The organism is Methylobacterium sp. D54C (assembly GCF_053345595.1).
This window is the reverse complement of the sequence record NZ_JBKFAK010000020.1, coordinates 1-92,366: the sequence shown is the minus strand read 5'-3', so window position 1 is coordinate 92,366 and position 92,366 is coordinate 1. Positions and strand designations below refer to the sequence as shown.

Genomic DNA, 92,366 nt, shown 5'->3' with positions numbered 1-92,366 from the left:
TCGCGGGCTGGCATCAGCCCCGTGGGCCGCCGTTCCGCTCCACGTCGCACCGGGCAGGTTCGCCATGACCCGGCATGACCTGACGCCGCCAACCACCCGAGGAACCGCGCCGCGGGGCATGCCTCACCCTGTGCCGAACCTCAGGATGAACCGTGCCCCCGCGATCGTCGAACCCCGGTTCGCTTCGCCAAGCGCTGAGGTCCCGCCAATCCGGGGACTTCCAGGCACGCCACCGGCGAGGTTTGCCCGCCGTCGCTCCGCCACTGGGGGCGACGCCCAGCCCTAATCCCCATAGGCCCGCCCGCCATCCCGCGGGTTCGTCCATCCAAGACTTTCGTACGCCTCGCGGCGACCGAAACTCTTCAGGATCTGCCGTTCCGCTTTGGGGCACAAATCCGGGAAAGCGGACGCTCGGCAAATGGCTGAAAATGGCCGAAAGCAGAATGTCTGCTGCGGAGGTGGTCAACCGTCAGAGCGGACATCCTTCTACCGACCCAACACAGCCCAAGAGCTTCTTAAAAAAACGGGGGTTGGCGGGTTGAGCATTGTCGGCAACACCCCTTCTTCCGGATAGCCTCCGGGTCAAGATTGCGATTGACCTGTTCATGCGTGAAAGCGGGACAAGGTAGAGAGCGACGACGGCTGCTGTGCTCCCATCGCCGAGCATCCAGCCCGAAAGCGTCGCGCCCTCGCCGACAAGGGCAGCAAAGGGCGTAGCTTAATTGCGACGTCACGGCGTGCGATCCCGGAACCCGCAGACGACGACACAGACCGACGCAAGCGATTGGCGGCCCCGCGAGCTGTATGGTATTCGGAACGGATGTCCGAAGCTCTCGAGATTGCCCACGGTGATTTCGGCCGTGTGGCCCTGCTCGACATGGACCGCGGCCTCGTCCGGCACGCGCATCATCACTGCCACGTCCTGTTGAAGGTCGAGGGCGACGACACGCAGTTCCTGGTCGGCGAGCGCGTGGTCCGCCTCACCGACGAACAGGCCGTCCTCATCAACGCCTGGGAAACGCACGCCTACCTGCACGATCCCAACCGCGACAAGGCGATGATCCTCGCGCTCTACATCGAGCCGGCCTGGCTCGGCGCGTTCCGGAACAACTGGGCGGCGAGCGGCGCTCCGGGCTTTTTCGAACAGCCGGTCGGCCTGATCACGGCGCGGATCCGGCAGCTCTCGCGCGATCTCGCGGCCGAGATGGTCTATGCCCCGGCATCTCGCCACATCCGCGAGACTCTGTTGCCGGACCTGATGATCGCCCTGATCGAGCGCTTCACCGCGTGGCGTGAGGCCGGGGATTCCTTGAGGGCGGCAAGCCGCAACCGCGACTGGCGCGTGCAGCGGGCCATCGCCCGGATCCGGGCAGAGCCTGGAACCGGCGACGGCATCGACGCGCTCGCCCGCGAAGCCGGGCTCTCGCGGGCGCATTTCTATCGGTTGTTCGAGCAGACTACCGGCGCCTCGCCGAACGTCTTCAAGAACGCCATCCGCCTCGAGTGCGCGGTCCGGGCCATCGTCGATACCGACCAGGGACTGACGGATCTCTCGCTCGGGCTCGGCTTCTCCACGCCCCCGCATTTCTCGCGCTTCTTCCGCGACCATGTCGGCGTCCCGCCGAGCGTCTTTCGCACCATCGTGCGCCGCGCCGCCCTACCGCTCGCCTGAGCGCCGCCAAGCACCGGCAATGTTTTTGAGACGTTTGGGTAAGTCGTGAGACGCGGCGGGATCCTCCTCCGCCCGCGACGCGATGCATCCTCCCCGGACCAGGCCTGCAAGAGCCTTGGACGAGGAAGCGAACGTTGGGCATCGAGCACATCCCGTTCGTCGGACGGTCGGTCGAGCGCGTCGAGGACGCGGGCCTGCTGTCGGGACGCGGGCGCTACATCGACGATCTGGGCACGAAGCCGGGCACGCTGCACGTGGCCTTCCTGCGCTCGCCCCATGCTCACGCCGACATCCTTGCAATCGACGCCGCCGCCGCACTGGCATTGCCGGGCGTGGCGGCCGTCCTTACCGGACGCGACCTCCTCGACATCACCACAGGCCTCGTCCCGGCCGTCCGCGCGGCGGTGGATGCCCGCGCCATCGCGGTGGACCGGGTGCGCTATGTCGGCGAGCCGGTCGCCATCGTCCTGGCCACGGATCGCTACGTCGCCGAGGACGGCTGCGACCTGATCGAGGTCGATTACCGGCAGCGCCCTGCCGTCATCGATCCGCTCGCCGCGCTGGCGGGCGATGCGCCCGTTCTGCACGAGGGCGTCGGCGCCGACCAGGTCAGCGACCGCGCCTTCCGCTACGGCGATCCCGAAGCGGCCTTCGCCGAGGCCAGGCACACCCTGGCGGTGACGGTCCGCTACCCGCGCAACACCGGCTCTCCGATGGAGACCTACGGCGTCGTCGCCGAGTACGACCCCACCGACGACAGCTACGACGTGCTCGCCAACTTCCAGGGGCCGTTCAGCATCCACGCCGTGGTCGCCCGGGCGCTCAAGGTGCCGGGCAACCGCCTGCGCCTGCGCACGCCCCCCGATTCCGGCGGCAGCTTCGGCGTGAAGCAGGGCGTCGCGCCCTACGCCGTCCTGGTTGCGGCCGCGTCACGCAAGGTCGGGCGCCCGGTCAAGTGGATCGAGGACCGGCTGGAGCACCTCGCGGCCTCGGTTTCGGCGACCAACCGCGTGACCACGCTGACGGCCGCCTTCGACGACGACGGCCGGGTCTCAGCCCTCGATTGGGATCAGGTCGAGGATTGCGGCGCCTACCTGCGCGCCCCCGAGCCCGCCACGCTCTACCGGATGCACGGCAACATGACCGGCGCCTACGCGATCCGGCATGTGCGGATCCGCAACCGGGTGGTGCTGACCAACAAGACGCCGACCGGGCTGGTGCGCGGCTTCGGCGGCCCGCAAGTCTACTATCCCCTGGAGCGGCTGATGCAGCGCATCGCCGTGACGCTCGGCCTCGATCCCCTCGACGTGATCCGCCGCAACCTGATCCCGGCCGACGCCTTCCCCTACCGCACGGCCAGCGGCGCCCTCTACGATTCCGGTAACTACCAGCTCGCCCTCGATGTGGCCGCCCGGGACGGCGGGCTCGACGAGCTCGTCCGGCGGCGCGCGCAGGCCCGGGCCGACGGCCGGCTCTACGGAATCGGCTACACCGCCGCCGTCGAGCCTAGCGTCTCCAACATGGGCTATATCACCACGGTCCTGACCGCCGCCGAGCGGGCCAAGGCCGGCCCGAAGAACGGGGCGCAGTCCACCGCGACCATCACCCTCGATCCCGTCGGCTCCGTGACCGTGCAGGTCGCCTCCGTGCCGCAGGGCCAGGGCCACCGCACCGTGCTGGCCCAGGTGGTGGCGGACGTGTTCGGCATCGCCCTCGACCAAGTCCGGGTCACGGCCGACCTCGACACGGCCAAGGACGCGTGGTCGATCGCCTCGGGCAACTATTCGAGCCGCTTCGCTGCCGCGGTGGCGGGCGTGGCGCATCAGGCGGCGACGCGCCTGCGGGACAAGCTCGCGGCGGCGGCGGCGGCCCAGCTCAACGCACGTTCGGACGATCTCGTCTTCGCCGGCGGCCGCGTCAGCGTCCGCGCGAACCCGGATGCCTTCCTGCCCTTCGCGCGCGTCGCCGCGACCGCCCACTGGTCGCCGGGCCTGCTGCCGGACCTGGACGGGACGCCGATCCGCGAGACGGCCTTCTGGACGCCGCCGCAGCTCACGGCGCCCGACGAGGCGGATGCGGTCAACTCCTCGCTCTGCCACGGCTTCATCTTCGATGCCTGCGGCGTCGAAATCGATCCGATCACCGGGAAGATCCGGATCGACCGCTACGTGACCATGCACGATTGTGGGCGCATCCTGCATCCCGGCATGGTCGAGGGGCAGGTGCGCGGCGGCTTCGCGCAGGCGCTCGGCGCGGCCGTCTACGAGGAGCTGGCCTACGGCGAGGACGGCGCCTTCCTCTCCGGCACGCTGGCCGACTATCTGCTGCCCACCGCGACGGAGATGCCGGACCTCACGGTCCTGCACGTGGAGAGCCCTTCGCCCTTCACGCCGCTCGGCGCCAAGGGCGTCGGTGAGGGCAATTGCATGTCGACGCCGGTCTGCCTCGCCAACGCGGTGGCGGACGCCCTCGCCCTCGACGCGATCGACCTGCCGCTGACACCGGCCAAGCTCGCGGGCCTCGCCGCCCGCCGCGACGAGCCGGCGCCGCCTCCCTGCCTCGCCGCCCAGGCCCAGCCGGCGGCCAAGCCGGGTGACCGCACCCTGCGCGGCGAGGGCTCGGCCGCCGTCGTCGCCCCGCCCGAGACGGTGTGGTTGATGCTGCTCGATCCGGATGTTCTCGCCTCGGTCATCCCGGGCGCGCACGGCGTGCGCCGCCTCTCGGAGACCCATTTCACCGCCGACGTGACCCTCGGCGTCGGCCCGGTGAAGGGCCGCTACAAGGCCGACATCCGCCTCTCCGACCTCGACGCGCCGCGCGCGGCGACGCTCGGTGGCACGGTGACGGGGGCCCTCGGCAACGGGGGCGGCACCGGCCGCATCACCCTGGAACCGGACGGGTCCGGCGGCACCCGCATCGTCTACCGCTACGAGGCGGCGGTGGGCGGCAAGGTCGCGGCGGTGGGCGGGCGCCTCCTCGACGGCGCGGCCCGCGTGATCATCGGCGGCTTCTTCTCCGCCCTCGCGCGGCGGGCGGGCGGAACTGCGAACGGCCCCGGCCTGCTGCGCCGCCTCCTCGCCCGGTTGGGGATCTCGGCATGAAGCCCGCACCCTTCGCCTATCTCCGCGCGGAAAGCCTCGACGAGGCCCTCGACGCCCTCGGCCGGCACGGTGGCGAGGCCCGGATCGTGGCGGGCGGCCAGTCGCTCCTGCCGATGCTGAACATGCGGCTGACCAAGCCCGCGATCCTCGTCGATGTGATGCGGATCGAGGCCCTGCGCGAGCCGGTGCGGGAGCGCGGCGCCCTCGTGATCCCGGCGGGTGTGCGCCAAGCGATCCTGCTCGACCGGCCGGGGCTCGCCGACGATCTGCCGCTGCTTGCCGCGGCTCTCCCCTGGGTCGGGCACATCCAGACGCGGGCGCGGGGCACCCTGTGCGGCTCGGTCGCCCATGCCGATCCGAGCGCCGAGATCCCGCTCTGCCTCGTGGCGCTGGAGGGGGAGATCCGGCTCCGCACACGCAAGCGCCGTCGCAGCATGCGCGCCGAGGACTTCTTCACCGGCATGATGGTGACGGAGCGCGGCGACGACGAGATGATCGAGGCGATCGCCTACCCGACCCGCGCGGCGGGGAGCGGCTATGCCTTCGCCGAGGTCGGGCGGCGCCATGGCGACTTCGCCATCGTCGCCTGCGCCGCCGTGGTGGATGCCCGGCGGATGCGGCTCGCGGTCGGCGGCGTCGCCGACCGGCCCACCGCGCGCGACTTCCCCCACCTCGACGGCTCCGCCCTCGACGACGCCCTCAACGCCTTCGCCTGGGAGCTCGGCGCGGGAGAGGACCTCCACGCCACCGCCCGCTACCGCCGCGACCTCGTGCGCCAACTCGGCCGCCGGGTCCTGGAGCAAGCCCGACAGGAGAGCCTCCGATGCAGCTAGACGCGCAACAGCGCCATCGCGTGCGCTTCACCCTAAACGGCGCGCCCGCCGAATGCGAGGCCGAGTCGCGCACGCTGCTGACCGACGCGCTGCGCCACGGGCTCGGGCTCACTGGCACACATGTCGGCTGCGAGCACGGCGTCTGCGGGTCCTGCACGGTGTCGATCGACGGCGTGCCGGCCCGGGCCTGCCTGACCCTCGCGGTCGGCGTCGAGGGCTGCGACTTGCGCACCGTCGAGGGGCTCGCGCCCGAGCCCGGCCGGCTCGGCGTGCTACAGGCCGCCTTCCGGCGCCACCACGCCCTGCAATGCGGCTTCTGTACCGCCGGGATCCTGATGTCGCTGGACGCCTATCTGCGCCTCAAGCCCGACGCGGGCCGAGCGGAACTCACCGAGGTGATCGGCGGCCATCTCTGCCGCTGCACCGGCTACGCCCCCATCGTGGCGGCGGCGCTCGAAGCGGCGGCGATTCTGCGCGGCGACGCGCCCATCGAGACACACCAGGGGGAGACGGCCCATGCTTGACCTCGGCACCAGCTTCCTCGCGAGCGTCTCGCGCGACCCGCAGGCGCTCGCCATCGTGGATGGCGAGACGCGCCTGACCTACGCCGAGTGGTACGCTCTGATCTCCGCGACGGTGGCGGGGCTCGACCGGCTCGGGCTGGAGCCCGGCGACCACCTCGTCACGGTGCTGCAGAACCGGCTGGAGGCGGCGACGCTGCACTGGGCCTGCCAGTTCGCGGGGATCGTGCTGACGCCCATCAACTGGCGCGCCAAGCCCGACGAGATCGACTTCGCGATCGAGAATTCCGATGCCGAGGCGCTCGCCTACGAGGAGGTCTCGGCCGCCGCCGTCCGGGCGAGTGCTGCCGCGCGGGCGCTGCCGCGCATCGCCGTCGGCCACACCACCGGATCCGGGACGATCGCCTTCGCCGCGCTCACGCAAGGGGAGGCGGTCCCCGCCAAGCCTCGCGTCGGCGCGGAGGCGACTTCGCTGATGCTCTACACCTCGGGCACCACGGCCAAGCCGAAGGGCGTACCTCGCCGCCATCGGGCCGAGCGCGCCGCCGCCCTCGCCCATGTGGCGCAGAACCTCTATGCGCGTGGGGAACGCACCCTCGGCGTCATGCCGCTCTACCACACGATGGGGGTGCGCTCGCTCATCGCGATGTCGCTGATCGGCGGCGCCTTCATCTGCCTGCCACGCTTCGATGTGGCGGGCGCGCTGCGCCTGATCGCCGCCGAGCGTGTGACGAACCTCTACCTCGTGCCGACCCTCTACCACGACCTCGTGCACCATCCGGACTTCGCGGGGACGGACACCGCCTCGGTGCGCAAGCTCGGATTCGCCGGAGCGCCGATGACCGACGGCCTGCTCGCCAGGCTGACGGAGGCGTTCCACCCGGACCTCTTCGTCAACCATTACGGCTCGTCGGAGGTTTACACCTTCACGATCAACCAGGACGCCGCCCGTAAGCCGGGTTCGGCCGGGCGCGCTGGGCTCAACACGATGGTCCGCGTGGTGCCGCTCGGCGCCTCGGACCCCGAGGCCAACGCCGCCCCCGGCGAGGAGGGCGAGATCGCGGTGATCGCGCGCGGCGACGAGGCCTTCGAGGGCTATTGGCGCCGCCCCGAGGCCGACGCCAAGGCTTTTCGCGGCGGCTGGTACTTCACCGGCGACACGGGCTTTGCCGACCCGGACGGCGACATCTTCGTCACCGGACGGGTGGACGATATGATCATCACCGGCGGCGAGAACGTCTCGCCGGTGGAGATCGAGAGCTGCCTCTCCCTCCATCCGAGCGTCTCGGAGGTCGCCGTGGTCGGCCTCCCCGACGAGCGCTGGGGCAAGCGCGTCACCGCCTTCGTCAAGCGCCGCGACGCGACCGACGGCCCCGCCCTCGACGCGCATTGCCGCGCGGCCGGCCTGCCGAGCCACAAGCTCCCGCGCGCCTACGTCTTCGTTAACGATATCCCCAAATCGCCGGTCGGCAAGCTTCTGCGCCGCCGGCTCGTGGCCGGCGAGTACCAGCCCGAACCCGCCGGCGAGCCCACGGCCGCCGCGTGACCCGGCCCGAACCCTCCCGCCCCCTTTGGAGAAGAGAGACAAGATGACCGACGATCCCAGCTTGACGAACCTCGACGGCTTCCGCGTCGAGATCGATCCCGCCCGCGAGCGCGCCGACGTGATCCTGAATCGGCCGCCGATGAACGTGATCTCGATGCCCCAGCGCGACGAGATTCGTAAGGTCTTCGAAGCGCTCGATGAGGATCCGCGGGTGCGCGTGATCGTGCTGCGCGCCGAGGGCGAGCACTTCTCCTCGGGCGGCTACATCAAGGGCTTCCTCGACGCCTCGCCCGAGCATGTCTCGAAGCTCGCCTGGAACATCGCCGCGCCCGCGCGCTGCGCCAAGCCGGTGATCGCGGCCAATCGCGGCTACACCTTCGGCGTCGGGTTCGAGATCTCGCTCGCCTGCGATTTCCGCATCGTCTCCGAGACCTGCCGCTACGCGCTCCCCGAGCAGAAGCTCGGCCAGATTCCGGGCTCCGGCGGCTCGGCCCGTCTGCAGAAGATCGTCGGTATCACCCGCACCAAGGACATCGTGATGCGCTCGAAGCGCATCCCGGGCCGGCAGGCGCTCGACTGGGGCATCGCCACCGAATGCGTGGCCGATGCCGACCTGGAGAAGGCGGTCGACGCGCTGGTCGAGGAGCTGCGCGCCTTCTCCCCGATGGCTCAGCGCACCGCCAAGAAGCTCCTCAACGACACCGAGGATTCGACGCTCGCCATCGCCATCGAGCTCGAGGGCCATTGCTACAGTCGCCTGCGGCAGTCGGATGATTTCCGCGAGGGCGTCGAGGCCTTCCACGAGAAGCGCCAGCCGAAGTTCATCGGCAGCTGAAGTCGTGGCCGACTGCGTTCGCTCACGGCCTCCGCCGTCATTGCGAGCGTCAGCGAAGCAATCCAGAGCAGCGGGACGTCTCAGAACGTGGCGTATCCCTGGATTGCTTCGCTTCGCTCGCAAAGACGGAGGGGTGTGTTTCAACGCGGTCGGCCACCGCTGATTACTTTCTACGAGACCTGAATCGCCGCTGCCAACGTGTCATTGCTTCACTTCGCTCGCAATGACAGCAGATCGATGTGAGCCGAGCCGCACCAATACTGCTCTTAAGCCCCGCTTCGCCGATCGCGCGAACGACCGCCACGCCGGCTGCAAGACCGGCGGGCGGCACTGAGGCCAGGGCCGTCCCGAGCCCGAGGGAGAGACATCATGGACGCCAGCCCGACGATGGCCGCCGCGCCGGCCTTGTTGAAACCCACCACCCGTCAGACCGCAACCGCCGCCCTGGCTTCGCTGTTCGGCTGGGGGCTCGATCTGTTCGACCTGTTCATCCTGCTCTACGTGGCGCCCGTCATCGGCGCGCTGTTCTTTCCGGCCGACAAGCCGATGCTGTCGCTCGCGGGCGCCTACGCCTCCTTCGCGGTGACGCTGCTGATCCGGCCGCTGGGCTCCGCCCTGTTCGGCACCTATGCCGACCGCTTCGGGCGGCGGCGCGCCCTGATGGTGGCGGTGATGGGCGTCGGCCTCTCGACGGCGGCCTTCGGCCTCCTGCCCACCGTGGGCCAGATCGGCTGGCTCGCCACCGCGATCTTCTTGGGCTTCCGGCTGATCCAGGGCATCTTCGTTGGCGGCGTCGTGGCCGCCTCGCACACGATCGGCACAGAATCCGTGCCCGAGCGCTGGCGCGGCCTGATGTCGGGCTCGGTCGGCGGCGGCGGCGCGGCGATTGGCGGCTTGCTCGCGTCCTTCGTCTTCTCCATCGTCTCGCTGCTCGCGCCGGGGGAGGCTTTCGCCGCCTGGGGCTGGCGGGTGATGTTCTTTTCCGGTCTTATCACCTCGGTGGTCGGGCTTATCCTGTTCCGCAACCTCGAGGAATCGCCGATCTTCCGCCAGCTTCAGGCGGAGAAGGCGGCCCGGCGCGGCGAGGCCCCGGTGGTGAGCTCTCCGGTGCGCGCCCTGTTCTCGGCCGGGCACGACCGCAGCTTCGTCCTCGCGGTAATGCTCTCCTTCGGCGGCGGCGCGGCCTACTACCTGACCTCCGGCTATCTCCCGACCGTGCTGAAGCTGGTGAACGGCCTGCCGAACGCCACCGCCTCCCTGATGCTGATCGGCGCGAGCGTCGCCGCCGCCGTCGGCGCCTGCAGCATGGGCGAGTTGAGCCAGCATATCGGGCGGCGGCGCTGCTTCCTGGTGATGGGCGCCGTGCGGCTCGTCGCCTTCCCCGTCCTGTTCCTCACGCTGGGGCAGGCCACGGATGCGGTGACGATCGCGATCTGCGCCATGCTCTTGGCCTTTGTCGCGAATGCGAGCTACGGCCCGCTACTGATCTTCCTCAACGAGACCTTCCCCACGGCGTTGCGCGCCACCGGCACGGGCTTGAGCTGGAACATCGGCTTCGCGCTGGGCGGCATGCTTCCAACACTGGTCTCGCTCACTGCCGACGGCCCCGGCCAGATCACGATGGTGCTCGCGATCGTTTCGACCCTGGTCACGCTGGTCTATCTCATCGGTGCTGTCCTGATGCCGGAGACGCGGGGCAATCTCAATCGCGGCTGAGGGCGCGCCATGTCCGACAACCCTTTCTGGGACTTCTCCCTCGCTCTCTACCGCAGGCCGGGCCTCGCGCCCGCCTGCGTCGCCCTGCAGGACGAGGGAGGGGCCGACGTCAACCTCGTGCTCTACCTGCTCTGGTGCGCGGCGACCGGCCGGTCCCTCGACGCCGGGGCGGTCCGGGCGGCGGATGCGGGCATCGCGCCCTGGCGCGAGGCGGTGGTCGAGCCGCTCCGCGCCGTCCGTCGCGCCCTGAAGGCCGAGCCGCTCGAACGCCTTGGATCCGAGGCGTACCGCGGGCGGATCAAGGCGGTGGAGCTGGAGGCCGAGCGCCTCGTGCAGGACTCGCTGTTCGTGGGCGCGCCGGCACCGGGCCCCGCTCTCGACCGGGAGCAGGCCGCGCGGGACCATCTCGGCCATTATGCCGGGCTGCTCGGGCGGCCCTTCCCGCCGGAGCCGCTACGCGTGCTTCTGGACGGGTTCGCCGGGGCTTGAAGGCTCAGGCCGAGACGATTGTGCCGGGATTCATCAGGCCCTGTGGATCGAAGCTCCGCTTGAGTGTCGCCATCAACGCCTGCTCGACCGGCGACTTGTAGCGCCGGGCCTCCTCCGTGCGGAGCTGACCGAGGCCGTGCTCGGCGCTGATCGATCCGCCGAGGTCCGCCACGATGTCATGCACGATGCGGTTCGCACCGGGGCGCAAGGCCGCCACCTCGGCGGCGCTCGCGCCTTCCGGCCCGAGCGGGTTGTAGTGGATGTTGCCATCCCCGAGATGGCCGAAGGCGAAGGGCCTGATGCCGGGCAGGGCGGCGGCCAGCGCCGCGTCGGCGCGGGCCAGGAAGGCCGGCACGGCCGCGACCGGCACCGAGACATCGTGCTTGATCCCGAACCCGGCCACCTTCTGCGCCTCGGCTTGCCCCTCGCGGAGAGCCCAGAGGCGCTGCCGCTGCGTCTCCGAGGCGGCGAGCGTCGCGTCCGAGACGATCTCCTTCTCGATGGCCACCGCCAGCGCTTCCTCCATCGGCACTGCCAGAGTGCCGGGCGCGCCCTGGCCGGTCGCTTCGATGAGGACGTACCAGGGATAACGCTCAGCGAAGGGCGAGGCGGTGCCTGGCAAGGCGACCATCACCCAGTCGAGGCATTCGCGCCGCATCAGCTCGAACCCGGTCAGGCTCTCGCCGAGATGACGGCGCGCGAGATCGAGCAGGCGGAGCGCCGCCTCCGGATCCGGCACGGCCGCGAAGGCGGTCGCCGCGTCGCGCGGGCGCGGCAGCAGGCGCAGCACCGCCGCGGTGATGATCCCGAGCGTCCCCTCCGCACCGATGAAGAGCTGCTTGAGGTCGTAGCCGGTCGCGTCCTTGCGCAGGCCGCGTAGGCCGTCCCAGATCTGCCCGTCCGGCAGCACGACCTCTAGGCCGAGGGCCATGGCACGAGCATTTCCGTAGCGCAGGCACTGCGTGCCCCCCGCATTGGTCGAGAGGTTGCCGCCGATCTGGCAAGAGCCCTCCGAGGCAAGGCTCAGGGGGAAGAGGCGGTCGGCCTCCGCCGCCCGCGCCTGCACCTCGGCCAACGTCATCCCGGCCTCGACCGTGATCGTGTCGTTGACCGGATCGAGCGCGCGCAAGGCCCGCATCCGCTCCAGGGAGACGATCACACAGCCCGGCCTCGTCGGCTGAGCACCGCCCGCGAGGCCGGTATTGCCGCCCTGCGGGACCATCGCGACCCCGGCCTCCGCGCAGGCCGAGACGGTCGCGGCCACCTCTGCCGTCGAGCCGGGCCGGACGACGACACTCGGCGGCGCCTTGAAGGCCCCACCCCAGGACTCGCCGTAGCGCGGACCCGCCGCCTCCACGAGGCCCTGGGCACCGAGGATCGCGTCGAGCCTGTCGCGGAGCTGCGCCGGTAGCCCCGCTCCCATTCCGGCGTCGGACATCACCGTCACCCGGCCTGCGAGGATGTCGCGTGGAGGGGCAGCGCGCGTCCCGCCGCATTCTCCTCGCCGGCCACCACTTCGGGCAGATGGCCCGGTCGGTCCTCCCCGGTGAAGCCGCGCAGCAGGTGCGTGACGGTCATCACCACGATCGGGATCGACACCGCGACGTAAGTGTTGTCGATGCCGAAGGGGTTGCCGAGCAGGAACCAACCGATCGTCAGCACGAGAGAGGCCAGGATGCTGATGAGGGCGCCGAGGCGCGTGCCGAACCAGGGCGCGTAGAACAGCAGCAGCACCAGCACGGCGAGGGTCGCGCGAAGGGCTTTGGCGAGGAAGGTCACCTTGACCACGTCGGGCGCCAGGATCGCGAAGGGCAGCGGAATCAGCCCGACCACCACCGTCGCGATGCGCACGAACATGAGAGAGCGCTGGCTGTCGCCGCGATCCTTGAACAAGGGCTGGTAGAAATCCTTGAACAGGAGCGTGGCAGTCCCGATGCTCACGGCGGAGATCGTCCCGAAAAGGGAGCCGGCGAGCCCCGCGACCACGAAGGCGGCGGTGAGGGTGTCCATCCGCGCGATGACGCTTGGGAAAGCCTGGAGCGGCGGGATGTTCGGCGAGAGTACCGCGGCGCACAGGCCGATGCCGGCGGCCAGCAGGCTGAATCCGATCAGCAGGACCGCGGAGTAAAGGCTCGCCCGCTGCGCCTTGGGGCCGTCGCTGACCGTGCTGATTGCCTGGATCACGTACTGGGTCGAGAAAATCGCGCCGGTCGCCGCGATGAACCAAGCCATAATCTGCGACCAGCCGACCGTGCTCGCCTTGAACATCTGCGCGGGCAGCCGCGCCTGCAGCTCGCCCATCCCGCCCACTTGGTTCAGGGCGAACACGAAGGCGATGACGATGCCGAGATACTTGACCAGGGCGTGCAGCACGTTGGTGTAGATCACCGAGCGCATGCCGCCGACCGTCACGTAGAGGACTGCCACGATCCCCGTGATGACGATCGCCAGGGTGCGGTCGATACCGAGGATACTGGACAGGACGGCGCCGCCGCTCGTGTAGACCGAGATCGCCACGATCTGGATCGCGAAGATCATGATCGCGGAGGTCGCGACCTTGACCTTCGGCCCGTAGATCCGCGACAGCGCGCCGGAGATCGTGTTCTCGCCCAAGGCCTTGAAGCGTCGCGCGAGCAGCATCGAATAGAGGACGAATCCGATCCCGAGGACGGCGAGGCTCCAGGCCCCGGAGATGCCGTGGCTGTAGGCCAGCTGCGCCGTGCCCATGCTCGCCGTGGTGCCGATGAACTCGGACATCAGCAAGAAGCCGATCAGGATGGCGGGGAAGGTCGTGCCGCCCGAGGTGAAGCTCTTCGCACTGTTCGCATAGCGTTTCGCCGCGAAGCTGATCACGCCGAGAACGGCCATGTAGAGTCCAGTCAGGGACAGTACGGTCCAACTTGCCTGCATGATCGCCTCCTCAGTGGCCGAAGGTCGGCAGGGGGCCTTCCGGCAAGGCTCCGCAGCCTGCCGGGTGGCGGTCGTCTACGCTCGTCATCGGTGTTCCTCCGGATCGGGCGGCTCGGCGACCTCGTTGGACCGGTAAGGTCGTGGGTGCCGTTGACCGCGCCATGCTTTCAGGTGGTGATGCCCTCAGTGCGCGCCTCCGCGACGGAGGTGGACCCGCTCTGGGCGAGGGCGAGGCGCAGTTCCTCCTCGAAGAGGCGGGCGACGTGGTCGCCGCCCTCCTCGCCGAGGGCGCCGTAGCCGAACAGGAAGGCGCGGCCCGCGAACGCCGCCTGCGCGCCCCGGCGCAGCGCCCGCAACAGGTCGAGGCCGTTCATCATGCCGCCATCGACGATCAGGCTGGTCCGGCCGCCGACGCGCGCTGCGATCTCGCCGAGCGCGTCGATCGAGGCCGGCGCCGCGTCGAACTGGCGACCGCCGTGGTTGGACACCACGATGCCGTCGACACCGAGCGACACCGCCTTCTCGGCATCGTCCGGATGCAGCAGGCCCTTGACCAGGAAGGCGCGCGGCCACGCTTCGCGCAGGCGGGCCACCGTCTCCCAGGTCATCGGGCCGGTCATCTTCCGGAAGACGTAGCTCGCGAGATCCGCCGTGCTCGCCGTCTGGCCGGCATAGGCGAGGAAGTTCTCGAACCGGGGTTGCCCGTGGCGCAGCATGGCCAGGCCCCATTGCGGCGCGCGGGCGACGTCGAAGGCGGTACGCAGGGTCGGCCGGAAGGGCACGACGAGGCCGTTGCGCACGTCGCGGGTGCGCTTCGAGCGCACCGGCACGTCCAGGGTGACGACGAGGGCGTGGGCGCCAGCCCGCTCGGCGCGGGCAACGAGGTCGAAGGAGACGGCGTGGTCGTTCTCCGGCACGCCGTAGAGCTGGTACCAGAACACGTCCGGCGCCAACGCGCCGACACGCTCGATCGTGGTGTTGGCCACCGTCGACAGCACGTAGGGGATGCGGGCGCGCTGCGCGGCGCGGGCCAGCGCCTCATCGACGCCTGGCCAGAGCAGCCCGGCGAGCCCCATCGGCGCCACGCCGAAGGGCGCGCGGTAATCCCGCCCGAACAGCTGTACCGCGGTATTGATCCGGGACATGTCGAGCCCGAGACGCGGCGTGATCGCGATGGCGTCGAGGGCGGCGCGGTTGCGGGCGAGGCAGAGGTCGTCGCCGACCCCGCCGGCCACAAAATCGTAGGCGAAGCGCGGCGTGCGGCGGCGCGCCCGTGCCATCAGGTCCGCCACCGTAGGGTAGCGACGGCGCAGGAGGGCCGCCCGCCCGTCGAGGCCGCCGCTGCCCCAGCCGGCGGCGCGGACGGGCGCCGTGCCCCGCTCCGCGACGGCCTCGGCGACGCTCGGATGTGTCGCCGTCACGTCAATACTCGCAGGCGACGTTGACAAGGGCCTGCCGGCCGGCGCGAACCGCCGCGACCGCCTCGGCGAGGGCACCGGGCAGGGCCTCGGCGCTCTCGACGCGCAGGCCGAGGCCGCCGCTTGCCTCCACCACCCGCTCGAAATCCGGCGCGGGCGAGAGATCGGCGAGCATGCGCCCGCGCTCCTTCGCGGCGTAGCCCTCACGGTACATGGCCAGCGTCGAGTTGCGCACGGCGCCGTAGAGGGCGTTGTTAAAGACTACCGTCAGGACCGGCAGCCCGTGCGCGGCCGCAGCCCAGTGGCTCGCGGTGGGGTTGGCGAAGATGTAGGCGCCGTCGCCTAGGGTCGCCACGACGAGCTTGTCGGGCGCCGCGAGCTTGGCGCCGAGCGCGGCGCCGAGCCCCCAGCCCAGGCCGCCGGCCGGGCTCAGGCCGAAATAGGTCCCCGCCCGCGTGCGCGGGCAATGGTCGAGGCGCAGGGGGTACTCGTTGACGATGATCGCCTCCGGCCCGACCGCCTCGGCCACGCAGGCGCTGATCCATTCGGGGGTGATCGGGTCGGTGGCCGAGGGCGCCGCAGGGACGGCCCGGCGCTGCGCGACCGCCGCCCGGCCCCCGTCGCGGCGTCCTTCGAGGGCGCGCTCCAGCCCATCGAGCAGCGTCGCGGTCTCGCCGGGCAGGCAGAGATCTGCCCGGAAGCTGCGCATCGGGTAGCGGGTGAAGGCCGGATCGATCCCGAGATGGGCGATGCGCGCGTTCTCCGGCGGCTTCTGGATCGAGGGGATCCAGGGCACGTCGCAATCGAGGGCGATCACGAGGTCGGCATCTGCGATCCATGGGCCGGGCTCGAACCCCGCGAAGCTCGGGTGATCGGTGGCGATGTTGAGGAAGCGCTGGTGGAACGAGACCACCGGCACCGCGTGGCGCTCGGCGAAGCGAGCGAGCGCGCGGAAGCCGGCCTCGCCGCGCCCGGCGCTCGCGGTGATGATCACAGGCCGCCGGGCTTCGGCGAGCCAGCCGGCGAGCTGCGCAACGGCTGCCGGATCGGGATGCGGCGGCGGGACCGCTGCGAGGACGGAGGCCGGAGCCGCGCCCGGCAGGGCGGCGGCGCCCGCCAGCGTGTCGCGGGGCAGGGTCACGTAGACGGGGCCGCGCGGCGCCGACATCGCCACCTGATGGGCCCGGGCCACGATCTCACCGGCCTGCTCGGGCAGGTGGAGTTCGTAATCCCACTTCACGGCCTCGCGCAGCATACCGGCCTGGTCGAACATCTCCTGCGCCCAATGGATGTAGCGGGTACGAGCCCCGTGGCGGCCGGCCTCCGCATAGGGCGAGCGGCCGGCGAAGAGCAGGACGGGCGTCTCGTCCCGGCTGGCGTCGAGCACGGCGTTGACCGCGTTGGCGGTGCCGACATTGACGTGCACCATCACCGCCTGCGCCCGGCCCGAGACCATGTAGACGCCGTGGGCCATGGCGACGGCGAGATTCTCATGTGGAATCACCATCGGACGCGGCACGCTCTCGCCGGTGGTCTCCGCGCGGGCGAAGGCCTCCGCGATCGGCGGAAAGTCCGTGCCTCCGTTGGCGAAGAAGTAGTCGATGCCGCAGGCCGTCAGCTGCCGGAGTAGGACGTCCGCCGCGCTTCGGACCTCGCCTGCGCGCTCTCGCGGCTGTCGCTCGGCCTTCATCCCAACCTCCCTCGTTTCATTCCCTGGCGCGCCCTTTCTGATGGGGCGGCATCCGGTATTCGGCTTCATCCGAATCGATGACGGACCGATTTTGTGGTTTTCATTTCAACGCATGAACAATAGTTCTGGCAAATAAACTTGTTTTATATGTCGGATCATCATCGATGATGGGGCCGCATTTTGCCATGACAGCCGGTGACTCAGTCCGGATCACCGCGCCAGCGGCGCACGCCGCCGGTCTCGATCTCAAAGAGGTCGAGAACGCGACCGAGCGTATGGTCGACCATCTCCGAGATGCTGTCCGGCCGCGCGTAGAAGGCAGGCACGGGCGGCGCGATGATCGCCCCCATCTCGGAGAGCGCCGTCATGGTGCGCAGGTGCCCGGTATGGAGCGGCGTCTCGCGCACCATCAGGACGAGGCGGCGGCGCTCCTTCAGCGTCACGTCGGCGGCCCGGGTCAGCAGGCCGGTAGTGGTGCCGGCCGCGATCTCCGACATGCTCCGCACCGAGCAGGGCGCCACGATCATGCCGCGGGTGCGGAAGGAGCCCGAGGAGATCGCCGCGCCGATATCAGCCTGGGCATGGGTCTTCGCCGCGAGCGCGCGCACGTCGGCGACCTTGAGGTCGGTCTCGTGGGCCAGTGTCACCTCGGCCGAACGCGACATCACGAGATGGGCCGGGATATCGAGGTTGCGCAGGATCTCCAGGAGGCGGATCCCGTAGACGACGCCCGAGGCGCCGGAGATGCCGACGACGAGGGGGAGGTTGCGGCTCATGCCCTCGCCCCCTCGGCCTCGCCCCCAATCAGGCCCGGCGCTTGGTAGACGTGCTTCAGCTCGGTGAAATCCATGAAGGCGTCGTAGCCGTGCAGGCGGCCCAGCCCGCTCTGCCGGTAACCGCCGGTCTCCGCCTCGGCGAAGAGCTTGTTGTGGTCGTTGATCCAGACGGTGCCGTTGCGCAGCGCCCGCGCCACCCGCAGGGCCCGCGCGCCGTCATGGGTCCAGACGCTCGCCGAGAGCCCGAACACGCTGTCGTTGGCCCTGGCGACCGCCTCCGCCTCGCTCTCGAACCCTTCGAGGACGAGAAAGGGTCCGAAGATTTCCTCCTGCACGAAATCCGCGCGGGTGTCGGCGTGCTCGACGAGCGCCGGCGTCAGGAAGGCGCCGGGTCCTTCGGGAACGCGTGGCCACAACAGCACCGCGTCGGCATCGGCGCAGGCCGCCTCGACGCGGGCTGCGACGGCGTCGCGGGTGGGGCGGTCGATAAGCGGGCCGACCTGGGTAGCCGGATCGAGACCGGGCCCGATCCGCAGGGCGGACAGCGCGGCGGTGAGGGCCGCGCGCATCTCCGGCAATCGGGAGCGGTGCACGAGGACGCGGCGGGCCGCCGTGCATTGCTGGCCGGAAATGATGGTCGCCGCGGCAGCGATCTTGCCCGCCACGGCGTCGATCCCGGCGTCGGGGAAGACGAGGCAGGCCGACTTGCCGCCGAGCTCCAGGGAGAGCTTCTTCATGCTGTCGGCGGCCGCGCGCATGATCGCCTTGCCGGTGGCGGTTGAGCCGGTGAAGCTGAGGACATCGACATCGTGCGAGACCGAGAGATGCTCGGCCCCGGCATGGCGCGTTTCCACGATGACGTTGACGGCGCCTGCGGGCAGGCCCGGCGCGGCGAGGAGCGGGGCCAGCAGGGCGGCGTTGAACACCGCCGTCTGCGCGGCCGGCTTGACGATTGCGGTGCAGCCCGCCGCTAGCGCCGGAGCCAGCGAGCGCACCAGCAGCACAGCCGGGGCGTTCCAGGGCACGATGATGCCGGCGACACCCGCCGGCTCGCGCAGCATGGTCGAGAGCACGCCCGGCTCCGGCTCCAGCACGTGACCGGGAATGTGGCGGGCGAGGCCCGCATAGTAGAGCACCTCCGAGATCGCGCCGCCGATCTCGCCGCGCGACTGGGCGATGGCCTTGCCGTTGTCGCGGGTGAGGAGTTCGGCGAGCCGCTCGCGATCCGCGTCGAGCGCGGCGGCCCAATGCAGGAGCACCTGCTGGCGCAGGCGCGGAGACGCCGCCCATAGTCCGCGGTCGAAGGCGCGGCGGGCCGCGGCGACCGCCGCCTGCGCCTCGCCGAGGCCGCCATCGGCGATCCGGCCGACGAGGCTGCCATCCGCTGGGTCGAGGCTCTCCGCCGCGAGCGAGCCGAAGCGCTCGCCATCAATCCAATGATGCGCGTTGCCGTCCATGGTCGTTTCCCCGCCCTTGATCGTGTCGTCCCCCACGCCCCGGACGTCGGGCGGGTGGTTCTCGCGGATCGTAGGAGCGAGGTGCCGGACCTGTCGAATAAGGATGTTTGATGGGCGCGATCAGCCGAACTGCAGGCGCGCGGCGGTCAGTGCTCGGCCCCCGTAACGATATGCGCCTGGAGCGCGCCCGCCGCGTTGGAGAGGTCTTCCGACAGCATCTCGATGAAGCGCAGGGCCGCAGGGGTGAGCGGGCGCTTCGGATGATGGATGATGACGAGTTGGCGCGTGATGCGCGGCGCCACGATGCGGTAGGCCTTCAGGCTCCCCTCTGCGAGCTGGCGGCTGACCGCGACGCTCGGCAGGACCGTGAAGCAGCGGGAATGCGCCACGAAGTCGGCGATGGCCGGCGGCAGATCGAGTTCGAGCTTGGGGCTCAGCGCGATGTCCTCCGACCCGACCCGCCGGTCGAGTTCGAGGCGCAGGCCGTGCCGCTGCGAGGGCAGGATCAGGTCGAGTTCCGTCAGGTCGCGCATGCGGATCGGGACTGGGACCGGCAGCGGCGTGTCGCGCCCGCCCACCACCACCATCTCCTCATCGAGCAGCGGGTCCACCAGCAGGCCAAGGCGGCGCGGCGGCTTGTTGATCACGGCGACGTCGAGGCTGCCGTTGCCGACCCCCTCGATGAAGGTGCTGCTGTAGCCGTCGGCCAGCGACAGCTCGACATGCGGGTAGGCGGACGAGAAACGGGCGAGCACGATCGGGACGACGCTCATGGCGAGCGAGGACAGGATGCCGACGGTGACGCGGCCGGACACGCTGTCGGACAGCCGCGCCATGGCTGCCCGCGCCTCGGCGACGTCGCGTAGGATCGGCTGCACGAGCTGGTGCAGGGTGCGGCCGGCTGCGGTTGGCACCATCGCCTTCGGCTGCCGATCAAACAGGCGTTGGTCGAGTTCCCGCTCCAGCTTGGCTATCTGCATGCTCAGGGCCGGCTGCACCACGTTCATCCGCTGCGCCGCGCGGGTGACGCTGCCCTCCTCGAACAACGCGACGAAATACGAGATCTGGCGCAGATCCACCGCTGGTGCCTCCCGGATCCGGCTCTGCGGCCGGATCGTATCCGACTGGACCACGCCGCAGCCGACGGAGCAATTCAGACTGTCTGATCGCGCGCATCAGCAATCTTTATTTTGGCGCGCCCGCCGAACGGCCTAACCAAAGGGGAACGATGCTGCCCCTAAGCGGCAAATGGGAGGACATGATGAGCGACCCGGCCCCGGTGCGGTCCCTGCGCGACTGGCTCGACCGTCTCGCCCAGAGCGGGCGCCTCAGCGTCGCGCGCCCCGGCATCGGCCTGCGCCACGAGGCGGCGGCGGTGGCCAACCGCCTGGACGGGCGCAGCGCCACCCTGTTCCCACGGCCCGGCGGCCGGGCCGGCACCATTGCCTCGGGCCTCGTCTCCAGCCGGGCCTGGATGGCCGAGGCGCTCGGCACGCGCGAGGACCGTCTGATCGCCCATTTCCAGCGCGCCTGCGCCGAGCCGCTGCCCTGGCGCGAGCGCGAGACCGGGCCGGCGCAGCAGGTGGTGCATCGTTCCGACATCGACATCCTGCGCATCCTGCCTGTGCCGACGCTGAACGAGCACGACAGCGGCCCCTATATCTCCGCTGGACTGATGATCTCGCGCGATCCCGAGACGGGCGCGCAGAACGTCGCCATCCTGCGCTGTCAGGTCAGCGGGCCCGACCGCATCGGCGTGCTCGTCCTGCCGCGCCACACCGACAACTTCTACCGCAAGGCGGAGGCCGCCGGGCGCGGCCTGGAGGTCGCGCTCGTGGTCGGCGTCGATCCGGCCTGCCTGCTCGCCTCGCAGGCGATCGTGCCGCTCGGCCACGATGAATTGGAGATCGCGGGCGCGCTCACCGGCGCCCCCCTCGACGTGGTGAAGTGCCTCACGAACGATGTGCGCGTGCCGGCCCAGGCGGAGATCGTAATCGAGGGCCGCCTCCTGCCGGAGGTGCGCGAACTGGAAGGACCGTTCGGCGAGTTCCCGCAATACTACGGCGAGCGGGCCAAGCGCCACGTCATGACGGTCGATGCGGTCACCCACCGCGAGAGCCCGATCTTCCACATGATCGTCGGCGGCGGGCTGGAGCATCTGCTCCTCGGCGCGATCCCGCGCGAGGCCACGATCCTCGCCTCTCTCCAACGCAACTTTCCCGGCGTCGAGGACGTGCATCTGTCGCTGGGCGGCGTGGGCCGCTACCACCTCTACGTCAAGCTGCGGAAGTCGCAGGAGGGCGAGGCCAAGAACGTGCTGCTCGGAGCCTTCGCCGCGCATTACGACATCAAGCACGCGGTCGTGGTCGATACGGACGTGGACATCCACGACCCACAGGAGGTCGAATGGGCGGTCTCAACCCGATTCCAGGCCGACCGGGACCTCGTGGTGATCGCGAACAGCCAGGGCTCTAAGCTCGACCCCTCGACCTGCGACGGGGTCGGCGCGAAGATGGGCCTCGACGCCACCGCGCCTCTTGACGCGCCCCCGATGAAGTTCACGCGTATCCGCGTGCCGGGCGAGGCCGAGGTGGACCTCGCCGCTACCATCGTCTCCGGGGCCGACTGGCGCGACGCGGCGAGCGGCTGACGCCATGAGGAGCCTGCCCGATTCCGTTGACGTGCTGATCGTCGGCGGCGGCTCGGCCGGCTGCGTCTTGGCCAGCCGCCTGTCCGCGGATCCAACTCGGCGCGTCCTCCTCGTGGAAGCCGGGATCGACACTCTGCCCGGCGCCGCAACGGAGGCGATCCGCGACAGCTATCCGATGCCGCTGTTCTACGGCGACACCTATATCTGGCCGGGGCTTGACGCGGCCGTGACCCGGGGGCCGGATGGGCGGGTTCGGCGCCGGCTCTACGAGCAGGGCCGTGTGATGGGCGGCTCGTCCAGCATCAATGTCCAGGCCGCCAATCGCGGGCTGCCACGCGACTACGACGCCTGGGCCGAGGCCGATTGCCGGGGCTGGGCCTGGGACGACGTGCTGCCTTATTTCCGGCGGCTCGAGAGCGACCTCGACTGCGACTGCCCCCTGCACAAGACGTCCGGCCCCCTGCCGATCCGGCGCCTGCTGGAGCCGGCTTGGCCTCCCTTCGCATACGCCGCGTTCCGGGCCTTCGACGCCAGCGGCCTGCCGCAGAGAATCGATCAGAACGGCGACTTCTCGGACGGCCTCTTCCCGCCCGCCTTCTCGAACCGCGACGATGCCCGCGTCTCCGCGGCGGAGGCCTACCTCGATGCCGGGGTGCGGGCCCGCCCCAACCTGATCGTCGCGGCGCGCACCGAGGTGGTCGGCCTAGAACTCCAGGGTCGGCGCGTCACCGGCGCGCGCCTGCGCCTCCTGGATGGGGCGGAGCGGGTTGTGGCGGCCCGCCACATCGTGGTCTGTGTCGGCGCCCTGCGCTCTCCGGCCCTGCTGCTGCGCGCTGGGATCGGACCGGCCGATCACCTGCGCGCCTGCGGGATCGCGGTAGCCGCCGACCGTCCTGGCGTCGGCGCGAATCTGCGCGACCACCCGGCCCTGACGATCGCGCAGTTCCTGCCGCCGGCCCTCCGCCTGGACATGCGACAGCGCCGAGCCAGCTTCCTGGCGATGCGCTACTCTTCGGGCCTGCCCGGCGGCAGCGCCTCGGACATGTACGCCACGGTCTCCGCGCGGGCCGGCTGGCATGCCCTCGGTGCGTGCCTCGGTCTCTATTTCCTCTGGGTGAACCAGCCGCACTCCGTCGGATCGCTGCGGCTCGATCCGGCCGATCCAGCGGGCCATCCGGCGGTCGATCTCGACCTCCTGTCCGATCCGCGCGACCTCGCCCGCCTGGCAGATGGCGTCCGGCGCCTCGTCGCGCTCGCCGTCTCGCCCCACCTCAACCCGGACCCGGCCGAGATCTTCCCGGCGAGCTTCTCGCCGGCGATCCGGCGGCTAAGCCGCGTCGGCCGGCGCAACCACCTCGTCACGGCGGCTCTCGCACACCTCCTCGACGGACCGCGTCCCTTACGTCGGCTGATGCTGCGCAGCTTCACGGGCGGACGTGATCTGGCCCGGATCGTCGGCCACGACGCCGCCCTCGCGGACTACGTGAGCGAGAGCGTCTTCGGAGTCTGGCACGCGAGCGGCACCTGCCGGATGGGCGATCGCGACGATCCCGGCGCCGTGGTCGACCCGGCCGGAAGCGTCATCGGGATCGACGGGTTGACGGTTGCGGACGCCTCGGTCATGCCGCGCCTGCCGAGCGCCAACACCAACATTCCGACCCTGATGATCGCCGAGAAGATTGCCGATGGCATCCGAGCCGCGTGAGGCCGAAGGTCGTGCCTCGGGCTCCCTCGACCTCGGTACGCAGCGGATCGAATACCGGCGCACTGCTCCTCGACGGGGCCGATCCACCACGTTCGTGCTCCTTCATGAGGGGCTTGGCTCGGCGGATGGTTGGTGGCCCTTCGCTAACGTGCTCGCCGAGGCGTCGGAATGCCCGATCTTCGCCTATTCGCGTGTGGGCTACGGCCGATCAAGCCCGGTCACGCGGCCCCGGCCCATCGACTACCTAGAGCGCGAGGCGGAGGTTCTCCCGCGCGTGCTCGACGCGGCCGAAATCCGCGACTGTATCATCGTCGGCCATTCCGACGGTGCGACCATCGCCGCCCTCGCGGCTGCGGCCGGCGACCCGCGTATCCACGGAGCAGTTCTGATCGCGCCGCACGTCGTGGTGGAGACCGTAACGCTCGAGGGCGTTCGACAGGCCGCCGCGGCGTTCGAAGCGGGCGACCTCAGGCGACGCTTGGCCTCGCAGCACCGCGACGTGGAAGGCGCTTTCCGGGGATGGAGCGAGGCTTGGCTCGATCCCAGGCGGCGAGAATGGGATGTGCGGGCGGCATTGCAGCCTCTGACGGTACCTCTACTTCTTATCCAGGGCGAGAGAGATCGCTACGGCAGCGCGGTGCAGATCGATGCGCTAACCCAATCCTGTCCTCATGTTGAGGTCCATCACCTGCCGGGGCTGGGCCACGTCCCCCAGTATCAGGACGCCGCAGGTGTCGTTGATTTGATACTGGAATTCTCGATGAAGATCAAAATGCTATAGCATATCTTTGAGTTCTTGGTCGCGCCGCCTAATCAATCCAAGTGAAAAATGCGCAATTAGACCAATATTTTTCGCGCGGTACCGGAAGATCGTGGACTATTAGTTTGTTCGTCAAGCGTTGCTGTCCAACGCAGCCGAAGGTCATGTCTACAAGACCGCTGCCTTAATTCTTTCTGCGGCCAATGTCTGCTGTGAGCTACCATGAGCTCATCGCGGACGCTTCGATGAAAAGTCTGGAAGCGGCACAACTGAAACTCGCAAGGTTAGATTTTCGAGCGTCTGCTTTGGTGAAGCTGCAACGATTGTATTTACGACCGAGATGGGCGCATCACAGTCAGAGGAGCGACGGAAACATACGTCCGCTTACGGGAGGCGCACGACCGCTCGTGAACGACTGCGTTGGGTCCAGGCCGTGTCAAAACGCGGGGAATGGGCGCTGCGCTCGGGTGACGCTCCGATCTTGCGAGAATTGGCTTTTCCATCGCTTGGAGCGACCTTTTGTGGTCGAGTGACGATCCGTTTGAGTTGCAGGCGCTGCTGGACGGCTCTTCAGCCTCTCTGTAAGCGATCCAAGGCCCTTGCTCAGGCCGGGATCGCTGCCAAGAGCTTCCGGCTTCCTATGATGTTGAGAACCCGCGTTAGATTGTAGGCCAGGACCTGGAGTGCCATCTCGGTCGAGACGCGCGGCAGGGTCTTGGTTACGAAGTGCGTCGCCCCCATCCGCGCCTTCAATGTGCCGAAGGGGTGCTCGACCGTCTCGCGCCGGACCCGCATGGCCCGCGGATCGCCGTCCGATCGACGCTGCACGGCCTCCAGCACGGCCTCGTGCTCCCATCGGGTCACCCGGCGCTCCTTGCCTGTCGTGCACGCTCCCTTCATCGTGCAGGCCGAGCAGACATTCGTCCAGTACCGATGCAGGGTCAGGCCATTCTCCACCGAGGTGTACCGATGGGACAGCGTCTGACCCGCCGGACACAGGTAGGTGTTGTCCTGACGACGGTAGAGGAAATCATCTTTGCCGAAGCGCCCGACGGCCTTCGCGCCCGAGGTCATCGGTCGGGGCAGCGTCACGGCGATGCCGGCGCGTTCGCAGGCCAGGATCTGTTCACTGGAATAGTAACCCCGGTCAGCCACCGCATCGAGCGTGTCCGCTTCCAGAGCTTCTTTGGCCCGCGCGGCCATGCCGCTGAGCTGCGCCCGGTCCGAGCCGGCATTGGTGACCGCGTGCGCGACGATCAGGTGATGCTCGGTCTCGACCGCCACCTGGACGTTGTAACCCACCACGCCCGATCCACGACCGCTCATCGGGATCGGTCAGCGAGACCTGCCGGTCGGGCGCGGCCTTCATCTGCTCTTCCAACCCCGCCAGCCGCTCCATCTCCTGTCCGAGGCGGGCGATCTTTTCCTTCAGCCGCTCCACCTTGGTTGCCAGTTCCGGCGTGGGGTCCTGACGATCGGCTGTGTCGAGCTGCGAGAGGTAGCGTGACACGCTCTCCTCGATCTGCTGGCGGCGCCGGTCGAGCTTGCCTTGCGTGAAGTTGCGGTCGCGATTGTTGACCGCCTTGAACTTCGAGCCGTCGATCGCGACGCACGTCCCCGTCAGTAGGCCCATCGTGCGGCACAGGGCGACAAAGCGGGCACAGACTCGCCCGATGGCGGGGCCGTTCTGCCGACGGAACTCGGCAATGGTCTTATGATCGGGCGACAGCTGGCCGGTCAGCCACATGACCTCGACGTTGCGGCCCGCCTCGCGCTCCAGGCGTCGGCTCGACGGGACCCGGTTGAGATAGCCGTAGACGTACAGCTTCAACAGGGAGGCCGGATGGTAGCCCGGTCGACCCGTCCGTGCCGCATCGACGCCTGCAAAGCCGAGTGCGCCGAGGTCCAGGGCCTCCACGAAGGCATCGACGACGCGGACAGGGTTATCCTCGGCGATCCAGTCTTCCAGGCAAGGCGGAAACAGTGTCGTCTGATCGCGCTCGGCATCGGCAACAAACCGTCCCATGCCGTCCTCCGGTCGTGCAGAGGAAAGCTACCATCATCTGGGTTTTGACACAGCCAGGGTCGATTGCAGATGGCCTGCTGTTGAATACGAAACCCGAAGAAGCGGACGGCGCAGGTGGGGCTACCCCTCCCCACGCCGTCTATCGGGTATGCGTTTGAGGCAGCGTCTAAGATCATCGACCTGGGCGTCGCTCAGGAGACGCTTGGGAAGCGTCTGGGCGACGCCTCGCGTCATGTAGATCGCGAAGACATGGTCGTTCTCTGCCCAGCCATGCAGGTCCTGCCACGGGATGGTTCCGGTTCCGTAGGTGCTGTTTGCGGTGAGGCCGTCCGTCGACCAGGCCAGTTGCACGGGGGATTTTGCGGCGGGCGACTCGCTCAGCATGCGTCGTGCCTGACGGGGAACAAGCAGCCATCTGAGGGCTATGATCGTCGCGATGACGCCGTAGAGCACCAGGATGAGGAGGGCGAGAGAGATGAGGTCGACGGTCCGGACCCGGCCATCCATGATGCCGATGAGACCGGCGAATGCGACCGCGAACATGATCGGCATGGCCGCCAGCGCGAGGATCACTCGCGGACGCCTGTAGTTCAGGAACAAGGTGAGGCGTTGCATGTGGATGAGGTCGTCCACCCCGGCCGCAACGGTGACGCTGCGGGTACCCTCGCCTTCTCCATCCTGGTCAAGTGGAGCTTGGGTCGGCATCATCGATTGGCTCATGAACTGGGCCGGAGGCCGCCATCCTACAGGCGATGCCATGCTGTCACGAGGTTTGGCTCCGTTTAAGGACCGCTTCTAGGAGTGGCGAACAGTGCTCGGAACGTCTTGGAAGAGTCGCACGCGGAACGTCCGGTCCGAGGCTGAAGACAATTAGATAGCTCCCTACCGCGGGCGGCTCTCAACGGCGGATCAGGCATCAGCCTGTGGGGACGACATTCGTTGTCCTGCGACAGGCCACCGGCGCGATCCGGTGGTCAGTCTCGTGCCTCCAAGTTGATGACTTGGTCGCCCGGTCGAATCATCGAGATCCAGTGTGTGACCGCGATGACCGTCAAGCGGTGAGAGACGTAACGCAGGCTATCCATGATCTGCCTCTCGGTGTCGTCGTCGAGCGCCGAGCTCGACTCGTCGAGGAAGAGGATCGACGGTTCGCTGTAGAGGGCGCGGGCGATGGCGATGCGTTGGCGCTCGCCGCCGGACAGCTTGAGCCCGCGTTCGCCCAGACATGTCCTTTCCCGAGCGGGCCAGCCTGACCCCCTAAATCTCCCTGGGGCTGGGATCGTCATGCCGGAGCGCGCCCGGCCTGTTCGTCGCTGACGTTCGGCACACGCATTCTCCCTTGCGTCTTGGTCGACCGCATCGGCCCGCCTCTCGGAGGCCCGGGGCATGAGGATCATCGTGCAAGCCGCACGTTTCTTCCGGCCCCGGGCAACGGCCAGAAAGTGATCCGCCACGGGAACGCGGGGATACCGCAGTTCTCGCGTTGCCCATGTCAGGTCCTCCGCTCCGCATCGTGGAATCCGCGGATGGTCATTCGCCACGTGCTGCCGTTGGACGGCATACGGCAGGGAACCGTCGATGGCCTCTCCGTAACGCCCGCGGTCGCGGGCGACGACACGAACCGAGGCATCCCACCGCTCCAAGCCTCCCTCGCGGCTTGGCAGGCGTCACGATGGGGTGGCGTTCGGTACCACGGACCAGGGTGCGGCGGCCGGCGACGTCGATGCCGATGATGCAAGACGGATCCGACTGCCGGGTGGCGGCGGCGGGGGGGCCGCGGCGCGCCGTGTGGCATTGGCCACGCCTGCCCGGGATAGCGGCATACGGTGGCCGCCATCTGGTCGCCCGTGACAGCGGTCGACGTCCGCGCAGCCGGCGAGCTTCAAGGGGGCCAACCGCGCACCGGGTCCAGGCCGATGTGGCTGGAAGCCAAACGATGTCCCCTAATTCCTCAGTCAGGCGCGCCGCCGTTGCGTTGACCGCGAGCGGCCAGGCATCTAGAATCTGTTTCTTCCCAAAAGATTGTCGCTCGTCCACCGGTCGCCGTATGCAGGCGCCGCCGGAACGGAGCCGCGCGTTCGGTCGGCCTCGGGGCCGGCCATGATCGCGTCTGTCGGTCGGAGGCGCATCCGGCCAGATCTCGATGCCCCTACACTTCACGCGGGTGAATGAACCCGGGCGACCTTTCGCGTCCCGGTCAGGGGCCGCTCGGGCTTCGCCACGCCTATCGTCGGCAGGCATAGGGCGTCCCCGAACGGCGCGCCGCCGGCGGACGGGAACGAACAGAGCAACAAACCGACCCATGAAACGAAGGATCAAGCATGCTCGACATCGTGCAGGAACCGACGGAACGCGACCATCCGGGCACCGCGGACGAGGTTGCGATCCTTCACCCGACGATCCAGGCCTTCCTCGACGCGCTGGCCGCCTGGCAACTCAGGAAGGCCCTGGACCAGGATGCGAGGGACGTCGCACGGAGCCGATGGGGTGATGGAGCGGCCCACGATGACGCGGACTGGATGGGTGGTCGACAGGAATTCGAGGAGGCTTTCAGGCCTGGAACCAGCGACCCCGTGCATGCAAAGCATTGGCGAAGATAATTATTGAGATCATTCGCGAGTTGCGGCAGCAAATGAATGCGGCTTGCCTGCCAGGCGCGAAGTATCCGACCGAGATCCGGTCGCCATCCTCACGAAATCCAGATCAAGGTTGCGTTTCATGCTGCCGACGCTGTCGACGGTCGACGAATCCCAGGGCACGGACCGCCTCGTCGCGGTCCGGCGTGCCGGCGCTCCGGGCGACGCCGCGCCTTTGCGGGCGGAGCTGCTGGCCTCGATCCCGCGCACCGCGCGCGGGACGGAGGATCCGATCCCGTCCAGGGCGTCGGCCCGAACGGCGCTGTACTACACCCGTTTCTCCACCACGGGACAGTCGGCCTTGAGTACTGAACGGCAGATCGAGGACTGCCGTACGTACTCAAAGCTGGCCGGGCTGCAGCTCGCCCCTGACGGGATCTACTCGGACGAGGCCCGCAGCGGCTTCTACATAACGGGACGCGATCGCCTGGATGCCATGCTCAAACGCGTGCGCGAGGAGAGGATCTCCTGTGTGATCATCGCCCACACGTCCAGGCTGGCGCGCGACATGGTCGACCTCGGTTGGCTGTACCGGCAGCTGAAGCATCTCGACGTGGAGTTGCATGCCGTCGGGAGCGGGAAGCTCAACGCGGCCATGATCGCGATGCACGGCTTCCTCAACCAGGAGCAGATCGAGACCCTCGTCCACAACACGCGTTTCGCCCGCCGCGCGATGGTGAAGGACGGGCGGGTCCCGTGGGGTGCCCGCACCTTCGGCTACGTGAAGGACGGCCCTAAGGGCGGCCAGGTCAAGCGCGACCCGGAGGAGGAGGTGATCGTCAGGGACATCTTCAACCTGGCCAAGGCGGGGGTGGCACACGCCAGCATCGCGAAGATCCTGAACGACGAGGGGCGGCTCGGGCGGCGGAAGCGACCCTGGACCGCGGACGCCATCGGGTCCATGCTCAGGAACCCCCAGTACCGTGGGATCATCGTGTACTGCCGTTTCCGCCACCAGAGGAAGCCGGATTCCCCGACGGTCGAGGTGATCCCGGTGCCGGAGGATGACTGGGAGGTCGCGTATGCCGAGCACCTGAAGATCATCGACGGTGCGCTCTGGGACGAGGTTCAGGCCAAGGCGTGCCCTTCCCACAGGAACAAGGGCACGCGGCATGGACCGTTCCTGCTCTCCGAGCTGGTCCGGTGCCCCAGCTGCGGCAACGAGATGGTATGCATGGGGGCGCCGGGGCAAGGTCAAGAGCGCCGCTTCGTGTGCTCGTCCCACATCTACAACAAATCCTGCGAGAACCAGCGCAGTTGGGACATGCGCTGGATCGAGGCCGGGACTCTGGGCCTCCTCGCCGACGAGCTCGACGACGCCTCGCTGTACGAGCCCTATTTCACGACTCTGAACGCCAAGTCCAAGGCGGTGGCGGCCGAGGTCTACAGACGGCGCGCCGAGCTCGAGCGCCGTCTCGCCGACGTCAAGGTGGCTCTCAAGGCGACCTTCGATCCCATGCATACGAGGAATTTGGAGGCCGAGGATGTGGAGGAACTCCGCACGGAGCTGAGTGCCGAACGCGGCCGGCTCAGGGAGGCGTTGGCGCGGACGGGCCAGCCGCGCGCGGCCGTCGACGTGGCGGCCAGGGTCGCCGAGCTGTGCAACCTGGGCGCCGCGTTGCGGGATCTCGCGCAGGACGTGCGGTTCGACATGAGCTCCCGCGAGGGGGAAATGATGGCAGGTGCCATCCGCGGCATGATCCGCCGCATCGTTCCGAGGCCGGATCCGGCGTCGCACGGCGTCGCTATCGAGCTGCACCTGTCGAAGCTGGCGTTCTACCGTGCCGTGGACGCGAAGGATGGGCCGGCTCGCGTTCTCACGGGCGTGCACGTCCCGCTGACGAAGGAAGAGCATCGCCGCCGGACGGCGCTCGAAAAGCTCCAGCCGTACCTGGCCGACGGCCGGCACCAAATCGACGATGCGACCTGGGCAACGATCCGCCACCTGGTGCCGGACGACGCCTGCCGGCCCCTCGACGGCGAGCGGCGCGACGGCCGTTCCCTGGTCGAGGCCCTGCTCCTGGGCCTGCGGGCGGCCCGGCCGTTCGCCGACCTGCCGCCGGTGTACGGCACCCGGGAATCGCTGTGGCGTGCCGCGGGCATCCTGGTCAGGAGCGGGGGGTGGGCGAAGATCCTGGCCCTCCTGGGCGAGCGGGGATCCTCGCTGGTGGAGGGAACCGACGCCCACCGCTTCGACTACTTCCAGAAGCTGGCCGTCCGGCGGAAGAGGCTGGCCGGGGGCGCGCCGTCGCGGGCGCGGCGCGGCGAGATCGTGCGTCTCCTCGCTCGCCCCGAGGGTGCCACTCTCGCCGAAGTCAAGGCCATGACCGGGCAGCGGCCCGGCGCGATCCGAACCGCCGTGTCGCGGCTGCCCCGGGTCGGCCTGCTCGTCACGCGGATCGAGCGTCCCTCGGGTGTCAAGGCTTGGCGGACGGTGCCGGCGGGTTCCTGACCGATGCCGCGGTCGGCGATCGGGCCGGACACGGCATCGGTCGATGGATGCTCCCGCCATATGCCCTGGCTGGCCCGTTCCACCATCTGCGGGGAGAGCGCGGGCAAGACCAGCGTCTCCGGCACGAGGTCGCGCCGGAATGCCCCTCTCGCCACGAGAGTGAAGCTGATGCCGCCCGCCGCGAGCACGCCCTCGGCCAGGTAAGCCGAGGGCAGCGCAATGCCGGTCTCGAAGCCGTCGAAGCCGTCGATCCCGGACGGCCTGCGCGTCGATGACCTGACGCTGGATGAAAACGGGCTTGTTGATTACCGTCCGGATTGTGGCGCCCTGTCGGGTCTGCGGGCGTGCTTCGGCGCGAACGCACTGCAGGTATCGGTGGACGTTCGACGACCCGCCCTGGCAGGACCGGTCAATGACGTGGCGGGCGCAGATGCACCGCTTCCGCTGCGGTCATTAAGCGGTCCGAACCACGACATCCCGAGCACCGGCCGCGTGACCTGGCGGCGGTGACCAGGAGCGGAACACAGGGATGCCGTCCTTGCCGCTTGTCCCGGCGAGGGAAAGGCCGGCGAACGCGTCCCAAACTACCTGGCCGTCCAGCGACGCAAGGTGACTGGGGAAGTCATTACCGTCAGGGTCGCCGCCACGAGTGAGCGAGAGGGCCTTCCGCCGGCCGAGGCACCTGACGGGGTCCCACCCAAGTCGCCATGCGTCGCGTAGTCCCTGCGAACCTGCGTCATGGGGAAGACGCCGCCGCTTGCGGCCTGTGGGGAGGGCCCCGTGCCAGACCCGTATCCGCCGAGGCTTCAGGCGTCAGGTCGGGATCGCGCGTACTAGACCGTGAACAGGTCGGAGGTGCATCAGGCTGCCCTGATTCTCCGTCGAGCTCGACAAACGAAGGTGTCGATTAAGCTTGGACCCAGATGTCCGGTCGGCTAATTGTCCAGCTAGATGAGCTGTTATCCCGTCACTGCTATAATCGATTCCCAAGCCTAAGGCAGGCTCCGTCCTGGCGGGTCACGGCCCAATCGTGGCCGTGACCTTCGTACTCTGTTTTGGGATTTTCTCATGCTGATAGCGTTTTTCAGCACCGGCGCGAACGCGGCGAACGCGCATGCGTCGCTCCTCGCCGCCCACGCGCTCGCTTGCTGTCGCGGGCCAGTGACACTCGCCCGCGCGAGGACCGCGGGGGTGCCGAGCCTTCCGGTCACGTTTCCGGACCACGTCCGCCTCATCGAGATGGCGCCCGTGCCCGATGACGTAACACGTGCGATCGGCCAGGGGTTCGAGCGGGGCGGGCAGGGACGGATGCCCATGATACTCGATCTTCCCGTCGACCTGCTCCGAAACGAGGCTCTGCGCGATCGCGTCGATGCCGCCGTCGTCACGGTCGGGGCCAGCCCGCTGGACGAGATGCTCGCCGCGTCGGTGCTGGCCCCGACCGTGACGACGGCGGTCCTTCCCGCACGCGAAGAGCGGGGGCCATGGCTGCTGGGATGCGACCGTCCGAACCACGCATCGGCGGCGTTGCAGTTCGAACGCGCGATGAGGGAGGCGGTGCCCGGCCGTCGCGATGGCTGTCCCGGCGCGCGTTTCCTGCCTGCCATCCTGCCGACGCCGAGCCCGGCGGAGGCGGCCGCGCTCCTGGCCGGCACGCCCGGGGAGGTGGCGCTGCGGCGCGGTCTCAAGCTGCTGGGCCCGCTCATGCCCGGTGCGGGGATGCCGTCCGCCCGACCGGGGAGTGGCGAGAGGCTGCGCGAGGTCGCCGAGGCGTTGGACGCGATGGCCGGCGGAAGGGTTCCCTCGGATGAAAGACTGTCCGACGCCCCGCTGCTGGAGGATTGGTCGATCGAGGCGCGCGCCGTGCCGAGCCTCACCGGTTACGTCACGAACCACCACGTCACCGGCCGCGGTCGGTGGCCCCTGACCGTGGACATCTACGCTACCGACGGCCGGTCCTGGGCAAGGACGTATTCCCGGTATTACCGGCTGGGCCGCCCCGCCGGGTCGGTTTCGCCTCGGGACGTTCGATCGATGGGCTGAGCCAGGGCCTCCGACCGGGCGCGAGGGCGCTGCCGCCTGCAACCCGGGCGGACTGGATGGCGCCTCGGCCCCGATGACGGTCGGGAGCGCGCCGTATGACCCTTCCCGATCTCCGAGGAGGGGGCGATACCGACGGCTCAACCGTTGATGCCGTAAGGTATCGCCGCTGCGACACGGCTGGGCGTGAACGCCGCGGATGGCATGCTCGCCGCTCAGTGGCGGGAAGCCGACCGCGTCGGTTTCGCCACCTGCGTCAGGTTACGGTTCCACCGCCTCGCGCCGGCGTCGCCGCGCCTCCACGTGCATGTTGACGGGGGTGGCGGCGAGGACCCGCGTTGCGATGGTCGCGAGGAAGCGCCCCGGCGACAAGGCCGCTGGCGTAAGGTCCCGGCGTACCGCTACCCGCGGAAGGTCCGCGACGACCCGTTCGATGGCCGCGACCGGGATCTCTGCCGGAACGTCCTCGCCTTCCGGCACGGCCCCGCGCCCGGGTTCTGGGATACCGTTCCCGGGGGGGACGCCGTCGGGCTCGGGTATCGCGACCTCGTCGGCGTAATCCATCAGGATCAGGCACGTTGCATGGTAGGCGTCGTCCTCCTGCCCGAGCTTGACGAGCAGGTCGAACAGCCATTCCGCCGTGTTCGGCTCCTTCTGCAGGATGTCGGAGCGGAGCCCGAAGACGAAGCCCAGCGCCGCGAGCGGGTGCCGCAGCCGCAGGTTCTTGGCGTCGCCATACGACTCCTCCACCCGGTTCGGCGCATTCTTGCCGTACGAGGAGTCCATCCGCTTGGTGGAGACCAGCAATTCGGGTCCGGTCGCCCAGTCGGCGATGATGACGTCGACCTGCTTGAGGTAGTTCTTCCCGAGTATGGGCGCCGCGGACGCGGTCACGCCGGGGATGGATGTCTTCCTCGCCACTCGTTCCGCGACCTGCCTCCCGAGGTTGCCCGGCAACGCCTGGATGAGCGCGGCGACCGGCGCGGGGAGGATGCGCGGACTGCTCGGCCGCGGCCAGACCCGGTCGGCCTCGAATCCCGCTCGCCTGAGCTCGTGGCTGACCCACACGTCCAGGGCGAGCGCGGGAACGCCGGTCTGGGAGGCCGCCCCTAGGTGCAGGGGAACGCCGAGCAGCCGCTCCAGGGTCGCATAGTCCGGCTCGAAACCGGGAGCGCCCTCGTCGCCGACAGTCCAGGGATTGCCGTGGATCCCGTCCGGCGCCGCGTCGGCGACGATGCGGTCGAAGAGAGCCCAGGCCTCGGCCTTGGAACTTGGCCTCGGGGGCATGGGCTGGCTCGCTTCGCGGGGATCCTCCGTCCGCCGATCCGGGGCGGACCGTGTCGTACGGGGGCGGGAGTTCCTCCCGGCAGGGACGTTATGCAGGCGGTTTCGGAGGGCGCAAGCGGTCATCGGGATCGACCGTGAGCGACCCCCGGCCGGGCCGGTGGTTTCCTGGGTGACCGGGGTACCTGCCGTGCGGTCCGCCAGGGGTGACGGCGCCGGGGAGTGGACCGTCCATCGGGTTGCGATGCCGCTGTCACGCTGCGCGATGACGCCAAATCCGCATCGCCGCCAGCGCCTCGCGGAATGCCTCCCCGTCCGCGGCCGAGACTTGTCCCGGCGCGGGCAGCAGCACCCGCGCCGCCTCCCTGGGCTCGAGCTTCAGGAGGCCCCCGCCAAGCGGGTGTCCCTCCACCTCGCAGCTGAGGTCGGCGAGCGTGCCGCCCCAGGCCGACAAGCGATGCGCGAGCGAGGGATTGATCACCCGGACGCAGTGCACCGAGTTCGTGGCGCTGCAGCGCGCGTCGTTGCGGACCAGGGCTGGCCTCTCGCCGGACATGTATGAAAGCAAGTAGTCTGGGATCCGCACGTCCGGGACCGCGTACCAGGGCGTGCGAACGCGGCACTTATAGCTCGTGCGAGCGTTCAGGCCGTCGGCGCCATCGAGATACGCCCGCACCGCCTCGGGCAGGATGCCCGTCGTCGGCAGGCGCAGCAGCAGGTAGGGTTCGTCCCGCTCCCGCCAGCGCGCGACGTCGGCCGGCCCCAGCACGGGGGCACCGAGAACCCGGCCGTTGCGGACCGTGGGTTGCAGGAACGCGTCGGGAATTCCGAGGCGTGCGGCCTGGGAGGGCCGGAGATGAAAGAAGCCGTTGGCGCCCGTGACGTAGCCGATCCCGACGGCGGCGATCTCGCCCAGGCGGGATGTCTCGGCCGAGGCCGCCACGCGCAGGTAGGCGTCCCGCGCCGTCCGGGGCGCCAGATAGGGCCGCAGGCGCCTGCGCCAGGCCTGGCGCCACTCGCTGACGTCGACGCGTTCGAACTCCGTGGGGGGCTCGTCGGAGGGGGCGAAGCGTTGGGCGGCGCTGAAGCGTATCTCGCCGGTGGAGCCGCCGAACCCGTCCGCGAACAGGAGCCAGCAGTCTTCCGACAGGTCCGGGAACAGCTTCTCCCGGATCGCCACGACGTGGACCACCGAGAAGTTGGCCACCGCGAATTCCAGAACCGGCGCCGCGTAGGGGGCGTGGCCGATCTCAGCCGGGACGACGAACGCCATGCGGCCGCCCGCCTTGAGCAGCGCGGCGGTCGCGACCAGAAAGGGGGCCCAGGACGACGTCAGGCCGGAGAAGCGGACCCCGAGCCCGAGGCACAGCCGCAGAGCGCGCGCGCGCGTCTCGCCCGCGAAGAGCTGGTACCGCACGAAGGGCGGGTTGCCAGCCGCGCAGTCGAACCGCTCACCGGTCCGCTCGGCCCAGGTGAAGAAATCGCCGACGTGGATCTCGCCGGCCGGCGCACGCCGCCGTGCGGCGGCGGCGCTCGCGGGATCCATCTCGATCCCGAAGCTTCGCGAGTGGGCGGCTACGAACATGCCGTCGCCGCACGACGGGTCGAGGAGCCGGTCGCTGCGTCCTCGGACGGACCACCGGACCAAGGTCGCCGCTACGGCTTCGGGCGTGAAGTAGGCGCCGGAGGCCTTTCGCGAAAGGTGGCTCGGCATGCTCGCCGGCAGGGCGTCGGGCCCGTCGATGAGGTCGGGGGGCGGAAGCGAATCCATGACGTGATGCTAGCACGGCGGGAACGGCTTGGGTTCAGGTCCCGGACCCTGGACGGCCGTTTCCCCTGGGCGAAGTGACGTCGATCATCGCTTCTCCCGGGGCGCGTCCCGGCGCCGGGGCCTTCGCTCGGCGTTAGGGCAGCTTGGGGCCCGTCCGGCCGGACCGGCGGTAAGCCGGCTTCAACCGGTCTGGGCAAGCTCGGAAGCTGGACGACATGCTCGCCAGCGAGCCCTCGCGGGCATGCCCTTCAGGTCCCCCGGTCCTGGCGCCGCTTGCGGCCCGAGAGCGTCGCGACCTTGGGTTGCCGGTATCTCACCGAATGGGATCCGATCAGGCGCTGGCGCTTTCAGCCGATCGCCTTGATCTCGGGCGCGATTGGCCGTTCACGCTCACTGGGCGGGAGGTACGACGAGGCGCGCATCGCCCTGAACGTCATGCCCATCGCGCTGTTCGAGACTGCTGTGATCTTTAGTTACCCAAGGCAGCCCTCCGCGAAAGCCAGAAGGCGCATCACACCCGTCATGCTGAAGGACGGCGAGGAACGCCCTCGCCCTTTCGACCATGACGCTCGACGCCACGGAGAACTTCCTCATGAGACCATCCCATGTCGCGGGTTGGTCGGAAGCAAAGCGCGACCTGATCCAAGGGGCCTTCCTCTCGACCGTGGTGGCTGGAACGAACCTGCGGCCGGAACCGGGCCATTTGCTGTTCTGATACGACGTCCCCTAGTTCGGCACGGGAAGCGGGAGATGGAGATCGCTGAACGGGACGTGACGGGCGGGGCTCACCTTGAAAGAACGAGCACTGTGGAAACTTCAACGGCAAGCTGAAGGACGAAGCCTGCGCCAGGGGATTTTTTACTTGTTGCGGTCCGCACAGATCGTGATCAACCTCCGGCAGAGCACATACGACCGCGTCCGGCCGCATTCGTCGTTGGGCTACCCGCGCCCGTTACGTTCCCGGATCTGGATTTCGAGCTACATGGCTGCCACCATGCAGTGGCCTCCCAATTGGCTCGGTCCAATGTACCGGTCAGGTTACATGCGGGTGGGGGGACGACCTCGCCCCGACCCCACCGAATCGCTACCTTGGCCGCATTCGGCGGAGGCTCGATGCGGGCATGGTGGAATTGATTGCAACCTGCGTCCCGAGCGAGGGGGGGGCAATCAGGGGCGTCCTGCGCCGATCCACTGCGGTGGCTCCGGGAGTTCGACGACGATCCGAAACTGTTCCTCCAAGTGTCGATCGCCGGTCAACGCCGAAGCGCGATCATCGATGCGGGTGCCTCGGCCGCGCGCATAGCTCTGCAGCTTGCCGCGACGATCAGGTATCGGTTCAACCTCCAATGGATGGTGCGTATTGGGCTCCTCGACATCGATCCCTTGCCTCTGCCGCGATTGAAGGTATGGCCCATACCCGACCCGCGCCCCGACATGTGGTTGGCATCGTTGTCGCTCGCCCCCGCCCTCGAACGCGTCTTGGCCGACGCCGCCGATCTCGCTGCGGCTGCGGCCGATGCGAGCGTAGGCAAGCCGACGTCGGACGAGCGGCTGACCGTCGCGGGCGTATGGCCGCTCTATGATTTCCGGGACTTGGCCATCGCCGCGGGGCATCGACGCTCGCGCCGGGCAGATGACCGCATGCAAGACGACGCAGCCGAATCTTAACCCAGACGGTCGATCGTGCCCCACCGACCGGGGAGGCAGCCGTGGACGACGTCACGAAGCAATGCGTCGGCTTGTTCCTGGCCTTTTTCTCGCGGATCGACCGGTCCGTTTCCGTCCGTATGTTGCGCCGCGTTCCGGCGTTCGAGACAACCTTGACCGACGAGTTGCTCGCGCTCCTCGACGGGGAAGCTCTGACCCGCGAGCATGGAGGTCTGGCCAGCGCGATGCGTCGGCGCATCAACCGGTTGGCGGCCAGCGTACCCCAGGAGGAGGACGGCCTCGAGTTGCCCAAATGGGACCTCGACATGCGGGCGTTCGACCACGGCAGGGGGTTCGAGGGGCGGGTCTCGAAAGCTGATTTCGGCCTTCTAATCGAATTCGGTGCCAAAGGTCACGCAAATTATAGGCGCTGCATCTATCTGTTCCAAGCCAAAAGGCTTGCTCCCTTCACGTCCCGGGTCAGATCCAGTCGATTTGGGCACGATTCACAATTCAATTCTGTTAGCGAACATCAACACCATCGAATGCTGCAGATCGAAGCGGATTTGAAACTCGACCTGTACCGGTACTTGTACTACATGCCTCCACGGCTCTCCGTCGATCCCGAATGGACGAAGTCTGCGGCCGATGGCACCCGTTGCACCAGAGTCGAGGGAGGCGGCCTCTGGGCGGGCAGGGTCCTCGAGGCCCCGGACGTGGACCCGCGGTGGATCTACGGGGCATACCTGTCAGAAACTCTTCCGCTGGCGGCGCTGCTGGCAGCCCATGTAGCGGAGGCTATCGGCGAGGTCGGATGCGCGGCCGCCCTCGGAGGAAATGCGCTGGCGCATTCGCTTGGCTCGGCGGACCTGCCCCCGACCGAGGATCTGGCGCTCGCCTTGGTCTCCGGCGACATGCAGGCGGTAGGCGCGATCTGCGCCCAATTGGGGCTAACCCCGTCCGGGTACCCTCTGGTGCCGAACACCGTCCTGAAGATACGCCTGCCATCTCCGCCGGAGCCGCGCCTCGTTCCCGTACCGTCCTACGGGGGCGCCATCTGACGAAGCCCGCCGGCCTGCACAGCTCCCCCGGCTGCCCCCTGAGCCAGACACGCGAGCCCGGTCGCCTCAGGCGCGCCGCAAGGTCGTCCGCACGCTCGCCCCGCCCGGACAACTCGGTCACGCGCTCCATAATCCTTAATTATGGGCGGCCAACTCAGGAGAGGACGCCGCTAGGGTTCAGCCGACCGAAGAGGTCGGCGCCACGGGTAGCCGTCCTGAGCACGACATCGCCGACATGGGTGTAGATCTGCGTCGTCGGGATGCCGCGATGCGGCAGGCGGTTGCCGCGCGCCTTGCGGCCCTGGCGCATGGATCGAGCCGGCCGAGAGGCGGGACATCGAAAGGCTCGTGTCTCGGACGATGGGGCTCGACGTGGTTCCGCTCGACGACGAATGCCGGCCCCCCCGTAGCGCTTGGCCTGCGCGACCTTAGACCTTCCGCGCTGCGGAGGCTCGCGAACGGGCTGACCGCCCGATTCCCGCCACGGAAGTAGGCATTCGCGATGCTCACGAACGCCGACGGGCCGGTCGGTGCCGCCGATTTTTACGAAGCCTCCGAACTGCGCTTGGGCGTCTACGTGTCATGGACGCCCGGGGACATCGGCCTGTTTGGCTCGGCGGAGCTGGCGGTCGCGGCCCTCGACCTGGGTAACTGCGACGTCGAGGACGTCACGGCAGCGGTGGACGCCCTGCCGTCCGGGCGCGGTGTCGGCGTGTCTCCGGTCATCGCCCCTGGGCTGAGCTGCGCTAGCCGGGGATCCTCCGGCCTGGGGACGGCCCGCCGCGATGTCGTCCGGCCCGTCTGGGGGCGAGGCCGGCGCTTTGGCGAGACGAGCCGGTGAGCTCGCATCTCGCCGGTCCGGGACGCCCGGCCGGAACTGGACCTGGCATCCTTTTGACGGGCCGGACGGCTCGCGTGGCCTGCACGGGAACCAGCCCGGCGTTAACCCTCGACCTCCGCCGGATCCGGGATCGCCACCTTCGACGTGGAAGCGTCCGAAGCCACCGCCTATAATGGGATCCTTCTCGAGAAAACCTTCCGCACACGTTCGGTCGCCTGTCGCCCGACAGATGTCGGCGCCACCCGTGGCGATTCTTCCGACAGGCGCTTTCGCACGATTGCCGGACACGCCGGTGCCTGTGCATTCGCCCCGCTCCTCCGTGTGCCCATCCGGTTACCGAGGGACCAACGGACGGGTTTGAACTTCGGCCGTCCCCTTCCACGCCCGTCATCTCTCGGTGGACGACGTGGCCTGGACACTCCCAACGATGAGGCTTGCATGGCGCGTCATACGGCGAACCCGATTTCCACCATCCGTCCGGCAGAGCCCGGACGGGACGATGGCCGCTCGAAGCGTCAGCTGCCAGATGAGTTCACCGCATGGCGCACGGTCCATCCCGCATCGGTGACGCCGGGCCTCCGAAACGCGCTGCACGAGTCACTCGTCGGCTGCGAGCCTGCCACACGCCACCGATCCTGGCAGGACGCCCTCGATGGCGACGCAGCTGCCGCGATCCGCATCGCCATGGTCGTTTCGGGCCTGTGCGGCCCGTCCGACCCGGTGACCGACGTGGCCGCGAGCATGCTGCTTCTCCACGCGCTCCACGGGGATGCGGCCGCAGCCGTCACGCTCTCATGCATGCTGCGCACCCGAAACGTCCGCCTTCCCGGCGATGCCCGACTCGCGTCCCTCGCAGACGCATGGCGGCACGGGTCCGCAATCCCGACGGCAGGCCACGGCGCGCGGTGATCCACGGCGGCCGGGCATGATCGGCAAAGGGCCGCCCGCGACGCCTTCCGCACGGGCAAGCGGCGCAAGCCGAAGGCGGGCTTGAAGGACCCGAGCCCCGATGACGGCTCGGCCGGGCAGCCTGTCGGCCCCCGTCGCTCACGTCTCGCGTTTCGCACGTCCAACGCGGTTCGGGAGATCGACATGGGAATTGTCCGCAGCCGCCTCGTTCTCCCATGGCGGGGCGGCTTGTCGGCCCGCGGCATTCCGACCGCCACAAAGGAGCGCCCCGATATAGCCTTCGCCCGCCACGAAGCGGACGCCAGCGGTTCGCAGTGCCGTCGCCAGGCGGCCGGCGAGCGAAGCGCGAATGACGATGAATCCGTTCTCGTAGTCGTTGATCGTCTTCTTCGAGACGCCCGCCGACACGTGCAGTTCCTGCTGGGTCAAGCCGGCCATCAGGCGGGCGGCTTGGCAAAGGTAGCCCGGCACGACCCGGTCGGAAGGGAATTCGGGAGCGGACAGGAAGTCCATGCCACGCGTCACGTCGGGTGAGGCTTGAAATATTTTTATATCACAGGTATAATTTAGGTCTTCATCGAACGCTGCCTTCTCGAACCCGGTCGACGCATCGTCGGGCGGGGCAGCTGTCCTCCGCTTCAGGGGTTTCGCCATGATCATCGCGTTGTTCGGCGGCGATGGCCGTGCCGTTGGCACGCACGCCGCCGTTCTCCTTGCCCGTGCCGCGGCTTCGGCCGACACCGCCACGACGCTCGTACGCGTTGCCAACGCCCACGAAGCCGGGTTGCCGCACTCCGAAAGGGTGCCGGACCGGATGCGCATTGTCGAGTTGTGCGGCAGCGATCCATCCGTGGCCATCGAATTGTGCCGAGCAACTGCGGAGACGCCCGACGGGCATCTCACGGTGCTGGACCTGCCGCAGGCCTGGCTCGCGGCATGCCCGGTCGATCTCGGCGACCATGAGAAGGTCGTTGCGGTCGGACCGACCTCGCTCGACGGCTCGATCGTGGCATCGGCGCTTCGCGGCATCCAAGTGGATCCCGTGCCCTGGCTGCTGGTCTGCGGGGCGGCGTCCGTCAGGACGTTTGGCCTCGCCATGCGCGAGCTGATGAACGCCACGGGCGTCCCCGGGAACTCGGTCCGCGTGGTCGACCGCGGACTGCCGGGCCCCCGTCAGGACATCGCGGCATCCGGCATGAATGGACGCATGGAGGTCCAGGCGATCCGCGCCGCCCTCGAGGTGCTGGACATCATCGCGCCCGGCGCGGCGAGAAGGACCGAGCATCGGTCCGACCCGGGTACTCCCGTTCCGCCGGGCATCGGCGGGGAGGACCGTCGCGCGCCCCAGGATCGGCTGAGGGACCTCGCCGACGCCCTGGATGCCGCGGGAGGCGGAGAATATCCCTCCGCCGCGGAACTCGCCTGCGCCCCGCTCCTCGAGGACTGGGAGGTCGGGTTGCGGCCGGTGTCGGCACTCGTCGGCCGCGTCACGCAGCATCCCGGGTTTCCTGCCGGTCGCCTTGTCCGCACCTCCGAGGTCTACGCCTCCGACCGCCGAACCTGGGCCCGGACCTATTCCAGGCTCTACCGCCTTGGTCGCCCCGCAGGCCCGCGCGAGCGCTTGCACTGACGCGGTCCCGGGCCACCCGGAGACGTTTCGCCGAGGACGAGAGGACGAGAGGACGGAGACGAGACCTTCCCGTCTGCCCAGAGAATCCGGAGGAGGGCGGAAGATGCCTGTGCACAAGGATGGCGGGCAAGCGGCGCCGGTCGCCGCGACGCCCCTGTTCCGGTTGTGGCGGACCGTCGGCCCGGATTCCCTCTCGTCCGAGTTGGCGGCGCCGCTGTCGGCCGCGGCCAGACTCGTTCGCGATGAAGTCGGACCGACCGGCGAGGATGGACCCGCGACCGTCGGCGAGGCGAGGGACGCTTTGGAACGTCACGGGTTGCCGCATGGGGCAGTCGACGTCGCCGTTACCGCGGTCCTCGCGCGGGCTCTGCTCGGCGACGGGACCGCCGCGGGGTTCCTTTCCGAAGCCCTCGACCTGATGGCCGCGGCGGAGGGGGGAGGCCCGCACCATGCCCGTTTCGCCAGAGCCTGGCGGGACAGGCGTGGGTACGTGTCGGCTGGGGCCGAGGCCCCCGTGTCGGTCCCGTCGCCGATCACCGTTGCCCATTCGGAAGGACGACCCATGCGCCTTTGGATCTTCTCGGACCTGCATCTCGACGTCGGTGGCCCGTGGATGCCCGTCCCGATCCCTTCTGCTGATTTGGCGATCGTCGCCGGCGACGTGGCCGAGGGGCTGGTCCAGTCGCTTTCATGGCTGGCGGACGTAGTGCTGCCTCACATGCCGGTCGCCTTCGTGGCGGGGAACCACGAGTTCTATCGGCGATGCCTGCCGGAGGAGATGGAGGCGGGCCGTGCGGCCGCCGCGAGGACCGGCATCCACCTCCTAGAGAACGACACCGTCCGGATCGGAGACGTCGCCGTATCCGGCTGCACGCTCTGGACCGACTACGAGCTCGACGGCCCGGCGATGCGGGACGCCGCGATTGGGGAAGCACGCATGGGCCTCAACGACCATCGCGTCATCCGCTGGACGCGCGAGACCCGGCCTCGGCTATTTCAGCCGGAGGAGGCCCGCGCGCTGCACGTTGCGTCCCGGAAGTTCCTCGAGGAGGCGCTCGGACAGGTCGCCGACGCGTCGACGAGGGCACATGTCGTCGTCACGCACCATGCCCCCTCTGCCGGGAGCGTCGCGCCTCGGTTCGCCGGCAGTCCGCTCAACGCCGCCTTCGCGTCCAGGCTCGACAACCTGATCTGGGCGGCACGGCCCGCGCTGTGGGTCCACGGGCATACCCACACCCCGTTCGACTACCAGCTCGGCAAGACACGCGTGCTGTGCAATCCGCGCGGCTACCTCGGCGAGAACCCAGGTTTCCGGCCCGGGCTCGTCGTCGAGGTCTGACATCTGCCGCGACCGTCCAGGGAGCGCCATTTCGATCCGCCCCGACCCGAACGTGTCAGGAGAAGCGCCGGTGCCCTCGGGCGCCGGGATCGTCGCGCCCGAAAGGCATCGCCTCGACTCACGAGGGGCGCCGCGGGAGGGGCGGCTCGCCACGGCATTCCGCGCCTCGGCAGGCTCGGGGCACCGGCGCGTGCCGCCGCCTGCCTTCGCGTCCCACCCCCAGGGATTTCTTCATGAACCAGCATGTCCGGCCGGCCCGCCTGCCACCCGATGCGGCCCGTCCGGTGCCGCTCCCGCTCCCTCTTCGGCCTCGCCCGCGCCACGACGCCAGGCCGGGAATATCGCCGCCATGCCCTGGGCCTGCGTCGAGCCCGGCAAGGTTGGCTAGCACGAAATTCTGGGTCCTGTCCGATCTCGCCATCGATCAGGCCCCTTTCTTCCGGCTGCCGGACCCACTCCCGGAGTTCGACGTCCTCCTCGTCGCCGGCGGGGTGGCGATCGGGTTGGAGGCGGCGTTGAGATGGCTCGCGAAAGCCCTGGACGGTCGACAGGGGGACAGGCCCATCCTGATGGTCGCTGGCAGCAGCGAGTTGTGGTCCGACACGCCGATGGTCGAGGCTCTCTCCCGTGGCCGCGAACTGGGCCGCGATCTCGGCATCCACTTGCTTGCGGACGAGGCCGTCCGCATCGAGAGCTCAAGCGGCAGCGGAACCGTGGTCCTGGGCTCGACCCTGTGGACGGATTGGTGCCTCGAAGGCCAGTTCGAGGGACGCCTCGCCAGAGTCGCCGCCAGACATGAATGGGACGATTGCCGACGCATCCTACTGCGTCGGGGGCGCCCTTGGTCCCCGCTCGACGCTCTCGGGGTTCACGCGAGATCCCGCGGTTACATCGAGGACGCCCTTACGAGCATCGTGTGTCAGTCGCTCGGCTTCAAGCGGCTGACACGACCGGTCGTCCCCGACGTTCGTCAAGGTGACCGGGCGGTGGTGCTCACGCACTTCGCGCCGTCGCGGCTCTCGCTGCCAAAGGATTGGCCAGGGTGGCACGACGAACCATGGCTGGCGGCCTCCCATGCCTCCGATCTGGAGGATGTCATGCACGCCTGGGGCGCACCAGTGCTTTGGGCCCACGGTCGCGCGGTTGCCTCGGCGGACTACCGCATGGGTAGGACCCGGGTCGTCGCAAACCCCCGCCAAAGCTGGGAAGGGGCGGGGGCATTCGATCCGACGCTCGTCATCGACGCCTGACTATCGCTCCACGCGAGATGGAGATGCATACGGCACGATCCTTCGCCGTTTTCAACGGAGCGGCCTGGGGCGCGCCGCCTGCGTTCCATCGGTCGGCCAATGGTGCGGCGGCGCTGCGCGACGTGGTACGCGACTACGCCCTCCACATGCTCGGGTCATGCTCGCGGCCCCGACCGCCCTCAGGATCCTCCAGCACCAACTTGAGCGCCTCGCCAGCCGTCGTCCCGGCCAGCGCCTAGCCGTTGCGCGGCCCGGCGCCCCGGATCCCCGCGACGGCGGCAACGAGCTCCGCGATCCGTACTCCCTGCCGGTCGATCGCCTCCGCGAGGTTGGACTCCACCGAGGCGGGAGGGGGACAATCGGTTGGGATCCGCGTCGACCGAACTTCCACGGTCTTCCAAAAAAGTCCGGGCGGCCTCGACTTAGGCGGCACTGGGCGAGCTGTCCTCGACAAGGGCCGGCCAAGCTCCCCATCGCCTGATGGATATTCGCGGTGACGTAGACCATGCCTTGCGTGCGGCATGCCCATCGTACCGCGGTCGGGCATGTCGGCACGCGTCTCGAAATGGCCAGCCTCGCCCGCATCGATCCGCTGACCGGACTGGCCAATCGGCTCGGCCTTCGTGAGGCGTTCGCCTCCGTTCCGCCCGAACGCCCCGTGGCCGTACGCCTCCTCGCCATCGCCGCATCGGGCGCGACCGTCGCCAGGACGGGGGGCGACGAGTTCGTCATCCTGCGACCCGGCCTGCGGACGGCCGCTGAGGCCGAGGACCTGGCTCGACGCATGGACGCGAGCCTGCGTGAGCCGTTCGGTATCGGCGGCATGGAGATCAGGATAGCGGCAAGCGTCGGCTACGCCGTGTCCGAGATGCCGGTTGCCTCGACGATCCGATGGCCTGCGCCGACGAGGTTTCATATCGGGTCAAGCGAGAGGGCCGGGCCGACGCGCCGCCCGGGCTAACCAAACCCGTGCTTCAGGCCGTCGCGTGATCCCCAGGCCGAGCGCCTATCGTCGTCACGTGCACTGGAGCGCCAAGCGCTGGGCGTGGACCGCGCGGGGAAGGCGCATTCCCCCGCGGACGGACGGTCCCTCGATGCCATTCATGGAGATCAGGCAGCGATGCTTGCGTATGCGCCCGCTCGATCACGGAGGCATCTATTCCCGCTGTAGTCTGGCAGACGATCGGGCCCACGACGCGAGCGGCATCACGGACGGTGCCGCTCCGATCACCCACGTCCTCGCCATTGGGACCACAATGCTGACCTTGGCCCACGCGGCCGGCAATCCTCGGGGCGGCCCGTCTCGAGATGGCGTCGAACGAGGGGGGCGAGCCTAGCGTCGACCGACCGGATCCCCACAAAGCGTACCCGCGCGTACCCGCGTGTTTCGAGGTCCGAAGCCGTCGAGCGTTCGTGGTAGAGATGGACGCGGTTGGGCACTCAAGATCGGATGTTTACGTTTCGGTATCGTTGAGAACGTATGAAGGCCTACGTTACGGAATTGGCCTCATGCGTGTTCTCCTGATCGAAGACGACGTCAGCGTCGCGCAGAGCATCGAGCTGATGCTCAAGTCCGAGAACTTTAACACCTACACCACCGACCTCGGGGAAGAGGGTGTCGATCTCGGCAAGCTCTATGACTACGACATCATCCTGCTCGATCTGAATCTGCCCGACATGTCGGGCTACGAGGTGTTGCGCTCGCTGCGCGCGGCGAAGGTGCGGACGCCGATCCTGATCCTCTCCGGCATGGCCGGCATCGAGGACAAGGTGAAGGGCCTCGGCTTCGGCGCCGACGACTACCTCACCAAGCCGTTCCACAAGGACGAGCTGGTGGCGCGCATCCACGCCATTGTTCGCCGCTCGAAGGGCCATGCCCAGTCGGTCATCATCACCGGCGACCTGATCGTGAACTTCGACCATAAGACCGTCGAGGTCGGCGGCGCCCGAGTGCACCTCACCCTCAAGGAGTACCAGGTGCTGGAACTCCTCTCGCTCCGGAAGGGCACGACGCTCACCAAGGAGGTTTTCCTGAACCATCTCTACGGTGGAATTGACGAGCCGGACATCAAGGTCATCGACGTGTTCATCTGCAAGCTGCGCAAGAAGCTCGCCAACGCCAGCCAGGGCAGGAACTACATCGAGACCGTCTGGGGGCGCGGCTACATCCTGCGGGGGGAGACCGCGCAGGCGCTCGGTTTGGCGGCCTGACCGTCCCGCAGTTCGCGTCCGGGACCAATGGCATCCGAGGGAACGCATCTTGCCGGTCCTGAAGGCAGCACGCGACTGCCCGCAGTCCCTGCGCCGAGTCCCGGGTGACGTCCCACGGTTTTCGTTCTCGCAACAACGATGGGTCCGGAGATGATGGTTCTACCCTTCGTCGGTTTCGCTGGAAGCGCGGCCGCCATCCTAAGCGGGCGGCGCGGCATCGCCTTGGGCCTGTGGCTGGCGTCCCTGGTCGGCACGCTCGCGTTGTTCGCCGCACACGCCACGTCCACGCTTCCGCTCGATTTCTGAGCGGAGCGCGCGATGACGCCTTACCAGGCCCGGACAATTAACGCTCTCGCCCTTCTCGGGTGCTGCGCCACTCTCGTCGTGGCATTCTGGTACCAGTTCCACGGCGGCGAGCTCCCGTGTCCCCTGTGCCTGCTGCAGAGGGCGGCCTTTGCGGCCGCGGCCACCGGCTTTGCGCTCAACGTTCGCTTCGGCCCCAAGCCGTCCCATTACGCCGTCGCGCTCCTCGGCGCCGTCGCGGGGGCGGGTATCTCGGCCCGACAGGTCGCCTTGCACATCGTGCCGGGGACCGGTGGCTTCGGATCGACCCTGCTCGGTCTGCACTTCTACACCCTTGCGCTCATCGCCTTCGTCGCGATGATCGCCGGGGTGGGTGTGCTCCTCCTGGCGGATCGAAGCTTCGAGCCCGACCCGTGTCCCACGGCCGCCGGATCCGTTGCTCTTGGGACGGCCTCCCTGCTGCTATTCCTCGGCGTTGGGCTCGCCAACGCGGTATCGACGGCAACCGAATGCGGCGGCGGCCTCTGCCCCGATGACCCGACCCGCTATGAAGCCCTGGACAGCTGGTTGGGGCGTTCGGCCCTGCCGTAGTCGACGGTAGTCGATCCGATCGACACGGCACGCCGCAACGGTACTACCGGCGGCGATCCTCTCAGGTCACGGCTTGTCCTCGCGCCTGTCCCGAGGCACGCCTCGCCCGGCTGGACAGACGCCATGCGCGGTAATCGCCTCGAAAGGGCGCTTCGCGCTTGCGGGATTGAGATGCCCCGAACGTCCTGGGTGCTCCGACCGCGGTCGCCCGGACCGAACCATCGACGGGCGGAACGACCGTCGTGATCGCAAGGGTCGGCGTAGGAAGCGATGCTCGTATCGCCGGTTCCTGCCTGTGTCGGAAACCGCTTCGCTCGCCCTGAACGGCATCATCAGGTCGAGATCGTCGTTCGAAGGACTGCCCCACTCGCGAGTTGGCATCGCTGGGTCGATGGTGACCAGTCGTCCGCGCCCGCATTCGGATGGCTAATCTCGTGGCGAGTCAACGGAAGGTGCTACAGCTTGCAGAGGCGAGCGAGACCATATGGCAGGCTGGCAGCGCACCATGGTCGATCTTACCGCGGCGTAGTACAAAGATATGTTCGATTGTATTTCTGCATGTATTACAGATTGTTGCCGGCGAATGACCAAGTTGCATCGGCTGTATTTTGCAACCTCTGGGCACGACGAGGCGCAAGGCTTCGAGGCGCGGCGCCGCCGTCTCATGGCCCCGATATATGGCATCCGGCCAGCGAGCCGAGGAAAGCGTCAGCCGGGAGGGAGTACCGTCGCTTATTTGCGGTCTTATGGAGCAAATGCACCGAAATGTCATCATATAAGCTGACTAATGCAAGCTCGAACGATGGCATTTTTGCAGAGACGTTTTTGCTTGTTCTCTTTTCGTTCCGATCCTACATTATGCATGGGTGAGTAACCTACGGTCCCTTCTTCTCCCGCTACGGTTGTGCGATCTTGGCCGCACAGAGTGGAAAAGGACCGATGGACAAGAACGTAACCGTTAAGCTCTTCAGCATGGAGCGGGCGCGCGAGGAAACCCCGAGATTTATTGATGCTATACGCGCTATTGATAATATCGATGGATACGAGAACAGAGAAAGAGCAATAGCGCCGGGGTTTCAGGTAAGACTTGAATTCCTTGACGAGGAAAATGACCATGTTGTTAGCGGCGAGCTAACGAGGATACAAACGACCAATTTCCCGTCAGAAATTACGCCTGCCGGTCGGACCGCTCTAAATGTCAATAACAGGCTTGGCCACAGCGTTGTGTTCCGTGCCAACCATCACCGAGGCGTGATAGCTATAGAGTACAACAATCGAGTTTGCAGCCCAGGGCGGTTATTCTCTTACTTACAGGAGTTTAGCCGGGACGCTGTTTACAACGTTTTGCCCATTGTCAGGGAGGAGGCTTGGGAACGTTACAATAGGGCTGGCCCGAGAAAGCTTCAGGTCGCCGTTGCCAGCCCTTCGGACCTGAGGGTCCTTGAGGGGGACGGCCGTGCAGTCGGGGAGGCTATCGCCGCCATGGGCGAGGCTTACTTGGCGCCTAAAATCACTGTCGAGATCGCAATGGGGCATGCCCCTGGTCAGTTGAGCACGCGTTTGACGGGCTTGGTCAGAGAATTCCTGAGGAGATCAGCATCCGAAGAGATCAGCCTTCAAAAACTCAAAGTATTTAACCCTGATTTCCCTGAAGGTATTGACTTTTTGGACGAATTTCTTATCTTCAGAGAAACTCTTGATCTGCACGATAGAGACCCGGACGTAAATTTTGGGATAAAGAGAGACTTTCTGCGGCGAGTTATGAATGGTATTTAGAAGACGAAAGACGGCCTATGGAATGTTTGAAGCGTGGTCGCCGCAAGTAGGCGCGGCAATCACGCTAATGCTTCTGCTTGTCTTTCAAAGAAAGATTGTCAGCACCTTTGTAGACAATCAGCTATCTTTGCCGCAAATGTATACAGCTATATTTGGCTGGGCGTCTGTAATGACGGGCTTCCAGTTTGGTGTATATGGGCTAATTTTCAGCAAAACAGATGGCTTTATCGCAAAAATAAGCAACACTAAAGCCATGAAGGATTTCATGGCTTATACATCCGCTGCCGTTAAGCTCGGATTTATTCTTACTCTTTTTGGATTTCCTTTTCTTGTTATGAATTCAGACATGAAGGATATCAGCAATCTTTCTTATTGGCTTGGATCAATGTATTTTGCCTTATTTGTCTCCAGTTTCATATCAACTGTGCGCGTCGCTAAGCTATTTGGCGCGATGTCTCGTATCAAGACGCGTGAAAGACTGCCCGCCTAATCAAAGCGGACTTCTTTTGCTCCAATTGCGGTCAAGACCTGCATCATAAAGACCGCCGTAAATTTTCCGCGCGCCATCTTGTTGCGGATATTCGGCTCGGTCTCTTTCACGCCAACCGCAGCCAGCTTGTCCACGAGTTGCGCATAGGTCACGCCCTTACGCTTCAGCTCAGCTTTGAGGATCGCCTTCACCTTGGCGTCCCACGCCTCATCCGGCGCGTGGATCGTGTCATCCGTCGTCATGCATCCCTCGCAATGGCTCATGCCATAATAGGCGATGCTTTTGCCCTTGACTACGGTGCGGCTATGCCATCATATGCGATGCATAAACACCGGACGCGATGGCATGTCCTCTCACTTCCTCCTCTCGGCTCAGGCCCGCACCCTCTCGCTCAAGGCGATCTACAAGGGTGGCGAAGACAAGGCTTACATGACCTTCCGGCGCCTTCGTTGGCCCGAGACGGACGGTGAGCCCGTTTGCCCGAAGTGCGGCTGCCTGGACCACTACGACATCAGCACGCGCCGCCGCTTCAAGTGCGCCGGCTGCGGCACGCAGTTCAGCGTCACCAGCGGGACCATCTTCGCCAGCCGCAAGCTGTCCTTCATGGACCTGTGCGCCCGCATCGCGATCTTTGTGAACGCGGTGAAGGGCCTGTCTGCGCTCCAACTCGGCCGCGATCTGGACGTGTCCTACAAGACGGCCTTCGTTCTGGCGCACAAGCTGCGCGAGGCGCTGGCGGCTGAGAACAAGGACGCCGCGCTGGCGGCCGAAGTCGAGATCGACGGCGCCTACTTCGGCGGCACTGTGCGCCCTGAGAACCGCAAGGAGGACCGGAAGGACCGTCGCCGCAAGGAGCACCAGAGCACCGAGCGCCGCGTCGTCATCGTCATGCGCGAGTGCCTTGGCCGCACCCTTACGTTCGTCGCTAAGCGCGAGGCCGAGGGCGTGAGGCTGGCCGAGACGCACGTCGCCAAGGGGACGAAGGTCTATGCCGATGAGGCGAAGCACTGGGACGACCTTGAGGCTTCGTTCCCCGACGCTGGCCGCATCAATCACAGCGAGGCGTACTCGGCTGACGGCGCCAACACGAACCAAGCCGAGAGCTACTTCGCCCGCCTGCGTCGCATGGTGAGCGGCCAGCACCACTTCGTGACCGCCCGCTACCTCCACCAGTACGCGGCCGAAGCGGCTTGGAAGGAGGACTTCCGCCGCCTCGACAACGGCCGGGCATTCAACTGGGTGATCCGGTTGGCAATGGCCTCAGGCGTGAGCCGGGCTTGGAAGGGCTACTGGCAGCGGCACGAAGCCTGAGAAATTGCGCACTTTCAGGTTCTGCGTCACGACATTTTTAGTAATGATGCCAGATCAAGCGCGGCTTCCTCTGACTCAATCTGGGCAATAATCTCTACATTCTCGACACTTCCCTTTCCGCGTCGGAAAAGGAAGTACCCACTACACTTATCCCAGCTTTGTCCGACCGCCTCGGCAGCGCGCCTTGTCAGGGGGGCTATACACAAGGTTGCGTTTTCTTCAATATCAGCGCTGAAGTAAAATGCGTTCATTGCCGACCCCCCAAGCGACAAATGACCGAGTCACCCACGCACCGTCTGCAAGCGACCCCCTCAATGAGGGCCCAGGATCTAGCAGAGTATATGGCCGCTAGCGATGTGGCCAAGCGCTCTGTGATCCAGAAATGCAAATTCCGTCCGCTCGCGCGACTCGTCCAGCACAAGGAAGCCCGCGCCTCAATCGCTCGGTGGCTGCGGGACGGAAGCGGCGATCGTAGAGCTTTGACTGCGGAGGCTAGCCGCATCCGACGCAAGATCGCTGACAGCGATTTTGATGCGGATGTAAACGAGCACAACGCGGGATATGTTGAAGCCTTCCAAGAGGTCTGCGACGCCTTGGACATGCCGGCTTGCGAAATGGATACTTTGTCCGGCAAGGTAACTATCAACATGAATGGTCTTAGTGTTCGATACGCGCCGGATCTAATACTAAGGCGGATAGCAAGAAACAACGTCGCAAAGATTGGTGCGATGTTCCTGATCTACAGCAAAGGTAAGAGCGCATCCGTTGAAGAGGCGCTACACCTTAGCGCTCTGTCTTTTGGTTATCTTGAAGACGCTCCGATTGCTCAGGATTGCGAGGCAGATAAGGCCATCTGCCTATCAGTCTGCGCGTATAGCGGGAACGTCTATGCCGCGCCTGGAAATTCCAAGCGGCGGTTTAACAATATGATGGCCGCCGGGGCTACGATTGCGGACCTTTGGCCAGCAATCCCGGCCCCGAGAAACGCGCGCCTAGCATAGTCACGCAGGGCGAGCGTGGGCATAGGGTCGCCAGACCTGCCCCGCCTGCGTCCGCTCGCCCTCAATCATCCGGCTCGCGCGCATCTTCCTGAGCGCCGAGCCAACGCGGCGGGTTACGTCCGTGATGAGGCGCCGGTCGCTGCTGTCCTTGCCCTCCGTCTGGCAGACAAGACAGGCCAGTTGCCGGGCCGTCAGGGGATCGGCCGACTTCCGCAGTTCGGCCAAGAGGTAGTCCCGTAGCTCGTTGCGGTAGAACAGCACAATACGGGCCGCACGGGGCGTTTTCCCCTCTAGCTCACCCTTGAAGCCGCAGGCGTCGAGAAGCCTGTCTATGGCCTCTATGTCGTTGGAGAGGATCGCCATGCGTTCCCGCAGTTCGGCGTTCTCTCGGTTCAGTTCCTCGCGCTTGGCGAGCAATCCGGTGATGAGGGCTTCGTCACGCATTTTGCCATCATAAACGATGGCGTATGACTTGATCTAGGCCGCTTTTTGGTGCATTTGCTCCATAAGGCCGCTTATTTGCTCGGCGACCTCCTAGCCAATCGCACCTACTTCACCGGGCAGCACGTCACCCGCGACCGGAAGCGCGTTGACGCCACGCCGGACCATATCTTCTTCCAGCTGTGGCGGAGCGGTGGCTACACCGGCCAGATCGAGGGCCGATCCATCACCGTGGGCGCGGGAACCGTCGCCCTGTCGGACAGGAGACGAACCCTCGACGTCCGCTTCGCGCCGTCCGACACCATCGGTCTGGTCGTGCCGCTCCCTCCTGCACGGGATCGACCTCGAGAGCCTCGGGCTTCGGTTCGATCCGGTTCGCAATCGATTGCTGACGGCACGGATCACGACCTTGTATCGCCGGCTTGACGAGACCGATGCGGGATCCATCCCAGCCCTCCGGGCGGAGCTCCTCGCCTTCCTGCTGCGCATTCTCGACCCTTCGCAAGCTCCCGACACCCTCGAAGGCCGTGAGCTGGACGAAGGTCTATTCGCCGTGGCCCGACGCGTGATTGGCGACCGCCTGCGGGAACCCGGCCTTTCGCCTAATGCCGTCGCTGAGGCGATGGGGATATCGCGGTCGAGCCTCTACCGACTGTTCGTGCCTGTCGGCGGGGTGATGGACTACGTCCAAGAGCGGCGCCTGCTGGCGATGCGCGACGCGCTCGCGGACCCGGTCGAGCGGCGGACGATCACGCAGCTTGCCGACGATCTCGGGTTCGCCAGCCTGCCGCACCTCAGCAAGAGCTTCCGCGCGCGGTTCGGTTGGACGCCGCGGGCTTGGCGCGCGCACAGCGCGATGCTCGCCAGCGCGCAGAATCAGTCGGCGCCTGAGCCGTTCTGGCGCTGGTTCGATACCCTTGGGGCTCGCCACGTTTCGGGACGGGCCCAAACCGCGGTCGGCACGTGAAGCGGTCTGCCCGTCGAGGGCCGTGATCGCGGCGCTCGGCATTGACGCGACGCGCCTCGGAGCTTCCGAGGATCCGGGTCGGGCCAACCATTCGTGATTTTGCGGGACACGACAGGAGATGGACGCCGGGCAGCGATGACGCGTGGCCACGGCGGATGGCAGTTATGCCTCCCGCCCCGAGGCTGCGCTAGCTTGCCGTGGCGCCATATCCGCCGCCGCCGCAATCCCCAGCAACGCCTTCAGTGCCTCGAACCCAGACCGCCGACGTGCGCGACCTGCGACGCCGTAAGCTGGCAGGCCCGTATGCGTCAGTCCACCGCATCGAAGATCCGTTCGCCGACTGACCTGACCGGTATTTTGGACCGGGCCAGTTGCGAGGCTACTGCAGGGTCGCAGTCATGGGTACCCGGAAGGCCAGATCCGGGTAGCTGACGGGCGCAGGCGGTCAGTAGCCCAGCGACGAATGCGGCCGGACGCGGTTGTAAGTCGTTTGCCAAAGACCAATCACGATCTGCGCCTCATTCAGCAAGTAGAAGATTTCTTGTCGTATGCATTCGTCCTGAATTTTGCCGTTGAAAAGCTCGCAGTACCCGTTGTCCCACGGCGATCCCGGTGCGATGTACTGGATCTGCGAGCCGGCTTTGGCGACCCATTTCCGCAGAGCCTTCGAGATCATCTCAGGGCCATAGCACATCGGGAAGATGGCTCGACAGTTCTGGGGCAGCGCGCGAAGCCATGCTGAGCGCAGCGCGCCGCCCTGGGCGGTCATGGCCGACCGACAGGTCTCTAGAGTGACGGTGTTCGAAGCCTCATTCCGGAGACGGATCGACCATGACCAGACCACAGCTTACGCCGCCGGCCGGCGTTCTCGTAGCCATCGACATCGCCAAGGCCCGTAACGAGGTCCTCATCGAGGTGCCCGGCTCCGGCCGACGACGCCGGTTGAGCGTCCTCAACACCCGCGCCGAGCACGACCGTCTGATCGCGCTCCTGTCGAACCTCGGCCAGCCGGTGACCTGCGGTTTCGAGGCCACCGGCAACTATCACCGCCCGATCGCCTGGCGCCTGCTCCAGGCCGGCTTTGCCGTGCGCCTGATCTCCTCCGTGGGGCTCGCCCGCACCCGCGAGGCCCTGCACAACGGCTGGGACAAGAACGACCCGAAGGACGCCCAAGTCATGCTGCACATGATCCGCATCGGCGCCTCGCAGGTGTATCACGACCCGCTCGCCGCCGGCATCAACGACGTGTAGGAGCTGTCCAAGACGCACGACGCCGTCTAGCGGGCCAAGACCAAGGTGCTGCATCGGATCCTGACCCACTACCTGCCGCTGTATTTCCCGGAAGTCGACCGCTTCCGCCACAACAGCCGCTCGGACTGGTTCTTCGCCTTCCTCGATCGCTTCCCTACGCCCGCCTGCATCACCACGCTGAGCAAGGAAGCCTTCATCGCCGCCGCCTGGGATGTCGTCGGGCGCAAGGTCGCCAAGGCGCAACTGCTCGGCGACATCTACGAGACGGCCCGCAGCTCGATCGGCCTGCCGGTGCCGCCTGACGCTCCGGTGGTGAGCATGTTCCGGCTCGTCATCGGCGAGGCGCGCGGGCTGATCCAGCAGCGCGACGCCATCGAGGCCACGGCCGACGCCCTCCTGACGGACAGCTCCGACTACAAGCTGCTGCGCCGCATCCCTGGCATCGGCCCGATCAACGCCCTGACCATCCTGGCTGAGGCCGGCGACCTGCGCCGCTTCGGCCATCACCGGCAGTTTCTGAAGTTCTGCGGGCTCGATCTGGCCACCCAGCAATCCGGTGCCTTCCGCGGCCAGACCAAGCTGTCGAAGTACGGCAACGCCCGGCTCCGGCGTACGCTCTGGCTGGCTGGGCAGGTGGCCATCCGGCAGCGCGAGAACGGCTTCCGCGACAAGTTCGAGCGCTACATCGCCCGCGACCGGCACAATGCCGACCTGCAGCGCAAGGCGCTGACCGCGATCACCGCCAAGATGGCGCGCGTGGTGCACGCCGTCATCAAGACCGGTGCCGACTACCGGCCCTTCGTCGAGGGACCGGTGCCAGGTGGGAGAACCCCTCTCAGCAGAGCCGTGAGGGCGTGAGAACCACGACCCTGTAGATAATGCTCGGGTCTCCTGCCTGGATCGACATCTCGTGTTGAGGACGGTGAGGACCACGGTGCCGCGTGCATCGGCTGGATCCTGTGTTCGCTATGGCCGAGAGTTCTTCCGGATCGGCAGGAGCCGCCTGGATCGACGTTGACGACAAACACACCGCGGGCGCATGTTCGCGGACGGAGACCTGTTGCCTGGCCACCCGTCCTTCCTCGCTACGTAGGACGTTGTCGCAGCGGATGTGCTCCGGGATGCCGTGCAGGCACATGGCGTCGGCCAGCGCCTCGATCACGCCGACGCTGTTGATACGCCGCGCCACCGTCAGCGCGAGGCAAGCCCGGCTGTGCTCGTCGATCAGCGTCAGGATGCGCAGGCTCCGGCCGTCGTGCGTCTGGGTCTGCACGAAGTCGAAGCTCCAGACTTGGTTGCGGTGGAGCGGACGCAGCCGCACGCACGAGCCGTCGTTCAGCCACAGGCGGCTGCGTGGTCGATGCCTTTGTGGGACCTTCAGCCCCTCGCGACGCCAGATGCGCTGAACCCGATCCTTGCCCACCCGCCACCCCGCTGCCTGCATCAGCGCGGTGACGCGGCGATAGCAGTAGCGTCCGTACTCGGGCGCCAGGACGACCATGGCGCGGGTCAGCCCATCCTCGTCGGCCGGCACCGTCGGCACGTAGCGCTGCGTGCCGCGGTTCTGGCCGACGATCCGGCAGGCGTGACGTTCCGAGAGGCCGTACTTCTCCCGGATGCCGTCGACCGCTTGCCGGCGTCGCTCGGGGGCTACAGGTTTCCCGAAGCGACGTCCGCCAGCACCTGCTTCTCCAAGGATAGATCGGCTACCAGCCGACGTATCAATGCGATTTAGCTCGCAGCGGCGATCAAGCTCACTGAAATCCTCCGCCGGGGAGCGGGCCGTGATAGACGGTGTCGCGGCAATGCCCCCAAGGCCCACGCCAGTGACCGGGTGGGCAGCCGTTCCCTGCACTGACCTGATACCCGCCACCGGGGAGCGGTCCCGAGTAGGGGGTGTTACGGCAATGTCCCCACGGACCGCGCCATGCCCCGAGGCCACACCCGTCGGCGACGAGGACGATGGGGGCGGTGGGGGCGGTGGGGGCGGTGATACCTGGATCGCCCGTAAGGGACATCGCATTGGCACTTGTTAGCGGAACAGCAAATAGTACTGCTGCCGTGACGACCGCATTCATTATCTTCATGATCTCTATCCTCAATGGCGGCCGATGCTCCAAGCCTGACCGATGCTTTACAACGCGCTTTGAGCTTGAATGCTGCATTAAAACTTGCCCGCCATCTGAAAGATCTATGTAATGGAATTCAGCCTATCGCTGTGCTGCGGCACACAAGGCTCCGCCTGAGACGACAGAAACAAGCGTCGCCTTCGTCTCTCAGGTCCGGGGAGTTCGCCTCGCCAGCCTGCTCACGACCTTGTCCCGCCTCGGCCTCGACGAGCGGCCGATGCAGGAGATCCTGCGGGCCGGACCGCATACGGTGAACGTGTTCCACCGTGATGACTGATGCTGGATCGTCGGGGCGGTGCTCTACGGTAAGCTAGGCGTCGCCCTGCCGGTTCTGCCGTTGCCGTGTGCGCAGCGTCCCGGCAAGGCGCCACGCTCACGTGCTCGCGGCACGCCTGGCCAGTTGGACCTACTAGAGCAAGCTGGTACCTGATGGTCGATCCGGACCCTACGGTGTCTGTGGCGAAGGCGCGGGTCCGTGCTCGGCGCTGAGTGGCTTTGCCTCCAGCAGCTTCCGCATCGCTTCGCTCGGATTGAGCAAGACTCTGCCCTCCGCTGGCGCTGTGACGACGGCTTGGCTTCGCGGGTTGCGCCCGCTCAGGGAGGATGTCGAACTGCGAACGTGCCGAAATCCCGCAGCTCGATACGGTCACCGCGGACGAGCGCGGCGGTCATGGTGTCGAGGATCGTACCAACAATCGCCTCGACGTCCTGACGTAGAGGTGCGGGGTCTTGGCTGCGATGCGCGCCACGAACTCGGATCGGACCATGCCAACGCGATGCCACCTCGTTTACACGGTGCGGGCCAGCGCCCTGACCGTCGAGCCCCTCGGGTCCGACGGCTACCTACTCCTGCTTGGCGAGGCCGATCCCGGCGGCGGCGTCGAGCCGCCACGGCTCAAGGTCCGGCTCGCCGCGGCCGACTTCGCCGCCTGCCGGGATGCGATCGGCGACGCCCTCGAACCTGCGGGCCTGGTGAACCGAACGATCGTTGTCAGGCTTCAGACCGTCAGCGCCAGCGCCAGCGCCAGCGCTATGGGCGCGGGGCCGCGGTGCAGGCCCGGGTCACCGCCGTGATCTCGGTCGGCGCGGTGCCGGACGAGGGCGAGATCGAGCGCGAGCGGACGCTACGGGCCTACGGCACGAGGAACGCCACTTCGGCCCCGGGATTTGGGCGGAACCAGAGGATCCGCACCACATCGCGCTGATCGCGGCCGAGTTCGGCGACGCCCGCCGCGACGTCGAGCACGTCCTGTGCCCGATCGAGGAGATCGGCCTGATCCGGATCCACAGAATCTGGGCGACGTTCGAGGGCCCGAGGGCGGAGCGCACGCTAGTCGAGGCGTTCGCCCGAGCGGGGGAGCTGCACCGCGAGCACGGCCTGTCGGCGACCCTGGTCTGCCGAGGAGGCGGTCCGGTCGAGGGGTTTCAGGCCCTCAACGCCTAAGCGACGGTGCGCGCGGCCGCCGAGGCCCCGAACCTCGTCGCAGGTCTCGGCCATGCCGGCACGCCGCCCACCGCCCTGAACGCGGTCGCGGCCCGATCGGAACCGCCTCCGACGGCCGCAGCGATGCTGGTGCGCCGGCTCGTCGAGGCCACCGGTGTCCGGGCCGAGCGCGCGCTTGCAGCCTTCGACAGCGCCCTCGTGGAGGATCTGGAGGCTATGTTGGAGATCGAGATGGTGTCCTCGGACCTTGCGGAGATCGATGATGTATCGATGTCAAGCATCAATAGCCTGAGGCAGCCTTGCCAATCAGGCTACGCCGCAGCCCTCATGCGCTTCCGCGCACCCGGCGACGTCATGCGTTCATCCAGAAGATTTCGCCCGCTGCTGCGATCTGTTGCGTCAGGAACTCGGTGACCAGCTTCACCCGGAGTAAGTCGCGCGTTTCAGCATGGGCAACCAGCCAGTAGGAGCGCACGAGGCGCACCTCCGGAAGGATGGCGACGAGGTTCGGGTCGCCGCGCACCATGAAATGCGGGAGCACGCCGAGCCCGACGCCGCCGCGCACCGCTTCCAGTTGGGTGATGACGTTGGAGATCCGCATTCCGGGATGGAGGGCGGAGGAAATCTGGGGGAGGTAGTTGAGCTCACTCGTCCAGAGCAGATCCTCGACGTAGCCGACCCAACGATGAGCCACGAGATCGGCGACCGATCCGATCGCCGCCCGTTCGTCGCGATACGCGCGCGAGGCGTAGATGCCGAGGGCGTAGTCCACGAGTTTGCGCGCGTAGAGGCGCCCGGTCTCGGGACGCGCCATGCTCACCGCCAGATCGGCCTCGCGCTTCGACAGGCTGAAGCTGCGCGGGTTGGCCACCAACTCGATCTCGAGATTCGGCTGAGCCTGAACGAATTCCGATAGGCGTGGGGCGAGAAAGTAAGTCCCGAACCCTTCAGGGGTGCCGAGCCTGACGGTTCCACTCACCCGGTGCGACGCCTCGTCGAGATGTGCGCGCATGGTGATAGCGAGGCTCTCCATTCGCTCCGCGTCGCCGAGGAGCCGCTCGCCGGCTGCGGTAAGCACGAAGCCGGTCGAACGCCGATCGAATAACCGCGTGCCGAGAGCGGCCTCGAGTCCTGAGAGCCGTCTGCTGAGGGTCGAGTGATCGATACCCAGACGCTGCGCGGCCGTCGTCAGCCGCCCGATTCGTGCGACGGTCAGGAAGGCGGGCAGGTCATTCCAGTCGAAGTCCGGCATGGGAATCTCTGCACAGTGCGTTTGTAGATCTTCGCATGGGCTTGCAAAAACACGAAGGATAATTCTGGAGCCGCGCCAAACTGCCGGACGGCGAAGCGGATCCAGAAGCGGCCTCCGGCAGATCAGGGAGGTCTAATCATGTCATTGTTCTCGCAGCTCCAGCGCCGGGCCCATGACGGCCGTCCAGTCCGGGTCGGCCTGATCGGCGCCGGCAAGTTCGGCTCGATGTACCTGTCGCAGGCGCCGCGCACGCCCGGCATCCACCTCGTCGCGGTCGCGGATCTCTCCCCCGAGCGGGCCCGCGGATCGCTGCGGCGGGTCGGCTGGGACGAGGCCCGGTTCACGGCCGGCGGGCTGGAGGACGCTGCCCGAGCCGGGACGACCTTCATCACCGACGACGCGGACGCGATGATCGCGAGCCCGCACGTCGACATCGTGATCGACGCGACCGGCAGCCCCGCGGCCGGCATCCATCACGCGCTCAAGGCCTGCGAGCACCGCAAACACATCGTGATGGTCAACGTCGAGGCAGACGTCCTGGCCGGGCCGCTGCTAGCGCGCCGCGCCGCCGAGGCGGGCATCGTCTACAGCATGGCTTCGGGCGACCAGCCGGCGCTGATCGCCGAGATCGTCGACTGGGCCCGCACGATCGGCCTGGAGGTTATCTGTGCCGGCAAGGGCACGAAGTATCTGCCCGCCTACCACGCTTCGACGCCCGACACGGTCTGGGGCCATTACGGCTTCAGCGAGAGCCAGGTCGCGGGCGGCGACTTCAACGCCCAGATGTTCAACTCCTTCCTCGACGGCACCAAGTCGGCCCTGGAGATGGCGGCGGTCGCCAATGCCTGCGGCCTCACGCCCCCGCGCGACGGCCTCGCCTTCCCGGCCTGCGGCGTCGACGACCTGCCGAGCCTGCTCCGGCCGGTGGCCGACGGCGGCATCCTGGCGGACCGCGGCACAGTCGAGGTGATCTCCTCCCTGGAGCGCGACGGGCGGCCAGTGTTCCGCGATCTGCGCTGGGGCGTCTACGCAGTGTTCGAAGCGCCGAGCCGCTACGTGCAGGACTGCTTCGCGCAGTACGGGCTGAGGACGGACAGCACCGGCCGCTACGCCGCGACCTACAAGCCCTATCACCTGATCGGCCTTGAGCTCGGGATCTCGGTGGCCTCGATCGCCTGCCGCGGCGAGGCGACGGGCGCCACGACCGAGTGGCGCGGCGACGTGGCGGCGACCGCCAAACGCGCGCTGCGGGCCGGAGAGCGGCTCGACGGCGAGGGCGGCTTCACCGTCTACGGCAAGCTGATGCCGGCCTCCGACTCGCTGCGGCAGGACGCGCTGCCGATCGGACTCGCCCACAACATGGTGCTCAAGAACGACGTGCCGGCCGGCCGGGCCGTGCGCTGGAGCGACGTCGAGTACGACGCGGCCGGCGAGGCGATCCGGGTCCGCCGCGAGATGGAGGCCCTGTTCCGTGGCGAACTCGGCCTCGCGGAGCCGGCGCGCAAGGTCGCCTGAGCCCCCGCGACCGACCGGCTCCACGCGCCGCGGGGCCGGCCGGGCATGCCGACGAATCAGAGAGCCCGGGAACTGGGCCGATCGGAGGAAATGATGGATCACACAGCGAGCGTGGATCTAGCCGCCGCGGCTAGCAGGACGGATGTCTATCGCAAGATCACGTGGCGGATCATGCCGTTCATCGTGGTCTGCTACCTGTTCGCCTATCTCGACCGGGTCAATGTTGGCTTCGCCAAGCTGCAGATGATGTCGGATCTCGGCCTCAGCGATGCCGTCTACGGCCTCGGAGCCGGGATCTTCTTTCTCGGCTACTTCATCTTCGAGGTGCCGAGCAACCTCATCATGCATCGCGTCGGTGCGCGGGTCTGGATCGCCCGGATCATGATCACCTGGGCGGTCATCTCGGCGATGACCCTGTTCGTTACGACGCCGCTGCAATTCTACGTCGTCCGCTTCCTGCTCGGCGTGGCCGAAGCCGGATTCTCGCCGGGGATCATGCTCTACCTGACCTACTGGTTTCCCGCCAAGAAGCGCGGCTTCGCCCTCGGCTTTTACTACATTGCCATCCCGCTGGCCGGCGTCATCGGCGGTCCCCTCTCCGGCCTGATCCTCCAGCATTTCGACGGCTCAGAGACGTTGAAGGGCTGGCAGTGGCTGTTCCTGCTGGAAGCCATACCCTCGCTCCTGGCCGGCATCGCGGTGCTGTTCCTGATGGTCGACCGGCCGGAGCAGGCGAAGTGGCTCAGCGCCGAGGAGAAGGCCGAGGTCCGCACCGATCTGATGCGCGAGGACAGTGGCAAGATCGCCCATGCCAGCTCGAAGCAGTTCCTCAAAGACATCAATATCTGGAAGCTGTCGGCCATCTACTTCATGACGATAATCGGCCTGTATGGAATTAGCTTCTGGCTGCCGTCGATCGTCAAGAACTCCGGCATCGCCAATGTCGAGCTGATCGGCTGGATCTCGGCCATCCCCTACCTGATCGCGGTGCCAGCGATCATTCTGACCGGCATCAGCGCGGACCGCACCCGTCGGCGCCGGTTGCACTTCACTGTCGCCTCGGCGGTCGGCGCGTTCGGCCTCGCGCTCAGCGGCTACGTCGGGCATAGCCCATTCGCGGCAGTGATCTGGCTCACCGTGGCCACGGCGGGCATGCTCTCGGCGCTCTCGCTGTTCTGGGGTGTGCCGTGCGCATTCCTGGCAGGCTCCTCGGCCGCGGCCGGCATCGCGATGATCAACTCGATCGGCAACCTCGCCGGCTTCGTCTCGCCCTACATGGTCGGGTGGCTGAATGTTCTGACCGGCAATCCGGCGATCGGACTATATGCAGTCGCGGCCTGCATGATGGTGGGCGCTGGTCTTATCCGCATCATCCCGGCTGCGCTCGGCGATCGCTAGGACGTGCATGATCATTTCAGGTGACGGCGCTCTCTGCGCCGTCCCTACCTGTCCTTCCGCCTCCGAACCAACCCAGCCACCGGAGGCGCTGACGGAGCTTTTCCAAAGGAGCCGTTCGCAACCAGTCAGGCAATTTCAGCGTCCTGCTTCCATGTAGGGCTGCCGATCCCACGGCGGTTCGCAACAACCTGCAGGTTATTACTATATGTTTTGAGAATTAAATAGTCTTTAATAGTTTCTGTTATAGCGTGTACTGCCAGGATTGCGAAATATAGATGCGAATTACTGAAAGTGATAAATATGTCTATTCGAAATATTTTGACAGCTATGGTACTTCTGCTTGGCATTATGGCGGTCGGACTGGCAACTAACTCGCTTATTCGGCGAATTAATAGTAATAATACGGTGCAAACGGTTGCAAATTATGCAGGCGTCGACAGAAACTTATTCCTGGGCTTGAGCCGTCTTCGCCTCGATCGCGGCTACGGTGGTACGGCCCTGAAACTCGAGCCAAGCGCCAATCGCACATTCCGGCAGCTGTCGCTCGCTGCGCGTGCGGGCTCAGATGAAAGCCTGACGGCTGCCGCCAAGGGCTTGGCCGAGTCCCCCATCCCGGAACTGGCATCCATGGGCCGTGAACTCGGAGAGATGTTCGTCAAGTGGACGCACCTGCGGCCCGAGGTCGATAAGGCTTTCGATCTTCCGGTTGCCGCGCGTGATAAAGCACTCGTGACGACATTCGTCGACTCCGGGATCGCCATGACGAAGGTCCTGGAGTCGGCCTCTGCCGCCATGGTGACAGAGATCCTGCGACTCGACCCAAGCACCGGGACCATGCTGAACGCGCGTGAGATGGTTTGGCAGACACGGTTGGCGAGTGGCGAGGCCGGTTTAGTCGTCAACAATGCTTTGGGTGGAGATCGCGTCGCCACCGATGCCGAGCGCAACCTCGTGCGCACGGCGGAAGCCCGCTCTCTTATGGCCTGGGCCATGGTAGGCCGGATTGCGGCGCGACCGCAGGTTGAGGCGTCCGTAAAGAGAGCCTATGCCGCCGCCAACGAGGCTTACTTTACCGGGCCGTTTCATACGCTCCGCACGGGGCTGATCACGACCCTCGCGGACGGTAGTAAGGCCGAACAGAGTCTTGAGAGCGACTGGACGCCGGGGCTCGCCAAGGGACAAGCCTCCATTGTCGCTTCGGCCGTAGCGATCATGGACGCAGTCGTCGCGGAAGCCGAATTTCGTGCTCGCGAAGCACAGGCCTCGGTCCTGCTATACGCTGCGATCGTGGCCGTTGCGGTAATTCTGAGTCTCGTCGTCACCCTGATCGTACACCGCCGCGTCGCGAACGGTATCCTTCAGCTGTCGGATGCCATGCGGGCGATCGCTAGCGGGAGGCTGGAGACGCCGATCCCTGGAATGACGCGTGGGGATGAGATCGGAGTCATGGCTGAGGCGGTGCAGGTGTTCAAGGACAACTCGCTCCGTGCCATCGAGTTGGAAGCGGAGACGGCCGAAGCCCGGCTGGCAGCCGAGGAGCAGCGCAAAACCGGCATGCGCCAGATGGCGGTCACCTTCGAATCTGCGATCGGTGGAATCATCGCGATGGTCGCCTCTTCGGCGCGCGAGTTGCACGCCACCGCCCAGACGATGACATCGATCGCTACCGAGACGGCAAGCCAGTCCATCACCGTGGCGACCGCAGCCGAAGAAGCCGCCACCCACGTCAACACGGTCGCGGCCGCGGCCGAGGAACTCGGCTCGTCCGTGCAGGAGATCGGACGCCAAGTTTCCGGCTCGTCTGATCTGGCCCAGGTGGCAGTCGGCGAAGCGAACCAAACCATGCAGCTGGTGCAGGTCCTGAGCCAGGCCTCGGCCCGCATCGGTGACATGATCGGAATGATCAGCAGCATCGCCAGTCAGACCAACCTGCTGGCGCTCAACGCCACCATCGAGGCGGCGCGCGCCGGCGAGGCGGGCCGTGGCTTCGCGATCGTCGCCGCCGAGGTCAAGGGACTGGCTGCACAGACCACGCGGGCAACCGAGGAGATCGGCAATCAGATCAACCAGATCCAGAGCGCCACTGGTCAGGCCGTCGCAGCCATCGGGTCGATCACGGGGCGCATCCGCGAGATCAACGGTGTGGCCTCATCGATCGCCGCAGCGGTGGAAGAGCAGGGCGCGGCCACCCAAGAGATCGTGCGCAACGTGACTCAGGCCTCCGCGGGCACTGGCGAAGTTACGAGCAACATCAGCGGCGTGGCTCAGGCCTCCGAGGAGACGGGGGCCGCGGCTTCTCAGGTCTTGACGGCGGCCTCGGAGCTGTCGCGGCAGTCCGAGCACCTCGGTGCCGAGGTCGCCCGCTTTCTTGCAACCGTGCGGGCAGCGTGAGGACGCCATGGCTGAGATACTTGTCCTTCCGGTTCGCCTCGGAGGCTTCGACGAAGCTATGCGCTTAGGCGAGAAGCTGGCCGCCGCGCATGAGTGCGGCACGGATCTGGGCCCCCGAGCCCTACACATCCAGGCCGCTGGCGACAGGCTGCTCGAACTGGCTCGCGCCTTGGAACGTGCGATCGTGGAACTGGACCTCTCGCTGATAGAATCCGGTCACCTGGATCCGGACAAGCGTGAAGCTCTACGAGGCCTCGTCATCGAGGCGAAGCGCCTTGCCAACATGGCGCAGCGGTTTCCGGCCACCCTCTGACGGGTACTGCAACTTGCGGCCGGAAACAGAACCGGCCCATTAACTGATGGAGGCCGGCTTGGGCAGGCTGTTGTTGATCTCCGATGATCTAGCCCGAGCCCGGCGCCTCGCCCATTCCCTCGGCCCGGCCCTGTACTGCACCGTCCAAGACCTGTATGACGATGCTGCGCCATCGGAGCAGCCTGACCTGATCGTCGGCGACGTCGGCCAGCTCACCTCCGAAGCAATGATGCGACTGAGGCGAAAGCTGGAGCCACTGCGTGCTGCCGGCGCCCCGTTCCTATTCCTGACTCACGGCAACGTCGTCCGTGCCGAAGCTCAGGCCCGGCTTCTCGACCCAACCGACATCGTCCCGGCGCTGTCTGACCTTGAGCGGCTGCTGGCTCGGATCGATCGGCTCCAGAAAGTCGGTGGCTCTGCTGCTGCGGCCCATATGGCGGACGAGGCTCGGCAGTTCTTCGAACGCACCTTCTTCTCCGAACAGATCGTGACACCCGAGTTGGCGAGCACCGGCAGCTGCCTGATCGCCCGGGCTGTGCAGCACTGTGGCATCCGCGACTGGATCCGGGCCGTGCAACGCTTCGATGAGGCCACGCACCGGCACTGCCTAATCGTCACAGGGTTGGCAGCCGCGTTCGCGACCAAACTCGGCTTCACCGATCTTGACAGCTACCGCCTGACTAAGGCGGCGCTGCTGCACGACGTCGGCAAGACCCGGATCTCGGCCGCCATCTTGAACAAGCCCGGTCGGCTCACCGACGAAGAGATGGCGGTGATGCGAACGCATGCGGCGCTCGGCTACGACATGCTGGTGGATGGCGGCTTCTCACCGGAAATGCTTCAGGTCGTGCGATCACATCACGAGATGCTCGACGGCTCCGGCTACCCCGACGGGTTACGCGCACCCCAGATCCCCGACCTCGTGCGGCTGGTGACGATCTGCGACGTCTATGGTGCGCTGATCGAGCGGAGGCCCTACCGGGACCCGATGCCGGGCCGGGACGCCTACGGGATCGTGCAGTCTATGACCGGCCGGCTCGATGCCGATCTGGTCGCAGCGTTCGGCCCGATGATTACCGCGTTCGGTTTGGCTCAACTACCCAACGTCTAAACGAAAGGACTCCGTGCGAACCATATTGGTCATCCTGAACATCGCCTCCATATTCTCGGAAGCAGTCACAAGTGAGTTGCCATTCGAATTTGGTTCGGGGAGAGAACAGGCTTTAGCCATCCAATGCACTCGACAATTTGGCTATCGGACGCCGACGCCTCACCTTGGATTGCATGATCTTGCACCCTGCATTTCATAAATTATGCTCAATAAGTAAAAATAAGTACTCAGCTATAGAATCCGGGCCATAACAGGAGCTGTGACAATGTGGCCTGACTGGCTGGCTTTGGACCGGGCTGATTGAGAGGATCAGTCAGGATCGAAGGAGTCGGCCATGCGGCGAGGTCGGAAGAGGAGCGCGGAGCAGGTGGTGCTGAAGCTGCGCCAGATCGAGGTGCGAACAGACCAGGGCTAGGGCTTGGCGCTGGCGTGCAAGGAGGCGGAGATCTCCGAGCAGAGCTATTACCGCTGGCGCAAGGAGTACGGCGGTCTCCAGGTCGACCAGGCCAGGAAGACGAAGGACCTGGAGCGCGAGAACGCGCGGTAGCGTCGGTGCACGCAACGATAATTAACTTGTACCCACCAGTACACGCGGTTCAATTCTCGAGCGCGGTGCTGGGGGCACGAGCGCGGGGGAAAGTAACTGTAGAAGGTATCGCGGGTGACGCCAAAGCGCTTGGCGATCTCGGCGACGCTGATCGTGCCGGCAGCCAACATGGCCCGGGCCGCTTCGAGATCGGCCTCCTTAAGCTTTTTCGGGCGGCTACCCTTGCGGCCGCGGGCGAGCGCGGCCTTCAGGCCATCCATGGTGCACTCGCGGTTGATATCGAGGAAGTGCTCAGCCATGGCACCGTGCACCTGTAGCGCGAAGCGGCCGTGAGCGGTACCGTCAACCGTCTCCATAACAGCTCGCGTGCAGCGAAGAGCGACCCGACGGCCTCGCCAGAGTACGGGACCACGGTGCCCAGTTCTTCATCGTGGACCCGACAAGCGCCTGCTCAATCAGCAATCAACGGGTCATTTCGGATGTCCGACTGCTCTCGCATGTCCGAACCGACGAACATAGCTGTCGCGATGGCTTGCTTCGCCACGGAGCAGGTCACCGGAGGCTCGGGATCACCGCCCAGGAACTTTCACGCCCCGGTTCTCACCCGCCCTAGTAACAGCATTGAAGTTCCACCCCCCGACCAACGCCCGACCTCGCGCAGGATGCGACGGTGCTCGGGTGTTCCACGGGTGGATTGGTGCCACGTCTCGACGCGAGACGCGATCTCGGCACCGAGCGCCCGCTTCAAGCAGGCGCGCCGGACCCGTATCGTCGCCTCAGGGCTCGCGAGGGCCAGGGTGTAGTAGCAGGCCAGCGACCTGTCGCTCGCCGGCACATCAGCCAACGGGCTCCAACCGGTAGCCCCTGTCGTCCCCGCTACGATGACTTGAGGCGGTTCGATCGGAGGCGATCGGGCTGCCTTCATCTCGGAGGCAACGCGCGAGGTCGCGTCGCTCTCGTGTCGCTCGTGCGCGTCAGTCGACGGATCGGCCCAAGGTTGAACCGTCCGGCCGTCTGCCACGACGTGATCGATGGGCGCCCAGATCTCCTGAGATCCGACATGCCGTGATGGTTCGGCGGCAGCCGTTTGAGCAGACGCGACCTCGGTCGGCGACGCAGGGAGCTTGGATTGCACCGCATCGGCGTGGCGCGCGTCGGCCACGATGGCGGTCGGCTGGGCGTCGTGCCGCGCTTCTTGGAGCGGTGAGCTTGCAACCTGCATGGTGGCCGGCGCGACGCGTGCGGGTGTAGCACCGGTCGCAGGGGAGGGCGGTGCCGGGACGAAGGCCGAAGCGGGGACCGGTGCTACGATCGCCGTCGCTTCCGGCACGGGCTGGGCGACGATCCCGTCGACGCGTTCGACCCCGACCATTGTGGACTTGCTCCGCAAAAGTGGCTCTTCGTCATCTCGTGTGGGTCAAGGAGCCAGGAGCACGCGACGGCGTAGGAGGTCGAAGCCGGCCCGGCCGTACATCAGTCGCTTGATCAGGTTCAGTTTCGTAATCTGGCCCTCGGACGGGGCGTTGCTTCACGGCTCGTCAACGCCGCCCTTACCGCGGCCGCATCAACGACGAGCCCGGTGGCGAACGTCTGCGCGGCTCGGATGCCGCTCGCCTTCGCCTCGACGATCCAAGCCTCGAACGCCGCCAGACGTCGGATACCATGTGCGGACGATCCGTTCCCCTGAATCGCGCCGGGTTTTCCGGAGGCTGTTTGGTCTGGCTCAGGCGGCCAAGGCTTGGACCTCGGCCTGGGCATAATAGCGTGCCTCCGCCTCGGCGGGAGGGATGTGGCCGATCGGTTCGAGCAGCCGACGGTGGTTGAACCAGTCCACCCATTCCAGCGTGGCGTACTCGACCGCCTCAAAGGACCGCCACGGCCCACGTCGATGGATGACCTCCGCTTTGAACAGGCCGATCACCGTCTCGGCGAGAGCGTTATCGCACGAGTCGTCAACACTGCCGACGGAGGGTTCGACGCCCACCTCGGCCAAGCGGTCGGTGTAGCGGATGCTCACATCTTGCGATCCGCGATCCGAGTGACAGACGAGGCCGCTGCCGGCGAAGGGGCGGCGCTCGTGCAGGGCCTGCTCCAAGGCATCGAGCACGAAGTCGGCCCGGGCCGAGCGCGACACACGCCAGCCCACGATCCGGCGGGCGAAGACGTCGATCACGAAGGCCGCATAGACGAAGCCGCTCCAGGTGGCGATGTAGGTAAAATCCGCCACCCATAGCCGGTTCGGGCATTCGGCCCTGAACTGCCGATTGACCCGGTCGAGCGGGCAGGCCGCCGCCGGATCGGGAACGGTGGTGCGAACCCTCCGCCCCCGGACGACGCCAGCCAAGCCCATCGTTCGCATCAGCCGGACCACCGTGCAGCGCGCCACAATGATCCCTTCGCGGGCGAGCTGCCGCCAGACCTTGCGCACGCCGTAGACCCGGAAGTTCGCCTCGTACACGCGCCGGATCTCGACCATGAGTGCCGCGTCCCGCTTGGCTCGAGCCGACAGCCTCCCGGAATCGGCTCGTCGCGCGGCATGGGCGTGGTACGTCGACGGGGCGATCGGCAGAACCTTGCAGATCGGCTCGACCCCGTAGAGCGCACGATGATCGTCGATGAAGGCGATCATGACCGGAACCGGCGGTCGAGCTCCGCCTGGGCAAAATACGCGCTCGCCTTCCTGAGGATCTCGTTGGCCTGCCGGAGCTCGCGGTTCTCCCGCTCCAGCGCCTTGATCCGCTCGCGCTCGTCCGTCGTCGGTCCGGCCCGCACGCCCCGGTCGCGCTCGGCCTGACGGACCCACTTGCGCAGCGTCTCGCCAGAGCAACCGATTTTGGCCGCGATCGACTGGATCGCGGCCCATTGCGAACCGTGCTCGCTCTCATGCTCCCGGGCCAGCCGGACTGCCCGCTCGCGAACCTCAGGGGAAAAGGGTGGGATATGCTTCGTCATGGCTCCAGTCTCTCAAGAATTGGAGCCTCCGAACATCCCGGGGCGGTTCACGCTAACCAAGCCTCGAAGGTCGCCGAGTTGCGGTCGGGCAGAAGATCGATGGCACGATGATGGTAGAGGTCGACGACGAGCGTGCCCCAGGCGCGCCCGCGACGCCAGGCCCAGTCGTCGACACCGATTGCCCGCGCTCTTGAAACGCACGGCAGGGGCGCAGCGTGCATGAGGCGCAACAGCGTCGAGGCGCTCGCCGGCATGGAGAGATTTGCCAGCAGGCGCGCACCGGCTCGAGCGTTGATGGCCAAGCCGACGCGCTGCTGGGCCTTGGCGAGGCGTCGGGTTCGTCGGGCGTGCGGAGCCAGGAGAGAAGAGGCAGGAAGGCAGAATGTCTGTTGGGGACAGGAAGGGTTGAGGCAGCGCAGACGCCGGACGGTGAGGTCGAGCCGAACGGCTCGTCCAAGGGAGGGTGATCGGCGGGGTGCCGCCGATAGGAGCCGTTGTGAGAAGGTGCGTGCAGCCTGGGAGGCCTGACCCGTGCTTACGATTGACCGCGTGTCTTGGCGTTGATCTGTCGGCCCTCCAGGCTGCACCCGGGGCGTCACGAGACGTGACCTGATAGGAGCTTGAGGGAGTGCCGTCCCGTCACAGTCCTGTCCGCTCGCAGATCGCCTTCGGGTTCTACCGACCTGGAGCACCTGTATGCACGCTATCACACCGGACGCCGTCGTCATCGGCGTCGACACGCACAAGGATGTCCACGTCGCCGTCGCGATCAACGGAATGGGCGCACGGCTTGCCACCGCATCATTCTCGGTGACCAGCGCGGGGTATCGCAAGCTGGCAGCTTGGGCCGCCGAACTCGGTATCGTGCATGCCTTCGGCATCGAGGGAACCGGCTCCTACGGTGCCGAGCTCACGCGGGCCCTGATTGCCATGGGCTTGCGCGTCATCGAAGTTGGTCGGGTCAACCGGCAGCTCCGCCGCCGCCATGGCAAGACCGATACCGTCGATGCCGAGTCGGCGGCACGGGCCGTTCTGGCCGGTGAGGCTACCGACGAGCCCAAGCTCGGCGATGGGTCCGTCGAGATGATCCGTTACCTCAAGATTGCCCGCGATACCGCGCTGAAGGCGCGAACCCAGGCGATGGTCACGCTCAAAACGCTGCTGGTCAATGCACCGCAGGAGCTCCGCAAGCGGTTCATCGGCATCACCGGCAAGATGACGCTCATCCGCGCGATCGCCGCGTTGCGGCCGGGAGCGCCGGTGTCCACTACCGCGTCCGCCAAGGTGGCGCTTCGCGCACTGGCCAATCGGTGGCTAGTGCTGGATGCCGAGATCAAGGAGCACGACGCCGTCCTCGAGCAGCTGGTGCGTGCCCAGGCCCCAGCGCTGATGGAAGCGCCTGGCGTGTCGACCGGCACCATCGCCGAGATGCTAGTCGTTCTGGGCGACAATCCCCAGCGGATCCGGTCGTAAGCCGCATTCGCAAAACTCTGCGGCGTGTGCCCGGTGCCGGCATCGAGCGGAAAGACCAGCCGCCATCGTCTGAACCGCGGTGGTAATCGCCGGGCGAACGCCGCCTTGTACCGCGTCGCTGTGGTCCGGATGCGGTATCATCGGCCACCCCGGGAATACATCCAGCGCCGAACCAACGAAGGCAAGTCGCCTCGCGAGATCCGTCGATGCTTGAAGCGCTACTTCGCCCGAGAAATCTACCGGCATCTTTGTACCGGGGAAGCTCCGGTGCGCGACGCAGAAACTGCTTGACCGCTATAGGAGCATCAACGCAATGTGCGAGAGCTTCTTCGCTACGCTGGAGTGCGAGTTGCTTGACTGCCGGCGCTTCGCCTCTCAGGCACAGGCCCGCATGGCCATGTTCACCTTCATCGAGGGTTTCTACAATCCCGTGCGCCTGCACTCCGCGCTCGGTTATCGCTCACCCATCCGCTACGAACAGGAGGTGATCGCCAACCCTTGATCCGCAAGCGTTCCACCGCTCCACCAAAACGGGTCACCCCCAACTCCACGTCGTACCCTACCGATGATCAGCCTGCCCTCCTTTCCGACCTTCTACGCCGCGGCGTTTGCCCTCCCTGTTCCGCCAGGGTCGGGCATGCTGTTCATCACGGACGCGGCGTCGGATGGGGATTTCGAGTGGCTTTTAGACCGCTGCAGGAGCGACGCTGCTGGCTGCCGTGGTGCAGCATCCACCTCAGGCACTGGGCGTTGCCCCACCTCGAGCAGATCATCGTCTGAGACGACATTTCAAGGGCCGACGCGGCAATCACCAAAAATGTACCCTGAAACCTCGTTTAATGTATAATAGTTAAAAAATTTCACGGACAAGTGCGATTGCGCCATTTGTCTATTCTGTAGTTTGAGCTCAGAACGCGGGTTTCATGCAGACTATCTTTTCGACAGAGCTGTTTCGTCCGAAAGACCGGTTCCGGAGCTGGCGCGATGTCTGCGAAGATCGCCTTGTTCCGATGAATCAGAGCTGTCTAAACAAAGAACCGTTTGACGCAACGATCCAAGGTGCAAATATCGGGGGCTTGGATTTTACAAAGTTCGCGTTGCGCAACCTCAGAGCTTCGACGACGGCGCAGACGCTCCGCCACGAAAATCATAAAACTGACTACCTTTTTATGAGCATGGTTCTGACCGGTACCGTGCGTGCCGATCAGAACGATCAATCGAGCACGGACAAGGCTGGCGATTTCGCGATCCGCGACACGAATACACCCTGGACAATCGAGCATAACGGCTACAGCGAAGTGCTGGCCATCGCGATCCCACGGCAGCAGCTGGAGTGCACGCTGGGCTCGGCCCGGATCTTTGCCGGCTTGACGATCGACGGCCGATTGCCGGCGGCAACCTTGACGAGTTCGTTCCTATGCAACCTGATGCGTGAGAGAGACCGGCTACCGCCGCCCATGGCCGAGCGCATGGCCGGGATAGCGATTGATCTTGTCGTCGCCAGCCTCGCGGAGCGCCTCGCCCAGGAGGTTCCTCGATCCGTGTCCGGAACGATATTGGTTCAGCGCGCCAAGGCCTATATCCAAGCCAACCTGGGAGACGCGAGCCTCGATCCACCGCAGATCGCAACAGCTGTCGGCGTTTCGCTGCGGCGGCTTCAGGAGCTGTTTCACGAGCGCGGGCATCATATTTCCGAATACGTCTGGAGTCGCCGGCTTGAGGCCGCAGCTCAGCTTTTAGCTGATCCAGGGTGCACCCACTTGCAGATTGGCATCGTAGCCTATGGAACCGGCTTCGCCACGCAAGCCCACTTTTCACGCCGCTTCAAGGATCGATACGGTCTAAGTCCACGCGATTACCGCCACCGCGCGCTATTATACTCCGCCGCGATCTGACATACCAGTATAGGCTACTATCCCGAGTGCAGCCGGTATCGCATCGACCGCGGGCTCGCATTCAGGCGAACGGTGACCCATGGCGCGGCCAGATAGCGTTCCATCCGCGGTCTGCGGTGTGCCGGTGCCCATCCGGCTATCAAACGACGGTCTGAAGTGGGGCTTGTCGCCATATTGAAATGGCCGCTCAGCCAGCCCGCATCCAAGGGCAGACTGACCGTCATTTACCCGAAGAATCCGTCCCGCTACCGACCCGAGACAGGCGTCTCGATGATCGCCAGTGCTTCCCGAACGCGGTCATATGACGTCTGCTGTTGAACATCAGCCCAAACTGGCAAAAATATCACGGTTGTGTTTGTATGCGCAATCACGCAATATTAGGAACGATCCCAATGCATCGAAGATATTTGACTGAATATCGGTACGTAGAATTGATTTGAACGAAAGTATTATTTAGTCGGATTGCTGGACGTAATAAAAAAGTTCAGACTGCGCTGTTGATTGCTATCTAGGCAGTTGCCCCATTTTCGGGTACTACAATGCACCTCCTACGCAACGCAAAGCTGATTGTTAGAATCGCGTTACCCCTCCTTTTGACGATCGCCATCAGTGCGGGTTTGATCGTCCATGCCCGATCCGTGATGCGAGGGTTGTCGGATCAGACGACTGCGATTGTCGATCGTCAGGCGAGCCGCCTGGACGCCTTGCTGCACATGCGCGGCGGTATCACTGAAGCAGCGATCATGGACCGCAACATGTTGCTGGAAACCGATCAACAGAAGAAGACACGCTTCCGGACGCTCCAGCAGAACGCAATGACCGAAGCCCGTGAGGCTGCCGATCGGCTCGTGGCATTGGCCGACTCGCCGGAGCGACGCTCCGGCAACGCGGCCACACGTCAGGCTATCGATGGTTTTTTCGCGATCCTTGATCGAGTGTATGACCTTGGCATGCGCCAGCAGGGTGATGAGGCGTTCCGCATTGCCCGCGATGAAGGCATTCCGGCGCGGTTCAGGATCAACGAGTGGATGCAGGGTCGCGCAACGCTGCTTGCTGAGGAGCTTGCTGCCGCGAAACTGAAGGCCGCCCAAGCAGCCGAAGGTGGAACCTACATGCTGATCGTTTTCGCGGCCGTCGGCCTGCTGAGCTCGCTGGCGCTGGCCGGTCTGATCATCGTGTTCGCTGTGACGCGACCGCTCCAGAGCTTGGTCGATGCCTTGCAGCGCATGGCGCGTGGCGAAATCGATGCGGAGATCAAGGAAGCCGCCCGTGGCGACGAGATCGGCACGGTCGGCAAGGCGGTCGAGGGCATCAAGACCATAGTCGCCCGCAAGGCCGCCGAGGAGGCCGAGGTCCGGCGCCGCGCTGACGCGGCCGCCGCCGCCGAGCGCAAGCGCACCATGGTCGAGCTCGCCGACGGCTTCGAGCGCGCCGTCGGCGGCATCGTCGGCCTGGTCTCGTCCTCGGCCACCGAGCTCCAGGCCACCGCCCAGCAGATGACCGCCACCGCCCAGGAGACCGCATCCCAGTCGACCACCGTGGCCGCCGCCGCCGAGGAGGCGTCGACCAACGTCAACACGGTCGCGGCCGCCGCCGAGGAACTCGGCTCCTCCGTGCAGGAGATCGGCCGGCAGGTGACCGGCTCGGCCCACCTCGCCCAGGCCGCCGTGGGCGAGGCCGACCAGACCGCCCACCTCGTCCAGGCGCTCAGCCAGAACGCCGCGCGGATCGGCGACATGGTCGGGATGATCTCCGGCATCGCCGGCCAGACCAACCTGCTGGCGCTCAACGCCACGATCGAGGCGGCCCGCGCCGGCGCGGCCGGGCGGGGCGGGGCTTCGCGGTGGTGGCTTCCGAGGTGGAGGCGCTGGCCGAGCAGACTGCCAAGGCGACCGAGGAGATCGCCCGTCAGATCGGCGAGGTTCAGGGGGGGACCGCGCAGGCAGTGACGGCGATCGGCGGGATCACGGGGCGGATCCGGGAGATCGACACCGTGGCGACGTCGATCGCGGCGGCGGTGGAGCAGCAGGGCGCGGCCACCCAGGAGATCGTGCGCGACGTCGCGCAGGCGTCGGCGGGCACCAACGCGGTGACGGGCAACATCGCCGGCGTCGCGCAGGCTTCGGAGGAGACGGGGGCTGCGGCCTCGCAGGTCCTGTCGGCGGCCTCGGAGCTGTCGCGGCAATCCGAGCATCTCGGCGCCGAGGTCGCCCGCTTCCTCGCAACCGTCCGCGCGGCCTGATCGTTGTGCGTTTCCTTCAGCGCTGACGATAGCTGCTGACCGCTATCTGGATGTCCGCTTCCCGCCCGCATGGGATCGGAAGCGGACCGGCCGAGGCTGTCCCAGGAGAGGTGCGCCAGCATCTTGCGACCACGACGACACCCACCCGGTCTGCCGTCGAGACGCGTGGTTTTGAGCTTGAGGGGTCGCAGCTACCGGCGGCGGAACTGCAAGATGTCCGGGGGGTAGCTGTCGGCGATGACTTTCTGGTAGCGCCGCTCACCACCGTTCCTGCGGAATGCCTTGATCTTGGCATTGATCGAGGCGACAGTCGCGCGTGCGCTGAGATCGGATTTCGCGGTCTCCTCGGCTGTCAAGCTCTCGGCTTAGAGCGGCATCCGATCAGGTTGCCTCGTATCCTGCAGTGGCGAGGTAGGCTCGACATTCAGCTGGCGCGAAGCGGGTTAAGCTGCGCCGTATGGCTTCCCAGAGATCTGGGATGGTTCGCGCCGCCGCACTGCGCAGCAGCGCCTTCAGCTTCGCGAAGGCCATCTGAGGGGTCCCCAACCGACTTGTCGATTGGGGTATCCCCTGATCGGGTTGAAGTCGGGCGAGTAGGCCGGGAAGTAGAGCAGCCGGGCTCCCACGGCTTCGACCCGCTCGCGGACGCCGCTGACTTTGTGGGCCGGCAGGTTGTCTATGACGACCGTGTCGCCGGGCTGGAGCGTTGGAGCGAGCACGTCGACCACGTAGGTGCGGAAGGCCTGCCCGTTCATGGCACCGTCCAGCAGCCAGGGTGCGGTGATACCGCTGGTGCGCAGACCCGCCGTGACGGTGGTGGTTTTCCAGTGGCCCTGTGGCACGCTCATCCGGCAGCGTTCGCCCCGTGGAGCGCGCCCGTAGCGCCGGGCCATGGTGGTGTTAGCTGCGGTCTCGTCGAGGAACACGAGGCGATCCGGGTCGAGGTCGAATTGGCCCTCGAACCACGCCTCGCGCGCAGCTCTCACGTCCTCCCGGTCCTGCTCGGCGGCGTGGCCGCTTTTTTTCTAGGACGGCAAAGCTGGCTGTCTGGTAGGGTTATGGTCTGAGGGGGCGCTAGAGGCAGGCGCGCCATGTCCCGCACCCAGGTTCGCGTTCCTGATCGTGAGCGGACGCTGAGGCCGATCCGCCGGCTCTGCCCGGCCTGCGGCACCGGCATGCGCATCCGCTACGAGAACCGCCGCACGCTGGTCACGCTGACCGGCACGCAACGGCTGCGGCTGAAGATTCGCCGCTGCGAGGCCGAGGGCTGTGCCCGCTTCCACCGGCCCTACCGCCCGGAGGCCGAGGGTGCGCTCGCCCTGCCGCAGCACGAGTTTGGCCTGGACGTCATGGCGCTGGTCGGCACCCTGCGCCACCGTGAGCACCGCTCCGTCCCGGAGATCCACGCAATCCTGCGCGGGCGCGGCGTTCCCATCGCCGAACGCAGCGTGACCAACCTGCTTGACCGCTACGACGAGGTGCTGGCTGCCCAACTGGCCGTTCCCACTGACCTGCGTCGGCAACTGGCCGAGCAGGACCGGATCATCCTGGCGCTCGACGGCCTGCAGCCGGATGTTGGGCACGAGGTGCTGTGGGTGCTGCGCGATTGCCTCTCGGGCACGGTGCTGCTGGCGCGCAGCCTGCTGTCGAGCACGGCCGCGGATCTGGCCGTCCTGCTGCAGGAGGTGATCGAAGCGGTCGACCTGCCGGTGGCGGGCGTGATCAGCGACGGCCAGCATTCGATCCGCAAGGCGGTGGCGATGGTCTTGCCGGACGTGCCGCATCAGCTCTGCCATTTCCACTTCCTGCGCGAGGCCGCGCTGCCGATCTTCGAGGCCGGACGGCCACACCGCCGCCCTGGTGATGGAGGGCCCGCCTGGGCGGTACGAGGCTGTACTGAGCGCGCCCGGCGGCGACGTGGCCGACGAAGCCGCCGCCGTTCGGCGGGTCGGTCGAGGCTTGGTGCGACGCTACGGCTGCACGGTATCTCGGGTGGGGTTGCGCGTGGTCCGCGCGCCCGAATCGGGATCGGTCGAGCCGAAGCCGGGCGTGGCGGCGCGGTTCGTCGCCCGGACGGGCGAGGCCTGCGCGCGGCTCGCGACGCTGATCGCGCGCGCTGCGCAACGACTGCGCGCCCTACGCGCGCTCCTGGCGCGTCCGATACTGAGACCGAGGCCCCGATCGAGGCGCCGCGCTGGGCTCGATCCGCCGACGCGCGAGGCGGCGGCGATCTATCACGCCCACCGCCGGGACATCCTCGCGGGCTGGGACGGGGGCCACCCGGACAGCTCGCGCATCGACGCGCAGGTCGCGTGGCAGTTGCGTGCCGCCGGGCACGCCGAGCCAGCGGTGGCGGCGCTGGTCGTGGCTTGCGCGGCCGAGCTCGAGCCGTATCGCCGCTGCGACTGGGCGGCGTACGGACGGCGGGCGGCGGCGCGAGCGTTCGCTTCGGATGGGGCGGCTTGGACTTGCTACGGTTTAATGGCTCTTCGTCATTTCGTGTGGGTCAAGGAGCCAGGAGCACGCGACGGCGTAGGAGGTCGAAGCCGGCCCGGCCGTACATCAGTCGCTTGATCAGCTTCAGTTTCGTAATCTGGCCCTCGGACTGAGCGTTGCTTCACGGCATCGTCACCACCGCCCTTAGCTTGTCGAGCGATCCCGTGCGACGATCTCCAGGTCGGTGTGCGACGCTAGCCAAGCCTCGAAGGTCGCCGAGTTGCGGTCGGGCAGAAGATCGATGGCACGATGATGGTCGAGGTGCTCGCCGGCATGGAGAGATTTGCCAGCAGGCGCGCACCGGCTCGAGCGTTGATGGCCAAGCCGACGCGCTGCTGGGCCTTGGCGAGGCGTCGGGTTCGTCGGGCGTGCGGAGCCAGGAGAGAAGAGGCAGGAAGGCAGAATGTCTGTTGGGGACAGGAAGGGTTGAGGCAGCGCAGACTCCGGACGGTGAGGTCGAGCCGAACGGCTCGTCCAAGGGAGTGTAGATCGGCGGGGTGCCGCTGATAGGAGCCGTGACGGGCAGTGCTCAGCGTGCCGCAAACGGGACAACGTCCTACGCAGCGGCAGCCGCGAACGTGCATGACAACGCCTGCCTCAGGCCCATCTTGTTGGAGAGTACCCGGCAGCCAGGAACCTCGTGCAGCCGCGCCATCGCCAAGCTCCGTCCTTCTCACACGAGCGGAGAACGCACGGGGAAGCCAAACGAAATGACGAAGAGCCACTTTTGCGGAGCAAGTCCATTCTTCCGCTTGCGTGATATGTTGGCGAGTCGATCGAGTGGGCGGAACGGATCAGGCGTCGGACGGGTAGGCTTCCGCAATCGAACTCAACCGGGAGAGCGCCTTGGCCAACTGGTAGAGGCGGTCGCGGAAGGCCTCGGCCTCCGGCGTCGTGTCGAGGCGGGAGGGTATCTGTTCGATCTCCCGATCCAGGTCCTGGCTCAGTTGTCGCAGGGATAGCCCGAGTGCCCGAATCTGGGGCCAGCGCGGACCGAGATCCACGTTGGCGATAAGCGCTTGTTCCAGGGCTTTGACGAGGCGCTCCGCGCCCTCTCGGCTGAACCGGGGTGAGAGCAGGTTAATTTCGGCCACAGCGACGTCAGGCTGCGCGGACGGTGGCGAGGAACCGCACGACCTCGGCCGATAGATGCTCGGACTGACGCGACAGCTCGGAGGCTGCACCTAGAACCTGACTCGCCGCCGCCCCGGTCTCCTCGGCGGCACCCGCCACACCCGCGATGTTGCTGGTGACCTCGCCCGTACCCATCGCGGCCTGAGAGACGTTGCGCACGATTTCCTGTGTGGCCGCACCCTGTTGCTCGACGGACGCCGCGATCGAGGTGGCGACGCCGCTGATCTCGCGGATCCGCTCGGTGATCCCCGCGATCGAGGCGACTGCCTGACCCGTTGAGCTCTGGATTTGGCTGATTTGACCCGAGATCTCGTTCGTGGCTTTGGCGGTCTGCTCGGCCAGCGCCTTCACCTCAGAGGCGACCACCGCGAATCCCTTGCCCGCGGCCCCGGCCCGCGCCGCCTCAATAGTGGCGTTGAGCGCGAGCAGGTTGGTCTGGCCGGCGATGGTCGAGATCAGGCCGACGACGTCGCCGATGCGCGAGACAGCCGCGCTCAGTTCCTGCACCAATGCTCCGGTTTGGTCCGCCTCACGCACGGCACGGTGCGCCAGTTCGGCAGAACCCTGCACCTGCCGGCCGATCTCCTGCACGGATGAACCCAGCTCCTCGGCGGCCGCGGCAACCGTGCTGACGTTGCTGGCGGCTTCCTCAGCGGCAGCTGCCACGGTGGTGGATTGACTGGCGGTCTCGGTCGCCGTCGAGGTCATCTGCTGCGCGGTGGCCTGCAGTTCGGTCGCCGATGACGACACCATGCCGATGATGCCGCTGACCGCGGCCTCGAAGCCATCGGCCATCTGGCGCATGCCGGCTTTGCGCTGCTCCTCGGCCGCGAGCCGCGCCTGGGCGGTCTCCGCTTCGAGCTGACGCGTACGGATTAGATTGTCCTTGAACACCTGCACGGCGGCCGCCATCGCGCCGATCTCATCGTGGCGCTGCCGGTAAGGCACCTCTGCTGCAGTATCGCCTCCGGCAAGCACACTCATCGCCTGCGTCATGGTCTGGATCGGGCGGGAGACGCGTAGCAGGCCGAACGCAGCAGCAGCACACGCGGCCATCAACGCCAATGTCACGGCGATGTAGGCGGCCAGCGAGGCGGCATCGGCATCGGACATGGCCTTGTCGGCGTCGCGACGGGCCCCCTGCTCGTTCAGCGCGACGTCGCGCGACAGGTCGGCGCGGGCTTCGTCATAGAGGTTCGCCGTCTCGGGCGCAGTCAGAAGCTTGAGAGCCGCTGGCTGCTGCCCGGCCTCCATCAGGCGACGCATCTCGGCGTCGGCCTGCTCGAACCGCTTCCAGCCAGAGGCAAACGCATCGTAGAGCGCACGCTCTTCTTTCGAGGCGATCAGGGGTTCGTAGGCCTTGCGGACCTGAGCAAGCTTCTCGTGGGTCGCGGCAAGCTTGGCTTCGTTCTCGGCAAGGCGAGCGGGCGTATCGGACAAGCTGAGCAGGCGCAGCTGCTTGACGCGCACCTCGGAAGCAGCATCGCGCATCTGCCCGACCGCGACGACAGATGGAAGCCAGTTCGCCGCGACCTCCGTGACGGAATGGCGGATCCCCGCGAGCTTGATGATGGATAGCGCGCCCTGTCCAGCCGCGATGAGCGCCAGACACCCGAAGGCAGCCGAGAGGACGGCTTTGAGAGACAGTTGAAGGCGCATAGGACAAAGCGGGCGCAGGAGAACCCGCGAGTCCACTGCGCTGGCGACTTGCGGAAGCTGATCAGATCCTATTAGTCAGCGATCAGCTTTGGAAAGGATGCGATACGGCTATTTATAAAATCTTAATCATCAACTCCAAAACATAAGTTGCAATCCGGAATTTGAATATGACATCTTTTTTGGCATTCGAGGCAATTATCACAGAAATTTTACCAGGATTTTTACTGCGTTTAACCGAAGCCGAGCCGGCACGACCTCGGTTAGGTTGAAATAATTGCGCTGCCACAATGGGCTACTCTCCTGGTATTCAGTTTTACGACGTTGCAGCATCGATGATGTCAAATGGGCGCAATCGTGATAGTAGATGTCAAAGATGACAGGATTACTCCGACCGACCGAGTGCATTGGAATTTAAGCGGCGAATGATGCTATATTATACTGCTACAAAAAACTAGAATTACGTTTCGTATGAAGCTCCCGTATTGATTTGCAAGGATAATCTTAGGATTTAGCATTTGAAAGCTGATCATTCAATGTGCTAAAATTATAAATTGGCGATTGTCGTAAGGAAGTTATACAGTGTACAAGTTTTGTTAGCCCTCGCATGCCAGTTCCGCGTCAGACTGGAGCCATGATTGATCAGGACAATGCCGACGGGAACTCTGAGGTGATAGCGTCCGACGGTTTCGAGTCCAGGAAGTTGACCCAGAAGCTTGCACGCTGTGAGGTCTCTGCCCCCGAACATCAATGTGGCCACGTGAACGAGCCAAATAATCCGGCATTGAGAGAATAATACGGATCATCTCATAATATAGACTTTAGCCATTCATGCGGTGTGGCTCAAGTTACCCCCGAAATGACCTGACAGGGGCTCACGCTTGTGGAAGTGTGTGCCTACGACCGACCGTATGATAAGTTCTAACGACCTGTCCCGCTCCGAACGCGTCGAGGTGATCACCTCCGTTCGGCGCCGGCGGCACTAAACGACGCAGGAGAAGGTGCGCCTCGTCGAAGAGACCTATCTGCGTAAGCGCTCGTTGGCAGGCGCCTTGCGGGATAAGATCCTGGACTTGGATACAGTGCTGTCGCGAAGGCCTGTCTCCGCCCTATGTCTGGACCGACGATCTCGCCTCATATCGTCGTAGCCGGCACGCGTCGCTCGTGGACGCTTGAGGAAAAGCGAGCGATCTTCGATAGGGCGGAGAGCACCACCGTGTCGATCTCGTCTGTGGCACGCCGCCATGGCCTGACGCCATCGCTGCTCTTTCGCTCGCGACGCGAGGCCTGGGATGAGGAGCGGGCGGCGGCCCTGCCGGTTCCGCCTCCCTTCGTTCCGCTCGCACTGCCGGCGCCGGTGGGGCTACCGACCCGTGACCAGGGTGCGCCGGGTGCCGCCATCGAGGTGGAACTGGCCGACGGCCATCGGCTGCGTGCCGAGGCCGGTGCCGATCCAGCCCTCGTGCGAGTTCTTCTCGCGGCGCTGCTGGATGTCAAAGGGCGCCGAAGTCTGGTTCTTCCGCACATCGTGTGGCGAAGTGTGCCGGCCGGCGTGACGTGCCCCATCTCCGGAGATCGGCTTTCCGGAGGACGCCATGCCACGCCGTATCCTGCCCCTCGTGCCCGATGGCCTGACCGTCGTCGGCGTCGAGCCGGCGACCGACCCGCTCATCGTGCGCGTCGTACCCCGTCCGGGCCCGACGTGCTGTCCCACCTGTCAATCGTCCGCGGGCCGCAAGCACGGTCACTGCGAGCGCACCCTCGCCGATTTGCCTTGGCAGGGCCGGTCCGTCAGCCTGCGCCTCCGGCTGCGACGCTTCCGCTGTGCGAACCCAGCCTGTCCGCGGCGGACCTTCAGCGAGAGTGTCGATGACGTCGCTGCCGCTCATGCCCGCCGATCCGAGCGGCTGCGCGTGCTCCAGCGCCATCTCGGTCTCGCCCTCGGTGGTGCGCCCGCCGCCCGTATGGCGCAGCGTCTCGCGATGCCGGTGAGTGCCGATACCCTCGTGCGCCTCGTGCGTGCGGCGCCTCTGCCGACACAGCCCGAGCCGCGCGTCGTCGGCATCGACGAGTGGGCTTGGCGCCGCGGGCGCAGCTACGGCACCATGGTCGTCGACCTCGAACGTCACACCGTCCTCGATCTCCTGCCCGACCGGGACGCCGGGAGCGTCGCCGCTTGGCTGCGCGTCCATCCGGGCATCGAGGTCGTCGCTCGCGACCGCGCCGACGTCTTCGCCGAGGGCTCCCGCGCGGGCGCGCCGCAGGCCCAGCACGTCCTCGATCGTTTTCTCCTGCTGCGTAACCTCAGCGTCGCCCTACGTGCGATCGTCGCCCATCATCATGGCGTGATCCGCGCCGTCGGTCGTGCGCTCATCGATCAGGGGGGCGAGGCAGCGCAGGCTGCGAAGGAAGCCACGCGTCCGCCGACGGTGATCGAGGTTCGGAAGCGGGCGACGCACGCGCGGCATTGGGCTCGGTACTCCGAGCTCAAGCGGCTGTCCGAGAGCGGCGCCTCGGTGGCCGGCATGGCTCGGGCCCTGGATCTCGATCGCAAGACGGTGCGGGTCTGGCTGCGCCAGGACGCGCCGCCCTGCTGGCGGCGACGCCGCACCGTGCCGACGATCCTCGACCCCTACCGCGATCATCTCGAGGCGCGCTGGCAGGCCGGCTGCCGCAACGCCGCCGAGCTCGCCCGCGGGCTGATCCGCGCGGGGGCCGACATCCGTCCGCGGGTGGTGCGGGATTGGGCGATGAGACGGCGTCGCGCGAGCGCGGACGTTATGGACGCCACGCCGGGCTCGATGAGCGCGCCGCGATGGCGGCCCCCGTCGATCAACCGGACGGCGTGGCTCCTGCAGGCGGACCCGAGCGCAATCGTTGCGGACGATCGCCGCTTCCTCGATCACCTGCGGGTGGAGGCACCCGATCTGGCGAAGAGCGTGGCCGTCGCGACGCGCTTTGCCGACCTCGTGCGACGGCGCTCGGGTGAGAGCCTGGAGGCTTGGTTCGCGGCGGCGGCGGCGACGCCGCTGGCGAAGTTCGCCGCCGGGCTCGAGCGCGACAGGGACGCGTTACGCGGCGCGATCACGACGCCGTGGTCGACGAGTCCGGTGGAGGGGCAGATTGGCAGGCTGAAGATGCTCAAGCGCACGATGTTCGGCCGCGCGGGCTTCGCGCTACTGCGCCAGCGCGCCCTCACCGCGACCTGACCTGGAATTCCGCGCCACACGAAATGCGGAAGAACCACGATCACTCGGCGTTGACATGGACGGGATCCGGGAGAAATACGATCTCTCAGAACGTCACGCCTGCCGGATCGTCGGCCAGCATCGGGGTACGCAGCGCTACGTGCTTGCCGTGCCGGCCGACGAGGATGCGCTGACCCGCGCCATCGTCGCCCTGGCGTCCGAGTACGGACGCTACGGCTACCTCCGCGTCACCGCGCTGCTTCAGGCAGCCGGCTGGCAAGCGGGCAAGGACCGGGTCCAGCGCATCTGGCGTCGCGAGGGGCTGAAGGTTCCCGGCCGACATAGACCCCGCAGCCGCCTCTGGCTGAACGACGGCTCGTGCGTGCGGCTGCGTCCGCTCCACCGCAATCACGTCTGGAGCTTCGACTTCGTACAGGCGCAGACGCACGACGGGCGGAGCCTGCGCATCCTGACGCTGATTGATGAGCACAGCCGGACCTGCCTCGCACTGAAGGTGGCGCGGCGCATCAGCAGCGTCGGCGTGATCGAGGCTCTGACTGAGGCGATGTGCCTGCACGGCATCCCGGAGCACATCCGCTGCGATAACGGCCCTGAGATGATCTCGAAGGCGCTGCGCAGATGGCTCGCCAAAGCTGGCTCGCAGATCCAATACATCGCGCCCGGATCGCCGTGGTAGAACGGGTATTGTGAAAGCTTCAACGGCAAGCTGCGTGACGAGTGCATCATGCAGGAGATCTTCTACTCACTGAAAGAGGTGCAGATCGTGATCGGTCTATGGCAGAGCACATACAACCGCATCCGACCGCACTCGTCCTTCGGCTGCCGGCCGCCTGCGCCTGTCAGCTTCCCAGATCTGGCCTTCCGGCTACCCATGGCCGCTACCATGCAGTAGCCTCACATCTGGCCCGGTCCAAAATACCGGTCAGGTCATGGGTGGGCTTCTTTTCGGACTGGGGACGTAGTCATAAGGCGATGGCGCGCCCAAGCATGTCTACCACAACATTGTTTCTCCCAATAGACAACCGAGCGTCATAAGCACGGTTAGACTGCGAGCCTGCGGAGTTCATTCATGCCTTCCTCGCGCGAGATCACGGGCGCGTAGCCGAGTTCCTTCCGCGCTTTTTCGATGTTCAGGGTGATCTCGAACGCAGATGCAGCATAAGCCTGCAAAGTGAGCGGCGGGACGATCCGGCCTCCCGTCAATCGTCCAGCCAGTCCGCCAAGCTGGGCGATTATACGAACCAGCACGCGCGGTATAGTCTTGTCCGGGCCAGATAATCCTTGCGTGCCAAGCATTTCCGTGACGAAGTCGCGGAACTCCGAAGGAGCATCGTCGGCAAGAAAATAGATCTGCCCCGCGTGGCCACGGCGCAGCGCCAACTCGAGCCCAGAGCAAAGGTTGGCGATGTGCAGGGTCGAGGTCAGATAACGGCCGCCGTCTATCCAGGCGAGCTTCCCAGCGCGGGCCATTTCCGTCAGGATCGGGATCGCCGTAGTATCGTCACGCCCCCAGACCATGCGAGGACGCACCACGACGACACGCATGCGTACGCTGTTAAAGCCGAGCGCGATCCGCTCCGCCTCGGCCTTGCTGCGCGAGTAAGAGCCGGCGGGACGCCGGGGGTAGGGCCGGCGCTCATCGACGTTTACAAGCGGTTTGCCGTCCGCGAGGACAGACTCGGAACTCAGGTGGATCGCCGTAGCTATGCCCGCTGCCGACGCTACTTCCAAGACGTTGCGGGTGCCATCGACGTTCACCCGCCACTGCTTCGATCCGCCCATGCCGTGATTGGTATCTGCGGCGGTATGGATGAGCGCATCGCAGCCGCTCATCCCGTCGCGTATCGATGGATCGAGAATGTCGCCCACGTAGGCCTCAGCCCCAAGGCTTCGCACTGTCTCAGCCGATCCCGTGCTGCGCGCCAAGCCAACAACTTCGATGCCGAGTGCGACGAAGTGGCGGACCAGATTGCGGCCAACGTACCCGCCCGCTCCGGTGATGAACAGGCGCTTGCTGGGCACATCTCCGACCACCGCAGTTTCCGTCATCGTCATCCGCAGATCTCCGCAATCATGAAAAGGACCATCAGTCCGAGGTCTCTGGCGTGCCAAATGGCGGCAAGCCTTCTGCCAGCTTGGAAATCTCGCTTAGAATCTTCTCGCGCTCGGCGGTAGGAAACTGATGGAAGTCGAGATGCTCTAGGAACTTGAGGCCTTCCAGGGCGAGATAAGCGAGTAGCGCTTTACGAGGCGCAGCCGACGTTTCGACGATCCGACTGATGGTGGCGTCCTGCTGCGCGCGCATTCGCTGGCGCAACCCTTCGTCCAGAGCGAGAGCTGCGGTGAGGTTCAACGCGACGGGTTTGAACGCTGCTGGAGGTGGCGTCGCCGCGCCCTGGATACGTCCGAGGATCGCGAGGTTCGAGCGTTGGCCGAGATCGCCTTCAAGGGAGGCATGATGAGCCTGATCGCGTTGAAAGGCCCGATGGACTACCGCCTCGATCACCCCCTGCTTGGTCTTTAGATCGTAGAGTACGCTGCCCTTACTGATGCCCGCCTCCTGAGCAACGGCTTCAAGGGTCAGGTTCGCCGCTCCGACGCGCGCAACGACGCGTTCGGCGGCGTCGAGCATCGCTTCGCGATCGATTGTGCGTTTGCGACCCATACCATGCTCATTTATATCCGTCTGGTCGGATATAAACGTTGGTGATTTTTTCGCAATGGGGAAGTCGGAGGAGTCGTGGGGTTTTCCCTACTTTGGTGCCGCCGCTAAGGAGCGTCGTGTCGTCCGAACTACTGGCTGGCTCGACAGACGGCAATCGTCGCCCAAGCGGGCAATTCGCGGTCGGGCGCACCGACGCGCTGTTCGCGCTCCGTCTCACTAGTGCAGTGACGCGGACGGAGGATTCACGCAGGCGGTGAGGCGTGCGAGTCTGGGCCAGGGCTCAGACGGTATGCGTTCTTCTCGATGCGAGCGACGCGGCATGGCTGGCTGCCATCGCCAGCGACCGCTCTCGCCCGCTCAAACATATCCAGCGCGCCGGCATCGTCCTGCTCTCGGCCGAGCGCCTGAGTGTCCAAGAAGTCGCCCGGCGGGCGGGCGTCAGCCGTCCGGCCGTGTGGCGCTGGCAGCGGCGCTACGCCGAGGCGGGCGTCGAGGGTCTGCTGCGCGACAAGACGCGTCCGCCCGGGACACCACCCCATTCGACCGAGACGGTCGCCGAGGTGCTGGCGCTGACTTGCTCGGAACCGCCGGGCGAGGTCACGCACTGGACCGGCCGGGCCGTGGCCCGCGCGGTCGGGATCTCGTTGCGCGCCGTGCAGCGGATCTGGGACGCTCACCGCCTCCAGCCGCACCGACTGCGCACGTTCAAGCGCTCGCGCGATCCCGCCTTCGCCGCCAAGGTCGAGGACGTAGTCGGCCTGTATATGGATCCGCCGGCCCATGCGGTGGTGCTGTCCATCGACGAGAAGAGTTAGATCCAGGCGCTGGAGCACACCCGCCCCGACCGTCCGCTCGCCTCCGGCCATGCCGCCGCCCAGACCCACGACTACACACGCCACGTCACCACGACGCTGTTTGCTGCCCTCGACGTCTTGGCGGGCACCGTGCTCGGCCGTTGCATGCAGCGCCACCGGACCGGTGAGTTCATCCGCTTGCCGGGACGCCGTCGAGGCCGCCGTCCCGCCCGGCAAGGCGATCCACGCGATCCTCGACAACGTCGCCACCCACAAGCATCCGAAGGTGCGCACCTGGCTCGCCCGGCACCCGCGCTGGACGTTCCACTTCACTCCGACCTCGGCCTCGTGGCTCAACGCGGTCGAGGGCTTCTTCTCAGCGCTCACCCGTCGTCGGCTGCGGCGAGGCTCCTTCACCGGCGTCGTCGACCTCTAGGCGGCGATCAAACGCTACATCGCCGAGCACAACCGGAGCGCCAGACCATTCGTCTGGACCAAGCCCGCCACCGATATCCTCGCCGCCGTCAGCCGATCCCCTGAACCATCCGTCTGAGTCAGTGCACTAGCCGTTCAAGACGCTTCAGCCGATGCCTGAAAGCAGTCATGGATGGGTGGCGCGACGTGGACAAGCCTGTCGCCGAGCGACCTGCGGCCTGCCGAAACGACCTTTGCCTGACCCTCTCCGCAAAGCAGATACGGCTCGAGCATAGGAAGCTGCCTCTGCCGCGGTGGACTGCTCCACACAAACCCACTCAAGAATACCTTTCCTATTACGATAGGGAATGTCGGATAAAAATTTCAATACAATCAAAAAATGTCGAATATAAATAGTTTCTCACGTGATATGCCCTTTTACCTGTATGCTTCTACAAGCGACTTATCGAAAATTTTACTCAATGTTAAGAGTTGCATTGTATATTTGAATCGATTTATGCCAGGGCTCGTGTGTCGCTATGCTGAGAAATTCAAAGATCCTGGCCAAGGCGGCCGTCCCGCTCTTGATTATGGCAGCCGTCGCTGCGGGATTGGTGTTCTATGCCATCAGCGGGCTCAATCAGCTCGCCGGGCAGACGCGCGAGATCGTCGACCTGCAGGCGGTCCGTCTCGAACGGATCCTGAGCATTCAGGTCAACACCAACGACGCCGCTGTCCTGGCGCGCAATCTCATCCTTGAGACGCGTGAGCAGGAGATGGCCGGCTATAAAACGCGCTACGATGCGACCGTGAAGGCCTCGCTCGATGCTGTGAATACCCTGATTGCGATGGCCGATACACCTGATCGGAAAGCCACCAACCAGACCCTGCAGGGTATCCTCAAGGAGTTCTACGCCGCCCTGGACAAGGCAAATGCCCTTGGCCTCAAGAACGACAACGAAGCCGCCGCAAAGGTCCTCCTGATCGAGGCCTCTCCCACGCGCACCAAGATGCGAGAGTTCGTTCAAGGTCGCGTTGAGCGGCTGAATGCCGAGCTGCGCCGAGCCCGCGACGATGCCGAGCAGGCCGTGACCGCGGCCAAGACCATGCTGATCGCCGCCTCCGTTGCCGGCCTCATCGGCGCGATGGCGCTGTCGGCCCTGATCGTGATCTTCGGCATCACGCGTCCGTTGGGTAGCCTCGTCGGCGTGCTCCAGCGCATGGCTCGCGGCGAGGTCGACGCCGAGATCCGGGAGGCCGCTCGCGGCGACGAGATCGGTGCCGTCGGCAAGGCGGTCGAGGGCATCAAGGCGATGGTCGCCCGCAAGGCCGCCGAGGAGGCCGAGGTCAAGCGCCGCGCCGACGAGGCCGCCGCCGCCGAGCGCAAGCGCACCATGGTCGAGCTCGCCGACGGCTTCGAGCGCGCGGTCGGCGGCATCGTCGGCCTGGTCTCGTCCTCGGCCACCGAACTGCAGGCCACCGCCCAACAGATGACCGCTACCGCTCAGGAGACCGCCTCCCAGTCGACGACCGTGGCAGCCGCCGCCGAGGAGGCGTCGACCAATGTCAACACGGTCGCGGCCGCGGCCGAGGAACTCGGTTCGTCGGTGCAGGAGATCGGCCGGCAGGTGCAGGGATCTGCCAGCCTCGCGCAGGCCGCGGTGGGCGAGGCCGGCCAGACCGCTCACCTCGTCCAGGCGCTCAGCCAGACCGCGGCGCGGATCGGCGACATGGTCGGGATGATCTCGGGCATCGCCAGCCAGACCAACCTGCTGGCGCTCAACGCCACGATCGAGGCGGCGCGGGCAGGTGCGGCGGGGCGGGGCTTCGCGGTGGTGGCCTCCGAGGTAAAGGCGCTGGCCGAGCAGACCGCCAAGGCGACCGAAGAGATCGCGCGCCAGATCGGCGAGGTTCAGGGCGTGACCGCGCAGGCGGTGACGGCGATCGGTGGGATCACGGGCCGGATCCGGGAGATCGACAACGTGGCCACCTCGATCGCGGCGGCGGTGGAGCAGCAGGGCGCGGCCACGCAGGAGATCGTGCGCAACGTGGCGCAGGCGTCGGCGGGCACCAACGAGGTGACGGGCAACATCGCTGGCGTGGCGCAGGCCTCGGAGGAGACGGGAGCGGCGGCCAATCAAGTCCTGTCGGCGGCCTCGGAGCTGTCGCGGCAATCCGAGCATCTCGGTGCCGAGGTCGCCCGCTTCCTCGCAACCGTACGGGCAGCGTGAGAACGTCATGGCTAAGATGCATGTTCTCCCAGTCCGCTCTCACAGCCTCGATGAGGTCACACGTCTGAGCGAGGAGCTGGCCGCCGCGTACGAGCGGGGTCAGCATCTCGGCCCGCGGGCGTTGCATATCCAGGCTGGCGGCGAACGGCTGATGGAGATGGGCCGTCAGTTGGAAGTTGTTGTCGACGAGCTGGATCTATCGCTGACCAAATTCGGCATGCAAGGGCAGGTGAATACCCTGCGGCGCATGCTCAGCACCGTCCACCAGCTTGCTGGCATGGCACAACAATTTTCGCCTCCTGCTTGACCTTGATCGGACTCAACCGCCGACCTCGATAGGATACAAACACTGATCGGCCATCGAATATTGACAAAGGTGAGCCAGAAGAAGACTGTCGCGAGATCATCTATATGCGATACGGGCAAGAATCGCTTTAAATGCTCTCTGGGGCCGCTGGCGGGGTGGCGCCTCGACGAGGCGCCAAATACCCATGCGGAGCCTCACAGACCATTTTTGTCGATATGAGGCCGCGACTAAACACGCACTACATGGCACGGGTACGACATGCGTGATTTCCGCCGTCGTACCCCTGTGAACACCCCCAGCGGAACCCATAGCGCCTCAGCGGCGCATCCCTCAGATCAGGATGCGCTCGATTTCGTCCAAATTCACCTCATCGGCCCGGCGATCGTAGAGCTGGGTTGTCCGCGTCGATGCATGGTTGGCGATGGCGGCGGCGCGTTCCAGGGTGCCGCCGTTCTTCAGGTAGGCGGTGATCCCGCTGGCGCGGAACGTGTAGTTGCCGATCTGCGTGGCGATACCGGCGGCCTTCGCCCGACGCCGCACCATCGCATAGGCATTGGCGCTCGGTAGGTACGTGCGGGTCAGTTCGGCCGTCCCGCGCCGGATCGTCCGGAACAGAGGGCCGTCGCCGTCGGCGGCGATGCCTGTGCCGTCCAGGTAGGCGTGCAGGTAGCTCTCCAGGTTGTGGTGGCAGGGTAAGTCTGGACTTGCTACGGTTTAATGGAGAGCGGTTTGGTGGGTGAAGCCCCTCTCGAACTGGATAGGGCTGGTGTAGCCCAGCGCCGAGTGACGGCGACGGGGATTGTAGAAGCCAACGATGTAACGGGCCAGCGCGACGGTGGCCTCGGCTCGTATCGGGAACGCGGTGCGCCAGACCAACTCGCTCTTCAGCTTCTTGAAGAACGTCTCGACCATCGCGTTGTCGAAGCAATTTCCCTTGCCAGACATCGAAATCACGATGCCATGTCCTCGTAGTTCCGCCTGATACTCATTCGAACAGTACTGACTGCCGCGGACGCCCTTCTGTGTGTCAAGCCGCGATGCGGGTCTGGTTGATCGCCTGCCGGCTCCGGGTGATGAGCGTGAACACCTCACGGGCGATGTAGCGCTTCAGGCAGCGGATCGCTTCCAGCTTGGAGTGGCCTTCTGCGATGCGGCGGGCCACATACGTCTTGGTCCGCTCATCGGTTCGCAGTCGCCCGATGGCGATGATGTGCAGCGCGCTGTTGGCCGCGCGATCACCGCCTCGGTTGAGGCGATGGCGCACCGTCTTGCCCGATGAGGCCGGCACGGGGCTCACGCCACAAAGCGCCGCGAAGCCTGCCTCTGCGCGCAAGCGCTCGGGATTGTCGCCGGCCGTCAGGAGAAGCTGAGCGGCGCCATTGCTGCCGATGGAGTTGCGGGCCACGAGGTCCGGGGCAAGCTCGTCGACGATGGCGCCGATCATGGCATCGAGATCGGCGATCTCGTCGTGCAGTTCCAGATAGCGCCGCG

General features: G+C 66.5%; 72 protein-coding genes, 22 pseudogenes and 1 other annotated feature. Of the genes and pseudogenes, 56 read left to right on the top strand and 38 right to left on the bottom strand.

Annotation, left to right across the window (positions count from 1 at the left end):
- Positions 1–820 precede the first annotated feature (820 nt).
- The 8 genes from ACLBYB_RS26020 (at position 821) to ACLBYB_RS25985 (ending at position 10,713) form a co-directional block, all read left to right on the top strand.
- Entirely contained in the window at positions 821–1,672 is an 852-nt protein-coding gene (locus tag ACLBYB_RS26020) for a helix-turn-helix transcriptional regulator (RefSeq protein WP_447700525.1), read from the top strand.
- A gap of 134 nt (positions 1,673–1,806) precedes the next feature.
- Entirely contained in the window at positions 1,807–4,773 is a 2,967-nt protein-coding gene (locus ACLBYB_RS26015) for a xanthine dehydrogenase family protein molybdopterin-binding subunit (protein WP_447700524.1), read from the top strand.
- On the top strand, positions 4,770–5,606 hold the full coding sequence (locus ACLBYB_RS26010; protein ID WP_447700523.1) for an FAD binding domain-containing protein: 837 nt from the start codon (positions 4,770–4,772) through the stop codon (positions 5,604–5,606). Before ACLBYB_RS26015 ends, ACLBYB_RS26010 begins: the two co-directional genes overlap by 4 nt.
- On the top strand, positions 5,597–6,130 hold the full coding sequence (locus ACLBYB_RS26005) for a (2Fe-2S)-binding protein (protein WP_447700522.1): 534 nt from the start codon (positions 5,597–5,599) through the stop codon (positions 6,128–6,130). Before ACLBYB_RS26010 ends, ACLBYB_RS26005 begins: the two co-directional genes overlap by 10 nt.
- The gene (locus tag ACLBYB_RS26000) at positions 6,123–7,673 is read left to right on the top strand and encodes an AMP-binding protein (protein WP_447700521.1); all 1,551 of its coding nucleotides are present in this window, start codon (positions 6,123–6,125) and stop codon (positions 7,671–7,673) included. Before ACLBYB_RS26005 ends, ACLBYB_RS26000 begins: the two co-directional genes overlap by 8 nt.
- A gap of 43 nt (positions 7,674–7,716) precedes the next feature.
- Positions 7,717–8,508, top strand: coding sequence for an enoyl-CoA hydratase/isomerase family protein (locus tag ACLBYB_RS25995; RefSeq protein WP_447700520.1), 792 nt, complete (start codon positions 7,717–7,719; stop codon positions 8,506–8,508).
- A 369-nt stretch (positions 8,509–8,877) separates the two neighbouring features.
- On the top strand, positions 8,878–10,224 hold the full coding sequence (locus ACLBYB_RS25990; RefSeq protein ID WP_447700519.1) for an MFS transporter: 1,347 nt from the start codon (positions 8,878–8,880) through the stop codon (positions 10,222–10,224).
- A 9-nt stretch (positions 10,225–10,233) separates the two neighbouring features.
- Positions 10,234–10,713, top strand: a complete 480-nt coding sequence (locus ACLBYB_RS25985) for a TIGR02444 family protein (RefSeq protein WP_447700518.1) — start codon at positions 10,234–10,236, stop codon at positions 10,711–10,713.
- A 4-nt stretch (positions 10,714–10,717) separates the two neighbouring features.
- Here ACLBYB_RS25985 and ACLBYB_RS25980 read toward each other — a convergent pair whose 3' ends face one another.
- From ACLBYB_RS25980 to ACLBYB_RS25950, 7 genes are all read right to left on the bottom strand, one after another.
- Positions 10,718–12,151 (bottom strand): FAD-binding oxidoreductase, encoded by a 1,434-nt coding sequence (locus tag ACLBYB_RS25980; RefSeq protein WP_447700517.1) that lies wholly within the window; start codon positions 12,149–12,151, stop codon positions 10,718–10,720.
- A 5-nt stretch (positions 12,152–12,156) separates the two neighbouring features.
- The gene (locus ACLBYB_RS25975; RefSeq protein WP_447700516.1) at positions 12,157–13,623 is read right to left on the bottom strand and encodes a sodium:solute symporter family protein; all 1,467 of its coding nucleotides are present in this window, start codon (positions 13,621–13,623) and stop codon (positions 12,157–12,159) included.
- A gap of 167 nt (positions 13,624–13,790) precedes the next feature.
- On the bottom strand, positions 13,791–15,044 hold the full coding sequence (locus ACLBYB_RS25970) for an alpha-hydroxy acid oxidase (RefSeq protein ID WP_447700515.1): 1,254 nt from the start codon (positions 15,042–15,044) through the stop codon (positions 13,791–13,793).
- 1 nt (position 15,045) lies between these two features.
- Entirely contained in the window at positions 15,046–16,731 is a 1,686-nt protein-coding gene (locus ACLBYB_RS25965; protein WP_447700514.1) for a thiamine pyrophosphate-requiring protein, read from the bottom strand.
- Positions 16,732–16,931: 200 nt separating this feature from the next.
- Positions 16,932–17,507: a UbiX family flavin prenyltransferase gene (locus ACLBYB_RS25960; protein ID WP_447700513.1), complete on the bottom strand. Its 576-nt coding sequence runs from the start codon at positions 17,505–17,507 to the stop codon at positions 16,932–16,934.
- Positions 17,504–18,964: an aldehyde dehydrogenase family protein gene (locus ACLBYB_RS25955; protein WP_447700512.1), complete on the bottom strand. Its 1,461-nt coding sequence runs from the start codon at positions 18,962–18,964 to the stop codon at positions 17,504–17,506. The genes ACLBYB_RS25960 and ACLBYB_RS25955 overlap by 4 nt, the downstream gene beginning before the upstream one ends.
- Positions 18,965–19,110: 146 nt before the next feature.
- Positions 19,111–20,043, bottom strand: a complete 933-nt coding sequence (locus tag ACLBYB_RS25950; protein WP_447700511.1) for a LysR family transcriptional regulator — start codon at positions 20,041–20,043, stop codon at positions 19,111–19,113.
- 182 nt (positions 20,044–20,225) lie between these two features.
- On the opposite strand from ACLBYB_RS25950, the gene ACLBYB_RS25945 reads away from it, so the two are divergent.
- Genes ACLBYB_RS25945 through ACLBYB_RS25935 form a run of 3 tightly spaced genes read left to right on the top strand, consistent with a single transcriptional unit; the run spans position 20,226 to position 24,100 of the window.
- Positions 20,226–21,614, top strand: a complete 1,389-nt coding sequence (locus ACLBYB_RS25945) for a UbiD family decarboxylase (RefSeq protein WP_447700527.1) — start codon at positions 20,226–20,228, stop codon at positions 21,612–21,614.
- Between the two features lie 4 nt (positions 21,615–21,618).
- Positions 21,619–23,319, top strand: coding sequence for a GMC family oxidoreductase (locus tag ACLBYB_RS25940; protein WP_447700510.1), 1,701 nt, complete (start codon positions 21,619–21,621; stop codon positions 23,317–23,319).
- Entirely contained in the window at positions 23,300–24,100 is an 801-nt protein-coding gene (locus ACLBYB_RS25935; protein ID WP_447700509.1) for an alpha/beta fold hydrolase, read from the top strand. Before ACLBYB_RS25940 ends, ACLBYB_RS25935 begins: the two co-directional genes overlap by 20 nt.
- 582 nt (positions 24,101–24,682) lie before the next feature.
- Here the strand turns inward: ACLBYB_RS25935 and ACLBYB_RS25930 are convergent.
- The 3 genes and pseudogenes from ACLBYB_RS25930 to ACLBYB_RS25920 all read right to left on the bottom strand — a co-directional run.
- Positions 24,683–26,105 (bottom strand): annotated as a pseudogene (locus ACLBYB_RS25930) (IS1182 family transposase).
- Between the two features lie 120 nt (positions 26,106–26,225).
- The gene (locus tag ACLBYB_RS25925; RefSeq protein ID WP_447700508.1) at positions 26,226–26,813 is read right to left on the bottom strand and encodes a YcxB family protein; all 588 of its coding nucleotides are present in this window, start codon (positions 26,811–26,813) and stop codon (positions 26,226–26,228) included.
- A 266-nt stretch (positions 26,814–27,079) separates the two neighbouring features.
- A pseudogene (locus ACLBYB_RS25920) lies at positions 27,080–27,334 on the bottom strand (ATP-binding cassette domain-containing protein); the annotation flags it as partial.
- 1,092 nt (positions 27,335–28,426) lie between these two features.
- On the opposite strand from ACLBYB_RS25920, the gene ACLBYB_RS25915 reads away from it, so the two are divergent.
- From ACLBYB_RS25915 to ACLBYB_RS25900, 4 genes and pseudogenes are all read left to right on the top strand, one after another.
- Positions 28,427–28,705, top strand: coding sequence for a hypothetical protein (locus tag ACLBYB_RS25915; RefSeq protein WP_447700507.1), 279 nt, complete (start codon positions 28,427–28,429; stop codon positions 28,703–28,705).
- 118 nt (positions 28,706–28,823) lie between these two features.
- Positions 28,824–31,193 carry a recombinase family protein gene (locus ACLBYB_RS25910; protein ID WP_447700506.1) on the top strand — a complete coding sequence of 790 codons (2,370 nt, stop codon included), beginning with the start codon at positions 28,824–28,826 and terminating at the stop codon, positions 31,191–31,193.
- A gap of 219 nt (positions 31,194–31,412) precedes the next feature.
- Positions 31,413–31,647, top strand: a pseudogene (locus ACLBYB_RS25905) (hypothetical protein); the annotation flags it as partial.
- A gap of 614 nt (positions 31,648–32,261) precedes the next feature.
- Positions 32,262–33,236, top strand: coding sequence for a DUF6634 family protein (locus ACLBYB_RS25900; protein ID WP_447700505.1), 975 nt, complete (start codon positions 32,262–32,264; stop codon positions 33,234–33,236).
- 258 nt (positions 33,237–33,494) lie between these two features.
- Here the strand turns inward: ACLBYB_RS25900 and ACLBYB_RS25895 are convergent, their stop codons facing one another.
- Both ACLBYB_RS25895 and ACLBYB_RS25890 read right to left on the bottom strand, forming a co-directional pair.
- Entirely contained in the window at positions 33,495–34,520 is a 1,026-nt protein-coding gene (locus tag ACLBYB_RS25895; protein ID WP_447700504.1) for a hypothetical protein, read from the bottom strand.
- A gap of 250 nt (positions 34,521–34,770) precedes the next feature.
- Entirely contained in the window at positions 34,771–36,288 is a 1,518-nt protein-coding gene (locus tag ACLBYB_RS25890; RefSeq protein ID WP_447700503.1) for an SAM-dependent DNA methyltransferase, read from the bottom strand.
- A 562-nt stretch (positions 36,289–36,850) separates the two neighbouring features.
- Here ACLBYB_RS25890 and ACLBYB_RS25885 point away from each other — a divergent pair.
- From ACLBYB_RS25885 to ACLBYB_RS25870, 4 genes and pseudogenes are all read left to right on the top strand, one after another.
- Positions 36,851–37,003: a hypothetical protein gene (locus ACLBYB_RS25885; RefSeq protein ID WP_447700502.1), complete on the top strand. Its 153-nt coding sequence runs from the start codon at positions 36,851–36,853 to the stop codon at positions 37,001–37,003.
- Positions 37,004–37,082: 79 nt separating this feature from the next.
- Positions 37,083–37,288 (top strand): annotated as a pseudogene (locus ACLBYB_RS25880) (integrase core domain-containing protein); the annotation flags it as partial.
- Between the two features lie 239 nt (positions 37,289–37,527).
- The gene (locus tag ACLBYB_RS25875; protein WP_447700501.1) at positions 37,528–37,956 is read left to right on the top strand and encodes a hypothetical protein; all 429 of its coding nucleotides are present in this window, start codon (positions 37,528–37,530) and stop codon (positions 37,954–37,956) included.
- Between the two features lie 41 nt (positions 37,957–37,997).
- Positions 37,998–38,996 (top strand): hypothetical protein, encoded by a 999-nt coding sequence (locus ACLBYB_RS25870; RefSeq protein WP_447700500.1) that lies wholly within the window; start codon positions 37,998–38,000, stop codon positions 38,994–38,996.
- 154 nt (positions 38,997–39,150) lie between these two features.
- On the opposite strand, the gene ACLBYB_RS25865 is transcribed toward ACLBYB_RS25870, so the two are convergent.
- A complete protein-coding gene (locus ACLBYB_RS25865) occupies positions 39,151–39,306 on the bottom strand; it encodes a hypothetical protein (protein WP_447700499.1) in 156 nt (51 codons plus the stop codon).
- Positions 39,307–39,498: 192 nt separating this feature from the next.
- Between ACLBYB_RS25865 and ACLBYB_RS25860 the strand changes: the two genes are divergently transcribed.
- Together ACLBYB_RS25860 and ACLBYB_RS25855 are read left to right on the top strand one after the other, a co-directional pair.
- Positions 39,499–39,837, top strand: a complete 339-nt coding sequence (locus tag ACLBYB_RS25860; protein ID WP_447700498.1) for a hypothetical protein — start codon at positions 39,499–39,501, stop codon at positions 39,835–39,837.
- Between the two features lie 438 nt (positions 39,838–40,275).
- Positions 40,276–40,746, top strand: a complete 471-nt coding sequence (locus tag ACLBYB_RS25855) for a hypothetical protein (RefSeq protein WP_447700497.1) — start codon at positions 40,276–40,278, stop codon at positions 40,744–40,746.
- Between the two features lie 138 nt (positions 40,747–40,884).
- On the opposite strand, the gene ACLBYB_RS25850 is transcribed toward ACLBYB_RS25855, so the two are convergent.
- Positions 40,885–41,400, bottom strand: coding sequence for a helix-turn-helix domain-containing protein (locus ACLBYB_RS25850; protein ID WP_447700496.1), 516 nt, complete (start codon positions 41,398–41,400; stop codon positions 40,885–40,887).
- On the opposite strand from ACLBYB_RS25850, the gene ACLBYB_RS25845 reads away from it, so the two are divergent.
- The 9 genes from ACLBYB_RS25845 to ACLBYB_RS25805 all read left to right on the top strand — a co-directional run bounded on the left by ACLBYB_RS25845 (position 41,399) and on the right by ACLBYB_RS25805 (position 50,336).
- Positions 41,399–42,376, top strand: a complete 978-nt coding sequence (locus ACLBYB_RS25845) for a DUF6634 family protein (RefSeq protein WP_447700495.1) — start codon at positions 41,399–41,401, stop codon at positions 42,374–42,376. The genes ACLBYB_RS25850 and ACLBYB_RS25845 overlap by 2 nt on opposite strands.
- Before the next feature lie 103 nt (positions 42,377–42,479).
- Positions 42,480–43,715 carry a metallophosphoesterase gene (locus ACLBYB_RS25840; RefSeq protein ID WP_447700494.1) on the top strand — a complete coding sequence of 412 codons (1,236 nt, stop codon included), beginning with the start codon at positions 42,480–42,482 and terminating at the stop codon, positions 43,713–43,715.
- Positions 43,716–44,095: 380 nt separating this feature from the next.
- A complete protein-coding gene (locus ACLBYB_RS25835; RefSeq protein WP_447700493.1) occupies positions 44,096–44,965 on the top strand; it encodes a metallophosphoesterase in 870 nt (289 codons plus the stop codon).
- Between the two features lie 565 nt (positions 44,966–45,530).
- The gene (locus ACLBYB_RS25830) at positions 45,531–45,926 is read left to right on the top strand and encodes a diguanylate cyclase domain-containing protein (RefSeq protein WP_447700492.1); all 396 of its coding nucleotides are present in this window, start codon (positions 45,531–45,533) and stop codon (positions 45,924–45,926) included.
- A gap of 548 nt (positions 45,927–46,474) precedes the next feature.
- The gene (gene ctrA / locus ACLBYB_RS25825) at positions 46,475–47,176 is read left to right on the top strand and encodes a response regulator transcription factor CtrA (protein WP_447700491.1); all 702 of its coding nucleotides are present in this window, start codon (positions 46,475–46,477) and stop codon (positions 47,174–47,176) included.
- Positions 47,177–47,326: 150 nt separating this feature from the next.
- On the top strand, positions 47,327–47,482 hold the full coding sequence (locus ACLBYB_RS25820) for a DUF5993 family protein (protein WP_447700490.1): 156 nt from the start codon (positions 47,327–47,329) through the stop codon (positions 47,480–47,482).
- A gap of 12 nt (positions 47,483–47,494) precedes the next feature.
- Complete coding sequence (locus ACLBYB_RS25815) at positions 47,495–48,070, top strand: disulfide bond formation protein B (protein ID WP_447700489.1); 576 nt, start codon at positions 47,495–47,497, stop codon at positions 48,068–48,070.
- A gap of 939 nt (positions 48,071–49,009) precedes the next feature.
- A complete protein-coding gene (locus tag ACLBYB_RS25810) occupies positions 49,010–49,846 on the top strand; it encodes a hypothetical protein (protein WP_447700488.1) in 837 nt (278 codons plus the stop codon).
- A gap of 22 nt (positions 49,847–49,868) precedes the next feature.
- Entirely contained in the window at positions 49,869–50,336 is a 468-nt protein-coding gene (locus ACLBYB_RS25805) for a hypothetical protein (protein WP_447700487.1), read from the top strand.
- Here ACLBYB_RS25805 and ACLBYB_RS25800 read toward each other — a convergent pair.
- Positions 50,333–50,578: a DUF6471 domain-containing protein gene (locus tag ACLBYB_RS25800; protein WP_447700486.1), complete on the bottom strand. Its 246-nt coding sequence runs from the start codon at positions 50,576–50,578 to the stop codon at positions 50,333–50,335. The two genes, ACLBYB_RS25805 and ACLBYB_RS25800, sit on opposite strands and share 4 nt — an antisense overlap.
- Before the next feature lie 103 nt (positions 50,579–50,681).
- Between ACLBYB_RS25800 and ACLBYB_RS25795 the strand changes: the two genes are divergently transcribed.
- A complete protein-coding gene (locus tag ACLBYB_RS25795; protein ID WP_447700485.1) occupies positions 50,682–51,647 on the top strand; it encodes an IS1595 family transposase in 966 nt (321 codons plus the stop codon).
- 341 nt (positions 51,648–51,988) lie between these two features.
- A complete protein-coding gene (locus tag ACLBYB_RS25790; RefSeq protein WP_447700484.1) occupies positions 51,989–52,648 on the top strand; it encodes a hypothetical protein in 660 nt (219 codons plus the stop codon).
- On the opposite strand, the gene ACLBYB_RS25785 is transcribed toward ACLBYB_RS25790, so the two are convergent.
- Entirely contained in the window at positions 52,649–53,092 is a 444-nt protein-coding gene (locus ACLBYB_RS25785; RefSeq protein ID WP_447700483.1) for a hypothetical protein, read from the bottom strand.
- Between the two features lie 48 nt (positions 53,093–53,140).
- Between ACLBYB_RS25785 and ACLBYB_RS25780 the strand changes: the two genes are divergently transcribed.
- Positions 53,141–53,515, top strand: a complete 375-nt coding sequence (locus tag ACLBYB_RS25780; RefSeq protein WP_447700482.1) for a hypothetical protein — start codon at positions 53,141–53,143, stop codon at positions 53,513–53,515.
- Positions 53,499–54,056 carry a helix-turn-helix domain-containing protein gene (locus ACLBYB_RS25775; RefSeq protein ID WP_447700481.1) on the top strand — a complete coding sequence of 186 codons (558 nt, stop codon included), beginning with the start codon at positions 53,499–53,501 and terminating at the stop codon, positions 54,054–54,056. The genes ACLBYB_RS25780 and ACLBYB_RS25775 overlap by 17 nt, the downstream gene beginning before the upstream one ends.
- A 379-nt stretch (positions 54,057–54,435) precedes the next feature.
- On the opposite strand, the pseudogene ACLBYB_RS25770 reads toward ACLBYB_RS25775, so the two are convergent.
- Positions 54,436–54,741 (bottom strand): annotated as a pseudogene (locus tag ACLBYB_RS25770) (integrase core domain-containing protein); the annotation flags it as partial.
- Between the two features lie 146 nt (positions 54,742–54,887).
- Here ACLBYB_RS25770 and ACLBYB_RS25765 point away from each other — a divergent pair.
- Positions 54,888–56,165 (top strand): annotated as a pseudogene (locus tag ACLBYB_RS25765) (IS110 family transposase).
- Between the two features lie 238 nt (positions 56,166–56,403).
- Here ACLBYB_RS25765 and ACLBYB_RS25760 read toward each other — a convergent pair.
- From ACLBYB_RS25760 to ACLBYB_RS25750, 3 genes and pseudogenes are all read right to left on the bottom strand, one after another.
- Positions 56,404–57,035 (bottom strand): annotated as a pseudogene (locus ACLBYB_RS25760) (IS3 family transposase); the annotation flags it as partial.
- A gap of 26 nt (positions 57,036–57,061) precedes the next feature.
- Positions 57,062–57,394 carry a GCG_CRPN prefix-to-repeats domain-containing protein gene (locus ACLBYB_RS25755; protein WP_447700480.1) on the bottom strand — a complete coding sequence of 111 codons (333 nt, stop codon included), beginning with the start codon at positions 57,392–57,394 and terminating at the stop codon, positions 57,062–57,064.
- A gap of 636 nt (positions 57,395–58,030) precedes the next feature.
- Positions 58,031–58,108, bottom strand: a complete 78-nt coding sequence (locus ACLBYB_RS25750; protein ID WP_447700526.1) for a hypothetical protein — start codon at positions 58,106–58,108, stop codon at positions 58,031–58,033.
- A gap of 93 nt (positions 58,109–58,201) precedes the next feature.
- Between ACLBYB_RS25750 and ACLBYB_RS25745 the strand changes: the two genes are divergently transcribed.
- Positions 58,202–58,510 (top strand): hypothetical protein, encoded by a 309-nt coding sequence (locus tag ACLBYB_RS25745; protein ID WP_447700479.1) that lies wholly within the window; start codon positions 58,202–58,204, stop codon positions 58,508–58,510.
- Between the two features lie 58 nt (positions 58,511–58,568).
- Here the strand turns inward: ACLBYB_RS25745 and ACLBYB_RS25740 are convergent, their stop codons facing one another.
- Complete coding sequence (locus tag ACLBYB_RS25740; RefSeq protein WP_447700478.1) at positions 58,569–58,724, bottom strand: hypothetical protein; 156 nt, start codon at positions 58,722–58,724, stop codon at positions 58,569–58,571.
- Between the two features lie 162 nt (positions 58,725–58,886).
- Here ACLBYB_RS25740 and ACLBYB_RS25735 point away from each other — a divergent pair, with 162 nt between their 5' ends.
- A complete protein-coding gene (locus tag ACLBYB_RS25735; RefSeq protein ID WP_447700477.1) occupies positions 58,887–59,294 on the top strand; it encodes a hypothetical protein in 408 nt (135 codons plus the stop codon).
- On the opposite strand, the gene ACLBYB_RS25730 is transcribed toward ACLBYB_RS25735, so the two are convergent.
- Entirely contained in the window at positions 59,233–60,132 is a 900-nt protein-coding gene (locus ACLBYB_RS25730; RefSeq protein ID WP_447700476.1) for a LysR family transcriptional regulator, read from the bottom strand. The two genes, ACLBYB_RS25735 and ACLBYB_RS25730, sit on opposite strands and share 62 nt — an antisense overlap.
- Positions 60,133–60,270: 138 nt before the next feature.
- On the opposite strand from ACLBYB_RS25730, the gene ACLBYB_RS25725 reads away from it, so the two are divergent.
- The 6 genes and pseudogenes from ACLBYB_RS25725 to ACLBYB_RS25700 form a co-directional block, all read left to right on the top strand.
- Positions 60,271–61,647, top strand: a complete 1,377-nt coding sequence (locus ACLBYB_RS25725; protein ID WP_447700475.1) for an NAD(P)H-dependent oxidoreductase — start codon at positions 60,271–60,273, stop codon at positions 61,645–61,647.
- A gap of 171 nt (positions 61,648–61,818) precedes the next feature.
- On the top strand, positions 61,819–63,045 hold the full coding sequence (locus tag ACLBYB_RS25720; RefSeq protein ID WP_447700474.1) for an MFS transporter: 1,227 nt from the start codon (positions 61,819–61,821) through the stop codon (positions 63,043–63,045).
- 327 nt (positions 63,046–63,372) lie between these two features.
- On the top strand, positions 63,373–65,436 hold the full coding sequence (locus ACLBYB_RS25715; RefSeq protein WP_447700473.1) for a methyl-accepting chemotaxis protein: 2,064 nt from the start codon (positions 63,373–63,375) through the stop codon (positions 65,434–65,436).
- A gap of 7 nt (positions 65,437–65,443) precedes the next feature.
- Positions 65,444–65,749 carry a hypothetical protein gene (locus ACLBYB_RS25710; RefSeq protein ID WP_447700472.1) on the top strand — a complete coding sequence of 102 codons (306 nt, stop codon included), beginning with the start codon at positions 65,444–65,446 and terminating at the stop codon, positions 65,747–65,749.
- A gap of 58 nt (positions 65,750–65,807) precedes the next feature.
- Positions 65,808–66,860, top strand: a complete 1,053-nt coding sequence (locus ACLBYB_RS25705) for an HD-GYP domain-containing protein (protein WP_447700471.1) — start codon at positions 65,808–65,810, stop codon at positions 66,858–66,860.
- 334 nt (positions 66,861–67,194) lie between these two features.
- Positions 67,195–67,404 (top strand): annotated as a pseudogene (locus tag ACLBYB_RS25700) (transposase); the annotation flags it as partial.
- Between the two features lie 89 nt (positions 67,405–67,493).
- Here the strand turns inward: ACLBYB_RS25700 and ACLBYB_RS25695 are convergent.
- The 5 genes and pseudogenes from ACLBYB_RS25695 to ACLBYB_RS25675 all read right to left on the bottom strand — a co-directional run.
- Positions 67,494–67,751 (bottom strand): annotated as a pseudogene (locus tag ACLBYB_RS25695) (helix-turn-helix domain-containing protein); the annotation flags it as partial.
- 1,073 nt (positions 67,752–68,824) lie between these two features.
- Positions 68,825–69,240 (bottom strand): annotated as a pseudogene (locus ACLBYB_RS25690) (transposase); the annotation flags it as partial.
- A complete protein-coding gene (locus ACLBYB_RS25685; protein WP_447700530.1) occupies positions 69,131–70,036 on the bottom strand; it encodes an IS3 family transposase in 906 nt (301 codons plus the stop codon). The pseudogene ACLBYB_RS25690 and the gene ACLBYB_RS25685, both read right to left, overlap by 110 nt.
- Positions 69,962–70,078, bottom strand: a sequence feature (AL1L pseudoknot). (Overlaps the previous gene by 75 nt.)
- Positions 70,033–70,359, bottom strand: a complete 327-nt coding sequence (locus ACLBYB_RS25680) for a transposase (protein WP_447700529.1) — start codon at positions 70,357–70,359, stop codon at positions 70,033–70,035. (Overlaps the previous feature by 46 nt.) Before ACLBYB_RS25680 ends, ACLBYB_RS25685 begins: the two co-directional genes overlap by 4 nt.
- A gap of 53 nt (positions 70,360–70,412) precedes the next feature.
- A pseudogene (locus tag ACLBYB_RS25675) lies at positions 70,413–70,852 on the bottom strand (ISL3 family transposase); the annotation flags it as partial.
- 203 nt (positions 70,853–71,055) lie between these two features.
- Here ACLBYB_RS25675 and ACLBYB_RS25670 point away from each other — a divergent pair.
- From ACLBYB_RS25670 to ACLBYB_RS25650, 5 genes and pseudogenes are all read left to right on the top strand, one after another.
- Positions 71,056–71,832: an IS110 family transposase gene (locus tag ACLBYB_RS25670; RefSeq protein ID WP_447700470.1), complete on the top strand. Its 777-nt coding sequence runs from the start codon at positions 71,056–71,058 to the stop codon at positions 71,830–71,832.
- A gap of 15 nt (positions 71,833–71,847) precedes the next feature.
- Positions 71,848–72,123 (top strand): annotated as a pseudogene (locus ACLBYB_RS25665) (transposase); the annotation flags it as partial.
- A gap of 16 nt (positions 72,124–72,139) precedes the next feature.
- Positions 72,140–72,334, top strand: a pseudogene (locus ACLBYB_RS25660) (integrase core domain-containing protein); the annotation flags it as partial.
- A 421-nt stretch (positions 72,335–72,755) separates the two neighbouring features.
- On the top strand, positions 72,756–73,727 hold the full coding sequence (locus tag ACLBYB_RS25655; protein WP_447700469.1) for a helix-turn-helix domain-containing protein: 972 nt from the start codon (positions 72,756–72,758) through the stop codon (positions 73,725–73,727).
- Between the two features lie 539 nt (positions 73,728–74,266).
- Positions 74,267–75,969: pseudogene (locus tag ACLBYB_RS25650) on the top strand (methyl-accepting chemotaxis protein).
- 191 nt (positions 75,970–76,160) lie between these two features.
- Here ACLBYB_RS25650 and ACLBYB_RS25645 read toward each other — a convergent pair.
- On the bottom strand, positions 76,161–76,325 hold the full coding sequence (locus tag ACLBYB_RS25645; protein WP_447700468.1) for a hypothetical protein: 165 nt from the start codon (positions 76,323–76,325) through the stop codon (positions 76,161–76,163).
- A 25-nt stretch (positions 76,326–76,350) separates the two neighbouring features.
- A pseudogene (locus ACLBYB_RS25640) lies at positions 76,351–76,994 on the bottom strand (IS630 family transposase); the annotation flags it as partial.
- 150 nt (positions 76,995–77,144) lie between these two features.
- On the opposite strand from ACLBYB_RS25640, the pseudogene ACLBYB_RS25635 reads away from it, so the two are divergent.
- A pseudogene (locus ACLBYB_RS25635) lies at positions 77,145–77,813 on the top strand (ISNCY family transposase); the annotation flags it as partial.
- A gap of 19 nt (positions 77,814–77,832) precedes the next feature.
- Positions 77,833–78,351: pseudogene (locus ACLBYB_RS25630) on the top strand (hypothetical protein); the annotation flags it as partial.
- 264 nt (positions 78,352–78,615) lie between these two features.
- On the opposite strand, the pseudogene ACLBYB_RS25625 reads toward ACLBYB_RS25630, so the two are convergent.
- The 3 genes and pseudogenes from ACLBYB_RS25625 to ACLBYB_RS25615 all read right to left on the bottom strand — a co-directional run.
- Positions 78,616–79,126: pseudogene (locus tag ACLBYB_RS25625) on the bottom strand (transposase family protein); the annotation flags it as partial.
- A 133-nt stretch (positions 79,127–79,259) separates the two neighbouring features.
- Positions 79,260–79,559, bottom strand: coding sequence for a hypothetical protein (locus ACLBYB_RS25620; RefSeq protein WP_447700467.1), 300 nt, complete (start codon positions 79,557–79,559; stop codon positions 79,260–79,262).
- Positions 79,560–79,566: 7 nt separating this feature from the next.
- Complete coding sequence (locus ACLBYB_RS25615; RefSeq protein ID WP_447700466.1) at positions 79,567–81,258, bottom strand: methyl-accepting chemotaxis protein; 1,692 nt, start codon at positions 81,256–81,258, stop codon at positions 79,567–79,569.
- Positions 81,259–82,366: 1,108 nt separating this feature from the next.
- Between ACLBYB_RS25615 and ACLBYB_RS25610 the strand changes: the two are divergent.
- Positions 82,367–82,681: pseudogene (locus tag ACLBYB_RS25610) on the top strand (transposase); the annotation flags it as partial.
- Here ACLBYB_RS25610 and ACLBYB_RS25605 read toward each other — a convergent pair.
- Positions 82,619–82,780 (bottom strand): hypothetical protein, encoded by a 162-nt coding sequence (locus ACLBYB_RS25605; protein ID WP_447700528.1) that lies wholly within the window; start codon positions 82,778–82,780, stop codon positions 82,619–82,621. The pseudogene ACLBYB_RS25610 and the gene ACLBYB_RS25605 overlap by 63 nt on opposite strands.
- A 94-nt stretch (positions 82,781–82,874) precedes the next feature.
- On the opposite strand from ACLBYB_RS25605, the gene ACLBYB_RS25600 reads away from it, so the two are divergent.
- Positions 82,875–84,464 carry an ISL3 family transposase gene (locus tag ACLBYB_RS25600; protein ID WP_447700465.1) on the top strand — a complete coding sequence of 530 codons (1,590 nt, stop codon included), beginning with the start codon at positions 82,875–82,877 and terminating at the stop codon, positions 84,462–84,464.
- 55 nt (positions 84,465–84,519) lie between these two features.
- Positions 84,520–85,356 (top strand): annotated as a pseudogene (locus tag ACLBYB_RS25595) (IS3 family transposase); the annotation flags it as partial.
- A 149-nt stretch (positions 85,357–85,505) separates the two neighbouring features.
- On the opposite strand, the gene ACLBYB_RS25590 reads toward ACLBYB_RS25595, so the two are convergent.
- Positions 85,506–86,519, bottom strand: coding sequence for an NAD-dependent epimerase/dehydratase family protein (locus ACLBYB_RS25590; RefSeq protein ID WP_447700464.1), 1,014 nt, complete (start codon positions 86,517–86,519; stop codon positions 85,506–85,508).
- Positions 86,520–86,550: 31 nt separating this feature from the next.
- A complete protein-coding gene (locus ACLBYB_RS25585) occupies positions 86,551–87,129 on the bottom strand; it encodes a TetR/AcrR family transcriptional regulator (protein ID WP_447700463.1) in 579 nt (192 codons plus the stop codon).
- 260 nt (positions 87,130–87,389) lie between these two features.
- Here ACLBYB_RS25585 and ACLBYB_RS25580 point away from each other — a divergent pair.
- From ACLBYB_RS25580 to ACLBYB_RS25570, 3 genes and pseudogenes are all read left to right on the top strand, one after another.
- Positions 87,390–88,476: pseudogene (locus ACLBYB_RS25580) on the top strand (IS630 family transposase).
- A gap of 400 nt (positions 88,477–88,876) precedes the next feature.
- Positions 88,877–90,568 carry a methyl-accepting chemotaxis protein gene (locus ACLBYB_RS25575; RefSeq protein ID WP_447700462.1) on the top strand — a complete coding sequence of 564 codons (1,692 nt, stop codon included), beginning with the start codon at positions 88,877–88,879 and terminating at the stop codon, positions 90,566–90,568.
- 7 nt (positions 90,569–90,575) lie between these two features.
- Positions 90,576–90,875, top strand: coding sequence for a hypothetical protein (locus ACLBYB_RS25570; protein ID WP_447700461.1), 300 nt, complete (start codon positions 90,576–90,578; stop codon positions 90,873–90,875).
- A gap of 330 nt (positions 90,876–91,205) precedes the next feature.
- Here ACLBYB_RS25570 and ACLBYB_RS25565 read toward each other — a convergent pair whose 3' ends face one another.
- The 3 genes and pseudogenes from ACLBYB_RS25565 to ACLBYB_RS25555 all read right to left on the bottom strand — a co-directional run.
- Positions 91,206–91,418: a hypothetical protein gene (locus ACLBYB_RS25565; RefSeq protein WP_447700460.1), complete on the bottom strand. Its 213-nt coding sequence runs from the start codon at positions 91,416–91,418 to the stop codon at positions 91,206–91,208.
- Between the two features lie 171 nt (positions 91,419–91,589).
- Positions 91,590–91,886 (bottom strand): annotated as a pseudogene (locus ACLBYB_RS25560) (integrase core domain-containing protein); the annotation flags it as partial.
- Positions 91,887–91,902: 16 nt separating this feature from the next.
- A partial coding sequence (locus tag ACLBYB_RS25555) for a transposase (protein WP_447700459.1) occupies positions 91,903–92,366 on the bottom strand: 464 nt, incomplete at its 5' end.

Coding starts and splice junctions, on each gene's coding strand:
- ACLBYB_RS25830 (WP_447700492.1), top strand. CDS start 45,531: ATGGCCAGCCTCGCCCGCATCGATCCGCTGACCGGACTGGCCAATCGG.
- ACLBYB_RS25805 (WP_447700487.1), top strand. CDS start 49,869: ATGTTTGAAGCGTGGTCGCCGCAAGTAGGCGCGGCAATCACGCTAATG.
- ACLBYB_RS25745 (WP_447700479.1), top strand. CDS start 58,202: ATGCCAACGCGATGCCACCTCGTTTACACGGTGCGGGCCAGCGCCCTG.
- ACLBYB_RS25590 (WP_447700464.1), bottom strand. CDS start 86,519: ATGACGATGACGGAAACTGCGGTGGTCGGAGATGTGCCCAGCAAGCGC.
- ACLBYB_RS25935 (WP_447700509.1), top strand. CDS start 23,300: ATGGCATCCGAGCCGCGTGAGGCCGAAGGTCGTGCCTCGGGCTCCCTC.
- ACLBYB_RS25910 (WP_447700506.1), top strand. CDS start 28,824: ATGCTGCCGACGCTGTCGACGGTCGACGAATCCCAGGGCACGGACCGC.
- ACLBYB_RS25975 (WP_447700516.1), bottom strand. CDS start 13,623: ATGCAGGCAAGTTGGACCGTACTGTCCCTGACTGGACTCTACATGGCC.
- ACLBYB_RS25820 (WP_447700490.1), top strand. CDS start 47,327: ATGATGGTTCTACCCTTCGTCGGTTTCGCTGGAAGCGCGGCCGCCATC.
- ACLBYB_RS25965 (WP_447700514.1), bottom strand. CDS start 16,731: ATGAAGGCCGAGCGACAGCCGCGAGAGCGCGCAGGCGAGGTCCGAAGC.
- ACLBYB_RS25680 (WP_447700529.1), bottom strand. CDS start 70,359: ATGACGAAGCATATCCCACCCTTTTCCCCTGAGGTTCGCGAGCGGGCA.
- ACLBYB_RS26010 (WP_447700523.1), top strand. CDS start 4,770: ATGAAGCCCGCACCCTTCGCCTATCTCCGCGCGGAAAGCCTCGACGAG.
- ACLBYB_RS25955 (WP_447700512.1), bottom strand. CDS start 18,964: ATGGACGGCAACGCGCATCATTGGATTGATGGCGAGCGCTTCGGCTCG.
- ACLBYB_RS25750 (WP_447700526.1), bottom strand. CDS start 58,108: ATGACCGCCGCGCTCGTCCGCGGTGACCGTATCGAGCTGCGGGATTTC.
- ACLBYB_RS25845 (WP_447700495.1), top strand. CDS start 41,399: ATGATCATCGCGTTGTTCGGCGGCGATGGCCGTGCCGTTGGCACGCAC.
- ACLBYB_RS25860 (WP_447700498.1), top strand. CDS start 39,499: ATGCTCACGAACGCCGACGGGCCGGTCGGTGCCGCCGATTTTTACGAA.
- ACLBYB_RS25785 (WP_447700483.1), bottom strand. CDS start 53,092: ATGCGTGACGAAGCCCTCATCACCGGATTGCTCGCCAAGCGCGAGGAA.
- ACLBYB_RS25990 (WP_447700519.1), top strand. CDS start 8,878: ATGGACGCCAGCCCGACGATGGCCGCCGCGCCGGCCTTGTTGAAACCC.
- ACLBYB_RS26000 (WP_447700521.1), top strand. CDS start 6,123: ATGCTTGACCTCGGCACCAGCTTCCTCGCGAGCGTCTCGCGCGACCCG.
- ACLBYB_RS25960 (WP_447700513.1), bottom strand. CDS start 17,507: ATGAGCCGCAACCTCCCCCTCGTCGTCGGCATCTCCGGCGCCTCGGGC.
- ACLBYB_RS25755 (WP_447700480.1), bottom strand. CDS start 57,394: ATGAAGATAATGAATGCGGTCGTCACGGCAGCAGTACTATTTGCTGTT.
- ACLBYB_RS25810 (WP_447700488.1), top strand. CDS start 49,010: ATGGACAAGAACGTAACCGTTAAGCTCTTCAGCATGGAGCGGGCGCGC.
- ACLBYB_RS25940 (WP_447700510.1), top strand. CDS start 21,619: ATGAGGAGCCTGCCCGATTCCGTTGACGTGCTGATCGTCGGCGGCGGC.
- ACLBYB_RS26020 (WP_447700525.1), top strand. CDS start 821: ATGTCCGAAGCTCTCGAGATTGCCCACGGTGATTTCGGCCGTGTGGCC.
- ACLBYB_RS25800 (WP_447700486.1), bottom strand. CDS start 50,578: ATGACGACGGATGACACGATCCACGCGCCGGATGAGGCGTGGGACGCC.
- ACLBYB_RS25720 (WP_447700474.1), top strand. CDS start 61,819: ATGCCGTTCATCGTGGTCTGCTACCTGTTCGCCTATCTCGACCGGGTC.
- ACLBYB_RS25895 (WP_447700504.1), bottom strand. CDS start 34,520: ATGCCCCCGAGGCCAAGTTCCAAGGCCGAGGCCTGGGCTCTCTTCGAC.
- ACLBYB_RS25725 (WP_447700475.1), top strand. CDS start 60,271: ATGTCATTGTTCTCGCAGCTCCAGCGCCGGGCCCATGACGGCCGTCCA.
- ACLBYB_RS25855 (WP_447700497.1), top strand. CDS start 40,276: ATGGCGCGTCATACGGCGAACCCGATTTCCACCATCCGTCCGGCAGAG.
- ACLBYB_RS25840 (WP_447700494.1), top strand. CDS start 42,480: ATGCCTGTGCACAAGGATGGCGGGCAAGCGGCGCCGGTCGCCGCGACG.
- ACLBYB_RS25615 (WP_447700466.1), bottom strand. CDS start 81,258: ATGCGCCTTCAACTGTCTCTCAAAGCCGTCCTCTCGGCTGCCTTCGGG.
- ctrA (WP_447700491.1), top strand. CDS start 46,475: ATGCGTGTTCTCCTGATCGAAGACGACGTCAGCGTCGCGCAGAGCATC.
- ACLBYB_RS25795 (WP_447700485.1), top strand. CDS start 50,682: ATGTCCTCTCACTTCCTCCTCTCGGCTCAGGCCCGCACCCTCTCGCTC.
- ACLBYB_RS25715 (WP_447700473.1), top strand. CDS start 63,373: ATGGTACTTCTGCTTGGCATTATGGCGGTCGGACTGGCAACTAACTCG.
- ACLBYB_RS25570 (WP_447700461.1), top strand. CDS start 90,576: ATGGCTAAGATGCATGTTCTCCCAGTCCGCTCTCACAGCCTCGATGAG.
- ACLBYB_RS25790 (WP_447700484.1), top strand. CDS start 51,989: ATGGCCGCTAGCGATGTGGCCAAGCGCTCTGTGATCCAGAAATGCAAA.
- ACLBYB_RS25565 (WP_447700460.1), bottom strand. CDS start 91,418: ATGGTGCGGCGTCGGGCGAAGGCCGCCGGTATCGCCACGCAGATCGGC.
- ACLBYB_RS25945 (WP_447700527.1), top strand. CDS start 20,226: ATGAGCGACCCGGCCCCGGTGCGGTCCCTGCGCGACTGGCTCGACCGT.
- ACLBYB_RS25655 (WP_447700469.1), top strand. CDS start 72,756: ATGCAGACTATCTTTTCGACAGAGCTGTTTCGTCCGAAAGACCGGTTC.
- ACLBYB_RS25685 (WP_447700530.1), bottom strand. CDS start 70,036: ATGATCGCCTTCATCGACGATCATCGTGCGCTCTACGGGGTCGAGCCG.
- ACLBYB_RS26005 (WP_447700522.1), top strand. CDS start 5,597: ATGCAGCTAGACGCGCAACAGCGCCATCGCGTGCGCTTCACCCTAAAC.
- ACLBYB_RS25980 (WP_447700517.1), bottom strand. CDS start 12,151: ATGTCCGACGCCGGAATGGGAGCGGGGCTACCGGCGCAGCTCCGCGAC.
- ACLBYB_RS25885 (WP_447700502.1), top strand. CDS start 36,851: ATGACGCTCGACGCCACGGAGAACTTCCTCATGAGACCATCCCATGTC.
- ACLBYB_RS25710 (WP_447700472.1), top strand. CDS start 65,444: ATGGCTGAGATACTTGTCCTTCCGGTTCGCCTCGGAGGCTTCGACGAA.
- ACLBYB_RS25585 (WP_447700463.1), bottom strand. CDS start 87,129: ATGGGTCGCAAACGCACAATCGATCGCGAAGCGATGCTCGACGCCGCC.
- ACLBYB_RS25890 (WP_447700503.1), bottom strand. CDS start 36,288: ATGGATTCGCTTCCGCCCCCCGACCTCATCGACGGGCCCGACGCCCTG.
- ACLBYB_RS25995 (WP_447700520.1), top strand. CDS start 7,717: ATGACCGACGATCCCAGCTTGACGAACCTCGACGGCTTCCGCGTCGAG.
- ACLBYB_RS25865 (WP_447700499.1), bottom strand. CDS start 39,306: ATGCGCCAGGGCCGCAAGGCGCGCGGCAACCGCCTGCCGCATCGCGGC.
- ACLBYB_RS25985 (WP_447700518.1), top strand. CDS start 10,234: ATGTCCGACAACCCTTTCTGGGACTTCTCCCTCGCTCTCTACCGCAGG.
- ACLBYB_RS25900 (WP_447700505.1), top strand. CDS start 32,262: ATGCTGATAGCGTTTTTCAGCACCGGCGCGAACGCGGCGAACGCGCAT.
- ACLBYB_RS25850 (WP_447700496.1), bottom strand. CDS start 41,400: ATGGCGAAACCCCTGAAGCGGAGGACAGCTGCCCCGCCCGACGATGCG.
- ACLBYB_RS25670 (WP_447700470.1), top strand. CDS start 71,056: ATGCACGCTATCACACCGGACGCCGTCGTCATCGGCGTCGACACGCAC.
- ACLBYB_RS25575 (WP_447700462.1), top strand. CDS start 88,877: ATGCTGAGAAATTCAAAGATCCTGGCCAAGGCGGCCGTCCCGCTCTTG.
- ACLBYB_RS25815 (WP_447700489.1), top strand. CDS start 47,495: ATGACGCCTTACCAGGCCCGGACAATTAACGCTCTCGCCCTTCTCGGG.
- ACLBYB_RS25915 (WP_447700507.1), top strand. CDS start 28,427: ATGCTCGACATCGTGCAGGAACCGACGGAACGCGACCATCCGGGCACC.
- ACLBYB_RS25925 (WP_447700508.1), bottom strand. CDS start 26,813: ATGATGCCGACCCAAGCTCCACTTGACCAGGATGGAGAAGGCGAGGGT.
- ACLBYB_RS25730 (WP_447700476.1), bottom strand. CDS start 60,132: ATGCCGGACTTCGACTGGAATGACCTGCCCGCCTTCCTGACCGTCGCA.